This window comes from Paenibacillus sp. P2(2022) (assembly GCF_029522175.1).
Lineage (GTDB): Bacteria > Bacillota > Bacilli > Paenibacillales > Paenibacillaceae > Paenibacillus > Paenibacillus polymyxa.
On record NZ_JAKWFI010000004.1, the window covers coordinates 57,672 to 173,014 of the forward strand.

The window sequence follows — 115,343 nt, forward strand, 5'->3', positions numbered from 1 at the left end:
CTTCAAAAATTGTTTGGAACGGGAATCGTTGGATAACGGCCATAATCTTTTACCGGAACCACCAGACAAAAGTACGAGCTTCATAATTCTCCACTTCCTCTCTATAATGTGTGGGCGATCGGATGAGGCAAGGTTGAGTAGCCCGCTACGGGCTGGATTTGACCTTACGATCGCTGTTGGACTGGGATTCAAATCCATTCCTACGCTACTCAAAAATGCATCATATCGATCATACCTTGTGGTGCAAAAGGAACGACCGGACATTATTAAGTCCGGTCAGCCTGTAAAAAACGTTCGGGAGCTCGGCGTTTGCCTGCCTTGCTTGCAAGCTTCTAGCAATCGACGCTTCGTAACGCCTTACCAAGATTGCCTTCGACAACCGCAATGGCCTCTTTGCTCCGCAGGAGCAGCATAGTGTATCCACATAATAGGCTTGCTCCACAGGGGGCACCGCGGTACAGCGCATGGCGCCTTAATCGGAAGGAGCGGCTTCAACTGTGCCGCTCCTTCCGATACGCCCTTACTACTCCCATCCCCTAAGATGGGAGATTAAAAACCGTGACTCTATGCGGCAAAAGCAGCGAAGCGGTCCATTTGAATCTGGAGAAGCGCTAGCGTTCGCCTTTGCAGTGGGATTCTTACCTTGGAATGTTTTATATAATCCAGAGAATCCCACTGCAACAGCGATCAGAAAATCAAATGGAACGCATAGCGTCTCCCCCACCGCCCACAGTCACTTTTTAATCTGTCACTTTTTAAACTTCCACTTTATCTCTGTTCCATCCACTCATCCGCGGACGACCCACGGAGTAGTATTCCAGTCCAGAGCCTTGAATCTGTTCCTCGGTGAATACGTTACGACCGTCAATCAGAACTGGCTTGTGTAGAATAGAGCCCAGTTGCACGAGATCAACTTCTTTGAACTCTTCCCAATCCGTCAGCAGGCACACAGCGTCGCTTCTTTCGGCGGCTTGCTGCGGGGAGGAGCACCATATAATATTCGGGTGATCCACGCGCTCCTTGAATTTATCCATCGCAATGGGATCATACAGCTTGACAATAGCACCTGCCTGAATGAGCGTTTCTACGATTTCCAGTGCTGGAGCTTCGCGGATGTCATCTGTATTAGGCTTGAAGGCGAGGCCCCAAATGCCAATCGATACGCCGTTTAGCTGACCCAGCGATTCACGCAACTTGGATACAATCATAAAGCGCTGGTCAGTGTTCACCTCGACCACCGATTTTAACAACTTAAATTCATAGTCTACATTACCCGCAATTTGGATGAGCGCATTCGTATCTTTCGGAAAGCAAGAGCCCCCGTATCCGATCCCTGCTTGCAGGAAAGAGGAACCGATCCGTTTGTCCATGCCCATACCTTCAGCCACACAGGTAACGTCCGCGCCAACCTTTTCGCAAATATTAGCAATCTCGTTAATAAACGAAATTTTAGTTGCCAAGAACGCATTGGAGGCATATTTGATCATTTCAGCACTGCGGATATCGGTCACATAGATTTTATCCGTGAATACCTGATGCAGAGTGACCATTGTTTCACGCAAACCTGTATTGTCCAAACCAATAATGATGCGATCTGGATGAAGCGTATCATTGATGGCTGAGCCTTCTCTCAGGAACTCCGGCGCGGATACAATATCAAAAGACAAACTCGTATGTCGAGCCACTACGTCCTTAATCTTTTCGTTCGTTCCGACAGGTACGGTACTCTTGGTCATAATAATCTTGTACCCGTTCATGGCTTTGCCGACATCGGCAGCCGCCTGTTCAATGTAAGACAAATTCGCCTCGCCGTTAGCCAGTGAAGGCGTACCTACCGCTAAAATAACGATATCCGAGCGACGTACCGCATCGGCCAAATCGGAGGTAAACTCCAAACGGCCAGCTTCCAGATTCAACGCGATCAATTCCTCAATACCCGGTTCATAGATCGGAGATTCTGCCCGGTTCAACATGTCGATTTTGTACTGCTCCAGATCGACACAAATCACCTCATTACCTTTTTGCGCAAAACACACACCCGAGACGAGTCCAACGTATCCAGTACCGATTACAGCCAGCTTCATTCCGTTCATCCTCCTTTTAGAAAGTTCACATAGGCTTGTTCTACATACTTTTTCAATTGATCCTTGAAGTTATCTTCATCAAATTTGCGGGCATGGGTAATGATATCGTCCACATTCCATGCATGTTGCTCAACCTTTTCGACGGCCTCCAGCACATCGTCTACTTGATGCTTGCGGAAAAATACGCCGTTCACATGAGGAACAATCGTATCCAGCGCTCCCCCACCCTGAAAAGCGATAACGGGCCGTCCGGCCGCATTCGCCTCCAAAGGCGTAATACCAAAGTCCTCTTCCCCCGGAAAGACAAGTGCCCGGCATTCGGCCATCAGCTTGTTAACCTCTTCGTCTTCAAGCCTGCCGAGGAACTCAATGTTCGGGGCAGCCATGGCTTCGAGTCGTTTACGATCCGGTCCTTCGCCAACGATGCGTAGCTTAAGACCGTTACGTTTGAATGCCTCAATCGCGAGATCAATGCGCTTGTAGGACACCAAACGAGATACGATCAGATAATAGTCACCGATGCTTGTAGCACGTTTAAAACGGGATGTATTGATAGGAGGGAAAATAACATCTGCCTCCCGTTGGTAATAGTGCAGAATTCTCCGCTTAACGACGGAAGAATTGGCGACAAACTGGTCTACGTTGCGAGAAGTTTTGGCATCCCATGTTTTCAGCCTGTTCATGTACAGCTTTAGCATATTTTTGAGCAGGTTGGATTTGGACTGCCGGGCCATATATGTATCGTAATCCCAGGCAAACCGCATCGGTGTGTGACAGTAACAAATGTGAAACGTATGTTTGGGTACCTGGATGCTTTTCATAAATGCGCTGCTAGAGCTTAAAACAATGTCAAAATCCCTAAAATCAAAATCACGGATAGCGATGGGATACAGCGGCAGCACTCCTTTGAAGTTGGCCTTCACTCCTGGGATGTTTTGTAGCCAAGTGGCTCTAATATCCGCATCCTTCAAGTTGCGCGACAGACGCTCGTCGCTGAACACCGTTGTGAAGATGGGAGCCTCCGGATACATATCATGGAATACCTCTACTACCCTTTCCGCTCCGCCCATTTGGATTAAGTAATCATGTGCTATCGCTATTTTCATCTGAATCATCCTTTAACGCGAATGTCGGTCAGACTCCTGCCAACAAACCCTTATAGTAATGAACTATATCCTTAACAGTGTTCTCGATGACAAAATGCTTCTTGACCCGTTCCATCCCTCTCTCACCCATCTGCTGACGTTCCTGTGGATGCTCCAGCATCCAGCGGATGGCTTCTTCCAGCTTGGCAGGGTCTCCCGGTTCAATGAGCAGCCCGGTTTCATTGGGTACCACCGTTTCCTTGGGACCACCTTCGTTTGAAGCGATCACTGGCAAACCTGCAGCCATGCCCTCAATAATGACCTGACCGAATGGCTCCGGTGTAATGGAGGTATGAATTAGCAGATCACAGCGCTGCATCAGACCCTGAATGTCGTCGACGTGTCCCATCAGATTGACGTTGGTCAACCCATATTCGCGCATCGTGGATTCCAATCGTTGTTTATATTCCTCTTCTCCGAACAACGCATCTCCAGCCAGCCAGAATTTCACACGCTGATCTGGTAAAAAAGAACGTGCCGCTTCCAGTAAAATATGTTGTCCTTTCCATTCCGCCAATCTGCCGACCAACACGACGTTAAACGAGTCATCGCCACGCAATTGCGCAGCCGAATCACGAGCCGTAATCGCTTTGGCAAAAGCGGAGTAGACGACGAGCGTCTTTTTGTCCGGGGGTAATTCCAATGCACTCAGCGTGGATTTGGAATTGGCAATCACACCGTTAGGCAAAAAGCGGGACATGAGCCGAATCCCTTTGGCTACAATCGGCTTCAGATACGGCGGACCGATGTGGTCACGGATATGCCATATCAACGGCAGCTTCGCCGATTTGGCGGCTACTGCACCATACAGTGCAGATTTGAGTGAGTTCGTGTGCACACACACGACTTTTTCCTCGCGCAACAATGGTGCGAGTTTCCTGCCGTAAGCCAGCAAGCGAAAAGCTGCTGCAGGCGCACCCAGATTGACGGCATTTCGTCCCCGATTACGAATCGAATCATCTAGTGGAACAATGCGCACATCAATATCACGCTGCCGAAGCCGATCCGCCAAATCGCCCTCCTCCGCCAAAATAACGAGCGGGTCGATATGTTCCCCGATATTCGTCAGTATGTTATACAAAGCAACTTCGCCGCCGCTCCATCTTGCCGTATGGTCAATATAAGCTACTCTCATCATTTCGCCGCCGCCTTTCTGTCAAGGACCTGTCGGAACACCTCTTCTACCTGTTCCGCTACATGTCCCCATGTATATCTGCTCAGGACATGGTCCCGGCATTCCCGTGCATTCGGTAGAAGTTCACGATGATCCAGCACACGCAGCAACCCTGCAGCAATAGCTTCACTGTCCGTCCCCTGGAACAATAGCTCAGGACGGAATCCTCTTAAGATTTCCTTGTTGCCGCCTACAGGAGTGGCCAGCACCGGTAGGCCCGAGGCCATCGCCTCAACTGTGATCAGACCGAAACCCTCTAGTGCCTGTGTTGGCACAACAAACAAGTTCGAGGCTTGATGGTACAGGGGCAGCTCCTCATCCGACACATAACCAAGCAACCTTACATGGTTATGAAGATTGTATTCCGCCACCTTGGAAGCCAATTCCTCCATCAAGGGCCCCTTTCCACCAATCAGCAGCAGATGATCAGGGTGTCGCTCGGTTACTCGCCGCCATGCTTCGAGCAGCTGTAGCAGTCCCATGCGATTAACAAGACGACGAACGGTTAGCACAATCGTCGCATTTTGCGGCAAATTCAGCCGCTTACGTACAGCCTCCTGATCCTCTGCCGGATGAAACCTTTCTACATTCGCCGCACCAGGAATAATATGAATTTTGCTAAGTGGTACTTTATAGTGCTCGTGCAAAATATCCCTAAAAGTCTCGCTTAGCACTATAAATTTATCCGCCAGACCATAAGCTTTCATTTCAATGGATTTGGCCAACGTCGTTTTAAGAAAATGCTTAATTCCCTGTCCTTCAATCTTCATTTCCTCCGTCCACGGTCCGTGGAAGGTGGTAACGACAGGGATTCCTCTTTTTTTCGCCTCCAGTGCCGGTCCGACACTATAGGGAGCAAAATGGGAATACAGCACATCGATCGGTTGCTTGTCGAACAGTTCTGCTGCATATTTTTGCATCAGCTCTCGGCGCTTCCAGATGGATTGCTGCTTGCTACCAATTGAATGAATACGAATACGTTCAGGCGCCTGAGGCTGCTCATCACTACAAATTAGAGCATCCAGCGTATTGCGCTCTAGCGTAAGCTGCTCACAGATGGATTTGAAATATGTGTTGAGACCTCCTGGCTGTAAGGACGGCCAGCTCAACCCCGTTGCTGCGATACGAAATCCGTTATTGTACGACATAGCTGGTTTCTCCTTTCTGCTCGGTCTGTCCGCCATCCACGACTTCTATCTTTTTTCGCCGCTTGGTTAACTCATAATGCTTGAAACAGACGAGAAACTCATACATCACCCAGAAAACGGCTACAGCAAAACCCGCTAACCCCTTGCGGTATAAGCCTTGAACAAAATACTTCTGTACAAAGCGGGCGGGGGGCCTCCACAACAGTCTGGTAATTCGAAAGGATCTTCCTTTGTTAAATGCCGTCTCTGCTTCCAGATCTGTATATTTGTTAAAACGGGTCATATGATCACTGATGCTGCGGAATCCATAGTGCCATAACACGCCCTCCAGATTGATGATCTGAGAAGAGGCTACATCTGGCATTTCATGAACAAGACTATTCGTAATGCCATAAATTCGCCGATTGTACAAACGAACCAAATACTCGCCTTTGTTCATCCATTTGCCGAGAAAATCGCCAATGCGAAATACGGAATAGGCTTTGGCCGGATCGTGGAGCGTTTCCTTTACTTTCAATAAGTCACCAAGCAACTCTGCATCCACTACTTCGTCTGTATCAATCAGGAAAATCCAATCAAATTCCGCTTTATCAACACCAAACATGCGCTGTTTGGCATAACCGGGCCATGGGTTGGAAAACACCCGACAGCCCAATGATTCAGCTACCTGAATCGTATTGTCCTTGCTCCCTCCGTCAATGACGACGATATCGTCCGCAAAGGGCTGGCAGGATTTGATGGCAGCTGTAATTCGAATGCCATCATCCTGAGCGATAATAACTACGGATATCCGGTTGTCCGCGGGAACGCTAGACATGTGGTTCATTAGCGGGTGCCTCCTTCTTTATCTAACCGTTAACTGGCTTTTTCCGGATGTAGTGTGACATCGTTGATCGGAGCCATTGAAAATCTTGTTTGGAAATAACCAGTCTTGGAATTTTCATTTTCAGAACGAACTTAACATTACATAAAATGAAAACGAACCGTAAAATCCCCGAAGACAGCATTGCTATCCCTGCACCCGTCAATCCATATCTCGGCACGAGTATGGACAGCAATGGAATGACGAGCGCCAATCCGACACCCTGTAGAATGGTAACCAGTTTGGGCTTACCCAACGCCATAAATTGTTGTGCCAGCACCATGGTACCTCCACTGATAGCAACCTCAAGCACCAGAAACCGGAATACCGTAAGCGCTTGTTTAAACTCTTGACCATATAACAATGTGAATACGAACGGAGCAACCAGCATTAACATCACCGCAGCCAGAAAGGTTGCCGTTGAAGTCACTCGAAATGCCCGAAATGTTATGGCCACTGCCTCTTCCTTATCCAGCCCGGAGGCTTTGGGAAACAGCACGACAATGATCGAAGTTGAAAATACATTCACCATCCGGGCCAGGCTGACCGCTACCGCATATAAACCGAGATCTGCAGGTCTGAGCAGACCCGCAATCAAAATCTGGTCAATGTAAGTGGAAACCTGCCCCATGAGATCATTCCCGTATGAACCCATACCGTAGGTAAAGAGATTTTTAAATTGCGTCCAGCTGTTCTTCACCTTTGGTTTGTACAGCCGAATCATTCGTATCGTGACACCGATATAGATCGGCAAGCCTGGCAGTAAGTAGGCCAATGCTGAGGTGTACGGATTCATCGTTCCCGTTAGGATCAGAATCGCCAGTCCAAGCAGCGTACTTAGTGGTACCAGATACCGAAATAAATTGTACTGTTTATATTCCGAGCGAACTTGAAGCAATGCATTATTGATCTGTGAAATCGCTATGAGTGGACACATCATCATGGAGCACTGCGCGAAAAGTATGACCGATGAAGAAAAAGAGCGCAGCCAATAAGGAATTAGAAATACTCCGATGAGTGTCGCCATCCCCCCGAACACCGTAGCCAGCAGCAAGGCCAGACCATACAGCTTCCCCGTTTCCTCAGGTTTCCTTTTGGCATTGTAAATCAATGCAGATGGAACACCGAAGCTCATGCAGAAGGCAAGAAATTGGGACCAGTTCACCATCGCTGTCTGTTCCCCGCGTCCAGTAGGACCCAAGAATCGTGCCGTCAGCACACCAGTCAGCATATTCACAACGAGAATCAGCATACTGAATATCATCGTTTTTACTGCTGCAGAGCTGTTATCCTTGCTTTTGGCAAACCGAATCACCGTGGACCATAGTGTCCGGACAGGTGCGGATAATGCTTGTAAGTTTTGCACAGCCTTTACCTTCTTTCCGCGATGACATCTTTTGCCCATAGTCCTATTCCGATCATCATCCAGATCAAATAGCCGCGCATACCGGGGAAACCATTATCCGATATGAGACTGGCTACAGCTCCGGCCCATGTAGCCAACGCCAGTCTGATATAAGGCTGACTGGAATTCCGTTCGGCAATACGGACGAGAAGGCGCTTGATGATAACGAACAGACCACCGAAGAAAAAGAATGCTCCGCAAATACCGAAGGTGAGGAAAATGGCAATATATCCATTATCCATAATCCCAAGTTCACCGAGATCGCCGCCGTTATCAAGCTTGGTTCCGATTCCTACACTCCCGATCCCCTGCCCGACCGGATTGCTAGTAATCGCCGGAAGCATTGTATGCAGTAGATCCAAACGTTCATTGTACGAATGATCCTGTTGAATATCTGTCAACGTCTGCATGCGAGCCACCAAACCTTCTGCCCCTGGAAGTTTTGGAACGATGATGTAGAGAAGAAGGCCGACGATAGCAAGTTGAAACAGAGTCTTCCACTTTCCTTTGGAGGATGAGCTGAGAATGTAAGCCAGCAACATGACGAATGCAATTAGCCAGGCTGAACGTACGAGCGTGACCAAAAGACAAACAACTGTTAGCAGGACTCCAATCCATCCCAAAGTGCCTCGCCACCGTTTCTCCATCAGCATCGGTACAAGTGCCATTGCCAGGAAAATAGCGCATGGGCCGGGCGAGTTCATGGAAGAAAACACTCTGATTTGAAGCGGTTCCGGCATCCCAATGGAATTCATTTCCACATGATTCATCCAAAAAGCATCCCAAGGAGGCACCGTCAAGTACTGAATAATGCCGTATATCGCTACAAGAACAGCAATGTTGGCGTATGAATACAGCAGTCGGTCCAGCTCCTTTGCTTTCATTGGCTTAATCGCAAGATAAGGCAATAGAAGCAATGGAACCACATAATTGGCCAAATCATAAGCAAAAACAATACCATTTTTGAATAACCCGACCACACTTCCGTAGGCCAATTCTATGCCGAAAAATACAGCAATTCGGGTTAATGGCTTTTCCGCCAGATGAATACCCCTCAGCACAGGAATGATCAGCATGCTGCTTACCAGCAGCGGCGCCACGCTCAACAAGGAAACCGAGTGATACGTTCCCTCCAACCAATCTGCAATGCGGCGGATTTCCGGGCCTACTGCCCACACCACCAGTGTGTAAGAAATCAGTAGCCGTGATTGCAAGATCGCCAGCAGGAAGGCCGGAAAAACGATCGCCAGCAATATGGCTCCCTGCTGGCTCGTGGTGGGATTCATCTTGGCGCTGACAAATCCGATGGCGAGTGGCAGCATACAAGCCAGCACCCCCATACCAATCATGCCGATTCCACGCCGACTTCCTAGCCAGAAGGAAATCTGCTGATCTGCCAACCGACTCATGTTTCTCACCCCTGGCCTCCCTTCATCCGCTTCCGCTTGAACATCTCTTTAAACAGCAGAACGAGGAACTGGGAATCCTCAATCAAATATCTTTTCCACAATCGTTTAGGCTCCTGAGACAACCTCCAAAACCATTCAAATCCTGTCTTCTGCATCAGCTCCGGTGCTCTCTTTACATTCCCCGACAGGAAATCAAAGGTCGCTCCCACCCCAATCGAAACTGGAGCGCGGTAAGTCTCATAATATCTGTAAATCCATTTTTCCTGCTTCGGTGCTCCTACACCTACAAAAACGATGTCTGGGCGAGCCTCTTGAAGCAACTGGATAATGTATCTGTTCTCCTCTTCGTTTTTCTCAAAGCCATAAGAAGGAGAATAGCAGCCCACCACATTCATGTTTGGATAGGATTCCTGGAGATTAAGCATAGCCTTCTCAGGAATACCGTCAGCTGCACCCAGAAAAAACAAACGATAGCCTCGATCCTCAAAAGCCTCTCCCAGCCGGGTGAACAAATCGGAGCCTGACACCTTTTGTTTGAGGGGCTTTTTCAGTAACTTAGACGCCCAAATGATAGGCATTCCATCGGCCACTACAGCTCCGGCATCCGAATATACCTTGCGGAATTCATCATCCTTGCGAAGCTTGATCACATGATCGACATTACAGGTCAAAATGTAGGAATGACGCTGATTCTCAATAGAAGTATCTATAAATTCGAGTAGATCATTAAAATCGTAATTATCAAAGTTGACATCGAACATGTTCACTCTGCTCATCGTATCACTTCTCTTTGCGAAAATCGGTTTGAGTAGATGTTTGGTATAATGCATTCAAATACCAGCAAAACGGAATAATCATCTGAACCGTCGACAACGTATTATCTGAAAACGAGTAGATCAAAAAACCTGCAATTAAAGTTGCAAAATAAGGTTTAATAGACTTGGCAAGTGACCGGTAAATAAGAGCGAACACGATCAGTAATGAAAGCATTAATAGCCCGCAACCGATATATCCGGTATCAAAATAAAATCGTATATACTCGTTATGCGGTACAACAAAACCATTGAATAACGTCCCGTCGTTCGCAACCGTTACCGCGCCAAGGCCTCTGCCTGACCAAGGGTAATCATGTACTCTGTTCAAAAAATATTCCCATGCCTCCGAGCGTCCCGATAGGTCAATGCCTGTGTCGGTCTCCCGTTCGAAGGAGCGTTTTTTTAAATTGTTCCATTGTAGGGCCACCGCCCCCAGAGCAACCAAAAACGATCCGGCCAGCGGTAGCAAATAATTGACTTTTCCCTTGAGGTACTGACGGGCAATATCAAACAGATACACAGCAAACATTAATAGCAATGCCAGAATCGGCCCACGTGTACCGGTGGCGATCAGGATTAGAAAGTTCAGGGCCAACACCGTGTAATAAAAGGCAGCTTGCCTAGGTTTGCGCTTTACCTCAATCAGAGAGACAGCAATTCCGAGAAAGGAGAGCATTGCCAAATGCGGCGGTATGTTCGCTCCTTGTACTCTGACTGCGCCCGTAAATTCCACATCCGTAAATGAGTGCAATCCTAAAACCTGTAAGCCTAATCCAATGACCACACTAATAATCGGCAACAGGCTAATCAGTCGAATATGCTTTTCCGCCACATCCTTTTTCCACTGGATCAGTAAAAAAAAGAAGGGCAGTGATAGTCCCACGAACGCCTTGACGGCAATCGAGGTCGTTAACAAAGGCAGCCATGCTGAAAATCCAAATGTAATCCCCAGCATGATCACCAATGCCCAAACTGGATAGCTGAACTTGAGACGAATGCCATACACGAGCATGCAGGGCACTAGCAGAGCCAAAATGCCCAATTTGTACAATGACAATATCTCAATGCCGAACACGCCACCCTGATACAGAGAATCGACCGAGACCGCTGTGCTTAGTAAAACCGCATAGCTAATGCGCTCAGGATGATGGATAGAGACAGCCAACAAAAGCAGTAAGCATACCGCCGCAATACTGACCACAGGTTGATAGGTAGCTGCAATTCCTACAGCAAGAGCGCCTAGTAGAAAAATAAAAACATGCTGTATCGTGTTTATTCTGGAAGTCCAAGGATAGTTACTCATGTTCAATCTTTCACCCCGCAGCTGACTCGCTTTTCCGGTTGCGCAGTGTATCCAGCGTTCCGCGGATATTTTCAAGCCTGCACCGGTTCAACAGCTTCCTGCCCTCAGTACGTGCCAGCAGGGAATCCACCGTGATGTATAACACTTTGGCTGCCACTTTTGCCATCAGCACCGCGTTGCCGCGCAGACCTGCAGCCTGAGCAGCATTAGACATGCCCTGACAATAGTAGCGATTCAAAATCCATTCTCTCGTTAAGCGTGAAGCCGGAACAAAATGTTCTACCGCCATGTGCGGATGATACATAATCGTTCCACCATTTTTACGGATTTGCTCAAATACCCACGATTCTTCACCAGATAGGAGGATATCTCCCTTTCTGCCCAAGTGGAGCGGGAACATGACGGCGGCGAAAGCCGTTTTGCGCATAGCCATATTCGCTCCAAATGGATTCAGGCCCGCTGGATATTCCCGAACGGATTTCCCCAGATCAATAATCGTGTAAGGCAGTTCAAGCGGCCCTGTCAACCAGTTCGGCCGTTCCGTCTCAAACTTAGGATCAATCTTCCCACCCATAGCCGTTAGCTCGGGATTGTTCCCAAAGGCCGACATAATCGTTTGCAGCCATGTAACACACGGAATTGCATCATCATCCAGAAAAGCAATGACGTCTGCTTTTGATAACGTAATGCCAGCATTACGAGCGGCAGACAGTCCTTGTTCGCGCTCATAATGATACCGAAGATGAATATGCTGACCATGCGCAACGGTGAATCTTTTGATCGTCGCTGCTGTATGATCGGTGGATCGGTTATCGACCACAATGATCTCAGCCAGTGCAAGGTCTTCCAGCTTCAGTAGAGACATTAACGTTTTCTCCAGCAGGTCCGCCCGGTTATAGGTGCAAATAACGACGGACACTGCGGGACATCGCTTAAATGCATCCATCAGTAAGCATCCTTGGAGAACAGCATTTTAACGCCTGTTTTCATGATGATTTTCAGATCGAGCCACGTATTGCGAACATGAATATACTTCAAATCCATTTGCACCATTTCTTCGAAGCCTACACTGTTACGTGCGCTCACCTGCCAGTAACCCGTACATCCCGGTGTTACAATCAGGCGCTGCTTGTCATAATCGGAGTATTGCTCAACCTCGCTGGGCAACGGCGGACGCGGACCGACTAAAGTCATGTCTCCAACCAACACATTCCACAGCTGCGGAATCTCATCAATACTCGTCTTGCGCAGAAAACTGCCAATTTTCGTGATCCGAGGATCGTTTTTAATTTTGAACATGGCGCCGCTCACTTCATTCAGCTCCATCAGGTCCTTTTTCAGTTCCTCGGCATTGGACACCATTGAACGGAATTTATACATATCGAATAACTTCTCATTCTTGCCCACCCGAGTTTGCTTGAAAAACACACTTCCCTTTGGGTCTTCGAGCTTAATCAGAATGGCCACCACTGCAAACAATGGAAGCAATACGATTAAGCCCACAAAAGACAGCAGCATATCAAGGAGGCGTTTTGTGACCAGGTAGGACGTTTTATCCTGAATTTGTGTATTTCCGTATGGCATGTAAAACGCTTTACCTGACATGACAGCCTCGCCATCCTCCGGTAAATTTTCCATGCTCATGCTGACGTACCTCCTCTCAACCCGCTGTGGTTGCTTTCTCGGTTTTTTTCAGCCATTCATTCATGGCCTCCATAACCGGATACTTCAAATCATCGCTGGCAAGTGCAAATTCAAGAGTGGTTAAAATATATCCAAGACGTTCACCTACGTCATAACGCGTGCCTTCAAAGTCATAGGCGTACACACGTTCACTCTGATTCAGCTTTTGGATCGCATCCGTCAACTGAATTTCGCCGCCAGCTCCTTTTTCCTGAAGATCAAGATATTTGAAAATTTTCGGCGAGAACACATAGCGACCCATAATAGCCAAATCGGATGGGGCTGTGCCTGGAGCCGGTTTTTCAATAAAATTATTCACTCGGTACAATCGTCCGTCCTGTTGGTCCGGTTCAATGATGCCATACCGGTTCGTGAATTCCTGTGGTACCCGCTGCACACCGATCACAGAGTTTTGTGTTTCCTCATATTGATCCATCAGCTGGCGCAGGCAAGGTTTTTGACCTGTTACGATATCGTCGCCCAGCAGCACACCAAATGGCTCGTCCCCGATAAAGCGTCTTGCGCACCATACCGCATGTCCAAGACCTTTGGGTTCTTTCTGGCGAATGTAATGAATTTCCACGCCTGAAGAACGCTGTACTTCCTCCAGAAGCTTCAGCTTACCGTCCTCGAGCAGTTTGGATTCCAGCTCAAATGCGTTGTCAAAGTGGTCCTCAATGGCACGTTTACCTTTACCCGTAACGATAATGATGTCCTCGATACCAGAAGCAATCGCTTCTTCCACGATATATTGAATCGTAGGCTTATTGATAATCGGGAGCATTTCCTTAGGCATTGCTTTGGTGGCAGGGAGGAAGCGCGTTCCCAATCCTGCTGCTGGAATAATGGCCTTTTTCACTTTTTTCATCATCGCACTCATTCTCCTTGCTTCATCGAATTTTGGTGTTGCTTACTTCACCTGATTCATCACAATTCCAACCAGCGTCGCGCTAGCCTGCTCCATGAGTTGCTTTGTTTTGCGTAGATCTTCCCGTTTGGTCCGGCCATGTTTGGCAACGAGAATCACACCATCCGTCAAGCCTGCAATCAGGCGAGCATCCGTATAATTCAGCGCTGGCGCCGAATCGAGTAATATGATGTCATATTCACGTTTGAGTTCTTCCAACAGCTCTGCCATACGTTCGCTACCGAGCAGATCTGCTGCGTTATACAGACTGTCCCCACCAGGAACAACCGATAGTTCCAGTCCACCATGCCTAACGATAGATTTGGAAGAAGCCCCACCGCGCAAATAAGCCGATAGACCTCCGGTATTCTCCATTCCGAATATCTCGTGCAGCGCTGGTTTATGCAGATTGCAATCCACCAGAGCCACCTTCTTGCCTTCTTGAGCAAAGGAAACTCCGATGTTGGCGATCATTGTTGTTTTCCCCGCTCCGCTTTCCGGCGAGGTTAACAAAAGAACCGTCCCACGGTCCTTTTGCCCGACCACCTGCTGCCGGATGTATGTACGGAGGGATCGAAATGATTCCGAGATATACGATGATGGATTACTTTCTGTAATCAACATGTCATTCAATCGCAGCATATTTACGCTCCCCTACCCGTTCTTTGGAATTTCCGGCCACTCCATCGATGTCCTTCTTGCGAATGACGGGAATCGATGCAATTACCGGAATGCCGATGTCTGCATCCGCTTCTTTTTCCGTGCGCAGCGTGCCGTTAATGCTTTCCAGGAACACAATCGTGCCCAGCGCAATCATCAGCGATACGAGAAAACTAATCGCAATATTCATGAGCGGATTCCCATTAATCGGGTCAGGATTGGCTTGCGGGTCCGCTTCATTTAAAATTTTCACATTATTTAATTCCATCAATCCCGGAACCGTCTGCACGAATTTCTGGGTTACTGCGTTTACAACCGCTGCGGCCTGGGGATAATTCCCTGCCTCAAACGTCAAGCCGATTACCTGACTTTTATCCGAGGATTTAATTTGCAGCTTCTCTGCCAACTTTTGCGACGTCAAATTGAACTCAGGATGAGTCGCTACCACAGCGTCCATAATTTTAGGTGAAGTGAGAATTTGCTTGTAGCTTTCCACCAAATTAAGACTTGTGTTGACGTCATTCAGATTGTTACTCCCCTGCTTGGCGGAAATATGATTAACCAGCAGTTGGCTTGAAGCGGAGTAGACTGGCTTTACGACATTGTCGCTCACAATGTAAGTCGTTACACATGAGAGAATGACAAAAATCGCAATCAGCCACAATCTTTTTTTGATCAGGACTAGATAATCCAAAATGGTTTTCTCCACAAAAATCCTCCCTCCCATACAATTTCTCTTCTTATTTTAAGTATGATCTAATTGTAACAATCCGTTGTATTAACGACATGGAACCGAACGGCACTTTCTCCCTCACTACAGAGGAAGGGGGATGTATACTTTTGGACACGGCATGGTATACTTTTGTACCATACTTTGTCGATTATGGTAAATACACAAGAAAAAATCCTCAAAACCACCAAAGTTGGTGATTTTGAGGATTTCTCTATACCACTCGCATATTGAAACTACTGCGTAGCTTATGGGGTTAGCGCATCATCATATTGGTTGGCTCGTACTTCGCTAGACCAATCGCATTGGCATATAATGCTGCCTGCGTACGATCTGCCAGTCGCAGCTTGGCCAAGATCTGACTGACATGCTTTTTGACGGTGAACTCACTGATAAATAACCGGGATGCTATTTCACGATTGCAAGCCCCTTGTCCCAGCTCGACCAGCACTTCCTTTTCCTTGGGTGTCAGGTCGTCCGTGAGATTGCCAGCATCTTCACGCAGCTTATTTTCGAGAATAGCCGGATCATAATATTTGCGTCCTTTGTTGACAAGATGAATCGCGTAAATTAGTTCCTCAGGCAAAGCCTCCTTAAGCACGTAACCGTCCACAGAGGCTTCCTCCGCTTTCAGAAAATCTTCACGTGTTGCAGAAGAGGTCAGCAAAATAAATTTGCTTCTGAACCCGCGTCCGCGCGCTATCTTGATAATATCCAGACCTGATTCATCAGCTAATTTCAAATCCAGCAGCACCAAATCCGGATCCGTTTCCTCGATCACCGCAAGTGCTTCCTGTTGATTCTGGGCCTCTCCCGCGAACTGAACATTGGGCTGCATGGATATAACCGCAGCGAGTCCTTTCCGTACTAAAGGATGATCATCGACAATGACAATTTTCATGATTCGGCCTCCTGTCTACAGTTCAGGATTTGCATAATCCCTATGTATCCGATTGTTACCGCAGATTTTGTATTGCAGAATGTTCACACATTGTATTCAAGGATTTTGTAAAATCCTCATTCATAAGCATTTACCGGAATGGACAATCGGATCTGTGTTCCCTCTCCGATTCGACTTGAAATATCAAATTCGCCTCCCATCGATTGAGCTAAATATTCCATATTCATCATGCCCAGGCCCCCGCCTGCACTGACCGCCTCACCTCCTGCTACCATTCTCGCCGTCTCAAACCCTACTCCGTCGTCATGAATAGACAGTCTAATCACTTGGGGCGTCAATTTTAACTTCACATCAATTCGCTTGGCCAATCCATGACGGATTGCGTTCCCCGCCGCTTCGGAAATGATGCGGAACAAAGCCTTTTGGTACAAATACGGAAGTGAATAATGATCACCATGGATGTCAAAATCAATTTGTACATGGTTCAGCTTGGAGAGTGTATGCAGATGACTTTTCACCGTCCCCAACCAAGTTGATCCTCCGCTTTTTTTCGAGCTTAGACTATGAATTGCCCCCTTCAGCTCTCTAACCGCTTGGTTGGCCGATTGCTGAATTAATTCAATTTGTTCCTCCACCTGCTCCTTAGGCTGATGGCACCAAGTCTGCCGGAGAGAATGCGTTGCATACACAATACCAAAAAGACTTTGTGAAACATTGTCATGCATTTCATTTGCAATCCGGTTCTGCTCATTCGTCACAATCAACTGATTCTCAATACGCTCCAGCTCATAGCGTTCCAAAAACACAGCACTCAGCTCAGCTAAGAATATCAGTTGTTGCACAAGCCAGCGTCTTCCTGTCAAACTTTGATCCGGTCCCAGCTTAAGGCCAATCGTCGCTACAAAGCGGGTCGTCATCGGTACGGTGATCATGAGAAAGTCGCCCCATTCCGGTAGATGTCTGAAAAATGGTTCGCGCTCTTCCCTGAACTCCTCCCGGTAATTCTCCAGTTCCTCGAATAGCTGTTCCTCTTCCTCTACCGTCCAGCCTGTTTGGCTGCTTGCCGGCGCATCTTCCTCCTGACTATCCAGCCAGAAAAATGCACGGCTCTGCTTGGTTAACTTGACAGTGTAATCCGAGATGACCTGACCTAGATTTAATGCCTCATTATGGCTGGTCGTCTCCATGATGTGGTAAATCGACTTGATATGATCCATCGTCTCATTGGCTTGTTCTTTAGCCACCTTCAGTTCGTCCTTCATGACGCGAATAACCTGCATTGCCATAGTGGTTACGATCAATACCAGAAACAGATTAATGTTCTGCAATATAAGATCCCACAAAAAATATTGACCTGGTGTAAAAAAGATATAACAAAATGTAAGCACCAAACCGATATAAGAAAGTAGGAGCGTCCAGCTGTACCTCATAGATAGATGAGCACAAGCTACCAGCATGGGAGTAATCACATACCATTTGAACGGGCTATTGATCCCTCCGGTCGGGAATAACAGCAAAATGATCCCTGCGGTTTCTAGTGCAATACTGCATTTCAATACCATATCATGAAGTCTGTATTTACGGTAAATCCAAGTAAATGCTGTAACGGATAAAAATAGAAAAACAATCAGTAATAGCTTTTGCCATACCATTAATCTAGATGTTTCGAACAGAAAAACAAGTGATGTTAAAGATAATGATACATAACGGTATAAAAAAATCATTTTGTCTTCTGCTGACTTCTTCAACTTCATCCTGTCACCCTATTCTGTGTTTTGAAGGGACGATGGGCATATTAGGTTTGTTTGCGTACTCTAAAAAAATCATAACCAATCCAAAAATAAATAACAAGACATAAACTCTTACGTAAACGGTTACATTCCAAAAAATTTGGTACTTTTTATAACATATTTACCGTTTCAGGAAAACATTTTGGGGGTAATGTCAGAATTTATGACGTTTGTCAAGGTAATAAATCACATTTTTATCAGTCTAAAAAAAGGACTTGCTGGCACCGCCGTGACTATAACAGCGGTATTCAGCAAGTCCTTTTTAGTGAATTTGGCGGTCTGCTTTTTAGCCCCCGGTACGCGCCAACTCACGCATATTGGCTTCAAATGCTGCCAGTAGAGCTTCATCCCCGCTCAAACCGGTCGCCTCTTCTTTTTGGATCTGTTCAACCATACGCTTGTAATCCTTTGGAATCACCCGTACAAATTGCTGAATCGCAGTCTGCCATTCATCCAAAATACGTTGTCCTGCTTCACTGCCCGTGTAAGTGACATGGCGCTGAATCAAGCCGCGCAAATCCGCTGCTTCTGCAGGGTCCTCCACATCTTCCAGCAACACCATCTCCAGATTACAACGGCTCAGGAACGTTCCCTCAGGATCATAGACGTATGCAATACCTCCGGACATCCCGGCTCCAAAGTTCCGTCCGGTTCCACCCAATACAGCTACACGTCCGCCCGTCATGTATTCGCAGCCATGATCACCAACGCCCTCAACAACAATACGTGCGCCGGAATTCCGAACGGCAAAGCGCTCGCCTGCGATTCCGTTAATATAAGCTTCACCACTGGTCGCTCCATACAAGGCTGTATTTCCGATAATAATGTTCTCTTCAGCCTTAAAGGTCGCTTTGTGAGATTTCTTTACAATAACTTTACCGCCAGATAGCCCTTTACCGACATAGTCATTGCTATCGCCTTCGACGCTCAACGTGATACCTTTCGGAATAAAGGCTCCGAAGCTCTGACCTGCCGATCCAATGAAGTTAAAGCGAATCGTATCCTCAGGCAGACCTGCCGCTCCATACTTACGTGTAACCTCGCTGCCCAGAATCGTACCTACCGCCCGATTCACGTTAGTAATAGGCAAGGTACCCTCCACAGGCGTTCCGCTCTCCAGTGCTTCCGCAGCCATCGGTAAGAGCTTCTGCATATCAAGTGTTTCTTCCAGACCGTGGTTTTGGCGCTGTACGCGGTAACGTACACTTCCATCTTCCAACTCAGGAACATGCAGCAGCAAGCTCAGGTCTACGCCCTTCTTCTTCCAGTGCGAATCGGCGTTCACGGTATCCAGACAATCCGTACGGCCAATCATTTCCTGGATCGTGCGGAATCCCAGCTCCGCCATAATTTCACGGACATCTTCTGCGATGAAACGCATAAAATTCACCACATGGGCTGGATCACCCATATAATTTTTGCGCAACTCTGGATTCTGCGTAGCCACACCCACCGGACAGGTATCCATTTGGCATACCCGCATCATAATACAGCCCAACGCTACGAGCGGCGCTGTGGAGAAGCCGTATTCTTCCGCACCCAACAGGGCAGCTACGACCAAATCACGTCCAGACAGCATCTTACCGTCTGTCTCCAGTACCACGCGGTCGCGCAGGTTGTTCAGCATGAGCGTCTGATGCGTCTCAGCCAGCCCCAGCTCCCAAGGCATACCCGCATGGCGGATGGAGCCTTGCGGGGAAGCGCCTGTACCACCGTCATAACCGCTGACCAGAATAATGTCAGCACGGCCTTTGGCTACTCCTGTAGCAATCGTGCCCACACCTACCTCTGATACCAGCTTTACGTTAATATCAGCACGTGGATTGGCGTTTTTGAGATCATAGATGAGCTCTGCCAAATCCTCGATAGAATAAATATCGTGATGCGGTGGTGGCGAAATCAGGCCTACTCCTGGCGTTGAACCGCGTACCTCGGCGACCCAAGGATACACCTTGCGTCCTGGTAGTTGCCCACCTTCGCCCGGCTTCGCGCCTTGCGCCATTTTAATCTGAATTTCGTCGGCATTCACCAAGTAGTTCGACGTGACACCAAATCGGCCAGATGCCACCTGCTTGATCGAACTGCGACGTGAATCACCATTAGCATCCGGGATGAAACGCGCAGGGTTTTCCCCGCCCTCACCCGTGTTGCTCTTGCCACCGATCCGATTCATCGCAATCGCCAAATCTTCATGCGCTTCCTGGCTAATGGAGCCAAAAGACATAGCCCCTGTTTTAAAGCGACGCATAATCGATGCAGCAGATTCCACTTCATCCAGCGGCACAGGCTCACCAGCAGGCTTCAATTGAAGCATGGAGCGAATCGTCAAATGTTGTTCAGATTCACCCTGTACCAGCTTGGTATACTTCTTGTAAAGCTCGTAGTCTCCCGAGCGAACCGACTGCTGGAGTAAATGCACTGTTTGCGGGTTAAACAAGTGCTCTTCTCCATCGTTGCGCCATTGGTATTCGCCGCCCGAATCGAGCACCTTGTCATTGCCGTCCTTATCAGTGAAAGCACGGTTATGGTGGGCCAGCGCTTCCATCGTCACTTCCTCCAGACCAATACCGCCAATGCGGGAAGGCGTCCATGTGAAATAACGGTCAACGAAATCCTGCTTCAGACCTACGGCCTCGAAAATTTGCGCTCCACGGTACGACTGAATCGTGGAAATACCCATTTTGGACAATATTTTAACGACACCCTTGGTTGCCGCTTTAATATAATTTTTAACTGCTTTTTCGTGCGAGATGCCGCGCAGCAAGCCCTGTTGAATTATGACATCCAGCGTTTCAAACGCCAGATACGGATTAACCGCGCTCACACCGTAGCCCAAAAGTACCGCATAATGGTGAATATCTCTTGGCTCCCCGGATTCCAGCAAAATGCTCACACGTGTGCGTGTACCCTGCTTAATCAGATGGTGATGCAGGCTGGAAACAGCTAGCAACGCCGGAATGGCTGCATTTTCTGCGTCCACTCCACGGTCAGACAGAATCAGAATGTTATGACCTTTGTCAATGACACGGTCAGCCGCCTCAAACAGTCCTTCCAGCGCCTTGTATAAGCCCTCAGCACCTTCTTTTGCTTCAAAGAAGATCGGAATGGTCATGGATTTGAAGCCTGGACGGTGTACGTGACGAATTTTAGCAAACTCTTCATTCGACAGCACCGGCGAATCCAAACGAATCTGGCGACAGCTTTCCGGTTCTGGGTGCAGTAAATTGCGCTCTGGTCCAATCGTCGTTGCAGTTGACGTCACTATTTCTTCACGAATGGCGTCAATCGGCGGGTTGGTAACCTGAGCAAACATTTGTTTAAAGTAATTGTACAAACGTTGCGGACGGTCAGACAATACCGCCAATGGAGCATCATACCCCATTGAGCCAATCGGTTCCGCACCTGTAAGTGCCATCGGCTCCAGAAGTTTGCGTAGTTCTTCAAACGTATATCCAAAAGCGAGTTGCAACTGATTTACATTTTCATGTTTCGGCTCTGGCTGCTCCAGTGCTTCAGGCAGATCATCCAGATCAATCAAATGCTCATCCAGCCACTGCTGATAAGGTTCTTCGGATGCGATACGTTCCTTTAACTCTTCATCAGAAACGATGCGGCCTTCTTGAGTATCCACCAGGAGCATACGCCCTGGACGGAGACGATCCTTATAAAGCACATTTTCAGGAGCAATATCCAATACGCCCGCCTCAGATGACAGTGCAATCAGGTCGTCCTTGGTCACATAGTAACGTGCAGGACGCAGGCCGTTGCGATCAAGAATCGCCCCGATTTGGATACCGTCTGTAAACGCCATCGCAGCAGGTCCGTCCCACGGCTCCATCATGGTGCTATGATATTCATAAAATGCCCGCTTCTTCGGGTCCATGGTCTCATGCTTGTTCCAAGGCTCAGGTACCATCATCATGGCTACATGAGGAAGCGAACGTCCACTCAGATACAGAAATTCCAGGGTATTATCAAACATAGCTGTATCCGAGCCATCTGGGTTGATGACAGGTTTAACCTTCTTGATATCGTTGCCAAACGCTTCGCTTTCAAACTGTGCCTGACGCGCATGCATCCAGTTTACGTTGCCGCGCATGGTATTAATTTCACCGTTGTGAATCATAAAACGATAAGGATGCGCACGGTCCCAGCTCGGGAACGTATTCGTACTAAAACGGGAATGGACCAGCGCGATCGCCGATGTCACCCGCTCATCCTGCAAATCCAGATAAAATTTACCTACCTGCTCGGTTGTCAGCATTCCTTTGTATACAACCTTGCGACATGACAAACTTGGAATATAGAACGACTCACCATTCATATCCTCTTGGTTATAGCGAATAGCAAGCTCTGCACGTTTACGAATGACATACAGTTTCCGTTCAAAATCCAGTTCTTCCTTCAAATCGCTACTGCGGCCGATGAACACCTGACGTACGCCAGGTTTAGCTGCTTTTGCCGATTTACCCAGCATTTCGTCATACGTTGGTACATCGCGAAAGCCCAGACAGTTCTGGCCCTCGTCCACAATGATTTCTCTAAGCTTCTGCTCATGCAGCTCACGAACTTTTGGATCATTGGATACAAAAAGCATACCCACGCCATATTGTCCGGCCTTAGGCAATTTGAAGCCCAATCGCTCCGCTTCCTCTTGAAAAAACAGATGCGGAACCTGAATCATGATCCCTGCTCCGTCACCGGAGTTTGGTTCACTTCCCTGACCGCCCCGATGCTCCATGTTTACGAGCATGGTCAAAGCCTGACTTACAATATCGTGCGATGGTTTTCCCTTGATGTGGGCAACAAAGCCCATGCCGCAGGCGTCTTTTTCGAATTGGGGATCATATAGTCCCTGTTTGGGTGGTAAACCTGTCTGTCTCATGGAACGCAACCTTTCTGTTATAAAGTCATGCTGGCCTGAAATACAGGCGGCCGAATAGAAGACAGTGGCAACAAGAGGTAAATCAAAGAACAACTACGAGGAATGGGGGACAAAAACATAAGACGTATTCAAGGCGGTACGGTCCGCCGAATGCGCATGTTTTTCAATAATTATGCAATGGCTTGACTTGAAAAACACGTCGATTCCACTGATGAATCTAATTAGTTCTATCATTTTATCATTGACCTATTGTGTTAGCAATTCAAAGTTTTTATGGTTGTGATAATAAATCTTTTACATTACAGCTTCAACGTACCAATGCAAAAATATATCATTTTTATGTATAAATATTCATTAAAAAAGTCAGCCTTTTCTATTCCCAAGGAACAGAAAAGGCTGACAAAGGAGTTTAATATACATACGGACCATCATGTACATTCCCGCAAATCGATAAACCGTATTAAAATTCGAGACTTTCGCCTGGCTTCAATGCTTTCCCTTCAATACCTTCTTTATGAAGACGGTCACAGAAGCCGTCTCCGTCCTGCTCTATGCCGGGAAAAGTATTGTAATGCACCGGTATCACGCGGCTTGCCCGTAGCCATTTCGCTGCCAGCAAAGCATCCTCCGGTCCCATTGTATAACCATCTCCGATCGGCAATACTGCGGCATCAATGGAGTTGGTTTCTCCAATGAGACGCATATCGCCAAACAAGCCGGTATCCCCTGCATGGAAAAATGTTTTGCCTCCCATAGTCAATAAAATCCCCGCAGGCTCTCCCATGTAGATGGTTTGTCCGTTCACGGTCAAAGAGGAACTGTGGAACGCCAGCGTAAATTTCACATGAAAACCGTCAAATTGGTGACCACCACCCAGATTCATACCGTGAGCTTTGGTTCCCAAGGATGCACAATATTCAGCCAGTTCCGCCACCGCAATTACAGGGCAATCATTGCGCTTGGCAATTTCAACTGCATCACCAAAATGATCGGCGTGACCGTGTGTCAACAGTACTGCATCCACCTGAATATCTTCGGCCTGTACGGTTGCTTTAGGATTCCCCGTCAAAAAAGGATCGATAATAATCCGTTTCCCCTCTGCCTCCACCAACACAACTGAATGTCCATAATATGTGATTTTCATAACATTTACGCCTCCTTTGTCACTTTTATTATTTAGGTTACTTTCCTTTACCTAATTATACCTCTTTTGCATACCTGCTTCACCTGCGCACACAAAATACGCTCACAAAGCTGAACCCTGTTGTTTAGAAAGGGCTGTTATTTGTCGCTCATGGGATTTATACCAAATGCTCATTTATAAAAGGTATGATGACCGATAGTTTTCACCTTGGTACGCGAATGATGAACCGTAAGGTCCTGGGCCAACGTAAGCGAAAGGAAAAAACAGGTGTTATCAGGCACGGCTTTATGGCCATTCAAAGCGGCCGTAACTGCACGTATGCAGTCCTGGTTAGGCTGAACACGACGAAGACGCCCGTTCGCAACCGGACTAAATTGCGCTTTTTGATAAATCACTGCCTGAATCGTATCGGGAAATGAGGCTGACCGCAGCCGGTTTAAGACAACGTTGGCAACTGCCACTTTGCCTTCGTACGGTTCGCCTTCTGCTTCTGCCATCACTATTTTTTGCAGCAGGAGCAGTTCTTTAGCGGAGACAGGATAGCTCCAGGTAGACAACGCCTTGTCATCCTGAGTGAGCATTTTTGTCTTCGTAAAGTAGATGGTTGTAGGAGGGGTTAGGATTGCGGACTTGCTATGCTGGACCTCAGGCTTTTTCTTGCCTGTAACAGCGTTATTCCGAGCTTGTTCCACCTGCTTCATCTGGGAAGCGGGTAACGGAGTCGGCATGATTTCTTTCCAGCTTGGCTGCCCATGAGCAGCGACAAAGATGGGGCTTGTCCTGTTTGACCCGTTATGGGTCCCCATCCTGTCGCCATATGTAGGAACCGAAGTGTTCCCTGACCAGCTCAGAGATTGCATAGGTGCATTTTTATGATTATTCTGTGTTTGCTGAACCTCAGCGTAGAGGCCTATCCCCAATATACAAACAAGCAGCACACTCAAAAGAGGTGCAAACCAACGATGTTCTTTAACGATTTCCATAATGTTCCTCCCGTTAACTTTAAGCACATTCCTCAGATATGTAACCCAAAATGCGCTTTTTGAATAACGCTGAAACACTATATCACTAAATTCGCTGATAGATCAAGGGTTTCACCTCATTAATGGGAATGTTTGAATTATTTGGTACATCGGTTTTTGTCCCATTCGGGTTGCATATAATACAAATTCCCCCACTTCCCAAGGCTCGCCGCTTCGGTCATCTGACTGCCACACAGACGCTGAAACAGGCTCCCCTCCTGTATATGAACGTGCTACAGTGATATGAGGTCGATAAGGTCGTTCCTCGGGTTTAAAACCCAGCGGTTCGGTAGCTCGAAGTATGGACTGGTACAGCTGATCCAGTGACTCTCGCTGCCCGGTCACTCCCCTCCATAGTACACGCGGAAAATCTTCGCGTCCAAAAAAGCCTGCTTCACCCATGCCAAGCGTGAACGGGCGATGCTCAGCTCCAGCATGAACTAGAGCCTGCTCAAGTTTTGGAATAACCGAATTCGCCACATCACCCAGAAACTGAAGTGTCACGTGGTAATCTCTGAAGTCACTCCATTTGCGGAAAGACAAATTACTCAAATCCTGCTCTACCCAATGACGTAACTTCTTCTTGTGCTGGTCCGGGAGAGCTATCGCTGTAAAGAGTCTTTGCGATTCATTTTTCATCTACCTCTTCTCCTTTCTTAACGAATATCCCGTGGATATCCCAAAAAGTAGCTGTTTGGTTGGTCCCCAATCAGGGTAAAGCCACTTGTTGTTATATATGATGACACCGCGGGCTTGTTTCTACCCTTCTTATGCAAATTTCCCGACAATCTGTTATCCTTGAAGGGATGGTTCGCCAGAATATATTGGAAACTCCAAGGAATCAAACATCGAGGAGGCTATGAATCATGGGAAGCATTTTAAGTTTACATCAATTGACGGATGATCAAAAAAAACAGGTTCGTGCAGCGGCTCCAGGCTACGAATTGATTATTGGCAAAGCCCAGGAATTGGAGACTGAACAGATCCGTGAGGCCGAGGTTATTCTAGGCTGGTCCAAGCATATTGCCGAGGAAGCATTACATCCAGACAGCAAGCTAAAGTGGATACAAACCTGGTCGGCTGGGATTGATAAGCTCCCGCTTACCGAACTGGAAAAGCGCAACATTGCACTCACGAATACAAGTGGTGTACATGCGATTCCAATTACAGAGCAGATCTTTGGAATGCTGCTATCGCATACCCGTTATTTACAGCAAGCGGCTCTCTTGCAGCGTCAGAAAACATGGCAGCCACCGGAAGGTCAACTGACGGAATTACGTGGCAAAACGCTGTTGATTACAGGCGTTGGCGAAATTGGCCGTGAAACCGCTCGGATTGCAGAAGCCTTTGGCATGCGAGTGATCGGGGTTCGCCGTTCCGGCAAGGAAGCTCCCCATGTAGAACACATGTACACAAACGAACAACTACATGAAGCATTGGGCGTTGCGGATATTGTGGTTAATATTTTGCCATTCACTGAAGAGACCCATCACTTCTTAGACGAAAACGCATTTGCAGCGATGCGTAAAGGCGCCTTCTTCATAAATGTCGGTCGCGGCAAGACTGTTCATACAGATGCGCTGGTACGCTCGCTGGAACAAAAACATATTGCTTTTGCCGGACTGGATGTATTCGAGGAAGAACCGCTACCTGCGTCACATCCACTGTGGGGTCTAGAGAATGTCCTGATTACGCCGCATATTGCAGGGGATACAGACCGATATGCTGAACGAGCGGTAGATATTTTTCTCACTAATTTGAAAGCCTATGCTACTGGTCAGAAGCTGCCACTGAATTTGGTTAACTACAAAACTCAGTATTAACAAGCTACTTACAGATCCAGATTTCCCGACTCATACCTGTCTTATAGATACGGCATTGCTCCATAACGGTCCAGCCTGACTCGGATAGCAATGTTGCCATCGGCTCCGTGCTCACAATCACTGCCCGCGCGGCCAGGCGTCTCAGACTGCGCAGCATCTTTTTTTGTTCGTCAGCAGGGAGCACGGAGCACAGGTTATAAGGCATATCCAATATAGCTGCATCATAATTACCTGTGAGCATGTTCATATCCCCCAGTTTCACCAGATCTTCTTCATATCCAAAATGGCGTAAATTCACTCGTGCCCCACGCACCGTCAACGGGTTGATATCACAGCCGCGAATATCCTTGCCCATACTCAATGCCTCAATCATTACATTGCCCATACCACAACACGGGTCCAGCAGTTTCAAGGAGTCTGACTTTCCCTTAGATGCAGTTATATCCGTTGCTGCTAAATTCACAAGTGCTCTAGCTACCAGAACGGGTAGTCCAGTAGAATAGTTTTGCGGCTTCTGACGACGCTCCTGCCACGATCTGTCGCTATACTCGCACATGCCCATCAGCCACCGTTCTCCTAATCGTATGACTCCTAGGATTACATCCGGTGTCTTCATTTGCGCCTGCCCCTGAATACGTGCACCAATCCGGCGTTCTATCTCGCGCCGCTCGTCATAATCAGCCTCATTGTCCCCTTCTTTAAGGCACAGCACCTTAAAGGTCTTTCCTTCCTCAAGCTGTAACATGGAAGCTGCCTCGCATAGCTCCTCCAGCGTGTCCGCCTCGATGATGATATCCAGACGAAGATGGATAAACGGGCTGATCCCCGGCTCCAGCCGAAGATGGGACGACAGCATGGAACTATGCACAGGCTGTTGACCGAACAAGCACTTTAGTTCCAAAAGACACAATTCACGCTCGGTCTCATGACACGCATAGGTATATATGTAGCGAGGTTTCATTTTATCTGTATCGATTTTGTATTTATTCATGTCAGTTCTCTTTTCATCTTTTCATTTGGAATCAAGACTACAATTCACAGCCTCCGCTATTAGTCGGTAGGAATGAAGCCGCTGCTCATAATCGGGAATGGGCGTGACCAACAGAAACTCATCATTATTATATTTGATCTGCAAGCTACGCAACCGTTCGGCAATAACCGATGGTGTTCCCACCAGCCAACTGGCTCGGATCGCTGGATCGCCTAATGAAATCTGAGCAGCCCATTGCTGCGCCAACTCATCTGTCGACGCACATACTGCTCCTACAGCAACCATAGTACGGGGCTTGTCCATCCGTGTGGACGGTTGAAAGCTAGAGCGGTAAATGCTTAGCATTTCTTCCGTTTGCTGTTCACTCATAAATTGGCCGAATACATAGCCCGTTGAATACTGCGCAGCATATTCGGCACTTTTTCGGTTGGTACCCAGCATCCACAGCGCTGGCGGCTGTTCTGGCATTGGACGGGCAAACACGGGGATCTGTTCATATTCATATGTGCCTTCCAACAAAGCCAATAGAGCTTCCATCTTCTGTGGCAGCTCAGTCACATGTTGAAGAAAATTGCCGCTTAGTGCCATCGAAGCATGAGGCCCCCCGCCAGGGGCCCTCCCCAGACCCAATTCGACTCTGCCTGGATATAGAGCAGCCAGCAGATGAAACCATTCGGCGACCTTGACTGGACTATAATGCGGGAGCAATATAGCCCCCGCCCCCAGTTGGATGGTCGTCGTCACCGCCCCGATATGAGACAACAGCACTTCCGGACTGGAGGAAGCCAGCCCCTCCATATCGTGATGCTCGGAGGTCCAGTAGCGTGTATATCCCCATGCTTCCGCCTGTTTCGCCAGCTTTGCCGCCCATTGAACTGCTTGCTCCGGACGATTGCCGGGCAGCAGCGGTACCATATCAAGCACACCGAGATTCAACGAGTTAGTAGCTAAAGACTGAGGTTGCATATACGCCTTCTCCTCTCCCTTCTATCCGTTCTAAACAAGTTTCTTCTACTATATAGGGTTAAATAAAAACGTTAGTCCAGGTCATAAATGGAACCTACCTTCAGGCCATATAACTCATTATAAATTTTTTCAGCAAAAGCATCAGTCATGCCTGCAATATAGTCAATGACCATATGCTCCCATGTCCAGATTGGTTTGGCCTTGGCCTGGTCTCGCTCGTAGCGCTGGAGCCAATCGGTCGGAATAATGGACTTGGATGTTTCGGGGTCCAGAAAAGCCAACCATAACCGTCTAAGCATCCATTCACTGCGTTTTTGCAGACGCTGTACGCGCAGATCGCGGATCATGGTGACCCAAGCAAAGCTTTTTAATACACTCACCGTGCGCAGCATATCCAAATCCTCGCTTCCATCCCGTACGAAGGTTACCTTTTTCCAGTTTCCATCATCAATTACACCTAAGCTGCTGACAAACAGGCTGACCCAGTATGCTTTGACCTCCCGGCGGGTGCGAGAATAATCGTGTTCACATATCGGCATCTTCCCATTCCACACCTTCAAAAATTCGCTTAGTACCGCTGCGACCTTCTGCTCAATCTCAGCCAGTTGCCAGCCTTGCCAGAAGCTATCCTCCAACGTAGTGATTTTTTCCGTGATCAGACGAATTAAATATGGGTCATATAAGAAATGCTCGTGCACCTCAATTTTCCCTGCCTTAATCCCATCCTCCAAATCATGCGCGGAATAAGCAATATCGTCGCACAGATCCATGAGCTGGGCCTCCAGCGTTTTTTTACCGTCAGGGATGCCCCAATCCTCGCGGATCGAACGTATATATTCCCACTCATGCAGGTACAACCCTTTTTTGTTCAGAATCCCTGGATACGGGTATTTGTTGATTCCGAGCAATACAGCGTCCGACAAATTCAAACCATCCACATTCTCACGCTTCTCCAAAAACATAATCAGCCGAAAATTGTGCGCATTCCCTTCAAAATGCTCATAAATTCGTCGCTCGCGTGCATAGGCCTCAAGCCCACGCTTGGACTCTGGCGTAAAGCCACCAGCAGCTGATATCTTTTCTACCTTCGTCTCAATCAGTTGATCCAAAATCCCGTCCAGCACCTCTTCTCCCTTGTGTCCGAACGGTGGATGCCCAAAGTCATGCGCGATCGAAGCACACTCCACCACCTCAGGGTCAATGATCAGTCCTGCGTTATCCGCCTGTTCCAACTCTACCTCTGGATGACGGCGCAGCAAGCTTCGTGCCGCCTCACGCGCAATTTGCGCTACCTCCAACGAATGTGTCAGCCGTGTGCGATAATAATCTCCTGTGCCTGCGCCAAATACTTGTGATTTACCCTGCAACCGGCGGAAGGTCGGTGAATGGATCAATCGAGAATAATCTCGTTCATATGCTGCCCGTGAAGCGTCGCTCCGTGTCTGCTCCGCAAATTGTCGATGCTCTCTCTTATTTTGCCATGTCATAAAGCCCACTCCCTACGTACTCAATTGGAGTGATTATACATTTTTTTCACGCCTCAGGAAAGTTCACATGACTTACGGAGAAGATTGCAAACCATAGCGGGATGAATCGAAGTACACTAAACGTAAACAAAGTCATATAAAAAGGTGTTCCCCAGCTACCAGATTCAGGGAACACCTCTTTTCTTCAATTTAAATAGAAGTATATAAGTAAAACTAAAAAATGTGCATGGAAAACGGTGTAGACGGAATGATGCTGTTTATATACCTCGCTATTTTTACCCTAACGCTTCGCTCTTGGGTCCAAAACATCCCGCAGGCCATCACCCATCAGATTAAAGCCCAATACGGTCAGCATGATAGATATCCCCGGAAAAATAACTGTCCATGGCGCATTTTGGATATATTGCCGCGAATCGGACAACATTTTGCCCCACTCGGGCTCAGGAGGTTGTGCACCCAAGCCCAGAAATCCGAGCGCTGCTGCTTCAATAATGGCCGTTCCGATCCCCAATGTTCCTTGTACGATGATCGGCGTCAGGCTATTAGGCAAAATATAACGGAGTATGATTCGCCGATTATTAGCTCCAAGCGCTCTGGCAGACGTAATATACTCCTCCGTTTTGACACTCAGCACCTTAGAGCGAACCAATCGTCCATACGTTGGCACATTGACAATGGCAATGGCGTATAACGCATTTTCCAACGAAGGCCCCAGAATGGCCACAATAGCAATTGCCAGCAAAATCCCCGGAAATGCCAGTAAAATGTCGAATAGGCGTGAGATGATCATATCAGCCCATTTTCCATAAAATCCAGCAATTAATCCTAAGGCAGTTCCTACAATCATGGAACCAATAACGGACAAGAAACCGACCCATAACGAGATTCTGGCGCCATACAGCGTACGAGTCAGCAAATCTCGGCCAAGATCATCGGTACCGAACCAATGCTCTGCGGAAGGAGGCTGCAAGCGGCTCACCAAATTTTGCTCTTTATAGTCAAAAGGAGCAATCCAGGGCGCGATCAAAGCAATGATGACAAAGAAGATAATAATGCTGAGACCGACGAACGCCATTTTATTGTGACGGAACGCTCTCCACGCGTCTCTCCAAGGGCCCGACACCACAGGCAATTGCGCCAATGTATTGCGTGTTGTCGGTATGTTATTGGGTTCGATTGAAAATTGTGACATCGGACATGCTCCCCCTTGACCAATTGACGACTTGATTACTGATAACGAATACGCCGGTCGAGAACAGCGTACAGCAAATCGACAATCAGATTAATGATGACGAACAGGAACGCAATGATTAGAATTCCGCTTTGGATAACCGGATAGTCACGCGAGCTGATCGCTTCAAAAATGTACCGTCCGATGCCGGGCCAGGCAAATATGGTCTCTGTCAGTACGGCGCCTCCCAGTAACGATCCGGTCTGAAGACCGATGACAGTAAGCACAGGGATCGCAGCATTTTTAAGCGCATGTTTGTATACGACTTGAAAAGATGCCAGCCCCTTCGCCCGAGCCGTTCGGATATAGTCCGCATCCATCACCTCCAGCATGCTGGAACGGGTAATACGCGCTATGACCGCCATTGGAATCGTTCCCAGTGCGATACTGGGCAGGATCAAATGCTTGATGACGGTCCATACCTGATCCATACGTCCACCTATGACCGCATCAATCACGGCTAAATGTGTCACAGCTTCCACCGGATCACGAGAATTCATACGTCCAATGGAAGGGAGCCAATGCAGCTTATTAGCAAAGATCCACTGCTCCATCAAGCCCAGCCAAAAAATCGGCATCGATACTCCGACCAGGGCAATGACCATGCTGACATAGTCAAACCAAGAGTTACGCTTCCAGGCACTTACGATGCCTGCATTCATACCCACGACAATGGCAAAAAACATGCTTGCTACCGTCAACTCTAGCGTAGCCGCCAGATAAGGGACCATTTCCCGGGCAATCGGCTGCCGGGTGCGAATGGAATCGCCCAAGTCCCCTCGTGCCAGCTCACTTAGATAGGTCCCATATTGCTGTAACCACGGCTTGTCCAGCCCTAATTGCTCACGCAGCGCCTGTTTGGACTGTTCCGTGGCCTTGTCCCCCAATATCGTTTCCGCCGGATCACCAGGAATAGCATGAATAATCGAAAACACGATAAGCGTCATCCCCAGCAATACGGGAATCAATATGGCCAGCCTTTTTACAATATATGAGTTCATATGCTATTCACCGCCTGCTTGCGTTTGGGCTATTCAAAATAAATATTACCGTACGCTTCAATACCTGCCGGACAAGGTACAAAACCCTTAAGATTGGCTTTGCCTGCCATCAACGGCGTGCTGTGAACCAAGGGAATCCAAGGTGCATCTTGTTTAATAATGACTTGTGCTTGTTTATACAATTCCGCACGCTTATCTTGATCAACCTCAACCTGCGCCTTTACCAGTATTTTGTGAAGTTCCTCATTCACATAAAAACTGCGGTTATTGCCTGGGATCGTGTCCTTGTCGAGCAATGTGTAAAGGAAATTATCCGGGTCGCCATTATCCCCATTCCATCCCAACATGTACAGATCATCCTTCTCTCCAGCTTTAAGATCATCCAGATACGTAGCCCATTCTGGAGATTGAATGTTGACTTTGACTCCTATTTTTTCAAAATCAGCTTGAATAGCCTCTGCTACCTTTTTGCCGTCAGGCATGTATGGACGAGATACAGGCATTGCATAGAAGGTTAACGGCTCTGGAAGTCCGTTAGGAAAACCCGCTTCCGCTAGCAAAGATTTAGCCTTATTTAGATCATAAGTGTAGTCCTGAATGCTTTCGTCATATCCCCATAACGTGGGCGGCATCGGATTGACCGCAGGCTTGGCCTCGCCCGCAAACAATGCATCAATAATGGCCTGTTTGTTCACTGCGTGATTCAGTGCTTGCCGTACCTTGGGATTACTAAATGTCTTTTTCTTTAAATTAAATCCAATGTATGCCACATTAAAGGAGGGACGTTCGATTTTTACCAACTCGCTGTTACCTTCTAACTGCTTCGCATCATCCGGATTCAAATCTTCCATCAGGTCAATTTCCCCGTTTTGCAGAGCATTAAATCGCGCAGTGTTGTCTGGAATGGAACGAACGATAACCTTAGCCAGCTTTGGCTGTCCTTCTTTCCAATAAGTAGGATTCTTTTCCAAGGTGATCGTATCGTTACGTTTCCATTCCTTAAATACAAACGGCCCTGTGCCGACCGGATTATTTTTAAAATCAGCCTTTTTCTCCTTAATAGCCTTGGGACTTGCAATACTAAAGGATGGCATAGCGATATTTTGTAAAAAAGGAGCCTGCGGCTTGTTCAGTGTAAACTGGACGGTATTCGCATCTACCGCTTTAACCTCCTTAATCACTCTGCTTCCATCAGGCCCAAACATAGAATCATAATAGTCAAACGAGTCACCCTCAAATTTGTATGGACTTTTTGGATCAACCCAGCGGTCAAAGTTAAATACAACTGCTTCTGCGTTAAAGTCACTTCCGTCATGGAATTTTACGCCCTGACGCAGCTTGAACGTATAGACAAGTCCGTCCGGTGATACTTCCCAGCTCTCTGCGAGCCCTGGCTGAATCTCCGTGGTACTTTCCTTGTATTCCAGTAGTGTATCGAACACCTGTATTCCGATTTTTAACGACTCGCTTTCAGTCACAATGGCAGGATCTAATGCCACGGAATCTCCGCCACGCCCATAGATCAACGTGTCTTGCGCGCCTTCTCCCGCTCCACCTGGCGGTTGTCCTGCTTCTGGTTTTGCTCCTTCACCTGATCCCCCACAACCGGAAAGCACCAAAACCGTTCCTAGCGCAAGTACCAGCAGTACGGTCCAGATCTTGTGTTTTACGTACTTTTTGCTCATGCAGCGAACCCCTTTCACACCTTATATATTGTTAATTCGTTGATACCGGATGAATACCAATTCCTTTGGATTGGCATGACAAGCTTGTCCTCAAGCTGTAGTCCCAAGTTCCGAGTTCATCAAATAGGTGTGTAGTAGGGAAGGTATGGAGGTTCTGGACAGGCTTTTTTTGAAGAATACAGGCACAGAAAGCATTCATAATCTAGTGGTGTTAGAGATGCAGTAGGGTAATGGAATAGATGTAATGTCATAAAAGGGAAGAGGATTGTGTTAGGTCATGGAGAATGTGTGATAAATACTCACAGATAGTAAATATTAGTTTCATACAAAGTTGATTATTGGATACTTTACTATAAATTTTGGAAGCAGACAAGGGGGTTTTTCATACATTGCCATATGTTTTTATACACCATGTTAATTAATATTACAAATCAACTCACATGTTCATATTAAACAAAAGCTCCTGCTTGTGGTCTTCAACCTTCAGGCAGGAGCATGTTTTTACCTCAAAAATGTATTCAGTACCAAACCTACAGATACGGCTTGAGCGCCTTTTACGATGGAAAAATGATCGCCAGGCACTTTATGGGTATACATTTCCCCCCTACAATACATTTCCCATCCTTTATATCCTAATTCCCAGGTATGTTCTGAAATAAACAAACATACAGGGGCTGTTACAACTCGATCTGGCTGGTAAACATGCTGCATTTTTACCCAATGGTTTACGCTTTTAAAGCGTTCTAGTAATTCATTCCGTCCCAACTCATGGAATTCAGGCAGCAAGGGAAGTACACTGGCTGGAAATGCGCGCTTCCACAGCGATAAATCCAAATCTTCGTCCATTCTTTCCAGCTCTTGAATATGACGGTCCCAATGATCTTCCTTGCCATACTTCAAAGGTGGCAGTGTGTCCAGAATCGTCAAGAGTTCAACACGTTCTTCCCGCTCTTCCAATTGGCGGGTCATTTCAAAAGCAATCGTTCCCCCCATACTCCACCCGGCAACATAATAGGGACCTTTCTCTTGAATACTTTTGATTTGATCTACATACCGATGCGCGGCTTCCTTCATTCCAGCTGTTTTATTTCCAGCAAGAATCGAAGCATCCATTTTTATGCCCCAATAATTCCATGTAGCCGTAAGTTCGTTTACCAATTCCATGTAACAACTGACATCCAAGCTCCCATCATGAATGAAAAAAAGGTGCTTATCCTGCGATGTACCTGGCTTTAAAAGGACTAGCGTGTCTGCTCTGGCCGGAAACTCACTTTTCGCCCTTCCATTCAATGCATCTGCCAGTTGACGAATGGTAGGGTAAGTAAATAATTTGGTAAGCGGCAGGTCGATTCCCAGCTCACGCAAAACCAATGAAACCAGCTTGGTAGCCTTGAGCGAGCTCCCTCCCAGGGTGAAGAAATTGTCCATTACCCCGATGCGATCCATGGGTAGGTTCGAGGGCAGAACCATCGACCAGATGCGAACCAGCTCCTGTTCCAGTTCATTACAAGGAGGGACATATTCATTTTCCCGCAGTGCTTCAAGATCAGGCTCCGGCAGAGCATTCCGATCCACTTTGCCATTCACATTCAGTGGCAAACGAGGAAGCCGAATCAAACAGGCAGGAATCATGTAATCCGGCAAATACGTAGCGAGCTCCAGTCGAACTTCCGCCTGTGACATTTCTACATCGGAGACAAAGTAAGCACAGAGGTATTTGATCCCATCGTTGTGTTGGCGAACAAGAACGACTGCTTCCTGAATCCCCTCGATGTGCGCAAGCCGAGCCTCAATCTCGCCAGTTTCAATACGGAAGCCCCGAATTTTGACCTGGTGGTCCATGCGACCCAAAAATTCAAGCGTTCCATCAGCCAGCCAGCGGGCGCAATCTCCGGAACGGTACATTCGCTCTTCCGGCAACCAGGGATGAGTAACAAATTTGGATGCCGTTAATTCCTCACGAGCCAAATAGCCACGTGCTAGTCCTTCACCGCCAATACACAGCTCACCCGGCACACCAATGGGCTGTAGTTGATTGGACGCGTTCAAGATATAGACCTGCGTGTTGGCGACAGGCTTGCCAATCGGCACGTTATGGTCATAGTCTTCTTGAATCGTATGAAACGACGTAAAAATTGTATTCTCCGAAGGGCCGTACGCATTCACAATCGTTAAATCCGGCTGTGCGGCACGAAGGAGCTTCATATGCTGGGGAGACAAGGCATCTCCTCCAGTCATGATCAGACGAAGTCCGGTGAAGATGGATGGTTTATCATCAATCAGCTGATTTAGAAGCGGGGCTGTAAACCATGCCATGGTGATTTGATACTGTGCCATCCTCATTCCGAGTATGTCGGCAGATAAAAGCTCTTCTTTTTCAATGAGATACAAGGTTGCTCCACTCAGCAGCGTTCCCCACAATTCATAAACCGACACATCAAAGGCCAGGGAACACGTCTGCAATATTCGATCCTCTGGCGTAATCTTCAGCGGTCCCGGCTCCAGTACCAGGCGGGCAAAGGATTGATGTTCAATCATTACGCCTTTCGGTTGTCCTGTTGACCCTGAAGTATAAATAATGTACATCACATTGCGCGCCTGATTGTTGTCCTCCAGATTACAGGACTCTCCCGTATATAGACTCGGGTCTGTGAGCAGCAGCGTTTCCGCCTGAGGAAAACGTCTGGTGCTGGCAGTTGGTAGAAGGCATATTTTCGCCTGGCTATCCTGTAAAAGGTATTGAATTCGTTCATCCGGGTAGAGCGGATCAATCGGCAAATAAGCAGCCCCCGCCTTCAAAATAGCCAATATACCGACAATCATTTCCAGCGCAGGCGTAGCTAAAATTCCAACTACATCCTCAGCCTGAACCCCCTTTTGCCGTAAAACCCGAGCTAATTGATTAGCACGTTCATTTAATTCCTCATACGTCAGTTGCTTTTCTTTCCAGTTCACAGCTGGATGGTCAGGCGTCCGTATCACTTGCTGTTCGAATAGACGATGGATGGGTACTCCATGCAATTTTTTTTCATATGCATTTTTGCTGCTGGTCTGATTAAAAGTATGAAGGAGAACAGTGCGTTCCTCTTCTGTAACCATATCAATATCTTCAATCCGAATATCGGGTTGTTCGCCAATGATCTCGACAATTCTGGCAAAATGCCGCAGCATGCGGCTGGCGCTTTCCTCCTTAAACAACGCTTTGCGATATTCCAATTCCAGCCCTATACCCTCCTGCATTTCGTATGCATACAAGGTGATATCAAATTTTGAGATTTTATGCTCAAAGCTATAAGGAGAAAACGTGACCTCTGTTGCAGGCACGACAGGCTGCGGTACATTTTCCAATACAAAGCATGCATCAAATAAGGGATTGCGGCCGCTGATTCGTTCAGGATTGACCTGCTCCACCAGCATATCAAAGGGATAGTCCTGATGATCAAAAGCAGCGAAGGTTCGGTCTGCCACTTCTTCCAGAAAAGCAGAGAACTGCTTGCTTCCCAGCGGCTTCTGGCGCAAGGCGAGCGTGTTCACGAACATGCCCACAATCCCTTCAAACTCTGAATGAGTTCTTCCAGCGACAGGTGTTCCGATGACCAGATCCTCCTGCCCGGCATATTTGGATAGAAGGATGCTGTATGCGGCGAGTAGAACCATATACAACGTAACATTGTGCTGCAAGCATAATGCCCGCAAGGAGTGAGCTGTATCAGCTTTAATAGAAAACGGTACAACCCCGCCGCTGTAATCGGATCTTAGCCCTTTTCCATCCGTAGGCAACGACAGCAGCGGGACATCTTCTGTAAATTGGTTCAACCAAAATTCACCCTGCTTCTGAATATGAATGTCGCTTAATTGATCGTTTTGCCAGATCGTATAATCAACATACTGAAACTCCAATGGAGCAAGCTCCTGCCCGTGATACAGAGCCATCAGCTCTTCAAATATAATGTTGATGGTTACCGCGTCTGCAATGATATGGTGGATATCAAACAGGAACAGGAGCTCCTCATCAGCCAAGGGTACTAGCTCAGCCCGCCATAGAGGGACTTCATGCAGGCTGAATGGACGGATAAACTCGTTAACAAGCTTATCCGTACTCTGACCCGAATGTTCTCTATAAGGGATGGATACGTCAATGGATTCATGGACGAGTTGCAAAACCTCACCGTCCTTTTGTAGGAACGATGTTCGCAAGCCCTCATGACGTTCTGTCAGCCTACACCATGCCCTGTACAATCGCTCCTGCTTCAGCGGGCCTTTAATCATTCGAATGCTGGGCATGTTATAGATGATGTTAGGTCCGAGAAGATCATCTATCAGATATAGCCGCTTTTGCGCCGAAGATGTTTCATATCCTTCATAATGCATGATGCTAAATCTCCCTCCGTCGGCGTTCTTTTTTCTCTACTTTTACCGATGACAGTGCATGCTGCTGTACAGGGACGACTTCCTTTATTAGCTTTCCAGCGCCCCGAAGTATGTTGCTAATCTCCGTTTCCTCTGTTTTAAAAAATTCAATATTTAATGGAACAGATTCATGAATCTGCTGGATAATTTCACCGTTGATCACATCAAATGTCGTCCTAAAAGCTTCATGACGCTGAATAAGCGCTTGGAAGGCTTCTTGAAGTTTGGCGATGTCCAGCTCTCCTTCCAGCATAATAGCGCCTGGTAGGTTGTAACTCAGATCCTCTGGATTCAGCTCGTGCATCATAAAAAGACGCATTTGAGCAGATGAGGCCGGATAATAGGCACTCGGAGCGGCGGCAGGAATCAAGGAACAGACCGTCTCTTCAACCTCGTGATGGTATTCAATTCTTCTGGAGCTTATGAGATCCGAAAGTTGTCGAATGGTCGGAGCTGCAAAAAGATCTTTTAAAGTCATCTCAATGGCCAACGTTTGACGCACACGCAAAATAAACTGGTGAGCCAGCAACGAGTCTCCACCGAACTCAAAGAAATGATCATCTATACCTACTGCACCTGTTTTGAAAATGTCCGCCCACAACAGGACCAGCTTCCGTTCCATTTCGTCACGTGGCGGTGTAAGCTCTTTGCCGGAAGGCAGCTCTATCCCCAAGGCATCTAACGCCTTACGGTCCAGCTTTCCGCTTGAACCAAGGGGCATGTTCTCGACCCTCATAAAACGTAAAGGGATCATATATTCCGGCAATCGTTCCAGCAAAAATGCCCTTAAATCTCGAACGGTACAGTCGGTTTGCACAACCAGATAAGCGCACAAATACTTGTTGCCCTGCTCATCTGTCCAATCTAGCACAGCCGCCTGTTGAATAGCCGTATGTTGCAAAAGAGCTGTTTCAATCTCGCCCGTTTCAATCCGGTAGCCCCCGATTTTCACCATTTGATCCGACCGTCCCAAGTAAACAATCTCGCCGCTAGGTAGCATACGGGCAAGATCGCCTGTACGATAGATTCGCTCACCCGGTACAAAAGGATTGGGAATAAAACGCTCTGCCGTAAGTTCATCCAGATGTACATACCCGCGTGCCAGATGGCGCCCTCCCAGACAAAGCTCTCCTACCTGTCCCAAACCTACCAATGCCAGCTTCTGGTTTAGGATATAGGCCCGAGTATTGCCCACGGGTCGTCCGATGGAAATTGGACCTTCCGAAGATACAGATGTACACGTATAGGCTGTTGCAAACACACTGGCTTCCGTAGGTCCATACAGATTCAGTAATTTTGCCTCCGGAAACTTCAGATTAAAGTTTCGCACTTGCTCCTGGCCTAACGGTTCGCCCCCTGACATGACCCAACGCAAAGTGGCTGCCTGAAGCGTATCCTCGACTGAAAGCTCTGACAAAAACATTTGCAGCACAGTAGGAATGAAGAAAGCCACCGTAACCTGATGCAGGTGAATGGTATCCAGCATTTGACGGGTATCCGTTTCTCCACCAGCCTCCAGTAATACCAATCGTCCTCCGCCCATAAACCAGCTGAACAGTTCGACGATGGAACCATCAAAGGTATAGGATGCTTTTTGCAGCACTGTGTCCTGCTCACTTAATTCAAGCTGTTGTGCTAGCCATACCACTCGTGAACTAAAGGCGTGGTGTTCCACCATTACCCCTTTGGGCTGCCCGGTTGAGCCGGAGGTAAAGATGACATAGGCCAGATGATCAGGCTGAATGGCAAGCTCTGGATTACCGCGTTCTTGCTGATCCTGACACAATAAATCAACGTCGATGACCCGCTGAATTTCTTCATCCATCCAGTTGTCATGGCAGCGCTGATGGGTCAGAATCCACTCGGCACCAGCGTCTGCCAGGATATAGCGAATCCGTTCCTTCGGATCGGCTGGATGGATGGGAAGATATGCCGCCCCTGCTTTTAACACGCCTAACAAAGCAACAATCATTTCCGGTGAGCGCTCCATAACTATAGCTACTACTTGCTCTGGCTGGGTGCCGGAGTCCAGTAAAGTATGTGCGACCAGATTCGCCCGCCGATTCATTTCCTGGTAGCTGATCTGCTGTTGACCGGAAATGAGAGCGATCTGTTCAGGGTTACGACTTGCTTGATCCTCAAAGTATTGATGCAATAGCTTTATAGATCCCATATCCATCTCTGTCTGGTTGAAATCGTGGACGAGCGTCTTCCATTCTGCCTCACTCACCGAATCCGAAAGTGCAACCGCAAGCTCATTCGTCCAGCCCTCTTCCTTATGGACACCTGCGGGCTCAAGCTCTTTCTCTTGGTAATGCTCATTCGGGTTAACAGCCACCTCTTCTATTCGAAGCTCTCCAATCTTTTGCTGTGGATTGATAAGGATCGAACGTAAAATTTGAAGATATTCCCGGCTCAAGCGTTCAACCGTCTCCTCAGTAAAGAGATCTACATCGTATTGAAGGATACATTCGATATGCTGGTCGGTCATGGCTGCGGTAAATGTTAAATCAAATTGTGCTCCTGTATATTCCACCTCATCACATGGGGTCAATTCCAGGCCAGGTAATTCCACGATGGTACGGGAAGACTCGTTCAATAATGCAAACATAGTATCGAACAGCGGATTACGGCTTGTTCGGCCAGCCAAATTCAGCTTCTCAACCAGTTGCTCAAATGGATAGTCCTGATGCTCAAAAGCCTGAAGAGAATGTTCCTTGACCTGTATTAAAAATTCCTGCACCGTCATGTCCTTCTTCGGCGTGTTGCGAAGGGCTAACGTATTGACGAACATACCCACCAGGGGACTCAGACTCGCATGGGTTCTGCCGGATACCGGAATACCGACGATAATATCTTCCTGCCCGCTGGCTTTGGCCAGCAATAGGTTGTAGACCGCCAATAAAACCATAAATACTGTGGCATTTTGTTGCAGGGCAAAGCGTTTTAATCTCCACGTCCATTCCTGATCCAGCTCAAAATGAACGGCTCGTCCCTCACCTCTTCTCTCATCGGGGCGTGAATAATCCGTAGGCAATTGCAGTTCTGTAATTTCCCCTTGAAAAAGCTCCTGCCAAAACTGCTCCTGCTGCCGGAATTCCGCACTGTTCATAAATTCACGTTGCCACACAGCGTAATCTTTATACTGGATCATCAATTCCGGCAAGTTCATGCCACCGTATAAACGAGCAAATTCCTCGACGATAATTTCTTGGGAAAGACCGTCCGTAATAATATGATGCATATCAATGAACAGCAAATGATGGTTTGCGGGCTGATGAATAACCTGAATGCGGAACAACGGCTTTTGTCGGAGATTAAAGGGCTTAATTAATCCGTTTTGTTCCACTACTATTCCATGTTCACGACCCGATTGAATTTCCTCGATCCATTTCGCTAATCCTTGAACCGTGCCTGCCCGGAAGAAATCACGCAGCGACAGACTTACATTCCATTCTTGATTAATAAGATAGACCAGCTTGGTTGCCAGTAAGGATTGTCCACCCAGCAGGAAAAAATCATCCTGTGTACCAATCTGCTCCCGGTGCAGGATTTCCGACCAAAGCTCAACCAGGCGCTCTTCCAGAGGTGTAGCTGGCTGTACATAGGTCGTGCCGACCTTGATGCTTTCATTTACCTGCGGTAAAGCATGACGATCGATTTTTCCATGATGTGTTAACGGGATTGCATCGACTCGAACAAAGTAAGACGGAATCATATAATCAGGCAAGGTTGCCGACAGATGGGTCTTCAGCTCTGCCACCGATAACTCCTGATCCGTCACGATGTAGGCGCATAGCTCTTGCATACCTGGTAGAACTTCCTGCACCAGCACAATCCCATCCTGTATATGCGGGTGCTGGAGCAACGATTTTTCAATCTCGCCCGGTTCGATACGGTAGCCCCGTACTTTAACCTGTTGATCTTTTCTTCCTAAAAATTGAATTTGCCCATCTTCGAGGTATCTGCCCAGATCACCCGTTTTGTACATACGCTCGCCTGGTATCCATGGGTTTGCTACAAACTGCTGTTCCGTCAGTTCGGGGCGGTTCATGTAGCCGCGTGCAATCCCTCGACCTGAAATACAGATTTCACCGGGTACCCCGATAGGCATAACATCCGTCCCCCTGCGATTCATGATGTATACCGCAGCATTGGCAACAGGTCGTCCGATAGGCAGCGGATGAACATCTGGAGTATCCGGCACACGATAATAGGTCGCACAGACGGTCGCTTCTGTCGGTCCGTACGTATTGTAGACCTTTGCGGAGCGCAACAACTGGGTAACATATTCACTTTTCAGCACATCCCCACCGCTAATATAAACACGAATATGCGGGAAAGGGGGCAGTTGATTCAGCTCATTCAAAATAAATGGTGAGGCACTGACCACTGTCACTTGCTGCCGGCGAATGAATTGATTGAGCAACTGGATGTCCTTCAGTTCATCCCGAGAAACCATAGCCAGCGTTCCACCTGCTGCCAATGTAGGGTATATTTCCTCCACGGATGCATCAAAGGTAATGGCTGCCTGCTGGAGCACCACGTCTTCAGCCGTTAAGTGGAACTCATGCTGAAAAGCCGTGATATAATTCGTTACATTTCTGTGCTCTACCATCACACCTTTGGGCTTACCGGATGATCCCGACGTGTACAAAATATACGCCAGATGGTGAGAGGCCAGAAGCTCCTTGCCCGCCAAAGCTATATTATCCGCATCTCCGCTGTACAAGGCCGGATCACTTACATCAACGACAGCCCCTGTAAAACAAAGTGAGGTTATGCTGACACTTTCCACAGAAGTTAGGAGCACAGTTGCGCCACTGTCCTCCATCATGTAGGCCACCCGCTCCGTCGGATGTTCCGGGTCCATAGGGACATAGGCTGCTCCTGCTTTAAGTACAGCAAGCATGCTGGTCAGCATATCCAGCGAACGGGGGACCAAAATACCAACAGCTTGGTCTGGTGCCAACTGATAGGCAAGCAAGTGCCGCGCTAGCTGATTCGCTCTAGTATTCAATTGTCTGTATGTCAGTGAATGCTGCCCATAAACGGCAGCATTCCGATCAGGGTGCTGTTCAGCCTGTTCTTCAAACCACTGGTGAACCAGCTTTTCCTGCGGATAATCCACCTGGGTTTGATTCCACTCGTACAGGGATCGCTGCTTTTCTTCCGCATGATTCATGGAAATGAGGCCAATCGGGCGTGTAGCATCCGCAACGACTTCTTGTAAAAGATTTTCGTAATAAGTGGCAAGTCGACGTATGGTCTCTTCCTTGAACAATTGGGTCGCATATTCAAAGTGAAAACGCAGCCTGCCTTCATTTTCAAGCCATATGACCGTTAGATCAACTTGTACAGCCTCCATTTTAGCTTCCAACGGAGTAAAGCAAAGCCCGTCGATGCTCATCGGTTCCCCCTTAAAGTTCTGGGAAATAAACTGAACATCAAATAGCGGATTTCGGCTCCGGTCTCGCGGCACGTCAAGCTGATTCAGCAGCATTTCAAAGGGATAATCCTCATGCTTATATGCTTCAAGCGCGTGTTTCTTAACCTCCTGCAAATAGGTCGAGAACGGCTTATCTTCGGATGGTGCAGTCCGCAGGGCCAGTGTATTGATGAACAGCCCAATCATGTGCTGAGTCTCTTCGGATTGACGGCCTGCGCTTGGCGTGCCAATGATGATATCTTCTTGATTCGCATATTTTGCCAATAATGTACTATAAACAGCGTACAGAAGCATAAAAAGCGTAACCCCGTGCTGTACCGCTGTTTCTTTTGCCAAAGCTGTTAGTTCCTCGCTTAGCTCAAATGTATAAACATCCCCGGCATTGCTCATTTGCGCGGCCCGCGGCTCATCTGTAGGCAAATCAAGTACAGGCAGCGTTCCCTTAAATACGTCCAGCCAGTATTCCTCCTGCTTTTTCATCTCGGCACTGTCCAGACGCTGATTTTGCCAAAGTATAAAATCGGTATATTGCATAGGCAGTTGCGATAGATCATATCCCGAATAGCCCTGTATCATTTCACTTAATAAAATACCAATTGAGGCTCCATCGGCTGCAATATGGTCAACATCACACAAAAAGAGGTGAACATTCTCCTCCAGCTGGACCAGCTTTGCCTTTAAAAGCGGCGCGCAATTCAGATCAAAGGGACGGATAAATTCGTCCACATACGCCTCCAACTCGCGCCCGTCCCCTTCGCTATATTCCAGCGAAAAATCTACCTCTGGGTACACGATCTGTACCAGTTCGTTATCCCGCAGTTCATAAGCGGTGCGCAGAGAGCTGTGACGCCGAATCACCGCATATATGGCTTCCTCCAACCGATGATGATCCAGATTACCCGTGATGGTCATCGCACTGCATAGGTTGTTCAAGGTGCTGTGCCCTGCCATCTGACGCATCATATAAAATCGACGCTGTGTCGATGAAGCAGGATACACCTCGCGTTGTTGCGGCGGACGAATAATCAGATTTGAGCCGGCTGATCGGGGTGAAGGCAGCTCCGTTTCTGCCAGAAGGGGCTGCTTCGCTTCTCCATCCGTATACAGGGCTAATTCGTGGACCGTCATATAATTGAAAATATCGCTGATATCCACTTTTGTAGACAAGCTCTGATTCATCTGCCCTACCATTTTACTGGCAATCAGGGAGTCTCCTCCCAGCTCATAAAAGCTGTCATAGATGTTCAGCTCATCAAGCCCCAGCACATCCGCCCATATGCTCGCGATCACCTTTTCCGATGAGCTGTATTCTCCTGTCCCTCGACCATGCAGCTGTACAGGACGACGCAAAGCATCGGATGACATGACCGCATGATTATGTAGAAGCCGACGATGACGTTCCAAAATAGCGCGCATTTCATGAGATAAGCCGAAAGGAATGGCAGTAGAATCGAGTGCGGCCACCTGAGCATAGTGCAAGCCACCCACAATGACACGCGAAACGGGATGAAGCAATAATTGTTCAAGAGCGGCCAGTCCTTCTTGTGTGGACAGAGCATGGAATAAGCTCTCCTGGAAATCAACCTTGTGCTCAAAAGCCATCCCGGTTTCCTGCCAAGGAGCCCAGTTGATGGAAAGTGTGCGATGGCCGGATTGATTCCGCCACTCGGCAAAGGCATCCAGATAAGCATTGGCCGCCGTATAGTCGCTTTGTCCTGGTCCACCCGTCAGCGAAGTGACGGATGAAAAAAGAATAAAAAAGTCCAGTGTATCCGAAGCTGTAATTCGGTCAAGCACATGTGTGCCTGTTATCTTGGGAGCCAATACCTCGTTGAAGCGGTCCTGACTCTTGAGCGCCATATAACCGTCTCCTGCCACACCCGCAGCATGGATGATGCCGTGAATAGCCCCATACTTGTGACGAAATTCATTCATGGCTTGCTTCATAGCCGCCTCGTCAGCTACATCGACAGCATAATATTCTACCTGAGCTCCCTGCCGCTCCAATTCCAGCAAGGCGGTAATCGTATTCAGAATTTTTGTATCCATATTCGGCTTTGAACTCTGTCTAAAGCTTGGACTGATGTTCGAATCTGCGTATGCAATGGTTTCCCATTGCTCTTTGGGTGGCAATGGTGTGCGACCCAGTAATCCCAGCGTGACCTTCCCTTTCGTAGCAAGCCATTGGCCGACTGCCAACCCCAGCCCGCCAGTACCACCAGTAATAACATAGACTCCCTGCGGTCTGATCGTAATCGGGTCAGCCTTACTTTCCATCAAATCCACGGGCTCAATTTGCTCTACATAACGTTCTCCGTTACGCCAAGCGGTCAGAAATGTATCATCATTTCCGTGCCATAAGGAGTGAGTGATGTCGGAAATCCGGGTGTTCGTATCTATATCAAGACAACGGCAAGTCAAATCGGGATATTCCTGACCGATGACCCGGGCCAGTCCAAACAAGCCCGCATGTTCCGGCTTTAATTCATTTTCCAATCCGTTCACTTGATAAGCCTGCTCAGCGATCACTGTCAGTTCCTGAACAGCAGGCTTGGTCTGTGTGATTACCTTGGCCAGATGAAATAGCTGAACCATAGACTGCCCGCTCCAGAGATATATCAGTTTCTTAGCGTTCCGGCATCGCACCTCTGTCAACAGGTGTATATGATCTTCCTCGGTACCATTAGAGAAGTAAGCATGGTCTGACAGTTTAGCAAAGCTGGCTCCCCGCTTTACTTCGACCACATCATACCCTTCTTGGGCCAACTGTCCACGCAGCGTTACACCGATCGGACGGTTATCTGTGAATAATAAAATCGTTTCCAGCGGTGCGGAGAATACCGAATTATTTGTGGTTCGGGTTGCTGTGTCTGCTTCATGCCCGGCATATGCCTGTTCTTTCTTTTTCCACACAAGCTGATGATATTTATGATGTTCTGTGTACCGATTTCGTTTGAAATCCGCCTCGTGCACTCGTTTGACAGCATAGTCTTCAATTTCCACCAGTACCTGACCTTCAGCATCCAGAATGAGCACATCTACCGTTAAAATTTCTCCACTTTCTCTAACCTTGCTTTTTTTACGCAGATAGCTGTAAAAATGCTGTGGGAGTGAGTCGTAAATACGCAGCTTTTGATATGAAAATGGCAAGAACAGACCATTTCCCAAGCTCTGGCTTGCTACCCCGACTGCCACATCCAACAAAGCCGGATGGAGCACGTATTGGTTCAAGTCCATATGATAGGCTGCGGGCAGCTCCAGTCTAGCCAGCACTTGGTCTGTTCCAATTGCAATCGTCCGCAATGTCTCCCATCGCGGTCCGAATGAAAAGGCGGCGGCTGCTTCAGCATGATTTTCGCCCACTACTACTTCCTGGTCGTTACATTCAGTTCGAATATCGCCCAGACTCATAACAGGGTGGCTAGCCTGTACAAACATCGCCTGCCCCTGTGCATGCCTTACCCATTGCTGTTCCCACGGCTGAGTTGAGAGTCCCGTTCGGCTTATCACCTTAAACGAAAACGTCTCACCTTCCTGCTGCAAAATGGTGTGTACTTCTCTTTCTTCCTCTACGTCCAAAATGAGCGGAGAAATAAACTGAACGTCATACAGTTCCAGCACCTTGCCTGGACGCTTGTATTTTTCCAGCCCTGCTCTAACCATTTCCAGATAAGTGGTTCCCGGTACAATACAGCTTTCCATTATCTTGTGCTCGCTTAGTACCCAATGACTCCCCACAGAGAAGCGTGTCAGATAAATATCCTGTCCCTCGGTTTCTGCCAAACAACGATCCAAAAGCGGGTGCATTTTTTCCAACTCTGTGAATTTACGAACTTGGGAAGCTTGCGAGGCTATAGCCTTTTCCTCTACTTCCACCCAGCATCGCTTAGGTTCAAAAGGATAGGTGGGAATGCTTCGTCTGTGGCAAGCTTTGCCTTCATATAACCTCTCCCATTCCACATCTGCCCCCTCAACATACATACGGCACAGAGAATTCAGGGTGTGAAATTCGATTGGAGACTGGGTCAGTTTCTCTTGGGCTGCAGCTATCAGACTTCTGGATTCCTCCAGCGTAAGCTCACCCGCTTCTTTTTCCTTTTGGGCAGATACCACCTTATGACGTCCAAAATATACGCCCGGTATAAGCTCTCCTTGTTGTGCTTGTCCGCTGAAGCCGAAGGCAGAGGTCTGAATCTGGGCCAGTTTTGCCCCCAGATCAGCCCAGTCTTGGCACAAAATCGCCAAACGATAGCTATGGTGCCCCCGTCCCGTATTGGCGGTGTAACAAAGATCGCGTAACGGATAGGCTTGGGGTTCTGTGACATATTGCTGATATTGCTTCACATAGGCTGCAAGCACTGTTTCATTTTTGGCGGACAACGTAAAAAGCTGAATCGTCTCTGCGGTTCCCTGTCCCAACTGACCACCGTCCTGCATATCAGCCCAAGCCGGGGCTTCCTCCAGAACGACATGACAGTTCGTACCACTCAGACCGAACGAGCTTACTCCGCAGCGTCGCGGAAAATTCTCCTTAGGCCAAGATTGCAGCTTATCGTTCACATATACAGGTGAATCAATAAAGCTGATGTCCGGGTTCGGACAGGTGAAATGTAGGCTCGCCGGGATTTCTGCATGCTTCAAAGCAAGCACTGCCTTTAAAAAGCCCGTGATTCCCGCACTGTTATCCAAGTGACCCACATTAGTTTTGACTGAGCCTATAGCACAAAATTGCTTCCGGTCGGTATACTGCCGAAAGGCTCTCCGTATACCATCAATCTCTACTGGATCACCCAGCTTGGTGCCTGTTCCGTGAGCTTCGATATATGTAATGGTATCCGGGTCAATCCCAGCATCCTTCCAGGCCCGTACAATGACATCCTCTCCGGCCAGCGAATTGGGCGCCGTAATCCCGGCGGAAGTCCCGTCATTGTTCACAGCACTTCCTTTAATGACAGCATAAATATGATCGTGATCCTGAATGGCCCGCTTCAAGGGCTTGAGCAGAACAGCAGCTACACCTTCTCCCCCGCCTGTGCCATCCGAAATGCTATCGAATGTTCTCGTCCGGTCATCCGAGGAGCCTACCCCCAGCCCCCCGCCTTTTCCCTCTTTTACAGGCACGAGTGTAACTTTTACTCCCCCAGCAATCGCCGTATCGCAATCCCCGTGCCGCAAATCCCGACAGGCTAGGTGAATAGCTACCAGAGAAGAAGAACATGCTGTATCCACCAACAGACTGGGTCCTTTTAAGTCCAATAGATAGGCAATTCGACTGGCAATCATAGAATGGATATTGCCTGGAATCGCTGAGGAAGCTAAGGAAGGCGCCATTTCTGCTACAAAACGCTTGTACTCCTCGCCAAAATCACTACTGTAGCCCACATAGACTCCCGTCCGGCTACCAGAGAGCTTGTTGCCCCCGTATCCCGCATCTTCGATCGCAGTCCAAGCAGACTCCAAAAATAACCGCTGGTTCGGGTCCATTAACCGTGCTTCTGCTGGAGAAAGTTGAAAAAAGGGATAATCAAACTTGTCGATCTCCTCCAAAAACCCACCTTCATTTAGTGCCGTTTGTTCATTCAACAGTCCGACTTGGAAGAGACTCTCCAGCTCCTTTTTGCGACTGGCAGGAAAAGGACGTATAGCGTCCTGCCCCGCCCGTAGAAGCTCCCAAAACTGAGCTACATTTTCACTTTCGGCAATTTTGCAGCTCATTCCGATGACTGCAATATCCGAATCTCGCAGCTCATTGACCGCGATCGGACCTGCATCCAGAATATCTTGTTCACTAAATTGAAGAGCCGCCAGATTGAATCCTGTTTTGGTCATCATCGTACCCCCTTCCGTTCCTCATGTTCGCTGCAATTAGCTGACCTGAAACGCGGGAAATAATTCGCGTGTATGCGTATTGCTGAAAATTTGCTCAAACCGCTCAGCCCGTTGTTCCGCAGGCGTTAATTTAGTTTCAAAAATGGACTTTAGCTTGTCCAGAGCTTGCTGCATTTGTTCAATCGTCGGCTCGGTCCCGGTCGCGATCAATTGTTCGCGCATGTTTTGCAATTCTTTATATGGAACAACTACACCCTGCTCATATTCATCATTGTTCCAGTTCCGATTCTGGGTTGAAACAGCAATCGCGATGCAGGAGGTCACCAGCCCCAACCCATCCGGCTTGCACTCCATATCAGCATTCCGTAGTAATTCCAGACCGGAGGGATGCTCAAAGGCAAAAGAATGGGCCTTCGAAGTGATACCTGTCATTAAATTTCTCAGCACAGTTTTGGGACCGATTTCTATAAAATGATTCACGCCCTGATTCAACATGTATTGAACGCTTTTATACCATTGCACAGGCTGGGCCATCTGCGACGTTAGGTTAGATATGATATAACGACGATCCGTATAGGGTGTCGCTGTAACATTAGAGAGAACAGGCCATTGAAAACGGCCATAATCATATCTCTCCAGCTCATCCCGAAACTTGCCCGCAGCGCTCCGCATTAAATTCGTATGGAACGGAAAGCCCACCTTAAGACGAACCGTTTTGATTCCTCTACGGTTTAATTCCTCTTCGGCCTTTTCCAGCGCGGGAGTATGGCCTGAAATTACAAGCTGCTCGGAGGAATTATAATTTGCAATGCCGACCGACACACCACCTGAAGAGGCTTGCTGGCACACCTCCTCCACCTCACGCTCATGACTCCCGACTACCGCCAGCATCGCTCCTGCACCGGGAGCGACGGCTTCCTGCATCAGAATACCTCGCTGACGTACTATTTTCACCGCATCCGAAAAAGCAAGCGCCCCTGTACTGACCAATGCCGAAAATTCTCCCAGACTGTGACCCGCTACCAGGGATGGCGCAAGCTTCAATTCCTGCATCAGTACACGATAAGCAGCAATGCTCACGGTCAAAATGGCGGGCTGCGCATTAGCGGTCTGAGTCAACTCATCCATGGAACCTGTGAAACAAAGGGCCTTCAGATCAAACCCTAATGCATCTTCGGCCTCTTCAAAGGTCTCTCTAGCTACTGAATATTCATCGTATAAGCTTTGACCCATGCCTACATATTGGGAGCCTTGTCCCGGGAATAAATAACCTAATTTTTTCATCGTTCCATCCTCCTTATAGTAGGTCAGCAATCTTGTGCAGGACGTGGACATAGGCCTTCATCAATTGTTCCGCCCAAGTCTTGTTTAGTTTTCCAGCTTGATATTCGCACAGGAACCGTACCTGCTCTGCACGCACATCCATATAAATCACCCAGTCCAATTGTTGGGTCACTTCATGTCCCGCTGGCGTGTGATTCAAAAACACACAAGGGTGAAAAGCAGAGGGATCGGCGTTTCCTGCCCCATTCGGCAACATGACGGGGATCGGGTAAAGATCTGTCTCTTTCGCTTTTTGGCGATGACTCGCAACCTTTTTGCACAGGACGCTAAAATCATCATTTTCCATCAATCGTACACGCAGTGGATACAAGCTCTCCCCGGTAGGCTGTACAGCCGTATAAACAGAAGGTTCACGTTGCATTGATGGTTTTTTATTGGGATATGGGTGTCCTTCCCCGATAAGCACTATAAGCTCAGACTGGCCTGTCATTTGTGACAATACATACGTATAAACAGCCAGTAGCAAGTCTGATAGGGCAAAATCCTGACGCCAAGCGGCTTTCTGTAACACGCTCAGCAGGTCAGCAGGTAAGGTAAAAGTGAACGTAGCCTGACCATCTGCTCCTCCATCTGCTCGCATCGCTTCATTCCACAGAATAGAAGGTAACGGTTCGACCAAATAACGACGCCAGTAGCGCTCCTGACGCTCATAGCGTTCTTGTTCTGCATCTGTCCATACTTGTTCTTTTTGCTGTTGTTCCAGAAAATCGGAAAGTCTCGCAATCGTCGGATAGGCGAAGCAGTCCGCCACATTGATTTTCCCTGGATAGATTTGCTGGAGACGAACATTCATTTGAATGAGCAAAACCGAATTGCCCCCCAGCTCAAAGAAATTATCATGGATGCCAAGTTCGCTTCTGTGCAATACTTCTTCCCAAATCCGGCTGACCTGCAATTCCACCTCTGTAGCAGGTGACGCATATTCCACTTCGAGAAGAGGGCGGTTATGATCCGGCTTAGGCAGCATTCTACGGTTTATTTTTCCATTTGGCGTTAAAGGCATCTCCGACAACATAATAAAATGCGACGGAATCATATATTCTGGCAGTCGGACAAGTAGATGATTACGCAGCTCACTCACCGATAAAGTCTGTTCGCCTATCCAATAGGCACAAAGAGGGCCGCTCCCCTGTTCATCCGATTTGTCCTGAATGACTACAGCTTCCCGAACGCCGGGATGAGCCAGCAGCGCTTGTTCAATTTCCCCTAGCTCTACCCGGTAGCCGCGGACTTTGACCTGATCATCCATTCGGCCCAATACTTCAAGCTCGCTGTGATGCAGCCACCGCGCCAGATCTCCAGTCTTAAACATTCGCTCACCGGATCGGAACGGATTAGCTTGGAACTTCTCCGCTGTCAGTTCAGGACGCTTGTCATAACCGGCTGACAGTCCTTTGCCTCCAATCCAGAGATCACCCGCTACAAGATCAGGTACAGGCTGAAGCTGACCATCCAGGATATATACTTGTGTGTTCGTTATCGGCGTACCCACGGTCACTCGCTCCTGCTGGGTAAGCTCCTGCACAGTTGACCAGACTGTAGTTTCAGTTGGGCCGTACATGTTAAATATGCGTGCAGTCGTCATATCCTGTGTCTGACGTAGCAGCGACTGTGGTAAAGCCTCGCCTCCCACCATCATGATCTGCAATGTGTGCAGACCCTCTTGGGCTGCCGGGTGCATAAGCAAAAGCTGGAGCCGCGAAGGTGTCATTTGCAGCAAATGCGGACCTGTTCGGCGAATAGCTTCCAGGAGCAGTTCAGCATTAGCCTGCTCTTCTGCTGTAGATAACACTACCCTTAGCCCTTTTGCCAAAGGCAGCAACGTTTCCAATACAAAAATATCAAACGCGGCTGTCGTTACCGAAAAGAAGGTCTGCCCTTCAGCAAACGGAATACGCTCGGTAATCCCATAGATCAAGTTAACGATAGCTTCCTGACGAATCATTACGCCTTTCGGATTTCCGGTCGAGCCTGAGGTGAAAATCATATACGCCAAGTCATTGGGTCCCGGTTGTGTAATCTTCAGCCTTTTTCCATCCTGACGGTATATATTCTCGTCATCCAATGAGATGACTTCGCCTCTAAAATCAAGTCCTTTCAGTAATGTGTCCCGACTTATAAGCCATTTCGCTCCGCTCTCTTCCAGCATGTAGGCAATGCGGGCCGCAGGATAATCGGGGTCGATCGGCAAATAGGCGGCTCCTGCCTTTAAGATCCCGAGCATCCCTATCAGCAAATCTACTGATCGTTCTAGCAGCAAGGCAACCACCGTATTCACGCCCGCTCCTTTGCTACGCAAGGTTCTCGCCATCTGATTGGACAGCATATCGAGCTCACCATAGGTTATACGGCGGTCCCCACATTCTACCGCTATGGCATCCGGTATCCGTGCAGCCTGCTCTTCAAACAGATGATGCATCAGCTTGTCAGCCGGAAGCGCAAACTCAGTCGCATTGCGAGCGACAAGAATATGCGATTGCTCCGCAGAAGTCAGCAGGCTGGCAGCATATAGAGGACGGTCTGGCTGTGAAGCCAGTTGAGCCGCCAATTCAATGAAATGCTGCGCCATCTGGCGAACAGTCTGCTCGCTGAACAGTTCCGAGCTGTATTCAAAGGTACAATGCAGACCAGCCTGTCCATCATCGCCTTCATTCTGGGCGATCGGCTCCACGACGGTCAGCATCAAATCAAATGAAGCAAAAGAGCTTTCCAGTGGATAAGGCTTTACTTGTAGCCCTGGTATCTCCCTGCTGACATCCATAAAGTTTTGCAGCCGAAACATGGTGTCAAACAGCGGATTGCGGCTTAAATCCCGTTGAAGATGCAAGCGATTGACAAGCATATCAAAGGGGTAGTCCTGATGTTCAAACGCGTTCAATGCATTGTCTCTAACCTCGTTCAAAAACTGCCGGAAGGTCTTTTCCTGTACGGGAGCATTTCGTAACGCAAGTGTATTCACAAACATACCGAGCATCCGTTCCAGCTGAACATGTGATCTTCCGGCTACTGGCGTACCGACCACGATGTCCTCCTGCCCACTGTAGCGGGACAAAAATACATTGTATGCTGCAAGCAAAACCATAAATAACGTGGCGCCACTCTCCATGGCCAGCTCTCGCAAGCTTGTTGCACTTGCTGAAGGAAGGCTAAATTCTAACGAGCCTCCAGCAAAGCTCCGCTGCCTTGGTCTTGAATAATCTCCTGGCAGATTCAGAAGCGGGACTTCCTGTCCAGTGTGCTGCTCATCGAACAATCCCACCCAGTATGCTTCCTGTTCTTTCAGATGTTCCCCGCTGAGCTGTGTATGCTGCCATGCAGTAAAATCTTTATACTGAATGCGCGGTATCTCCAGATGGCTTCCTTCCATTAGGGAGATAAACTCATCAATAAGCACTGTCGCAGATATACCGTCAAAAATAATATGATGTACATCCAGCAGTAGCACGTGGCTCTGCCCCGCTAGTCGAACGAGCATTACTCGTAAAAGCGGGGGCTGTTGCAAATCAAACGGACGTAAAAACGATTGCTGAATTCGCGGCATATCAGCCGCCGCCCCTTCGGTATATTCCATTTTCCAAGCCACGTCTGAGTGAATCCGTTGTACTACCTCACCCTCCAGTAAGGTAAACCCCGTCCGAAATAACTCATGGCGGAGTAATAATGTATGAAAAATACGCTCAAGCTGCTCTCGCTGGATCACTCCCTCCAATTTCCAGGCAGTGAACACGTGATTACTCAAGCTTTCTCCTTCCAGCTGATGCAGTACATATAATCGTCTTTGAGCGGCAGAAACGGGGTAATATTCCTGCTCAGGCAACGGTTCGATAGAAGCCGCATGAACAGAGGTCTTCTGACGAAGTAAATCTGCCAGCTCACGAATCGTTTGATGGTCAAAAAGTTCTTTGAACGTCACATTCACTTGCAAGCGCTCCTGAATCCGGTAAATCATTTTTGCCATCTTGAGCGAATGTCCACCCAACGCAAAAAAGGGGTCCTGTACACCCACTTGCGCTATATCCAAAATTTCTCCCCAAATGGCGGACAATTCTTGCTCCATATCGTCTCTTGGGGGTACATATTCTGTTCCAGCGAGACTTCTTCCCTCAGGCTCCGGCATATGCTTACGGTCGATTTTACCGTGAGGGGTCAAAGGCATAGCTTCGAGCGGGACCAACAAACCGGGAACCATATAGTCTGGAAGCCGTTCCTTTAGATATTCGCGCACCTCTTCTGCCGTTATTTCGGACGACTGCAATGTGTAGTATCCAATCAATCCGGTTCCGGTTTCCTCAATATGCGCAATCACTGCTGCCTCACGAATACATGGAAGACTGACCAGCGCCTGCTCAACCTCTTTCATTTCGACGCGAAATCCACGTACCTGAACCTGGTCGTCCTTACGCCCAAAATACTGGAATTGTCCGTCCGGCGTCTGACAGCCCAAGTCTCCTGTCCGATAGAGCCGTTCTCCAGTCAACGGATGCGTAGTGAAAGCCCTGGCTGTCAAATCCGACTTGCCCCAATATCCGCTCGCGAGTCCTGTCCCGCCGATACAAATCTCGCCCTGAACATGGTACCCAGCAAGCTGTCCGTCCTGATCCAGCACATACACACGAGTATTCGCAATCGGGAATCCCAGCGGAATACGTAATGTACCTTCATCTGGCTTGCGCTGAATGATATGCTGGGTCGCATAGATAGCCGATTCCGTCATGCCGTACAGATTGGCGATTTTAGCTGTGCAAAAAAGGGAATACCATTCCTGCACGACGTTCACCGGAAGCGCTTCGCCCCCGTTAAAAATCCACTTTAAATTGGGCAATGGATGAGCTTCTCCCGCACTGCGTACAGCACTTAAGAAAACACTCATAAGCGCGGGAACAAATTGAGTGACTGTTACCTTTTCCCGCTTCATAAATGGATATAGCTGTGCAGGGTCCTTGACGATATCAGTGGGTACAATGGTTAATTTGGCTCCCACCATCAGCGGCCAGAACCATTCCCACACCGAGTCTGTGAAACTGGTAGACGTCTTCTGTGCGATGACATCTTCTGCCCCCAGAACAAAGGTATCCTGCAGCCAAAATAATGTATTCAGCACAGCCTTATGGGTCATCATCACCCCTTTGGGCTGTCCCGTCGAGCCGGATGTGTACATGATATAAGCGAGATCATCCTCGCCTGGAATGTTTCCCAAACCTAGATCATGAACGGGGATGTCTTGCACCTTAACAGGAATAAATGAAGCTTCATGTCCTCGCACCTCACGCAGCCTAACGATCCACTCCGATTCTCCCCATACCGTTTCATCCAGACAAATGACGGTTTCAATGCTGGCAGGCAAATGGTTTAACATCCGCCCGAAATAGCGTGTATCCGTAACAAGCACGCGGCACGAGCTGTCGTTGAGCATATACTCTATTCGTGATTGCGGATAATCGGGATCAATGGGCACATAGGCCCCGCCTGCCTTCATAATCCCCAAAATAGCGGTGAGCAATGGTACATCCCGATCTCCCATTATGGCAACCAGCGAGTTGGGACGAACTCCATAACGGCTAAACAATTGGCCCAATTGGTTGGAACGAAGGTTCACTTCCTCATAGGTCACCGCTTTGCTACCGTCCACGACACCAACTGCATAAGGGGCACGAGCAACCTGCTCCTGGATACAGGATGTAATTGTGACTCCAGCCGGATACGTCTTCTGTGTATCATTAATGCGATTCATTTCGGTACGTTCCTCTACCTCGATATAGTCCATTTTCCAAACGGGCTGCTCCGGCTCCTGAATGGCACCTGCAATAATATTACGGAAGTATGCTCCAATCCTGCGCATCGTTGAAGGTGTAAACAGATCCGTTCCATAGCTGAGTGAGATGACCATTTCGTCGTTCACCGACTCGACAATCACAGTCCAGTCAAATTCATTCGCTTCCGCACCATTCCCTAGCTTGATTCGCTCCATCGGGATTCCCCCGAAGTTCTCTTCACTTTTAGACCCAGCTGCAAAATTAATCAGAACGTCAAACAGCGGAGCACGATTCAAGCGACGCGGACGGTTCAATACCTGCAATAGCTGATCAAAAGGATAGTCCTGATGGGCATATGCTCCTGCGCATTCATCTTTGACTTGCTGTAACAATTGGGAAAAAGTAATATCACGTGAAATTCGATTCCGAAGCACAAGCGTGTTTACAAAAAAACCGATCAGATTGCGCACCTGCTTTTGATTCCGCCCCGCCACAGGAGTACCGATAATAATGTCCTCCTGCTGAGTTAGACGAGCCAATAACACATTCAGACTGGCCACGATCGCCATAAACATGGTGGTTCCGTACCTACGATTCAACTGCTCCAAGCCCGCGCATAATTCCGCATCCAGAGTGACCTTTTCTACTGCTGCCGGAGCATTCCGGACGGTTGGACGCGGGAAATCCAGTGGTAATTGAAGACTTGGTAATTCGCCATTCAATCGGGATTTCCAGTATTGCTCCTGTGAGTTTAATTTTCCGGTAAGCACCTGCTGATTTTGCCAGTGTGCATAATCAATATACTGAATTGGCAAATCTGGCAAACGGAGGCTTGTTCCTTGCTCCAACGCCTGATAAATATGGAATAGTTCCTGGAAAAACAGATCCATAGACCAACCGTCTTCAATCATGTGATGCATACAAATATGAAAAATATAGTCATCTTCCGCCAGCTTATAGATCTGTGCCCGCCATAACGGGCTTTGCTCCAGATCAAAAGGCTGATTCATCATGGTCTGTATTTCTTTTTGCACCTCTGCCCACGCTGTTTCTTCCCCTATGTCCGACACATCCGAGACAGGCACGTTTAAGGTCATTTGCTCCAGCACCACTTGCTTCGGCACACCCTCGACCACTGTAATCACTGTACGAAGGATAAAATGCCTTTCAACGATGATATGGAGGGCCTGCTGTAAATACGCGGTATTCACGGCTTGTCTGATCCGAACGGCTACCGATTGGTTAAAGGCGCTGCTCTGAGCGTCCAGTTGGGACTGAACCCAGAACCGCTTCTGCCCATGAGACAGATCATAGGTCTGCTTCTCTCCCATGTCTAAACCTCCATCTTGTACATTATTCGAGGATAGGCTACTGCTTTTCGTATAACGTTTCATTGCACCAGACATATCGGGTTCCGTTCCACTCGGTTGCAGAACGCACATCCGGGAAAAAACCGCTGCCAAGCAGATTGGCACTGGTATTGCACAGGACTGGAATACCGCTTAATTTCTCGTACGTATGCAGCAAATCATAAATTAGCGGATTGTCCTCCCGACTTACTGTTTGCAAGCGTGCTGTGCCATCCAGATGACGGATTGCCGGAATGCGTTCCACCCATTCGTCACGCAGCATATGGTCAAACAGCATATACGGATCGCGGGTTCCTGGCGAAAAAATAGCAGGCGCATGCTCCTCTATACAGATTGGTGAGACTGGACGATAGTCCTCCCGTTGCTTAATGGCATTTAGGCGGTCTTTCATATCCGGTCGAACGGCAGCTGCCAGTATACTGCGATTCCCCAGCGCACGTGGTCCCAGTTCCGCCCGATCATTCAGCACGACAACCGGCTCATCTGTCGTATGCAGCAGCTCTGCGAGCTGTGACACCGTACAAGCACGTGATTCCCAGCCTTCCGCTGGGTCATTTTGGATGACCATCGGCCCGCTGTATACAGACCAGTTCAAATGGGGATGACCTGTCTGATGAATCATCTCACAACAAGCAGCACCAATGGCCGAGCCTGTGTCATTCGTAAATGGAGAAACAAACACATCATCAAATAACCCGCTTTCTCGAATCGCACTGTTCCATTTAATATTCAGAGAACAGCCTCCTATAAAGCAAAAGTTCTTTGTTTTGCGCCCATGCTTGGTCACACTCGCCTCCAGCGAGGTTACAAGAAGCTGCTCCAAATACTGATGGAAAGACGCCAAAGCGTCTGCATGCGGAATATGATGCTCATCTACATATCGCTTGATTTCCTGGGAAAAGGTCCAGTTAAACTCCATGGAGGGTGAAAAATGCCGCGCATACGTCAACTCAAACTGCTCGAGCAGCTCTGAACGTACCCGCCCCTTGGCTATATAGGCCATAACCTTGCCCGCTACCGAAAGATCATCCACACGTGGTCCTTGTCCTCCGCGAAGGAAAGGCTCAAAGTGCAGCGAAAACAGTGAATAAATGTTGCCGATGTACATGAAGAGAGGGCCCAGGTTTTCTAATCTTTCGTTCGCTGGATCAAAGTAATAAAAACGCGGGTACATACCTCCATCGTATACAAGCGCGTAAGACGGCTCCTTGTTCACCGCATAAGGGCTCGCACAATAGGTGCTGGCGATATGTGTGGTTGCATGCATATAGCTGGTATAATCGAAGGATTTCTCTCCAATAACAAGTCCACTGCCCGAATAGGCTTGGAGTGCGTCCGCTGAAAGCGATACTTCGCGGTAAGGCGCAACCGAAAGGGACAACTCCTGCCCATTAGAACGCGTATCCACCCTGCTTTCCTTCAATCCGGCCCAGCCGTCAATAACAAACCGATCCACATCTGCCGAGGTATAGCCATGCAGGTTAAGTGCTTCTTCAACAAAATCTAAATCAGGAATTTCGCTGTAGCGTTTGTTGTTATTGAATTTTTCAACTTCATAGCTGAAAATAAGCTTGTTATCCTCAATCAAGGCTACACTACCATCATGCGTTAATTTCAGTCCGCAGAATAACATGTTCCTTTCACTCCTCACCTGTTAGCCCAACACAAACCCGTTTTATTGTTCAGCCTCAGCAAAATGACGTGGTAATACCGGAATGATATCTTCCTCTTCAGAACCGCTGCGATTGGATTCATCGATCCAAGTTCCCAGCCCGGCCACTGTCGGCTCCTGAAAAAAGACCTGAATCGGCACATCTATGGCCAGCTGGTCTTTGATTTTAGCAATGACACTCATCAGCATCAGGGAATCTCCATTTTCAAAAAAGTCCTGGTGTATGCTAATTTCCTCATGTCCTAGCACCTCGCCCCAAATCTGACCTAGCTGCCGTTCCGTTTCCGAATAGACCTCTCCGTCACGACCGATCAAGGTCACTTGGATGTGAGGCCGCATATGCACTCCAGTGTTCGCAAGCTGTGACTTGGGCTGTAGCGTATGAAATAGCTCTTCCTCAAAAGAAACAAATTTAGCACCCAGCTTCACATTTCGCTGAATCATATCGTTCAGAGCTTCATTAGAAGTAATGAACTGCTTCAGCTCCTGATAGGACTCCAGCAGATGGCTGTAGGCTTCTGACTCTTGCTCGTTATGTCCCTGTGCTTGCTCTGTAATTTCCTTTGTTAAGTCTGGGGAAAAGTGAACCTTGAGCAGCGTCAGCACTTGAGCCAGCTTCTGGCTGCGAATGTTGGCGATGACCGCTTGGGTCAGTTTATATTGCAAAAGCCGATCAAGCAGCTTTCCATAGTCCTCGGACGAAATCGGCTGAGATAACATACGTTGATCCATCAGTTCGTTCGGTGTATCCCCCATCTCCAGATCCGACCAGTTGATCGCCATCACTTCCATGCCGCGACGGCTCTGATAGTGGGCATACTGATCCAGAAATGCATTCGCAGCAGCATAGCTGCCCAAACCTACGCCTCCCAGTTGCGAAGCCACTGACGAGAACAGAATGTAAAAGTCCAGCGTCTGCTCCTTGGTCACCTCGTTCAACACCCATGTTCCGGTCACCTTGGCTTCCATGGTTCGCTGAAATGCGGCGGTATCCATCTGTTCCAGACGAACCTCCTCCAAATGCATCGCGGCATTAATAACCCCCTGAATTGGACCGTAACGTGCATGTATATCCTCAACGACCTTCTTCATGGAAGCCAGGTGCGTGATATCTGCTGCATAGTAGCTAACTTCGGAGCCAAGGCTTTCAATCTCCAACAGTCGGCGGATTTTCTTCGCAATCGCAGAAGTGTCCGGTCCTACAGCTCGTTCCTGCCAAGTTCCCCGGTCTGGAAGCTCTGTCCGATTGACCAGCACTAGCTTTACATTGGCCTGGCGGGCAAAATAGCGGCAAGTCTCCAGTCCTACCGAACCGGCTCCCCCGGCTATCAAATAGACACCGCCCTCGCGTAGCGTAATTTTGCGGCGTGGAAGGGCTGCAAGCCGCATCCGTTCCAGCTGTTGTGTATACCGCTGACCGCCACGCCATGCTGAACCTTGATCTGCTTCATCCCGATTCAATTCCAACATGATTTCCCGAGCGATGTCGGAATTCTCCCGTCCGATTGTTTCTACATCCATACAGCTACAACGGTGCTGGCTATATTCCTGTGAAACGACCTTCATCAATCCCCACAGAGGCGCTTTTTCCGGGAACACATATGTATCCTCCGCTACGACCAGCTGTGCGTAGTTCGAGACGACCTTGATTTCCAACGAGCGATGAATCGAACTTGCTTGCACTGCCTTCATTAAATAAAAAAGACTTAAAACTCCTTGCTCCTGACTTTCATTCAAATCGTCGAGTTTCCGCATGCGACTACGAATTTCGGTACATGTCCACAGATGCACGATGCCAGCAAGCTCTGCTCCCCCTTGCGTTTCGGACTCTGCCACGGCTGCAAGCAGCTTGGCATAATCCTCCGCAAAGCCGGGACGAATCCGATAATGTCCCGGATCTACGACCGAAAAAGCAGATGCAGCCTCTACAATGATCGGCGTTTCTCCTTGGGCCTTCATCAACTCACCAAGTGAATCAGCGACCCCTTCTTCATCCGCCAGAATAAGCCAAGATTTCCCGGCAGAAGGCCGCTCTGGGAGGGTAGAATCCGTGAGAGGACTGGCTATCCAATTCAGTTCATAAAACCAATGATCCACCTGTTTCTCCGGTTCAGATTTCATGGCTGGAGAAGTCGCTTCGTGCTCTAGCGCATGCTCGGGAATATACTCCACCCAATGCCGCTTTCCTGAAAATGGATAGACAGGCAAAGGAACACGGCGCCTTTGCTCCAAATCATGCAGGGCAGCCCAATTGATCTCGCTACCTTGCATATATTCATCTACAACCTGCTCCAGACTGGTGTCGGGCTGCACCTTAAAGCTTTTCTCTTCACGGGTTGTCAGACGGGTATAATAAATCCTCTCTCCCGCCAAAGCTGGACGCACAGCTTCATCTGCGTTTGCAAAACGCTCTATCCCTTCCCTAAGCTCATCAAGGCTTGTAGCTACAATTGCAAGCCGATAAGCATAGTGCCCGCGTCCCTGATTGCTTGTGAAACAAATATCTGGCAGTGTATGAGTTGTACGGTCCAAAAATGTACGGTAACGGTCAACCAAAGCATTGAAGGAAGCTTTGCTCTTGGCAGACAACGTAAATACGTACGGCACGTCTTCTACACTGGCGGACAGGCTCCGCTCATCCTGCTCATATTCTTCTAATATGACATGGCAGTTGGTCCCTGCCAGACCAAAAGCACTGACCCCCGCCCGCCGTGGTACTCCTGCCTCCGTCTCCCATGGAACCAGCTCTGTATTCACATATACAGGCGATTCGATGAAATTAATGTGCGGATTCGGCTCGTTAAAATGTAGGGTTGCCGGAATCTCCTTCTGTTGCAACAACAGCACCGTTTTGATTAGACCCGCAATACCAGCTGCGGTGTCCAAATGACCGATGTTTGTTTTTACCGCACCCAGAGCACAAAAATGCCGCTTGTCCGTGTAGCTACGGAAGGCATTGGTAATGCCTTCGATCTCAATCGGATCACCTAGACGAGTTCCTGTACCGTGAGCCTCGATGTAGGTTACTGTTTCAGGGGGTATGCCCGCATTGCGCCAAGCTTCCTTCATCAGCTCCGTCTGAGCCAAGGCACTTGGGGCGGTAATACCGTTGGACTTTCCATCTGAATTCATGGAACTCCCTTTAATAACGGCGTAGATATGATCCCGATCCTTCTTGGCCTTTTCCAGCGTCTTCAGTACAATGACTCCAAATCCCTCGCCCCAGACAGTTCCATTCGCTGCAGCATCGAAGGTACGAGCGACAGAATCAGGAGAAGCAATGCCGATATCCACCAGCCCCTCGTCTACAGGAAACAGGGTTAGGTTTAGTCCTCCAGCTACAGCCATGTCGCAGTCTCCTGTAATCAGCCCTTTAACCGCATGATGTACAGCGGCCAAAGATGCCGAGCAAGCAGTATCAATCAGATGACTGCCGCTGGCGAGATTCAGCAGGTAGGCCACCCGACTGGCTACGACTGAAATGGTATTGCCGGGCAAAGCATAAGGCTCCATGTTCTGAATCAGCTGCAAGTAGTCGGCATCCGTATCCCCTACGTACACTCCGGTACGTGAGCCATACAATTCCTTTTCGGCGTATCCAGCATCCTCCAGTGCTTCCCAGGTAACTTCGAGGAAAATGCGCTGCAAAGGGTCCATACAACGGGCTTCCGCTGGCGTGATATTAAAATATTCTGCATCAAAACGGTCAATATGGTCCAAATACGCTCCTCTGCGATACTTAATCTCAGGCGCATATCGTTTGCCTTTAAAATAATCTCGAATAGGCCGATCTACATCCGACTTGCGACTTTCCGGAAATTCTCTTACGGCATCCATGCCGTTTACGAGATTATCCCAAAATTCATCCGTTCCATTCGCCCCCGGAAAACGGCAAGCCATCCCCACAACAGCAATATCATCGACTTTTACTGTTTTGGCCTCATTTTCGAATAGCTCTTTTAGCATCGGCAGAGCTTCTGTTTTGGAGAGATGTTTTGCAGCCACCTGAGCTAGCAAGTAATTCTGAACCCGTTTCATATGTTATCCCTCCTTCAGATGGTCCAGCGCCCGTATAGACTGGCTTACATCCAGTGAGCCATCTTCAATTTGATCCAGCAGGCTCATGAGATCCTGATCCAGCTGTTCGTCATCCTTGGATTGATTTTCAAAATGATTCATATACGCTGCAATCGTAGGATAGGAGAACAGCTCAGCGACCGTCGCCTTGCTGCCCAGCGCGTGTTGCATCTTACGATGCAGTCGAACAATCGAGATGGAGTTGCCGCCGATTTCAAAAAAGCTGTCATGGATGCCGACGTCCTCCGGACTTATATTTAAAATTCCGGCCCAGATTTTGGCCAGCATATGTTCTCTCTCGTTACGGGGCGCCACATATGCGGTTGAACGATGAACTCGCCGCTCCGGCTGTGGCAGATTTTTGCGATCAATCTTTCCGTTAGGAGTAAGCGGCATCTCCAGCAGTTCCATAAAAAATCCTGGAATCATATACTCAGGCAATAATTCACGCAGGTGAGTTGTCAGATCATCCACTTCAAGCCCTTTTTCCAGCGATGTAAAATAACATAAAAGATTGGTTACACCAAACTCATCAGTTTGGGCAACTACAGCCGTTTCCTTAATCCCTGGAAAGACAGATACAGCCCGTTCCACTTCTTTCAGCTCTACGCGATATCCTCGCACCTGAACCTGATCATCCTTACGTCCGCTGTACTCCAGGATGCCATCTGGTCGTAACAAGCCCAGATCTCCCGTACGATATAATCTTTCGCCGGTTTTGGGATGCTGGGTAAAAGCCTTGTCAGTGGCTTCCGGCTTATTCCAGTACCCCGCCGTCAGACCAATGCCGCCGATACAGATTTCGCCTTTGACCTCAAAGGGGCACAACTGCCCCTCCTTGTCCAAAATATAGACATGCGTATTCGCAAGCGGCCTGCCCAATGGAATACTCAACTCTCCTTTTGCCGGAGATGCGTCAATCAGGTAACAGGTTGCATAAATAGCCGACTCGGTCATGCCGTAAATGTTGGCAATCTTGGCTTCCCGGAACGTGCTGTACCAGTCTCGCACCCCATTGACGAGCAAGGCTTCGCCTCCATTGAGTACCCACTTTAGTTCCGGCAGCGGATGGTCTGTCTCATCGGTCGGAATCGCATCCAAAAAGAGACTCATCTGAGCTGGAACAAACTGGGTAATAGTAACCTTGTCATCTCGCAGCTGTTCATAGAGCCTTTGTGGATCTTTGACCGTATCCGAACTGAAAATGGACAGCTTGGCTCCATAAATCAAGGGCCAGAAGAACTCCCATACCGAGTCGGTGAAGCTGGCGGAAGTCTTCTGCGCAATCACATCTGCTGCGGCCAGACAGAAAGTATCCTGCAACCAAAAAAGCGTGTTCAGCACAGCCTTATGCGTCATCATGACTCCTTTGGGATCTCCCGTGGAGCCTGAGGTGTAAATCAGATATGCCAGATCATTTTCACAGGCAGGACAGTGCCATGAAGCCTTTCCCTGGTGCTCCCAATCCGATCGTTGATACACAGTCAGCTTATCTGTTTGCACCTTTGTTTCGTCGAGGCAGACAGCGGTCGTCATACTCTCCGGCAAATCTTCCAGCATCGTCTGCAGTTTGGCAGACTCGGTGATCAGCACACTGCAGGCACTGTCGCGCAGCATATATTGAATCCGTTTTTTCGGATAATCCGGATCAATAGGTACATAGGCCGCCCCTGCTTTTAATACACCGAAAACAGCCACCAAAAGCTCAATTCCCCGTTCCGCTACCACCGCTACCCGCTGGTTAGGCCGCACACCTACTGCGTACAGTAGGCGGGCCATTCGGTTCGCTTGTTCCTCCAGTTCGGCATATGTGATGGAAGAACCATATTCTTCGATAGCAGTATGCTGAGGGGTTTTCGCGACCTGACGGACAAACAAATCAGGAATCGTCAGCTGTTCCTCATAAGCCTTGCTGGTCTGATTCATCTCCGCAATGACGCGTTCCTCATTTGCCGATAGAATTTCAAATGCATCAAAATCTAGATCCATAGGAGCTACTCCTGAACCGGAATTGCAGCAGATCCAGCCGATTGACCTACCAAGCTATTTGTGAAAAAGTCCACTAATCGGTCTATGCCTTCGTTGTATCGCGTTGTAGAGTAGGACAGGCGCAGCATTTTCGGCAATCCAAAATCAGAACCCGGCACTGTCGCCACTTGTTTGGCTCTCATTATTTGTTCCGCCAGCTCCAAACTTGTCTCAATGCCGTGCTCGTCCATGTATTTCTCACAATCAAGTGTGAAGTAAAAGCTACCTTGAGCAGGAATGGCACGTACGAGTGGAACCTCATTGAACCGCTCCACCGTATAATCCCGTCTTGCTCTGTACAGGCTGACCAGTTGCTCAATCTCTTCGGGATGCGCCAATGCTTCGAGCGCGCCAAACTGCACGACAGGGTCAGCTGTCAACAAGGTATGATGCTGTATGACCGTGAGCGGTGTGACCAGCTCGTCAGGAACGATACAGTAGCCAACGCGCCGACTGTACATCCGGTATCCTTTGGAGAAAGCATTCGTCGTAATAAAAGCTGATTTGGTATCCGTCAGCTCCAGTACCGAGGTGCTTCGTTCATCAAAGCAAACATTGGCATAAATCTCATCATTAATGACTACAGCCTGTCCGTCGATGATTTCATCAATGGCGTACAGTTCTTCTTTCGTTAAAATATTGCCTAACGGATTGCCAGGCGAATTAATTACCACAATTTTGGTTTTATCCGTGAAGTTTTCCCTGAAGGAATCCAGATCGAGTGCCAGCGTATCCAGATTAATATCATAGTAGCGAACGTTCGCCCCTACCAATTGAGCGCAGAAATGATACAGGGAATAATACGGACGCGGCAGCAGTACCTCATCCCCTTCTTTCGCTAATAAATAAAACAAATTCCGGAACAAGGCACTGGTGCCCACATTAATCAAGATATTGTTAGGGTTAATGTCCAGATCGTAGGTTTTCTTGTATTCCTCCGCCAAAGCTTCCTTTAATTCCGGCAAGCCCGGTGGGAATACAAGCGAGCTTTTTTCAAAGGTATCTAATGCATCCTTCATCGACTGAATAATATCCTCGTGCAAAGGTAGCTCGGATTTTCCCAAGGTCATCCGAATGACCTCCTTGGAGCCGTTTTTCTCAAATTCATAAGCCATTTGATCCAGAACGAACATTAAAAACCGATTGTCGTAAAATTCAATAGATGATCTCAATTCCATTTGTAATTGCCTCCTTTGAATGAAACGCACGTTAATGGGATACTTTGGACAGGCTAGACACACTACCAGCAATGGTCTTGATTATTTTGTGATACCTCTCCAACATAGAGTGAACATAAGAAGATTCCAGCAAAGCGGTATTCCACCTCAGGGAACAGGTCAGTCCGGTTGTTAATCTCACAACAGACAGTTGCAGTGCTGCTGGTTCTGAGGGATATACACGTAATCCCACTTCCCCTATCACAGGTAAAGAGCTCGTGCAGTCCTCTTCGCAAAAGATGACGTTAAAACGGGTTGAATACTCCGCCCCGCTCTTCAACACATTAGGGTCCAGCAGCAAATGAAACGGATATAAAACGGCTTGAAGTGCAGCTTGATGCTTGTCCTTCACTTTTTCTAGCAAAGGATTAAACGACGAAAGCCCCTCCATTGAAACTCTGACTGGCACAGGATGCTGGATGCGTAAAGGTACTCCGCTCCCCTGCACCGGATGTCCCTCGGGATGAACGACATGGATCAAAAGCTCCTCCGCTTGCGTCAATTGCCGCAGCAGCAGGAAATAACAGGCGAATAAAATGTCTGTAACACTACTATCATGACTGGAGGCAAAAGTGTGCAGAGCCTCAGTCTCCTCTGTGGCGAGGGTCAACTCGATGGAATCCCATTCAGACGTTGCAGAAGCATCTTCTCCTCGTTTGAACGGCAATCCGATTTGAGGAAGCGGATTTCGTAAAGCTTCGGTCCAGTACGCTTTTTGCGGCTCCAAATATCCTTCCTGCAACAACTGATGCTGCCAATAGGTAAAGTCAATCTGCGGTATGGGCTGAAATGTGTGGACTGCATCCACTACCGAATCCGTAACAGCGGCGGAATAGCGGATAAACAGTCGTTCCAGCCAATCTTTCATGTCCAGACATTCCATTAGTAATGGATGAACAGCCACGATCAATTGGCACCGTTCGTTGTTGTCACACCCCAAGCGAACCCGATACAGCGGCCCTTGTCGTGGCTCAAACGGGTTACGATACTCGGCAGCCACACTAGAATCCGCCCAAGAAGCTGCATCCTCCTCTATGACATCCGTGAATGTGTAATCCAACGGAAGATGTGTCTTCACCTGCTGAGTCGGCTCGGAGATCTCTTCCCTGAAGATTATTCTGAGCGTACTGTGTTCGGCTTGCAGTTCTTCCAACACCCTGACAAATAACGTCTGATCCACCTTGCCTGTCCACGCTGCACAAACGATCACATGAGGAGTTGATCCCCGATGTCGCCATAACTGCTTTTGGTAAAAAGATAAAGGATGCCACTCAGCCTCTGGTCGCGGACAAATCGGAGGAATCGCAAAAGTGGAGTCCTTTGCTCGTCGTTTCCGCTTCATGTTGTCCGCTTCCTCAGGTGAAAAAATCCGGTACTCCGCCAAAGCTTGTTCAGGCTGGTCCAGAATCTGGTCGATCAGGCTGAGCAAGTGTCGTGCAAGTGTAGTGATTGTCTGTTGGTGAAACAACCGGGAATAATACTCAAAGGTGCAATTTAGCTCTCCCTGCATCCCTTGAAAAATGTCGAGCTTCAAATCCATGGTTGAGCTGTGTTTGGCCCAGTCCACCATGTCCAGCGTCACATCTCCCATCGTAAATTGGGTCCTCTGCATCCCCTGATTATGTAAAATAAGCATGGTGTCAAAAATAGGGTTGCGTGAAAGATCACGTTTCTGATCCAGGTGCTCCACCATCTTTTCAAATGGATAATCCTGATGATCATACGCAGCTATAGTCCGATGAGCCACCTCCTTTAAAAAGTCTGTAAAGCAGCGCTCTCCTGCCGGAGTATTACGAATAGGCAAATAGTTCGTAAAAAGACCTATCGTATGCTCTACCCCCGTATAACGTCTTCCAGCAATGAGAGAACCTACAATGACATCCTCCTGCCCTGTGTATTGATACAGCAGCACATTGTATACAGCCAGAAGTGTCATATATAGCGTAGCCCCGTGTTCTTGTCCCAGGGCTCGCAAGCGGTCAGCAGCTACCTTGTCAATCGTGAACGAATACATGCCCCCTTCAAAAGTCATCACAGGCGGCCGTGGATAATCACTGGGCAGATTCAGAACCGGTAGTCCTGCCTCCCGCCCTTCCGTTAACGTCTTCAGCCAAAATTTCTCCTGTTTCAGCAACTGCTCGCTGTGCAGAAAAGCATTTTGCCATACTGCATAGTCCTTATACTGAATACGTAGCGGTGGCAAGCTCTGCCCGCTATAAAGACTGGTAAATTCCCGAATGAGGATTTCCATGGAAACACCATCTGAAACAATATGATGCATGTCAAACATCAGCAAATGCTTGTCCTCTTCATCACGCTGATCCGTTAATCGCAGCAAGCACACACGAAGTAAAGGCGCCTCTCCCAAGGAAAATGGCTGTACAAATTCTTCCATCCGTTTTTGCACATCGGCTCCTTCTGAAGCCACTCCCAGTGATATCGCAAGCTCTGCTTCCGGAAGAACACTTTGCACAATTTCATCCTCTGCCACATCAAACACCGTCCGAAAGGATTCATGACGACGAATGATCGCAGCAAATGCGTCTTTTAAGCGCTCCACATCCAAACGCCCAGTGATCATAGCCGCTCCGGGCATGTTGTAGCTCAAATTACCTTCTGCCAGCTGCTTCAGAATAAACTGACGCCGCTGTGCGTTGGATACGGGGTAAAATGCTTGTGGAGACACTGGTTCGATAGATGGGTAATCCGTTGTTTCTCCTCCTGAAACAAGCTGGGCAAGCTCACGAATACAAGGGTGTCCAAACAAGTCAACCAATGTAATTCTCGTGTGGAACACCTGACTGATGGCTGTAATCAGATCCGTAGCCAGCAGTGAGTCTCCACCCAATTCGAAGAAATCAGCATCTATAGACAGCTCGTCAATACCCAAAATCCGTCCCCAAATGCGTGCCAGCCTGTCTTCCGTTTCCGTCGGAACATACCCATCACGAAAGGAAACACGTACTTCGTTATAGGCTGGCAACTGTTCGTTACGACCACGGCTTCGACGTTCGATCGGCGGCTCTACCCAGTAGCGCTGCTTGTCCCAGGCGTATGTAGGCAAAGGAACTTTGACACATCCGTCTGCCGAATAATCCTCCAACCAGCGTCTGTTCTCTCCGTTAACATATCGCCGGGCAATCATTCGTGCATCTGTATCCAGCGTCATTTCTGCCAGGGGCAGGGGCTCGCTATATATAGTGCAAAAAATCCCCTGTTGCTCCAGCCCTGTTCCATCCTGACAGACCAATGCGTTATAAGCCTGGCGCAGCTTTGAGCAAAGACTGATCCGATCCGAAACTGGAATTGCCAATCGATAAGCATGATGCTCTCTGCCCGTGTTCAGGACATAACAGATATTTTCCAAAGACGGAATATCGTCACTCTCCAAAAAATCAATATATCGGGCAGTCAATCTTCGCAGTGAATCCTCACTATATGCCGAAAGCGTAAATACTCGTTCCTCACCGCAGGGTGCATCGGAGGACGATGATAGTGAGGCTCTGCTGCCCTGATACTCCTCCAGCACCACGTGACAATTTGTACCGCTTAATCCCCATGAACTGATACCCGCTCTCAGTGGAATCCCGTCCTCACTTCGCCAATCAGCTAGCTTTGTATGAATATAGACCGGAGAACTATGCAAGTTCATCAACGGATTGGGATACGCAAAATGCAGGGTAGGCGGAAGTTTTTTATGCTGTAAAGCCAGAATCATTTTAATTAGCCCTGCCATGCCCGAGGCCGAATCCAGATGACCGATATTGCTTTTGACTGAGCCGATTCCACAAAATTGTCTTTTTTGCGTATACCTGCGAAAAGCATTTGTAATCCCTTTGATTTCAATCGGATCTCCAATTTTGGTCCCTGTTCCATGAGCCTCAATGTAAGAGATCGTCGACGGATCAATGCCTGCACGCTTCCAAGCCTCTACAATCACTTCTTCCTGGGCTCGGGCATTCGGGGATGCCAATCCGTTGGAAGCACCATCCTGATTGATAGCACTTGCTTTAATCACCGAGTAAATATAATCGTGATCCTTCTCAGCTTGTTCCAGTGGCTTGATTAGAACAACGCCACAACCTTCACCCCATCCCGTACCATCGGCATCAGCGTCGAAGCTGCGTGATTGTCCTTGCGACGAGGTGATCCCAAGCCCTCCCGGTTCCAATCTGGTGGGTAAAGCGCCAATGGCTACTCCGCCCACCAAAGCCATACTGCAATCTCCAGCAAGCAATCCTTCACATGCAAGATGCAAAGCGACAAGAGAGGAGGAGCAGGCGGTCGCTACACTGAGTGCAGGCCCAGATAGATTCAAGGCATAAGCCAGACGGCTTGCGATCACGGGCGGAAAATTCCCGACAAAAGCGGTGGATGAATCACTTTCGATCAGCTCCTTGTACCTCGCTTCACTATAGCCGACATATACGCCCACCCGTGAGCCACGGATACGTTCTCCGCCATAACCTGCATCCTCAATGGCCTCATAACCGGTTTCCATAAACATACGCTGCTGCGGGTCCATATATTTGGCTTCCCCTGGGAGGATATTAAAGAATGCAGCGTCAAACGTATCTATTTCGTCTAGATAACCTGCTGGCATATACGGCCCTTGATTGTGTTCATCCAAAAAAGGTCGGATCTGCTCCAAACGTGAGCTTGGAAACATTCGTATCCCATTCAGACCATGAACCAGATTGTTCCAATATTGCTCCTTGGTATCTGCTTGCGGGAATCGTCCAGCTACGCCGATGATGGCTATATCCCTGTTGCGGTTTATCCCCTCGTGGACTGCAGACGATGACGCAGCTTTGAGCTGAACTTGATATTGCTTGATCAGAGAATACGCATGCTCTTCAGATAATTCCTGTTTGGCTACAAGCTGCAAAATGGCTTCAACAAACGTATCCCTCATATGCTTTCATATCCTTTCATAGCCTCATCCACTGAAATAGCGTCCTCCTTTACCCGCTTGATCAGACTCCGCAAATCCTCATCCGCATGGTCAAGGTCAGAAGCTTCGACCTGTAATTGCGGGTCTTGGGTTATCACTTCTTTTGTACTGGCGGCAAGCCTGCCTTCTATAAATTGCGCCAGCTGTGAAACTGTACCGTACGAGAACAGATCTCCGGCCTCCACTTCAGGATCAACCCGTTCATTCAGAAGACTCAGCACTTTTAAAATAAGCAGGGAATCCCCACCAATTTCAAAAAAATGTTGACTCACATCAATTTCTTCGTATCCCAGCACCTCGGCCCAGATTTGAGCAATCTGCTGTTCCAATTCTGTGTAAGGTTCTGTGGGTTTCCCCTTTAGACTGACCTTCACATCTGTCACCAAACGGTTAGGCTTGACGAATGACGGAGCTCCTACCTCCTTAGTGGATTGCGGTACAGCTCGATGTCGATCCGTCAGCATATCCGGTGCAAGCTGAATTTTCATCATCGGCGCCCATTCACGGAGCTTCTGTGTATCAAACTTGCCGATAGCCACTTGATCCAGCGGACAAGACAAGCTCATGTGGAAAGCAGCCAGTGCATCCGGTACAGGCATATAATCCATACAGCCTGGTCCTGTAAGTCCCTCCCATGCGTACCAGTTGATTGCCAACGTCGTTTGCCCCCGCATGTTCCGCTGTGCGCTGAAGGCATCCATAAAAGTGTTGGCAGCCGCATAATCCCCACCGCCAGCTCCGCCCCATAGCGAAGCTACCGAAGAGAAGAGAACGAAGAAATCTGTCTCTCGCTCAGCTAGAAGCTTATCCAGTACTAACGTGCCATGAATTTTGGGGCAAAGTACCTTCCCAAAGTCATCCCTATTCTGAACTTCCAGCGGACGGCTGGTATCGCCGCTAGCTGCTGCGCAATGAACCACTCCTTTAATGGGGCCAAAACGAGCTTGCACATCTTCAAAAATCAGCTGCACCTGCCTAAAATCAGACACATCTCCCGCGTAGTAATGGACCTGTGAGCCGTGTTTTTCCATATCTACAAAGGCTGACAACTTACGATAAGTTGCAGCATCAGCTTGTCTTTCCACCGGATCATGTATAATTTGTGACCAATGCTCTTTTTCCGGCAGCTCTGTCCGATTCAGAATGACCAGATGGATCGGGGCTTGCTGGGACAAATACCGGCAGACCTCAAGTCCCAAGCCTCCTGCACCACCAGTCACGATATACACCGCACCCGGACGAATGGTGACGGAACGCCGAGCTGGAATATTCGGATGATTCCGAGTATCCGGGGTGCTTACCATGTCCGATTCCAGACGGGCCATGCCTTGGATATATCGTTCCTGACGGATGACAACGAACGAATCTGTTTTATTTTCTTGCAGCTCGGTCATGATCAGATCCGCAACTTGCTCCCTCGTGTGGTGGATCGTATCAACATCCAGTCCGAAACATTGCAATTGTGGATGCTCCTGAGAAATAACCTTCACTAAACCGTGAATCGCAGATTTTTCAGGTGATATATACTGTTCATCCGAAATCCGCTGTGTAAAGTTCGAGACCACTCGCAAATCGAGCGTTTCATGTAAACCCTGATGCAGTAATGCTTTTGTCAGAAAATAAAGGCTATAGACACCTGACTCCAAAGCAACATCCACAGTTTCAATATTGACTGGAGTTGAAGGGGGATCTGTGCAGGTCCAGAGATGAACGATACCGTTCAAGCGCTGATTCCGTTGTCTCAGTTCACTCATGAGTTGAAGGTAATCTGCTTCTACACCCGCCCGGATGGTGTATTGATGATGGCTCTGTTTTTCAAACATCTGCCCCATCTCTACGGTCACCACCTGATGGTCAGCATGCGTCAAGCGAAGCGCCAGCTCGTCACCAATTCCCAGCTTGTCTTTAAAGATTAGCCAGTTTCCCTGAGCCAGTGCACCTTCTCTTGTCTTCTTCAGTTCTTTTGGAGTCCAGCGAACACGGTACATTAAATCTTCGATTGTACTCACCTGTGCTTGTTCACTCATTCGACCGATAATCAATGCGGTCTCAGCCTTAGTACGGTTTGGCAAACGCACAGGGAAGGTCCGTACTTCCGTGAATTGCTCTTCCTTCAACAACTGCTCCCATGTTTCCGTCGGAACCAGTGGAGAATCCTTTCGTATATCCTGATCTTCGAACAGCCACCATCCCTCTGTCATTCCCCACACGAGATTTTCCGCAGGCTCGTTCTGCACCTTTTCGATCATAAACAGGGCTCCACCAGGGGCAAGTACCTTTTTCAACTGGGACAAGGAGGTTCGCAAACGGCTCGTGGCATGAATCACATTCAGACCAATAATGATATCAAACTGTTCCGCCACAAAGCCTTGCGCCAAAGGATCTTCTTCAATATTAAAAGTTTGATATTGAACAAACGGATAGGCTGCAAACTGCTTTTGTGCTTCCAAAATGATGCCCCGTCCCAAATCGGTATAGCAATACTCCACTTGGAGACCTGCTATGGCTGGAAAAAGGACCTTACCCACCGTTCCCGAGCCAGCCCCGACTTCCAGAATGCGGAGTCGTTTTCCCGCTTGTGCTAAAATATGCTGCCTTAATGCGTCCAGCGCCATCGTCTCACACAGATCGCCCAGGGTACGTCCCTGATTGGCAAAGCCCTCCAGAAATTGCGGTGTGCCATCGGGAAACAGTACACTCAAAGGCGATCTTTTCCCCGTTAATACAGCCGGATAGGCGTCCAGACAATACTTCAACACCTTGAAGGTTCCAGCAAATGCCGGATATTGCTCGATGTATTGGGTACATAACACCGACAGGTCGGGAACTGACTGATCAACGGTCAGCATTATATTTTCACCGTCCAAGCGGACGTGGCCCTGCTTCTCTACGAAACGCAGCATGAACCGGAAGAGACGCTGATATGTGGAGGTGATCCCTATCGTATGCAGCATTTCAGACTCTTTGTATACTTTTCCAGGTTCTGTGAGCGTCCCCCATTGCCTGAATAGTTCGATGATAAGCTGGGCTGCAAATTCATCAACCGCCTCTTTATATCCCTGGACTGCCGCGAATCCGCTCTCCTCCAATAACCGTTCACCGAATTGAAAAACCATCTCGGTAGCCTGCCAGAAATCAGGAGCTCCCTTCTGCGTGTCAGCGATCAATTCCGCACTGGCTGGTACATCCGGTGATTGCTGAATTTTAGGTTCAACCCAGTAGCGCTTCTCTTCAAACGGGTAGCCTGGAAGAGGGACACGCACCCGGTTCTGTCCGCGATAATAGTCATCCCACTCCAGCTCACTGCCCTGCATATAAGCCTCCACCAAACGTTCCAGTGATTCCGCAGGCTGGACTCTGTACGGCGCTGGATTTCCCCCTGTTTTGCCTATCGTATTTACGTATATTCGTTCGCGATCTAGTAATATGGAAGCCGCATTTTGATCGCCCTGCTCTGCAAACAGCTTGAGTTTACGCTGTAATTCTTCCTGCGAGCTGACGACGGTAGCCAAACGATAAGCATCGTTTCCACGACTGATATTGGTGCAGTAACAAATGTCTGCCAAAGCTTCGTGGTTATTTCCCAAATAAGCCGCAAACCTCTCGGCATAAGCGTAGAGCGCTTGTTCGGTCCGGGCAGACAAAGTGAACAAATATTCTTCGCCCGGAGGCGGAGCTTCTCTTTGGAGCGTATATTCCTCCAATACAACATGGCAATTCGTTCCGCTCAGACCAAATGAGCTTACACCTGCACGACGAATCCCGCATTCAGGCATCCATTCCTGAAGTGACGGAGCGACATAAACCGGAGAATTGACAAAATCAATATGCGGGTTAGGCACTTTAAAATGAAGGGATGCTGGAATCTGGCGTTTGGTCATGGCCAGCACTGCCTTCATAAACCCGGCAATCCCTGCTGCTGAATCCAGATGCCCGATATTGCTCTTGACCGATCCTACCGCACAGAACTGTTTACGATTTGTATAGCGTCCAAAAGCCCGCGCAATGCCTTCCATTTCAATAGGATCGCCTAGCTTGGTGCCTGTTCCATGTGTCTCGATATATGAAATTGTCTGTGGATCAATCCCCGCGCGCTTCCAGGCTTCCTCAATCACATCAGCCTGCGCAGCGGCATTAGGAGCGGTCATTCCGTTGGATCGCCCATCCGAGTTAGCCGCGCTTCCTTTGATCACTGCGTAAATATAATCACCATCAGCCACGGCCTGCTCCAGTGACTTGAGTACAACAGCACCTACTCCTTCGCCACCACCTGTACCGTCCGCCGATGCGTCGTACGCTTTCGTCTTGCCATCAGGCGCTGCGATTCCCATGCTGAAGAGATTTTCATCTACCATCGACAGGTACAGATTGACACCGCCAGCCACAGCCATTTCGCAGCTACCAGACGTGATCTCCTGTACCGCATGATGCACAGCCATGAGTGAAGAGGAACAGGCCGTGTTAATGACCTCTGCCGGGCCTGTCCAATTAAAGACATAAGCAATCCTTCCGGCAATCACAGCTTGTAAATTCCCCGGTATAGCAGAGGGCTCAATCTGTGGCATCAGGTCCAAATATTGCGGTGTACCTGTTCCTACAAATACTCCCGTCTTCGACCCGTACACCTCTTTTTCCGAGTATCCCGCATTCATCATTGCTTCCCAAACAACTTGTAACAGCAGGCGCTGCTGTGGGTCCATCATTCGTGCTTCATTTGGAGCTATATGGAAAAACGATGTATCAAAGCCATCAATTCGCTCCAGATATGCCCCTTGCGGTAACTGCCCTAACTGTCCAGCTACATTATCTGAACCATGAACTATATCTTGTAACCGATGAGTTGGAATGTCGCGAACAGCATCCACTTCACGACACAGATTGTCCCAGAAGGCATCGCAACTGTCCGCCATAGGAAAACGGCAAGCCATGCCAATCACAGCAACATCACCATGTCTTCCTTTGGCTCCAAGCTCAGCCCTGTGGATATGTTGCCGTCTTGTATCCATTTCGCGAAGGGGTTTGATAGGTTTCTCCACACCGCCGGACTGAATGATTTGGGCCTGCATCGCGATCGTATGATGTGTAAAAAGCTGCGGAATGGTCAGCTGAGTCTTCAGTAAATGGTGGATTCTGCTTTGCAGTCGCACGATAGACAACGAGTTGCCCCCTGCTTCAAAAAAACTGTCCTCCACACTAACGGCAGGCACGGACAGCAACTTCTTCCAGATATCCGCCAGTTGTTCCTCCAACTCATTACGTGGTGCCACATATGCACGAGTATGGACTACTCCAATCCGTTGCAAAGGCAGCGCCTTTTTATCCACCTTGCCATTTGCCGTGACAGGCATGGACTCCAGACAAACTACATGTGCCGGAACCATATAGTCCGGTACATATTGCTTCAGGTACAATTGGATGTCATTGGTTCCTAACGGAGATGCTTTCGAGGTCTTCAGCCTTTTCAATGTATAAAAGGCTGCAAGCTCCTCGGTGTGCTCTGATCCATGCGGAATGACCACAGCCTCTTTGATGGACGGATGACTTCTGAGAATAGTCTCAATCTCCCCCAGTTCCACACGCATCCCTCGGATTTTAACCTGGTCATCCGACCTGCCGACAAACTCCAGATTACCGTCTGGCAACCATCTCACCAGATCGCCTGTTTTATACATCCGCTCTGCTTGGGTTCCAAACGGGTTCGGCACAAAGCGTTCGTCCGTCAAGCGTGGATTGTATAAGTATCCTCGCGCCAATCCAGCTCCAGCGATGAACAGCTCTCCAGTCGCCCCAAAGGGCAGCAAGCGTTGCTGTGGATCTAGAACATACACCTGATAATTTAATAGCGGCTTGCCTATGGGTAGAGTTGCCCGTTGCTCTGCAGGTTGGCATTCATACAAAGTCGTATTAATAGCCGCTTCTGTCGGACCGTAAATGTTAAACAGCTCGCCTATGTTCAGCTTATCTCGTAAATGCTGTACCAGCTGCCCGCTACAAACCTCACCTGCCATGATGATAAAAGCAAAGGGATGCTCAATATCTGGTACCTGCTCCAACAGCACTTCCATTAGTGAAGGTACGGTATTTAACACATTAATCTGTTCCTTCCGTACCAGTCCCCAAAAGGCGCTTGGATCTGTCTTGGCTTCTTTTGGAACCAGATACAGTGTCCCTCCGGTAGCTAAAGGCAAAAAAATCTGCTGCACAGAAGGATCGAATGTGAATGGAGCCATCAAAATATGTCTCAATTGTTCATGGAAATCATAGCTGTGTTTCAGCCCAGCCAATTGATTAACAATATGTCGATGCTCTATCATCACGCCTTTGGGCGTTCCAGTCGAGCCTGATGTATATATGACATACGCCATATGATCAGGTCTGCCTTGAACTGGCAGATTGGACGTCTCGCCTGTATAGAAGGCGGGATTGGACAGATCAAGCACTGTTCCTTGAAAAGGATGGGCATCCACATACTGTGGCGGTGAGATCAGCAACTCCATCCGACTATCCGTAAAAAGTTGCTGTACCCGCTCTGCTGGAAACGCCGGATCTATCGGACAATACGCCCCTCCTGCCTTTAGTACCGCCAGGATCACCACGATAACTTCCACCGTCGGCTCAGTCATGATGCCGACAATATCATCTGGACCCACTCCATGACGTTGTAAAGCACGGGCAAGTTGATTGGCTCTTGCATTTAGCTCTCTGTAACTAATGCAATATTCTGCTTCGACTACAGCAGCTTGCTCAGGCGTTTGTACCACCTGTTCTTCGAACAACTGATGCAGCATATTCACATCCGTCAGTTCTACAGCCGTCTGATTTAAGCCATTTACTAGAAGCTCTCGTTGCTGTGGAGCCAGCATATTTGCCGCATCATCCTCCAGAGAAACCGCTGATTTCTTAGGCCATTGAGCCAGAACATACAGCAAGTTGGCAGCAAAGGATTCAAGCAAGGACATCGAGTACACCTCAGGTCGATAAACGAGTTGCAGTATCCGACCTTCTTCTTCGTTCGGTACAAGCTTGATTATCAGATCGAATCGATCCAGGTCATCGACCGCCGTTTGTAATCCCTCATCCACACATGCCAGTTGCCACAGTTCTTGCAGCTCTCTCCCATGAAGAGATGTCCACTTGTCATAGAGAAGGGACAAAGAATTGGCCTGATGGTTCAATGTTCGGGAAAACTCGGCCTTCATGTCTTCGTTTAGCTCACGCCACGTTCGACTTCCTTGAACCCGAGGCTTGAGAAAAAGCAGACTCCCTGGCTCGGATTGGGCCTGTACAAGCGTCGTCGTGCCAATACATATATCTTCTGACTGCGAATAGCGATGAAGCAGCCCAGACAGCGCCGTCAAGAACAAAATAAAACGTCCCAGTTCCGAGCCTTTCGACATTTGATCCAGTTGGCGGATTGTCTCCCTGGGAATAACCCGTTCTAGCGTTTCTCTGCGTGCTCCCGGTTGATAGTTAGACTTGCTTTTGCTTACAGGCAATAATTCCCGCGGCAGATCTTGAGACCATTTTTTCATCCAATATTCTTCAATGATCCGGTCTTTCAGATGCGTACTCTTGTCCATACACACTCCCCTCTCTGTCAACCGTTCCCGGCCTTCATGAGCTGACGAATCCACATGATCTTTAATTGGTGGACTACTTGATTAATTCACTATTCAAAATACTCAGTCTCTCCTCAAAAGGAGGATGCACGTGCTTCAATTCTTTCTCCCATTCCGCCTTGCAGCTGCAATCCAGATGCTCCAGAACGCTTGGATCAAGAGTGTGATTATACTCCTTCAACGCCTCCATCACTCGATCACTGCATTGCGGGCAATTGTAAGGCACCCCGACAGGAGAAGGATAAAATTGGAACAATCCGACGATGATCTTCCCCAAATGTGCCGTCCGTTTTACCACCTCAACGATACTCCAGAGCCATGCCGGTTTATAGGCCTCTTGATCACTTAAATACTGCACCAGTGTATAATCCTGTACGGTACAGCTTTCCAGTGAAACAGTCGTCGTACCGATCTCAAAAGCATGTTCAATCGTTTGTACGGCATGCTCGATAGCCTCTTGTTCCGTAATAAAAGGCGGCTTCAGCAACACATAGCTGCGTAAATTTAGCTCCTGAGTCACCAAGCGGGCGGCCTTGTCAAATTGTTTTAATGAAAAGCCCTTGTTTATGCATACATACCGCAAAAAATCATCAATCATTTCAAGTCCCATGGCGACTTCCACATGCTTATCCGGTAAAAGGCGCTTAATTTCCGCCATATTTTCCTGCGTTACAAACTCGGGTCTGGTTTCAATAACCAGCATTTTGATTTCGGGCTTTTCCCCAACCATGCGTATGATCTCCCACAATGCTTCAGCTGGAACTTCATTGTCGTTGAGAATGGAGCCGTTATTATACAGATTGAGTAAAGGATATTTGGTAAAATCAATCCGATTGAACTCCTTCCGAAATTGCTCCAAATAATAATGGGCGGATAGAGGGCCGTCTTTGCGCGTTTGCTTGGCTAAATGACCGCACATGGTGCAGCCGTTTCCATTTTTCAGAGCCCACTCGCATCCGTTCGACATTAAATACATGACTGCACGTTGGTAGTTTTTCCCTTGAAAGTTTTCCTCACGAATATCCGTTTCTGTCGCTACTTTGTCCAAATGATACTGTTCATCCGGAATTTTGGCGTGAATTTCCTTCATTAAATTAGCAATGAGTCGGTAATAGTGGGCAGTTTCCTTCGTAGTCATCCATTGATAGGAATCCATTTGTTCCCAGTCCTTCGGCTTTCTCATCTTCATACACCCCTTTTCAAAGTATCCGGGCTATAATCAAATTCAATCGCCCAGACCTCTTGCAGTCCCTTTTCCATCTCCGTCAAGGAGTGAATATCCTGAATAGCACAATCTCTTTCTGTAACCATCAGCCTGAGCAAAGCGACATAACGTTCACATAAGAGTTCTATTGTCGATGTTTCATATGTTGAAGGCTGATACAACATTTGGATGGCTGTTTGCTCCATTTGATGAATACTCACTAGAAGTGAATAATCCGTTACGCTATGCCCGGCAAAGGATTCCAAGGTCAATTCACTTTGTCGATTGATCTCCAGCGGATAATTTTCAATCACGAGCAATGTATCAAATAGAGGCTCTGTGCTTCTGAAATTTCCGTAAGTTTGTATATCCACAAGCGGTGTTGTTTCGTAAGGCTGCCTCGCTATACTCGCTTGCTGAACATCGAGCAGCGCTTGTTGCAGCGTATCGCTATTCCCAGACAGCAACCGCATAGGAACCGTGTTCATCAGAAGACCTACCATTCGTTCAATTCCAGGCAAGCTGCTGGAGCGGCCAGATACTGTTGTGCCGAAAAGCACGTCTTGCCGACCGCTAACCTTTTGCAGCAGAACGCCCCAAGCCGCTGTAAAAAGGGTACCTATCGTTACCGATTCTTCCTTCGCGACAGTTTCCAGCTCATTCACCAGATCTGGCGGCAATATATACGATTCGCAAGCCGTATCGCTTATTTTTGGGGCAGAAGTGGTATTAAGCAGGTACAGGGGCTGAGCTTCATATCCAGCCAGATAAGCTTGCCAAAATGCCTTGCTTCCGCTCTTATCCTGCTTTCCAAGCCATTTCACGTACTCTCGGAAATGCGGCTTGCTTATCTTTTCCGGTTCTCGGCCTGCACGCAGCGTATGATATGCGCGGATAAACTCACCCAGCACAATGCCATTACTCCAGCCATCCATCACGATATGATGGTTGCTGACCATCATGATATGACGATCATGCATTAGCCTAAACACTGTAATCCGCAGTAGTGGACCCTCGGACAGGTCAAATCCTACAGCACGGTCCGCCGCGCACAGTTCCTGTATTATCGTCTCTTGCTCCATCTCCTCCACTTCTGTGAGGTCATGGAAAGCGAAAGATAGTACGCGTCCTTTTAGGATAATCTGAACCGGGTTCTGGATCTTTTCCCAGCGGAATACGCTTCTCAGCACTTCATGCTGTTGAACCGTCCATTTCCACGCCTCACAGCAGACAGACAGATCAAGCTGGCCACGTAGCGTATAGCTGTATTGTTCAAAATAAGCTCCTGTGTCCTTGTCCCGCAAATAGTGGTAGAGCATCCCTTCCTGCATGGGAGTCAAACCAATAACATCCTCCACACGTGTTTTGTTCAATGGACGGTGGCTCATGGTTGTTCCCCCTTACATTTGAATGATAGTGCCAATCCCATATGCGAATAGTCCCTCTTGCGGGTGACGGATAAACGGTTCTCGACAGCCTGTTGGGTCTACAAATTCCTGAAAGGACGGATAACTTTGTTTCACTTCGTCCCAAAAAACGCCAACATCGTATCCTCTTCCCCACGTCTCAGGTCGCATGCTGATATCATGAAAAGCAATCATGCCGCCCGGTGCCACCAGCTCTTGATACATGCGGAAATCCGAACTCACACCACCGTAGGAATGATCTCCATCAATAAATAGAAGGTCAATCTGGCGATTTCCCAGCACCTTTTTCAAATCCTGTTTGGTCGAGCAGTGAAATGAACGATCGCGAATAAAAGAAAACTGCTGTTTCGCGCTGCCGAAACTGGAGTAAAGCTTCACCTCATTGTCATCCTGACCGCCTCCATACGGTCCACCCGGATAATCAATACTGACGAGCAGGGCTTCCGGGTCGGCTAGTTGGCTCAAGCAATAAAATACGCCGCCGCTGGCTGTCCCGATCTCAACGACTGTTTTAGGCTTTTGGCGCTTCACGACCTCCAGAAAATGACGCAGCTCATAGGGATTCTGAATGGCTGGAAAAACAGGTACATGCTCAGCGACCTGCTCCAAAATAGCTCTTAACCGGATGGATTGCGGACTAGTTACGTCCTCTTTAAGATTTTCCGGGGAAAGAAGTTCAAACAACTCGGGCACGATAACCTTAGCCAAAAGTCCTTCTACATCAGGCTCATCTTCCCCGTCCACTAACCAGGCTTCCGGCAACTTAGGAAGCTTGTCCTCTGGATTCTCTCCTTTTTCAATGGCTGCTTTGAAGTGACTCGCCTGCTCCCGTGTTAGCTTCACATACCCAGGCTTCCACGCATGAATGAGCAGAAAATCACCTTTCACCTTGATATGATCCAAGCCAAACTTGTGCACCCATGGCAGATCGTTGTATCGCTTTTGCAAATAATAATTTAAGGGGCCTGTCGGAAGAATTCGTAAATGGTCCAATCTGTTACTCATGCTCTCACCTCGTCCTCGTTGAAATCCATCCCGACATTACGCAAAAATGAGCCGGTATGGGAATGCACACAGGCTGCAACCTGCTCAGGGGTTCCAGCCACCACCAGCTGTCCACCTCTGGTCCCTCCTTCGGGACCAAGATCCAACACATAATCTGCCGTTTTGATCAAATGCAGATTATGTTCAATGATGAGGACGGTATTACCTTCATCTACGAGCTGTTGAAGGATGGTTAGCAGACGCTGGATGTCGTCAGGATGCAAGCCTGTGGTCGGTTCATCCAGAATGTATAACTGGCTGCGCCCCTTTTTTAACTGACCTAGCTCCTCCACCAGCTTAATACGCTGGGCTTCCCCGCCAGATAATGTCGTTGCAGACTGACCCAGCTTCATATAACCAAGACCCAGTTGGTTCATAAGCTTCAGCTTGCTGTAAATAACAGGCTGGTCAGCAAAGAAAACTGCAGCTTCTTCAATACTCATCTCCAATACATCCGCAATATTCTTCTCTTGATATGTAATGGCCAGTATATCTTCACTGTAGCGTCTGCCCCGGCACGTCTCGCACATCATTTCAACGTCAGACATAAACTGCATTTCAGTGACGATCACCCCGAGTCCTGAACAAACTTCACAGCGTCCACCCGGTGAATTGAAGCTAAAATGTGCATCCTTCCGTTGCAGCTGTCTGGCTCTTTCAGTCCTGGCAAACAACTTACGGATAGCGTCAAACACCCCCACATAGGTAGCCGGAGTGGATCGCGATGTTCGTCCAATTGGCTTCTGATCGATACAAATCACCTGCTCAATCGACGCTTCTCCTTTCATCTCTACATCGAGCTTCAGATATGCAGGCTTACCATCCAGGTGAGCACGCAATTTTTCATATATAACGTTATGAACCAGCGTGGTTTTCCCTGATCCGGATACCCCTGTGACACAAACCAAGCAACCGAGCGGTATGCGTATGTTCAGGTTCTGTAGATTATTCTCCCTCGCTCCCAGCACCTCCAGATACTTCCCGTCACGAGCCTTTCTCCGCCTTGAGGGCAATGGAATACCTCGCCGGCCGGCCAAATATTGTCCCGTCAAAGAATTGGGATTGCTCATGACTTGTTCCACCGTCCCCTGTGCCACAATTTCACCACCGAGCGCTCCTGCACCAGGTCCAATATCCACAAGATAATCCGCTTGGGCCATAATCTCTTCATCATGTTCGACGACCAAGATGGTGTTTCCCAAATCCCGTAGCCTGTGAAGCATGGCTATCATTTTGCCGGTATCCTTCGGGTGCAATCCGACACTGGGTTCATCCAAAATGTAGATCATCCCCATCAGTCCTGAGCTTAGTTGAGTCGTTAAGCGTACGCGCTGCGATTCACCACCCGAGAGCATCGTCACCGGACGGTTCAGACTTAAATAGTCCAGTCCCATGTCGAGCAGCAACGCCAGACGAGTCTTCATTTCCTGTAAAATAGGCTGTGCGACAGCCGCAAGACTCTGGAAAAATCGGGGGGCCGTTCGCAGTAGTTCATCGCAGTATGCATGCAGCTCAACTAACGGCATATTCGAAAAATCACGGATCGTTTGATCCCCTACACGATACAGAAGACGTTCTGCCTTCAAACGGGCTCCTCCGCAGCTCGGACATACTTGTTCTCTCATGACTTCCTTATCTTCCGCTTTCATGGCGCTCATTTCGTCCTTGGCATTAGCGTTGAAGCGCTCATAAATGAGATTCACAATGCCCGCAAATTTTTCATGCATTGGCTTGCCACCTGTAGCAGGATTCTCAATGGCAATCTTTTCCCCTTGAGTTCCGTATAGCACAGCGTATAACGCCTCATTCGGCAGATCCTTTACCGCCGTATTCAGGTCAAAATGATACCGGGTCGCCAGTCCCTCTAAAATTTTTCGATTTTTATGAAATTTCTCTTTCTCGCATTGCCAGCCAAGCAGGTGGATCGCTCCTTCGGCCACACTTTTGGATCGATCAGGAATCACACGTTCGAGATTCACTTCATAATGTGTGCCAAGTCCTGTACATGTCGGACAAGCACCCAGAGGACTATTGGATGAAAAAGCTCCTGCCGAGATTTCACTGACCATCATTCCGCAACGGCAACACCCGGAGTTTGGAGTACATGCAGATCGTTTATCGACCATAGGTCGAATTTGCATCCATCCGTCTCCCACATCCAGCGCCTTGTCTACCAAAACTTGAATATCTTTGACTTGCTCCACGGAATTTGAAATCGTCACTCGACCAACCAGTACCTCCAGCCGGTTGTACTCTTTTCCTAGGTGTACTACCTGTGGAGACATGCTGGAGAACAAAACTTCTGCTTGCTGTACATCCAGCAATTTTTGGTTCCAATTTAACTGGGTATAGCCCTTTTTTCGTATTTCCTTCAGCAACGCTACAGGCCCGCCATGTGGCATGGAAAGAATTGGCGCATATACATCAATAGATGTATCAGATGGATATTGGAGTACCTGCTCTGTGATTTTCTTTCTGTTCTGAACAGGCAATCCTTCCCGGCAATAGGGACAAACGGCCTGACTTGTTCGAGAAAACAATAACCGCACATAAGAAGAAAGCTCGGTCAATGTTCCCACAGTAGACCTTGGGTTCCGGGACAACGTCTTTTGCTCCATCGCAATTGCTGGAGACAGCCCTTCGATCAAGTCCACATCCGCATCTTCCGTTTTTCGCAAGCCCATTCGCTCATATGCGGACAGCGACTCCATTAAGCGTCGCCGTCCTTCTGCATATAGTGTATTGAACACTAGTGACGATTTCCCTGAGCCGCTTACTCCCGTGAAGACGACCAATTGATCCCGCGGAATCCGCATAGAGATATTTTTCAGGTTATGCTGTCTAGCGCCTTTGACAACAATGTAGTTTTGCATGTTTAAGCCCACACTTTTTTATAAATTTGAATGGATTGGTTATGAGCCACTGACTTCAGCACTCAGTACTTCCAGTTCCTTCATCTGTCCCATTTCCATCTTCAACAGGCGGTCTGCGGTATGAAAATAATGGTCATCATGCGTGATGGCGAAAACAATTTTGCCTGCCGCCTTCATTTCAGGCAGAAGTGTATGGTAAAAGAACTTTCGGAACTCTGGATCTTGATCCGCAGCCCATTCGTCAAACAAATATACAGGTCGATTCTCCAGATAACAGACCAACAGCGCAAGCCGCTTCCGCTGGCCGCCAGATAGCTTGAGCGTGCTAAAATATCCATCCTTAACCGTTACTTTATCCTCCAATCCCAGCCTTTTCAGATAACGCTCAATGTCAGATTGCTTTTCCTTATAATCAATGTCGTACAAACGCTCAAACAAATGGAAATCAGAGAACACGGTGGAGAAATACTCGCCCGAGGTACGTGGGTCAATGGCTTCTCCATTGATCGTGATGTATCCCGTTTGTGGCGGGTAAAGAGCGGTCATTAGCTTGGCAAGCGTTGTTTTACCACTGCCGTTGCCGCCTGTAATAAAAATGATCTGTCCTTTAGCGGCCTCCAGCGTAATAGGTCCAACCACAAAGCTGGACTCTCCAGTCACGTTGCTGTACTCAAAGCTAAGATTGTGAAAACCAATGCGTTCCACAGCAACCTCTTCATCCACCACACTCGCAGTATCATGTACTTCTCCACTGTCATTAGTTGGCATTTCCGCAATAAAGGTTTTAATTCTTCGCCATGAGGTCCGAATCTGGAACAACTCCGGCACAGCCTGCAACAACCCGTTGATCGGTCCAATCAAATATAGAAACACGACAACAAATTGAATTAATGTGTAATCCTTTATGTTCGGGAAAATCGTCGGGAACACAAAGGTTACTACACCTAAAATTAAAATCAGCAGCGTTTCGCCCAGCACCAGCGCATTGGTAAATTTAATACGGGACACCGAGCGTTTTTGCCGATACTGTTCACAGCTATCCTGAATATCGCTCCCGAACTCCGCCTTTTTGCGACCATGCATACTAAGCTCTTTAAAGCCTTTGAGCATGTGATCGATAAACCCCAAATATACGTTTTGGGTATCCCTCGCCTCTTCCCAATAACGGTTAGCCGTACCGCTGACAAGGCTATAAAATGCGGCAATCACCGCAATCACGACCAGCGAGAGAATTGTTCCCCAAAACGAAATCGTACCGAGATAAACAAAGCAGCAGATGACAGTCAGCAAGCTGGTTGCGAACCCGACCGCCACATTAGCCGAGAAGCCGACCATCTCCGTATCATTATTTAAAGTGGCTAAAATTTTGCCATTGTCCATGCGTTCTAATTTGTCATAAGAGCTGTGCAGCACTCGTTGAATGAGTTCCATCCGTTTTCGATAAATCATGTTATAGGTGATCTTCACTAATTTGGTTTCAATCAGCTTGCGGCCGAAAATATATACTGCCAACGCCAGCCCGAAATAATACAGCAGGTATTTGAGCGGAATCTCGCTGCCAATCGAGAAATTGACGATAAAAATGACAAAGGCATTCGCCGCACCGCTCAGCAAGCTCATCATCACCAATAAAGGAAGCGAACGTCTAGTTTCATCTGCGTTAGGGAAAAGCGTACCCAGCACCAAGTAGACAAAGCTCAAGAGCAATCCTAGGCCCAAGGCCCCAATCGCAAACGGAAAGCTAAACGGAGACCAGACAATCGCGGTTGTCCAGGAAACCCCTTGCATCGCAGTAGGAACCAGATAAACTCCATACAAAAACGGTGTACTGCAAAGTAAAAACACCAGCCATGTGAGCAGCTTTTTTGGATTCAAAGACTTATAAACACGTTGTTTGCGGATGATGTCCCGAACAACTGTAATTAGCAGAACTCCTACAGCCAGCACATAACATGCCAGCATAATCGTAATGACGGACCATGCATTATCTGTTTTCTGATCCGGCTCATACGGAGACACAGGTTGACGATCTCGTAAAATATCCATCAGGCCGTGACCCGTAATATACGTTAAAGTGGTACCGTTATTCGCCATAATCCCTACAGCGAGCTGATCTTGAGGGCGAAAAACCATATATGCAGAAAAATTCGGATTTAATCCAGCCTTCGACACCTCTCCATTTCCGCTTTGATAATCAGCCCAGCCCATAGCATAAGACGACATATCAAACTTGCTAGGAGCCACAGTGCGGTCAGGCGCATGCGTTTCCATAATTAATGGAGTCATGGGAGATTTCAGGCTGCCCAGTTGATATTTGAGCCAGGTAGCGAGGTCATTACCGTCCATCATGATATAACCAGCAGGACGATTCCCCCTAAAGACAGGGGATTGATATTCACGTGCTTGAAAAAAGCCGTTCTTGTAGCCTGTTGCCAGTGTGGATGCGGCTTCTGTGGGGTAAAGAGTGGTCTTATGCAGACCCAATGGCTGAAAAATATGGGCCTTCATATAATCTTCGTAAGGCTGCCCTGTGACCTTTTGAATGACAGCCCCCACGATGGCATAGTTAATGGTGGCATATTCAAAGCGTTCGCCAGGACGGTTATGTAATTCTAAGCCATTCACATTCCTAACAACCTGTTCGAGTGAATCGACGCGGTTGGAGATCGGAATGTCGGTAATCGTATACCATGGAATGCCACTTGAGTGATGTAGCAACTGTCGCAGTGTAATCTCGACATTTTGGTGTTTGTACTTGGCTTGGAACCATGGAAAATACTTCGAAACAGGATCATCCAGTTTCAACAAACCCTGCTGCTGTAGCTGCAGTACAGCAAGTGCTGTGAATCCTTTAGAACAAGAGGCAATTTCAAAGCTTGTCTCAGGTGTAACAGGAGCTTGCTTGTCCACATTTGCATACCCAAAACTTTTGAGGTAAGCCGTTTCTTTTCCCCGAACCACCACTACTGTCATTCCGGGGATATGACCTTCCTGCATTTTCTCATGAATAAATGCTTCTAGACGTTGAGTCGTGGCTTGATCCAAACCTGCTGCGGCTTCCGCGTGATTGGGCAGAATACATGCCGCCACTAAAGCGAAAATCAGAATAACCGCTGCCATTTTTCTCATGATCATCTTTTTACATTCCATAATCGCTCCAGCTTTCTTTGTAATATGTAATCAAAGCATGCTTGACCAATATATGTAAGACTAATTATCTAGTAATTATATAAAAACACTAGGATAAATAGTATTCAAAACGAAGCATTCAATATGGACGTATAAATATGCGTAATTTTATATTTATTTTATGGATATTTAAGCAATTTATAATGAATATATATTAAATAGGAATGGGTTTATGTGACGAAAAATCGGGAGATTACCAGGTATTGATCTTAATTCGGAGAGTCAATTTCCAAAAATACGTAATAAACTAATAATTATCAATTTAATTGAATTTGTATTAACACCTTAACATTTCATCCCGTTCGGATGTAGTGAGTTAATTCACACTTTTTCGAAATTCCCTAGTAAACCTACAAAAACCTTTTAAAGGGAACTCGTATGTTTAAATTGGTATACAATTGTCGAAAATCCGTTTTATTTTCCTCATAAAAATACATTTTTTCTGCTTGATTGTTTTTATTTGGTCGGATAGCATCATTTTTATGTAGACTCTACGTTTTTCAAAATCTGCATGTATAAGGAGGCTAATGTATGTTCTATGCATTAACGCATGCTCAAAAAAGAATTTGGTATAACGAAAAAATACATGGCACGACGGCCATGCATAATCTGACCGGACTAGTACGCATTCAAAAGGAACTCGAGCTTGGTGCACTGGAGAATGCGATTCAGCTCTTCATTTCCAAAACTGAAGGCCTCCGTATCCGGATCGAAGAGCAAGATGGAGAACCCGTACAATACGTTAAGCCCTATGAAAAGGAGAATATCGAATATCTTGATTTTAGTCATGAGACTGATCCTTTACAGCATTTTGAACAATGGCTGAAGGTCGTGAGCGGACAAGCGATGCCTCTGTTGAACTCCAAACTATATTCTTTTGTTATCTTTCGGCTGGGACCTGATGATGTTGGTTATTTGGGTAAATTTCATCATATTATTGCAGACGGTTGGGCTTTACATATCGTGTCGGAACGAATTTCGCAGTATTATACTCTACTAGTCAACCACCGTCCTCTCCCTGCTGATGAAGAATATTCCTACATACCTATCATTGATCAAGAACAAGCCTATCTAGCATCTGAACGTTTTATCAAAAATAAAATGTTCTGGAATGAAAAGTTTCAAACCTTACCTGATATGATACCCATCAACAAAAGTAAAGATATTTCGGCCGTTCGCTCATCCTTTGCCATCGATAGCGAAACCTCTCGCATCATCCAGAATTTTATCCAAAGCTCCAAGCTTTCTGTAAATGTGTTATTCGTATCCGCCCTTCTGCTTTACATCTACCGAACGACTCAAGAAACCGATGTAGTCATCGGGACACCTGTCCTGAACAGATCAGGAAAAAAGCAAAAAAATACGTTTGGCATGTTCACCAGCACAATGCCGTTTCGTATCCAAGTGGATGAAGCTTTAGATGCCTACTCCTGGATGAAGCAGGTGGGAACAGAGCTAATGAATTTTTACTTTCATCAAAAATATCCGTATGATCTTCTGGCTGGTGATTTGGAGCTTGCCCAAAAAGGATATGACGGTCTGTTTGATATGTGTGTTAATTATTACAATATGAAATTTAGTCCCCAATTTGATGGATGCCCCTATGAAGTTCAGGAGGTATTCAGTGGTTATCAGCCTTATGCCCTGCAGCTAGTTATACGTGATTGGGAGGGGAGCGGAAAAATTACGCTGGATTTTGACTATAGAGTGAAGACTTTCAGCGAGCTGCAGATTGCCAAAATGTTTGAGCATCTCATGCATATGATTCGCGAGATGATCGAGCAGCCATACACTCCGATTGCGGAAATTGAAATGCTGTCTACGCAGGAACACAATGAGCTAATCTATGAGCTGAATCAAACTCACTCCCCCTATCCTTCGTCCCTAACCATTACTCAGTTATTTGAACAGCAGGTCGTTGAAAAAGCTAATGAAATTGCCTGTTACTTTGAAGAGCAAACGTTAACCTATCGTGAGTTAAACGAACGAGCTAACCAACTGGCGAGGTTTTTAAAAAGTAGGGGGATTGGCCAAGAGAGTATCGTCGGAATCATGGCGGGGCATTCGTTTGAACTTATCATTTCGATCTTAGCTGTATTGAAATCAGGCGGGACCTACCTGCCGATAGATCCACACTATCCAGCTGACCGTGTTAGCTTTATGCTGGAGGATTCCGGGGCTGCCTTGCTGCTCACCGACGCACCATTGGATGATGATATCTCTTTTTCCAGAGAAGTCTATCGTATGGATGATGCATCCCTGTACGATGGTGATGACTCCAATCTGGAGCCGAAAATCGGACCGGACCAGCTCGCTTATGTCATTTATACCTCTGGTTCCACAGGCAAGCCTAAAGGAGTTGCAGTCCACCACAAGGGACTTGTGAATTACATATATTGGGCGAATAAAACCTACTTTTCCGCCGCACGTGAGGTCTTTGCCTGTTATTCGTCAATAGCCTTTGACTTGACCGTCACTTCCATATTCACCCCATTAATCAGCGGTCATGCCATGAGCCTCTACAGGGATGACGATTACAGCGAATTTGTATTGTTTCGCATTCTGAAAGACCAGCGTACAACCATTGTGAAGCTTACTCCCGCCCATTTGTCCCTTCTTCAAGAGTCGGATATTCGTACATCGAACGTCCGCAAATTCATTGTAGGTGGAGAAGATTTCAAAGTCAGTCTTGCCCGGAACGTTCATGACATATTTGGTGGCAATGTTACTCTGTACAATGAGTACGGACCGACAGAAACTGTTGTAGGCTGCATGATCCATATTTATGATGCGAACCGAGATATCCGAAGATCCGTTCCTATCGGCGTACCTTCTGATAACGTGGCTATATATGTGCTGGATGCGTACTTAAAGCCTGTTCCTGTACAGGTAAAAGGAGAAATTTACATTTCCGGTCCTGGAGTAGCAAGAGGATATTTGAATAGACCGGAACTCACAAAAGAAAGATTTCTCGATAATCCTTTTATTCCAGGAGAACGAATGTATAAAACCGGAGACTTGGGAATACGGCTGGAAAATGGCCTGATTGAATACCTTGGCCGGAAAGATCACCAAGTCAAAATCAAAGGCTTTCGTATCGAACTGGGGGAAATTGAAGGCGCGCTATCCTCATATCAAGGTATTCAGCACGTTGTTGTGAATGTAGTGGAATCGGACGAAGACAATAGCCAGCCTATTTTGTATGCCTACTATGTATCAGATGCTGCTGTCTCTCCCGAGCTTCTCAAAAATTATTTACATGCTTGTCTTCCCCATTATATGGTGCCTAGCCATATAATCCGGCTCGAGACCGTACCACTTACGTCAAATGGTAAGGTCGACAAGCGTAAACTTCCTGTACCAGACTTGTCCTCTGGATTAACGAGCATATATGAGGAAGCTCATAATGAGGTTGAAAATATCCTCGTACAGGTTTGGGGAGAGCTATTCCAGATGGCTAACATAGGTATCCATGATAATTTCTTTGCACTGGGCGGAGACTCTATTAAGGCAATCCAAATGACATCCAAATTAAATAACTATGATCTGGAGATAGGCGTACAGGATATTTTAGCGCATCCCAATATCGCGGAGCTTGCTCATTATACACGTCCAAAGCGTCAGCTATACGATTCAGCTCCAGCCAGCGGAGAAATTCTGCCCACTCCTATCTCCAGTTGGTTTATGGCGCAGACATTTCACAATCCTCATCACTATAATCAATCGATCATGCTTCTGCTGAAAAACGAAATGGATCGTTCCGCTTTGGAAAAGGCCTTTCAGAAGGTGATCGAGCATCACGATGCTTTAAGGATGAGCATGGAGCCTGATGGCAAGTTATTTTATAATCCAGAACTCGCCATCGTCTCGTTCAAGCTGGATTGTTACGATATGATGCTTATTTCAGCCGAGGCACGGCAACATGAATTCAATAACCTGGTGCATAACCTGCAATCCGGTTTCGATCTGTCCCACCGTCTTCCTATCCGCGCAGCTCTATTCGATCACGGACAGGAAACTCGGGAACTGTTCATCACTGCCCATCATCTGGTTGTAGACGGAGTTTCCTGGAGAATTATATTGGAGGATTTATTGAATGCATACCATGCTATAAAAGAAGATGAGGAGGTAAATTTCCCAAGAAAAACGGCCTCAGTTCAAGCCTTTGCTCAAGAACTCCATCACTATTCCACGACTGCGGATCTACGGAAAGAGCTAGAGTTTTGGCGCGAAATGGAGGGTGGAGTCCGCTATTTTCCAGCATCTATCACAAGCCTACCAACCGCTGCTGTAAACTATGCTTCATGCGCTGTGGTTGAAGAACATCTGTCTCCTGTCCAAACGCACAAACTGCTCCATGAGATGTCTCAGGCTTACCATACCGAACCTGTAGATTTACTGCTGGCTGCCTTGGCGTTAAGTGTAAAGGAATGGACCGGATTGGACGATTTCACTTATGAGGTTGAGCATCACGGAAGGAGTCTAGATCACATAGATGTATCCAGAACGGTTGGCTGGTTTACTGCGTTATATCCCTTACGTATTCAAATGCCGGGCACAGAAATAGGCAATGTCATTGCACATGTCAAGGAACTGCGCAGACGTGTTCCCCATCAGGGTATAGGTTATGGCATCCTAAAATATATGCTAGGGGCTATTGAAAAGCATACAGACATTCGTCCTATACGCTTCAATTATCTGGGACAATTCGATCACGAAAGTCAAAGTTCAGACTATGTATATAGGCATACTATAGACAATCAAAATGTAGATAACATCAATCATCTAACGACCGCCATCGAAGTTAACTGCCTGGTTGTTAACGACCAATTGGTGATCGATATGATGTACAGCACAGAAATGTTTGAAGAGGAAAGTATAACTGAATTTATGCATATGTATGTCCAAGCAATCATTCGGATCATTGATTTTACCGTTCGTCAGCAGAATGTTCATTTCACTCCTTCGGACTTTGAAACCGCTCAGATTAGTCAGGAGGATATTGAATTACTTTTCGAGTAAGATGCATTTTCTATTTACCTTTTTTTGGGATTCAGCCTATTCAGAGGTCATAAAAAACATCACTTAACCATAAGGGCAGGCGGCTGCATTTAACCGCCTGTCTATTTAGGCTTCACTCGTAGTTTCTTTACTCATTTCATATAAAAGTGGGATGGGCAGTGTATAAGTTCTTTCGAAGATCATTTGTCTTTTTTAAACACACCCAGACGATTCAACACGACCAGTAAGCGATAAAAATCATAACTGCTTGGCAGTTTCGCATCCACAATCGGACTTGACGGATTAACTGCAACAGCAGCAGCCACCGCTTCCTTGGCCCAGGCCGGTACAGGCATAGCCTGACGCGCCTCCAGTTCAGCTACTCGCTGATCCACCTTTTTAATATAAGCACTCTGTTCATTTAATGTTTGCTTGAGCACATCTTTGCTGTTTTCAAGGGCGGCGACCTGCTGCTGCAGGGCCTTAAATGCCGCTTTTTCCTCTGCTGTCATTGGCTCATCCCCCTCTTCTCCTGCAAATGCTTGGCGTAGCTCGGCCTCTGTTCCGGCATATACATTCAGATCCACAGGTCCTTGAATGCCATCAACCCGTCCACTATCGCTGTATTGCCAGAAATCCCAGCGCTTCCATGCTGTGGTATCACTAGGGAGTCGTGTACTATAACGCGCAATCCACAGTTTATAACTACCCAGTGGAGCTTTAAAATGGGCAGCAAAAGCATTCCCTGTATATACCATCGGCTTACGGCCGCTGACTCGTTCAAATTCCGTCAAAAATGCCAGCGCAACCTCATGAATCGCGGCCGAGCTAAGCTTTCCCGGATTGTTTTCATAATCCATCACCGCTGGTAAGTCGAGCGCTTTCGCGCCTCCCACCTGATCCAGTACCTCTGCGAAATGTCTGGCTTCCGCTTTGGCTGCGTTTACACTGGTTGCATCTACAAAATGGTAAGCTCCCAGCAGAAGCCCGGCTGCCTTGATCCCTTTTGCATTCATGATAAATGTTGGATCAACGTAACGCTGTCCTTGACTTGCTTTAATAAATGCAAACGATTTACCATCGGCTCGTACGCGTTTCCAATCAATCGTTCCCTGATATCGGGACACGTCAATGCCTTCGGCAGCATTAGGGATGCGATTTTGCATAAGGCGCTCCCTCCTTGTCATTCATAATGTTGTAGCACGCTGTCTCTGTTATCCATATGCTTGGACCAAGGAAACGGTTTGGGCTTTTCCACTTTTACGCCGAAAAAGGGCGATAAGGTAGTCTTCCTTTTTTGTAATGGCAACAGTCAGCACTTTATAAAGCTTTATTTTGCTTGTCAGAAGGATCGGTTGGCTTTATTTTTTCCCCACTCGACTTGGACTCAAAAATGGCGACCGCATTCCGCAAAATATCCGGCATCGGCACTCCCATTCTGCCCACATTTTCTATAATAGACAACAGCTCGTTCGCTAAATAAAAGAAAACGACGGCATCTCGGAAATAATGTGCATCCCCGAGAATACCGTCGATTAGATGGGCTACCGTAATGAGCAAAAACACGGTAACCTTGCGAAAAATACCGTAATATCCTTGGCGGCTTTTCAGCTCCCCATTAATCCAGGCCGCTGCCCATCCGGTGAAAAAGTCGATCACGACCATCCACCACAGCAACGTCAGCATTGTAGTCCACCCCCCGAAAAAATAACCGATCAAGGTCCCCGTGGAAAACCCCAGCCAAATCTGATCGATCTTTTCATGCATATTTGTTCCCCCTTTTGAACCTAGGTTTAAAATGAATGCCCTCGGTTAATCCAAGGGCATTTAAAACACGCGGTGCGTGGCATTATTTAGTTGTTACTTAGCTCTGTTCTTATTCGAAAGCATACCATTGATAAGCTTGTATTTTAACATTGTTAGATATATAAACAGTTGCACTGATATTAAAATTAAACCCACCCGGTACTCCTGAATAAGAAACAGAAGCATCTGCACCTCTATAAGTGCGAATACCTGCAAGATTGCTGATATAACCGTTATAATCACTAGTACTACTGGAAATAGATATGTTAACCAATACGATGCTAGGTGTAAACGATAATCCGGAGATTGCTAAAGATAACAAAGGATTAGTAGATGTTGCGGATACCTGACCATTAAAATTCCCACTTGCAGATTTTTTGGTGGATAATCCACTTATTACCGCCGCTAACTGATCTCCGGTCATACCAGAGTTGGCATTACCGCCTTTGCCAGTGATAGCGTTAGCGATCTTTGATTTAAGATCACTGGCTTGTGTAAAAGCTTGGTCTGCCCGATTGTAAGCTTCATTCGCTCGATCATTAGCAGCTTTTACCGCACTAGGCGTAGCTGCCTGATCTGTAGCTGTACTCCCTGTGGAAGTATTAAGCTGCACAATCCCTCTCGCCTGTGTTGACGCAGAAGGCAAATCTGATGCAGGGTGACTATGCTGCTTAGGAGCTGCATATTGCTCTGTATACTTCTTGGCATTTCCCTCTGCTGCGCTCCAGGCCGCTTGTTTGGCTGCCGTAACATGGATCTCTGTATTGCTGGCATGATTGTCTAGCGCTTCCTTGGAAGCAATCCCGTTTCCAGCCGGGTCCTTTTTGATATTTTCAACCTGCGCGGCCAATTCCTGATCGTTTGCATAAAGAGTATCAATGGGGACATTCAGAACGTCCGCATGTCCTTGGTCGGTAGTAACAAATCTGCGTGGTTGTTGTATGCTCATATTTCTTCATCCTCCTTAATAAATATCATCAATTTCGAAAACAAACTCCATATCACTGTCCTTGACCTTATTAGTCATCGTACGGACAGCTGTTAATTTACCAGCCGAATCTACCAACGCAAGCTCATTAATAGTCTCACCCACCAATTCATTTTCTGCCAGTGAGCAGGTATACCGAATGGTTGCAGGAGCAATGAATTCTGAATTGGTAATATCCTTCTGAACCAATTCCTTTCTCAACACCTGTTCTGTTCCCTCCAATGGCAGTGGCTTCCCTGCTTGATCCACACCCCCACTACCAAACGCCATTTTTACCACTTTTGTCAGTGTTCCTCCTTCAGCGCGGGCACGTGCCATCTGTTCCCTTGCGTAAGCAGTTGTAACTGTCAGAACTTGTTCTGCCATACTTATCATCCCTTCTATCTTTAAGATAATTTTTTTATATATTTAAATTGAAATGACTTCCTCGGTTGAGCTTAACATCTGACTCCCTTCCAGCATCATGCTACCATCTAATGTCCAATAATGGTTTCGAATTTTCACGTTGCCTTCCTGATGATGATCCATTCGATGCTTGATGACTAGTCTCGTACAGTTGGAATATCGCATAGGTTCCTCTGTCCATCCGGACAAAGAGGCTATCCCGTCCAGTAGCTCGACACCATCTAAGTACCATGGCTTCCCACCAAAAAAGCGGACTCTCGAAAGTAATCGAATACGAGAAACCATTTCATTCTCATGAAGAAATGCAAGCCTAGTTTTGTTATTCATATAAAATGCAAGATGAGCAGGCTTAATATCCTCGATGATCTTTTTGAAATCAAGCATATTTTCAGGAATACGGTTTTCAAAGCTTATACCAAACTTATATTCCATCGGATGAAAGTCTACTTCCCCTTCCACACCAAAAGAGTTCATGATTTTCCGTATTAAGTCTCCTGAAAATTTACCGCTTCCACGGAGTTTCGACTCCACAACAGAACGTCGCTGTTCCAACGGCTTTTCCAAATCGACCGGGATACCTAACTCCATCTCCCAGCTTTCCAGCGCCCAAGTGGCTGTGCGAACAAAAAATTGCGCCAATGTTTCATCCAGCGCGAGATATAGAGCATCTAGTTCGCTACCCTTTGCATCCATATCTGCATACATTACGCGAGAGGTTTCGTAATAGGCTGGCAGACAGGAGAATAGCTCTTGTCCACGCGAACTGGACATTAGATCCATTCTTTCATACATACTCACTCCTCCTTTGAGTACAGGCATTTTTGCTCTGTGCTCTATACCGTCTTCTTACGGAAAATAGAGCTATACCATTTAACCGTTTCTCGCTGTGCACTAGAACCCTCCATAGATGGTAAATTCTCTACGTTATCCAATTCCAGATCAGAACGATGGGATAAAATCATTTCCAACACTTGTTTACGTTGTTGTTCATTTAAAGCATAGCTTCCAATAATAGATGCTACATGGTCTTCTCCCCGATCATAGCGGGTAATACAGGCATGAGCACAAATGCGTAACTGAGCCTCTGTTAAAACGGTCATAGTTATGACTTCACCTCTTTCAATAGGTCTTTTGAAGTTAAATAGGAGTAAGTACTTGTTTAATTTCCTGTGTTACCAAGCATGAGCTGAGTCAAAGTTAATTCAAGATCTGCTATACGCTGCTTCAATAGATCTGTCTCACTTAGCTGTTGTTCCGATTTTTGCGTCAGTTCTTTAATCGCTGCCCCACTTAATCCTTCACTCCAGAATGTCGTTGGATCTCTTCGTTCTGGGGCTGTAAATGTCTGAGCAAGATATCCCGGCTCGTCACCACGTTCATTTTCCAGCATGTTCTGCCATTCATCATGTAGCTTCTGAAATGCAGCTTGAGATTCCTTGCTGAGTTGCTCATTCATCTTCTGGGCTTCTAACAATTTTTCATCATATTCCGCTTCATGGGTTAGCCAGGATTGAATGTCAAAATGGGGCTGGTATAATCCCGGTGGAACTGGAATACCTACGATATAACCAGTAAGTTTTTTTTCCTTCATAGTCTGATTCATGGTTTCTAATGAAGCATAAAAAGGGACGACTCCCACAAAGGCATCGTCCACAAGTTCATCCTCTAGATAGAGGCCGTTTGGATTTACTTTAGGAACCGCTCTCAATTCGGTCACTCCCCTTATTTTGCACGGTATTTAAAATCAAGTATCAAATAAGAATTGTGTACTGCGTTATCGCATTGTATACTGGTCTCGCCTACATATATAGTTGAGGGATAAGGGACACTACCTTCAGCAGAAAGTGCCGCAACCTCCATAGGTCTTTCTGCCTCATAACCGGCTGGTAACATAAATATCTTTGTTCCAAAAGCAGTGACACCTCCGCGAATAAATCCCTGTACATGTACCCAGCCCTGAGAATCCTTACAGTAGCCTAATGGTCTACGAGTATTATCATAGTTAACCCATCCGTTAAGTAACGTAGGTGCTATCCATTTTAAAGTGTTTTTTTGCTCTCTCCTCTCATTTTCAACGACCGATAAAAGTGCACTATTCTGTTGAACACTATCCACCAAGTCAAGCAAAAGCGTTTTTTCGTTGGCTGTGTAAGTTCCGATAAAGGTGGCAACGGGTGAACGATCAAACATTAAGTAGGTAGTTTTATAAGACGACGATAAATCGAAATTAGCAGCTAATGTATACACTTGCTCTTTACCATAGGTGGATTGGTATTGATCTGAAACTGCAGCAGTTCTCCATGACAAATCTTTTTTACCATCTTTATAGACGGATAGGATTTTATTTACTTTATTTTTTAAAATACTCGGATCATCTGTACGACCGTTAATATAATAGGCCCCGTTTGTGTAAACAGCCTTTGACCGTTCACGTAGTATAATTCCCGTACCGATTTCAACCTGATTCTCACCCTCCATAAAGGTTAACTGTCCCTCGCTAACGATAGGTTCAACAGTAGGCGCCTCAAGCTGATAAGTGAGTTGTTGCGTTGTCCAATTTCCATACCTTGTGTATGCCAAGGAAGCTATATCTGTTGTTGGTAATGTTGTAACGAAAAACGTTGCAGATGGCGTACCGTTAGCCACATAAATAGAATCTATTGGGCACCACGCCTTGCCTGCTGCTTCGTTATTAAAGGGTTTGCTTACATCCCCTTGTCCCGCAAGATACATCTTCCAACCATTAAAATACGCCTTAATTTCGTCCGATGTCGGTATATAGCTGTCTCCCCATCCGCTATCTGCAACCGACACCCCTATTTGAAAATTATCGTACGTGCCATTATTACTCGATGAACCTATATTGAGGCTGTCAGATTGACTAGTTACAGTTGCATAATCCGATTCTTTAATAACCTTGCCGTCAAACTTGACAAATATCCCAGTACCATTTATGGCTGGTATTATTCCGTTGTTTGGTGAGCCTACCGTTTTAATCCCTATTACCGATGTGTAAAATGCATACTCCCGATTATCATCCAGCACTAGGGTTTTCCACTTCTTAGACTTAAAATATTGGCCCTCCCGCTCAAATACCGTATCAGCATTTTCGCCCGTAACAGGATCGGCATGCAGGTCTGCTTGTAATGCCAGCATGGAGTCTTCACGGGGTTTGAATGGTTTGGCAATGCTTCCGATGTTAAGCATCATTTCTGAAAAGACAAACGTACCAAAAACACCTGTGTCCGCTCCAACTATAATACGCAATCCATATGTCCCCGCAGGAGTTGTAAACGTCTGTGACAAAATATGCTCACCGTTAGCGACTGCATATGGACCAGTGTCTAAGGGTTCTCCAACGTAACTCCCGTAAGCATCTAGCGCGTGAATATTATAGTATCCACCTGCACCAATGACTCCGCCGATATTAGATACTGACACTTTCATAGATAGAGTATAAATTTTACCAGCTGTAGCAGGAAGGTTCCAAGCATACAAGCTATATCCCGCCGTACTTTTAGTGATAGTGGCGACATATGGAGCAGTAATTTTTTTTGAACCTGCAGTCACGCTGTTTTCAGCTTCATAAATGCTAGGCAATAAATTCTCGCCATACCGAATCGCATACGGATTACGCACAGGCATAATGCTGTCTACATATGGATATTTAGTAGATACTTGTTCAGGTGACATGCTATCTAGGGTAGCATATTCTGAAGCGCTGACCTCATAAAGACGAATAGCATCTGCATAAAAAGCTTGACCAGTTGCTGTTGAAATCGATGAAACTTCCAGGTTTATCGCAGTATCATTTGTCGGTGCACATTTTGTATAGATCGTTACGAATCGACTTTGATCTTTTGACTGCTTGAGGGCCTTATTACCACCTGTTGAAAAGTTTACATAGATATTGTTTGAAGCATTGATGTTTTTAACATCAGCTAGGGCGATATAGTATCTTCCACCAGTAAACTTCAATCCGGTACTATACACGTTATACACACCGGAGGCATTCTTTGCAGTAACCTTGATAGATCCTGCACCCTGCGCCTTATTAGATGTTTCAACTGCAAGATCAGCTTCCCAACCTAAAAGGCTGCCGATTCGGTCACAAGAGCCTGCCCGCCCCAACAAATTCACTAACGTACGCCCGCTCAGCCCCGTCAACGAAAATGGCGCAGCCTTTTCCGTATGAGCAATCTGTACCCCAGGTTCCAAAGTTACCGCCTTACGCTCTGTTGTATTCAAACGCTTCCTAATCTCATTCACACCGTCATTCACGTCACCAGCAAAATCATCTACAGCCCCCCAGTTTTGATCCAAGTACTTCTCTAGATCAAAATACGTTGTTTTGGGCGATGTGCGGTCAATTTGATTTAAACCAAGATTCGGTGTTTTTTCGCTTGCCATGTTATGCGCCACCTCCTAAATACCTATCCTGTGTTGTAAGTTCATTTTCATAGAAGGTCATGGACTCCACTTCGGCAATGGTCAGGTAGCGTAATTTGTACTCCACTGCCATGTGAGCGGGCTTGATCTCCTCAATGGCTGCTTTCAGGTCCTCCACGTTGGGGGGAATCCCAATGGTATCCATAAATTTGACCGTAAATCCCCATTCGGTAGGGTGAAAAGTAACATCTACCGTGCCTCCGTCATACGCCTCAGCTACATTTTTGGCAAGCTTGCCTGAAAAAGTCCCTGCCCCCCGCAGCTTCGATTCCACCACTGCGCGCCGCTGATCCAACGGCTTCCCCAGATCGGTTTCGATCCCTAGCTCCGTTTCCCAGCGTTCCAGCCCCCAGGTGGCGGTACGTACGAAAAACTGTCCCACCGTTGCATCCATTGCAAGATACAAGGCGTCCAGTTCGCTTCCTTTAGCATCCATATCGGAGCGCATCACACGTGAGGTTTCATAATAGGCAGGCAAATAGGAAAGCAGCTTGCGTCCCCGCTCGCTGCTCATTTGGCTTACTGTATCTCTCGCTATTGCTACCCGGTTAGCAAAGGTGTCACCACGGTTTACACGTTTTCCCTCGTCAGGGTTATTCAAAAACTCTTCAAAACTGTCTATTCCGTTGTTACTCACTGACGCTCACCGTCCCCAGCACGGCTACCTGACCTGATCCAATCTCAATATTCTGATTGCTCTGTCCGTTGATTTTCAGCTCAGAGAAATCAATAATAATCGGAATGTCCAGCAGCACAGCAGAAATCCGGGTATACCGTACCAATGGATCTGCCTTGTAAAAAGCAAGCTGCTTCAAATACGTCCGCACACCGTTTTCGATCAGCTTTTTGATTTCATCCAGTGTGGACGGCTTCTCTTTGGTGCGCTGTACCTTGACCGAAATGTTAATCTCCACTTCTGTCGCTGGCATGATCGTCACCACGGGACCTGCTGGTGCCAGCCCTTCCCCTTGCCCATCCTGAGTCGGATCAATATACTTCTGCACCGCAGCCACGATATCCGGACTGGCAGCTCGTTTGTCCGTATCCAGCACATATAACCCCACTGTTCCTGGCCCTTTCCAGAGTGGAACAACTTCCACGCCACCCACTCCAGCAATTTCATTCGCCCACTGGGTATACTGCGCCTTGTTACCGCTTGTACCCTGGTTCCGCACCTTGGCATAAAAACGCTCCAGCAACAGCTGGTCGCTTTCAATGTCTGTGCCGCTTTTGGTTTCCTCCGTATTGATCACGGAGGAAACCCCGCTAATCGGAGTAGCCATCACCTGAATGACACCCGCTGGCACGTTGCCGCTGCGTCCAGGATTGACCGCCCGAATTACCGCTTCCCCGGTACCCTGTTCATCCAGCGTGACCGATGCCGTAGTCGCATATTCAATGGAGGCTTCCCCAGATACATCATCTGCCGGAGTCGCCACCAACGTTCCTGACGGGACGGTTGTTCCCGCTGTGCCCTTGAACATAACCTTACCTGATGCAGCAACGGCTTCCCGCCGTTTCACTCCATGCTCTGCTGTCCGCAAATCCAGTTCCGGCGAGCGAAAATCCGGGTTATCACTGGCTGCTGTGCTGGCAAACCCCCGACGCAGCAGCTCCTGCGCCCAGATTGCCGCTTCAGAGAGCATAAATGCTACTGGAGCCTGCGCATCCCAAATAAAAGAGCCCTCGGACTTATCTATGTCCGAAGGCACTTTTTCCAGCATTCGATTTAAAATTGACTCTTCCGTCTGGTCTACCAAATATTCCGGCAAGTCTGCCATTAGATCACCACACTTTCCACAATTTCTGTCTCATCCCGCACGTTCGTAATCTGGCAGCTAAAATAGCATGCCTCACCTTCCCAGCGAAACGTGAACTGATCCACACTAGCCGTACGTGCATCTGCTAGCAACGCCTCTGTGACCATGCGCTTAATTTCACTTTCTTGCACACCGTGCCCATAGCTGCTGCCAATCAGCTCCTCCAGCTCACTTCCATAGTCAGGCGAATAGATCACATGACGATAGCGAGGAGTGCGTATGGCTTTTTCACACCACTGTACCCAAGCTTCTTTCTCGCCTGTAGTCACGATTTTACGGCTAGGGCTCATTACAAACTCCCCAGCTTCAAAATCAAATCTCCAGCTTCGCCCAAATACAGCACGGTTATCCTCCAGTACATCCGGGTCAGTCACATCTGTGTCTGTCCAGATCATATCATCTGTTTCGGGAAACAAATTAGCCACGTCCATTCACCACCTTGCACACGACCACCACATCGTTACCACTATTCACCCGTACCGCCAGTACACGATCCCCGGGCTTAAGTCCTTTGTTCAGGCTCAGATTTACATCCTCCAGCTCATCCTCCCCGATATAAAAGGAAGTTTTCAGCTCTTTGCCCTCCCAATTTTCGGGTTCCACCGAGGTTGAGGTACCTTTGTACATATGGCGTGGTACAGATAGCAGCCCCGGCAGCTCGGCGACTAGATAATCCTGAAGCTCATGTTTAAAATCATCCAGCTTGAGTCCTGTGGAGGTGATGGTACCTAATACTGCACCTACTCCACTAAGCGCTTGCTTGGTGTGTTTATGAAATGAAGATTGCAGCGCAGTGGCTAAATGCCCGTAGGGGTCCTTATTCAAGGTAAAACCTCCTTTTTACATCGTCATACGTTCCGAGCTCCAGCGACATACTTCCAGGGTTGCCCAATTCCCTGCTTACTGAAATCACCAACAGCTTCATGGTCCCTAACATTACCGCGTCTCCTGCTCGAATCGTATTCATATCTGGTGCATTTACCGATATCGTTTGTTGTATGCCTCTCAGCTTACTTTTGGCCAACTCACGTGCCGCCGCACCCGATTTCACCTCGTCATCCTGTACGATCACCTGAAGTGTTCCATATTTGGCAATATCCTTTTCCTCAAGCGCCATCACCTTGGAAGGAACCTCTTTCCCCGTTTCACTGGCCGCCGTAGCCAGCACCTTCACTCTCGTGGCTGCGCCTTCCAATGTACGGGATTGTGTCGTATCGGTCACTTTCTCCAAAACATATACATCTTTGTTCGTGCCCAGTTCGTACAGCTCCAAGCCGGAAGAAATCATACGTGGATGATACAGCTTGCCGCCCGCCTTGGCCGTCTCCCGCAGATCGCCCAGCATCATGGAATAAATGGACTGCGTCCGGTATACGGCGCGCCCAAGCTGCTTTTTTGTGTCTGGCAAAGAAGCGATTTTCAGCTTCCAATCCCTCGCATATTTCTGAAAACGCTGGGTAGCCGTCTGCTTGGCAGGAAGTAAATATTCATCCTCCGACTTGTCCAAATATACCGTACGGTCATATAGCGTCAGCGTCATACGTTTAAGCCCGTTGTTGGAGGTTTCCACTTCCCAGATCACCGCTGGAGATAACAAAGGAACATAGTCTTTTTTACCATAAGGAATACCACTAACCCGGATTGACATCCCTGGAGAAATGACCGGCATATCGGACGTAACGACCAAATTGACCGTCCCCTGATAGGCGATTTGCTCCAGCGAATCTCTTAAATTAATGTTCTCCACAAGTGGCGAAAGATCATATTTATCCTGTAAAATGACTTTATAGCTCATGACAGCACCAGCTTTTGCCCCGGTTTAATCGCATTCGGATTTTTCCCGATGGTCTTTTTGTTAAGCTGATAAATGCGACTCCATTGCGAGCTGTCTCCCAGCTCCAGCTTGGCAATTTTGGACAAGGAATCTCCCGATTTAACCGTGTAAGTTTTCTTTTTTTCTTTCATATCCGTGCGAGGCTTTTTGTTGACTGTCACAGACTTCGAACCGGTACCAGATTTTTTGGCTACTTTCATTTCGCTCCAGGTTCGCAGTGACAAATCAAAATTCACATCCCCATATTCCCCGCCCCGAAAGGTCGAATTATGAGAAGCTACAATTACGGGTACGTTCACAGCTGTCTCCGTAATGATAAAACGTAGCGGACTCTTGGATAACAAAAAGCCATTCAACGTGTTCATGGCCTCCTGCGGATCAGGGATGTCTTCATATGTGCAATATGCTGGATTGTATTCTTTCGGAAAAAAAGAAGAGAAGGAGATTTCCTTCACCTTCTCCCCTTGTGGGAAGTCAAACTCCCCGTAGGACAAAATTGTCGTTGTATCAAATCCCTTTTGCCGTGAGATCGTCACTTCCTCAGGATTTACTGGAAACTGAAACTTTTTCCCTTTACCATCCGTCAAACTAAATTCCATCTTTATCCTCCTTCCCTACTGCTACCATTTACTGCATTACATAGCTCCAGCGCCCGTTGGCTTGGTATTCTGCGTTGCACGCAAAATTTCAGCTTTGAGGCGGTAGCCAATCTGCGTAATAAGACCATCCACATCCAGCTTGTTCTCATGCACAGTGACCTGTACAGCCCCCGCAGGAAGATTAAATTGATTGGTGGTTTCGGTTTTAAAATCCTTCAAAAAGCCAGACAATGTTCCCATTTGTTCAGGACTGATCTGTACTACTTGAGGAGTGGGATTACCGTTGGCCTTACCTTTAGCTTTGGCGCCATTGTTAGCATGCGCCGCAGTATTCAACATTGGGCTTGGGTTTACCCCTTGGTTAGCGATAGCCATCGGTCCGTAAGGATTAGGAACGCCTTTGGCGCCCGGTTGTGGAGGCACGAATGCGGATGCACTATATAAAGGCGGCATAGTTGCTAAGGGCTTAAGAGACGCACCTATATTTGAATTAGGTGGGATTGAAGGTTTATGAACTTCAGGTGGCTTAGTTGGCTCTTTTTTAGGTTCGTCTTTTTTACCGAAAGAAAAGAAATCAGAAAAGCTCTTACCAAAGTCTCCAGCCTTATCTGAAAGCCAACCTTTGACCTGGGAAGCCTTTTCTCCAAGAAGTTTACCAGCGGACTTTGCCTTTTCCATCATAGCTGGACCATAATCTGAGACTAAGCCGCCAATTTTTCCTCCAACAAAATCTCCCGCCATGCTTCCAAGTTGAGAACCAACTACAGTACCAATACCCGGAAGCAAAAATGAACCTATAGCACCGCCTATTGCAGAACCAGCAGTCCCGCCTACAGTAGAACCAATAGCTTCTGCACGTTCTTTACCAGAGGTAGCCTGTGCGATGTTCATAATATCCATCCCATAGCTTAAAGGACCCAGTAGCTTTTTCGCACCGCCTTTTAAAAGGTTTTTGAACAAGCCTGATCCTGCTTCTTCTGCTGCACCAGCTACTGTGCTAGGGTTTACAAGGCTGGAAGCGGCACTAGAAGCGGCTGTGGCAGTACTACCACCACCTTTAAAGATTCCAAACATCCCCTCTCCACCTTCAAAGAGATCTGAGAATCCTCCACCTACTTTTTCCATGAAGTCCCCACTATTTTTCCCAAAAGAATAAGCCTTTTTGGCAACATCTTTAATCTTATCTCCAGTAGTTGCTCCAACAGGTCGAGTAAATAATTTTTTCCCTGCTTTCAATGCTTTTTTACCCGTTGAAGGTGCTTCAGATAAGTTTTTTATTCCCCCACCAATTTTTTTGAGATTACCAAAAAAATCCTTTGTTTTCCCCCAAACCGTCTTAGGCTCTTCTTTTTTCTCTGCAGCTGGTGTCACAGATCCCAACTTAGTACTCAAATCCGCAATAGCCTTCGTATTGGCCTCTACAGCAGTAGTATTTGCTTTCAAAACCGTACTCAGATTGTTATCAGACTTGACCGGGTCTGCTTTAGCAGTGCCGCTATTTACCTTCACATTCACATTCCCAGAGGCATTAATAATCTGAGATTTAACCCGGTTAATCTTGTTCAACAGATTATCCAAGCCTTTGGAAGCCATATCGTTCAGCACAATTTCCGGGGCCATGCGAGTGCGGCCGATTTTCAAAACACGTCCTTGAATTCGCTCAAAATAGCGTTCCATTGCGCGCAATTCTCTGTTCGCCTTAATGACGTTTTTAGGATCAATCACAAGGTTCATGCGGTAATTTAATGCTTCTGCCATCTATCATGTTCACCTCCTTGTTTATACTTTTGAAGCTGCTATGTTATCCATTTCCTGTTCGGCAAACGCCAGCAGCAGCATGCGCTCACCGCGGGGAAGCCGCCAAAAGTCTCCGGGACGAAGGTGGTGCCGGACCCACAAGTGGTACAGCATCGTCGTCATTCCCCCGGAGCCGATTAGTTTTTTAGATCAGCAATCTCAACGCCAAAACCGGACAGTTCCAGCACTTTATCTCCCACTGCATCCAGTTCACCCGCCAGCAGCATACGGCGGACAGACTGTTCGCCACCGGACAGCTTCAAGCGGCTTGTAATCCGGGGATCTCCCCAACCATTAAGGGACAGGCCCTTCACTTCCAACTTTCCGGTGGCTTCCGAAATCAACAAGGCGTTGAACGTTTCGGTATCTACCTTTTCGTCTACAGCACCCTTCACGGTTCGGCGAATCATGCAACGCTCACGAATGCTGTCCACCTTACTAGAGGTCAGTCCGTGCAGTACAATTTTCATATCGAGGCGCTTGATACGAACCGTTTCTTCCGGTAGTTTCTCAGCGGCTTCAAACAGACTGTCCAAAATTTGTTCTTCTGTCATATTCTCATTCAAACTCATAGGTCATTCTCCCTTATTGTTAATTTCAGATTTTCACAAATTCTTATTTTCATTTGGGGAACGGGACACCTGACAGCATCCCAATTCCCCGTTAACCAATTTAGTTCGCTACAATCGGATCCAGCAGCTCATAGCCTTCGAAGGTGAAGGTCGTTTCTTCCTGTACTTCCTCGCCTGCTGTCCAGTTGGCTAGCTGGATTTTGTCAGCAGTGCAACGGATGAGACGAATACTTTCATGTCCAAAAGCTTCTGGATCATCCAGCTTCGTAATAATCTCAAAACGATTAAAACCACGACGAATCATATCGGACGTAACTTTGTAGCCACTCATCGTCCCCGTCCCTTTTTTGATGCCGCGCTTATGCACCTTCCACTCATTGCCCACGAGATTCAGCTCGCGTTTTTCCATTTCCACGCTGGCTTCCAGCTTATTGATATTCGTCTGCCACACCCCATCCACATGCGCCTGACCAAACGTACCTAAAATAACTCTTGAAGCATCCAACATTTCTTTTTCCTCCTCAAAATAATTCATAATATAGTTCGGGATTCCACAAAATCCTCGTTGTTAAAAAGCTACCTTAATCCTACTGATCGCCACCAAAATGCTTAGGCGCGTAAAATGCTTATTTATTGCACGTAAAATGTGCCGAACAGCTGCTCCATCACGTCGGTGAGCTTCACATTCCATTGCAGGAACACTTGATCCGGCTCCGGTTTGATGACTGGCGCATCACCGTAGTAAGCCGGATCGAGAATGACATCGTAGCCATCCGCCTCGATCACGTTGCTCAGCGACAGCTGTGCCAGGTATTCTTTGATCGCACCGATGAGTGCCAGACGGCCTTCTACTGTGTTGTTGATTTTGCCAATGTAAGTCTCTTCGGCTGCACGCTGCAAGTCAGCGTTAATGGCATCCATGACACGGATGGAACGGATTTTCTTCCACGCATTGTTTTGTCCGGCAGACGGGTTCACCAAGCTGTTGATTCCACGCAGCGCTTTGACCTGACGGCCATCGAAGAACAGGAGGAACACCCCGTTACGGACAGCCTGTTCCTGCTCGGAACGTGTCCAGCGGCGGGTTACATCCTCAAAAGGCGTAACCGCATACGTTGCGGATTGGTTCAACCGTTGGCCTGCGATCAGTCCGGCTACATAGGCAGCCGTTTGGGCGGAGCTGTAGTCCGTACCTGCCAGACGTACGCCTGTGCCCACGTTTACGATGCCTTCATGGTTCAGTGCCAAAGAACGTGCAGAAGCCAAGCTGACAGCCGTTTTGGACACATCATCTGCCGCAGAACCGCCGAATACAGCGATGACGCCTTTGCCTTCATTCCGGACACGTTTGATCCAGGCAGCAAAGCTTTGCAGCAAAGCCAGATCGGCTGCATAATCCAGGGCCAGCACATTAAACTCCTGTCCTTCCAATGCTTCCTGCATGGCGATGTAATCGGCATTAACCAGCTTGCTATTGCCGCTATTGCCACCTGTCAGATGTACGCCGCTGACATCCGCTGGAATGCCGCCTTCGCCGACAACCTCAGCTTTCACCCATACGTTTTCGCTGTTTTCGTTCAGCGCTTTGGCAATTGAAGCAGCCGTACCGTCGCTGCCTTTGTACGTACCCAGCAGTTTGGTTCCTTCATAGAGGCGCACCTCACGAGCTTGCTCGTCGCCCAAAGTTGGCTGTACCGTTACGGCAAAACCATTACCGCGGCTACCTGTGTACAAAGCCTTCAAACGCAGCACGTCGGTCGGGGTCTCGCCACCGCTTTTCAGTGTTACAGACGCTTCAGCAGCCGTGTCATCTGCCAAGCGATAAGCGAGCAGTTTTTTCGGACCGCCCAGCAAAGCCAGATACAATGTGGAATATGCTGTCGCACCGTTCTCACTGTCGCCGGAGAAGATTTGGCTAATAGCCGTTTCGCTGCCCACCTCTACAAACTCACGTACAGGGCCCCAATTCGCCTTGATGGGTACAACGACCGTACCACGTGATCCACCTTGAATCGCTGAAGCTGCTGCTGCCTGAAAATTCATATACAAACCCGGTAATACCGGTTTATTCGTGTTTTCCCATGTTCCGCCTGCCATAATTAATCCACCTTCGCTTTCATAAATTGTTCGATTTTAGTGTGTGCTTCTGCTACCGTAAACAGCTTGTCCTGTGTGCCAAAAAAGGCGCCTGCCAGCACTTCTACTTTTACAGAAAACAATTGTTCTGCGTGTTCCTTTAGTTCCTCTAGCGTATAGCGTGGGCCACTTGCTTCCTGCCCGCTATGTAGCGGGGTCTTCTCATGGCTTTCCAAGGTCACTCGGACCACCTCATTTCAAAATAGGATGAATTTCCACTCTGCGAATCAATGCCGCTTCCTCAGCCGGACGCATACGCCGCTGTACCAGCGTCAGCCGAAGCTGACCGTCTAAAATGGCATCCGCCTGCAAATCGGCTGAGGCTTCAGCCGTAGACATATAACGGCCCTTGTCCTGCTCCAGAGGAAGCTGGATTTGAGCGGCAAAGCCTTCGACCAGCGCGGAAGCTGCGCGGTTCTCTTCGGTGGTGACCGGGGCAGTGATATGCCCGATGAACCGTTTGCGGAGCTCATACATGGAGGCTCCTGCCATCCGGGTTTCACAGCCGCTCAGCCGCCATAATACCGCGTGGCTTCCCGGCTGTGCGGGCCATGCGTCGGCGTATACCGACCACAATTCGCCCAGTTGCTTCTGCGTCCAGCCGACCAGTGCTGCCAGCCATTCTTCCGGCTGTGCTGCATCAGGTGCTGAAGCGGCCGATCCACCTTCTGTTTCAGGCACATACACGCCAAAACGCAGCGTTCTATAGGCCTTGCCCGTAACCGTGTCCAGCATTTCTGCATCCCGCACGCCCAAATAGTGCGCGGTAAAAGCAGACGTGTCCTCACCTTTACCTGTCACCGATGCTCGGTGCAGTCCGGCAATCAGGGTATTCGCCCATACATCGGCCTGCGCCAGCCCCGCTTGTCCTGCGTACAGCTTGATGCGGACAACCTGCCGGTAACCGGCCCAGGAAGACTTCCAGATTTCCTCGCCCAGCACCATAACCGCATACGGCTCCTCTGCCGTCTGCGACGGGGGTTGAACATCGTATACACGCCCTTGCAGCGCCGGAATAATGTCTATGAGCTTTTGCTTAAAGGCTTGTCTCATCCTGTGGCATGCCACCCTTGCGTATCCTGTGCTCGCATGCTGTGGCTGTTTAGCCAGGCTTTTTTCCACTTCCATGCTCTCAGCCGGCGTAGCCTTGTACTCATGCATTGCAGCATCCCTTGCTTAGGCAACACGACTCCTCCTTTCTATACATCGAATTCCCGGGAAGTGACAAAGACGATGACCGCATGAAAAAACCGGCCCTATTGGCCGGCTAACGTTTGACGGTGTGTGTCTTCGGTATGTCCTCTTGTCTTGATTCCCGATGATATAATCTTACACCCTTATAACGAATGCGTTGCCGGGGAAATGGACGATAAAAGTAGAGACTAGGGATGAAGTTAGGCGGTATTTTGCGAACGTTTGTTCTTATATTAAAAATGCGTTTAATCTCATTGTTGATGTGCAAACAAAAAAATAACCGCCCTTTAAAAAGGCGGTTATTACATCGTTCAATTCAATGAATTATAAATATTTGCAGTATACCTAGTGATGGCTTCATCGTAATCTGGATACTCATACTCCAAACTTCTGGCCACAGCCTTAGCGTATTTTCTAAACAATGCATAGCAAGTAAGTAAAGACTCCCACATTTCTCGATAGCCATTTTCAGAGTAACTGGATAGTAAACTTTCCCAATCTTCATTAGGAAGGTACTGATTTATAAATTTATAGTTTTTTCCTACGCTAAAGGTGTACCCTTGCTCTGAGCCAATCTTCCAAGCCATCATTCGCAGCAAATTAGGTCGTGCTATCTCGTGCAAATGGTCAATAGCAAACAGGATTTCTTTTCTCGCCAATCCTTTTACGATATAAGTTGAAACCATCCAAAACTCATTACAGCAATCATCAAATTCCTTTGCCGTGGGCTCTTTAATCCAATATTGATGGTCATTTGCGATCACTTCCTCTTGGATCAGCACATCCTTGTCGAGCAGAACCTCAACTAAACCATCGCTATTCGTAAAATAATCCTCTACCTCGTTTATAGGGATCAGTGTCAGATCTAATTTATTTCCATCCTCAAAAAGAATGATATATGAAAATCAGTTACCTAGTTCTGATGGAAAAAGTTCCATATCCTCGGGTTTTTGCATCATAAGCCTATCCCCAAACACGTGGAGCCATTGATCACTTTCCTTGAAAGAATCCATATCTGTTACAAAGTAAGAAATATCATAATCTTGAAATGAATCAGGAGGAATATTGAAGTTTGTACGTGATCCTTCCATCGTGACCAATCGTATTCTTTTATCGTTCATAGCAAACTTTATAAGGATATTCATCATTTCTGGTTCACTTCTCAATACATCCGTCCTCCGTTCCTATTTTAATTGAGACCTATGCTTCTTATTCACCGTTGCGGTTCATACTCCTTGCTGTCTAGGTTAATAGAGCCACAGGTTGTGACCCCTATGCATTTACCTACCCCAGTCTGCGATCCGCACCCTTTTGCAAGTTTGCCAGATTCAGAACGCCTTGGTCTGCCAGCGCTAGCGCCATTTTGTAAAAAGCACGTGTGCGAAGCTTCGTATACGTATCTTTGCTGACTGGCGGGTCCAGCACATAATTGTAAACCTTGTAATCGAACACATCATCATCCTTTAAATAACGTTCACGGATCAGCAACTGTTCACGTTCATTCAAGCGGCTCACTACGGCATCCACCATTTGGCAATAGGCCAAGCGGGCGGCAGGAGCATCTACATTATATACAGCAGTCCGGGCCGTTGGGTCGCTTGTCACATTCGTGGGTCCGTTCGGGCGATCCGTATAGCCAGCAGTAATAAAGCTTTCCCGATCCATAAAGGTTATTGTTTTATAAATCCGGTATTTCTCAAATACACCCTCCAATGCATTCTGCGTTTTGCGACGGTCTAATTCGGGTAAGTTATTTCTCATGAAAAGCAACACTCCTTATATTATGCCTTTTGACAATGATGTATTTTCAAATAAAAACGCACTTGTTTACATTTTGTTCCCCTTTTGTTCGTATCTTGAGTATAACATAACATTATTTAGGATAGGTATCCATCGTGAAAAAAAGCAATATAGCCCCAAAAACAGGATATTCGCTCTACTTTTCTATGCCTTTTGGCATATTACGTGCTTTTACTATTTGCCTAATGGTATAATAAAGCTAATTCTATGATTCTATTGCAGAAAGGAGCTCCATTGTGGAACAGCCAGCATTCGGAACTTACCTAAAACAGCAGCGTGAGCACAAGCAATTGAGCATCAACCAATTAGCAGATGCCGCAGGTATTAGTAATTCACAAATTTCCCGCATCGAAAATGGGCTGCGCGGAGTGCCCAAACCCTCCACCCTCCGCAAAATAGCGGACGCGCTCAGCGTATCCTATACCGAAATGATGAAGGCCGCCGGATATTGGGCGGACGATGATTCAATAGAGCAAAACCCACACGAACTTTATCGTTCTACTGTACCAGAATGGGCAAACTCCAAAGACCGCCGGGATTTTAAAAAAATGTTGGAGGAAGACGACGAATTAATGTTTGATGGCATTCCGCTGGATGAAAAAGACCGGCAACGAATCAAGGACGTACTGACAGGCCTGTTCTGGGAAGCCAAGCAAATGAACAAACATAAAAAGCCCGCCGATCCCGGTGCGAGCAAAGATCAGGGATAGTAGGTGATCGTATGAAGGAACTCATTCACCAACTTGTCCGAAAATACCGCACTAATTGCCCCTTCGATATTGCGAAAGCCCTAGGCATCCATATCCGATACTGCGATCTGGGCTCCACAACCAAAGGGTTGTATTATCACAAGCTGCGCAGAAGATTTATCGTCATTCACAATGGCCTTACACCAGAGTGGGAACGGTTCGTCTGTGCGCATGAATTGGGACATGACCGACTGCATAAAGGTATTAGTCGCTTTTTTATGGAGGAGCATTCCTACTTTTCTCCAGGAAAATTTGAACAGCAGGCTAATCGCTTTGCCGTGCTTTTGCTGAGTGCAGGCAATCCGCCGCTGGCTGACGAAACATTGGATCACTATTTACCCCGGATCGGGCTGCCCAAAGAGACTGCCCTTTTTTTTGATCACAAAACAGAACAATAGTTCCTATTCTATGAGTTGCTGTCTATTACTGCCTCTACAATATAGGTAACTAGACGGTGTGTTTAACAACCGATATCTCAAAAAA

General features: G+C 47.6%; 68 protein-coding genes and 1 pseudogene (1 of these 69 only partly in view). 4 read left to right on the forward strand and 65 right to left on the reverse strand.

From position 1 onward, the window contains the following. The 21 genes from MMB75_RS14930 to thpR all read right to left on the reverse strand — a co-directional run. Positions 1–84, reverse strand: partial view of a sugar phosphate nucleotidyltransferase gene (locus MMB75_RS14930; protein WP_016821248.1) — the 5' portion only. Its footprint begins 1,293 nt before the window's first position; 84 of the gene's 1,377 nt are visible here — the first part of the coding sequence; the start codon lies at positions 82–84; its stop codon lies beyond the left edge, outside the window. A 671-nt stretch (positions 85–755) separates the two neighbouring features. Then, a complete protein-coding gene (locus MMB75_RS14935; protein WP_016821249.1) occupies positions 756–2,084 on the reverse strand; it encodes a UDP-glucose dehydrogenase family protein in 1,329 nt (442 codons plus the stop codon). A 5-nt stretch (positions 2,085–2,089) separates the two neighbouring features. After that, entirely contained in the window at positions 2,090–3,190 is a 1,101-nt protein-coding gene (locus MMB75_RS14940; protein ID WP_058829110.1) for a glycosyltransferase, read from the reverse strand. A gap of 28 nt (positions 3,191–3,218) precedes the next feature. Further along, a complete protein-coding gene (locus tag MMB75_RS14945) occupies positions 3,219–4,367 on the reverse strand; it encodes a glycosyltransferase family 4 protein (protein ID WP_013369823.1) in 1,149 nt (382 codons plus the stop codon). Continuing rightward, on the reverse strand, positions 4,364–5,551 hold the full coding sequence (locus MMB75_RS14950; RefSeq protein ID WP_013369822.1) for a glycosyltransferase family 4 protein: 1,188 nt from the start codon (positions 5,549–5,551) through the stop codon (positions 4,364–4,366). The genes MMB75_RS14945 and MMB75_RS14950 overlap by 4 nt, the downstream gene beginning before the upstream one ends. Beyond that, positions 5,538–6,377 carry a glycosyltransferase family 2 protein gene (locus tag MMB75_RS14955; protein ID WP_013369821.1) on the reverse strand — a complete coding sequence of 280 codons (840 nt, stop codon included), beginning with the start codon at positions 6,375–6,377 and terminating at the stop codon, positions 5,538–5,540. Before MMB75_RS14955 ends, MMB75_RS14950 begins: the two co-directional genes overlap by 14 nt. Before the next feature lie 22 nt (positions 6,378–6,399). Then, complete coding sequence (locus MMB75_RS14960; protein ID WP_014599533.1) at positions 6,400–7,779, reverse strand: lipopolysaccharide biosynthesis protein; 1,380 nt, start codon at positions 7,777–7,779, stop codon at positions 6,400–6,402. Positions 7,780–7,784: 5 nt separating this feature from the next. Next, positions 7,785–9,227: an O-antigen ligase family protein gene (locus MMB75_RS14965; RefSeq protein WP_025678650.1), complete on the reverse strand. Its 1,443-nt coding sequence runs from the start codon at positions 9,225–9,227 to the stop codon at positions 7,785–7,787. A 5-nt stretch (positions 9,228–9,232) separates the two neighbouring features. Then, on the reverse strand, positions 9,233–10,003 hold the full coding sequence (locus MMB75_RS14970; RefSeq protein WP_277508434.1) for a WecB/TagA/CpsF family glycosyltransferase: 771 nt from the start codon (positions 10,001–10,003) through the stop codon (positions 9,233–9,235). A gap of 4 nt (positions 10,004–10,007) precedes the next feature. Continuing rightward, complete coding sequence (locus MMB75_RS14975) at positions 10,008–11,345, reverse strand: O-antigen ligase family protein (protein WP_013369817.1); 1,338 nt, start codon at positions 11,343–11,345, stop codon at positions 10,008–10,010. 10 nt (positions 11,346–11,355) lie between these two features. Then, positions 11,356–12,291 (reverse strand): glycosyltransferase, encoded by a 936-nt coding sequence (locus MMB75_RS14980; RefSeq protein ID WP_017426453.1) that lies wholly within the window; start codon positions 12,289–12,291, stop codon positions 11,356–11,358. Next, entirely contained in the window at positions 12,291–12,989 is a 699-nt protein-coding gene (locus MMB75_RS14985; protein ID WP_013369815.1) for a sugar transferase, read from the reverse strand. Before MMB75_RS14985 ends, MMB75_RS14980 begins: the two co-directional genes overlap by 1 nt. Positions 12,990–13,005: 16 nt before the next feature. Next, entirely contained in the window at positions 13,006–13,896 is an 891-nt protein-coding gene (gene galU / locus MMB75_RS14990; protein WP_025364257.1) for a UTP--glucose-1-phosphate uridylyltransferase GalU, read from the reverse strand. A gap of 42 nt (positions 13,897–13,938) precedes the next feature. Further along, a complete protein-coding gene (locus MMB75_RS14995; RefSeq protein ID WP_016821260.1) occupies positions 13,939–14,577 on the reverse strand; it encodes a CpsD/CapB family tyrosine-protein kinase in 639 nt (212 codons plus the stop codon). Beyond that, positions 14,561–15,304, reverse strand: coding sequence for a YveK family protein (locus MMB75_RS15000; protein ID WP_013369812.1), 744 nt, complete (start codon positions 15,302–15,304; stop codon positions 14,561–14,563). Before MMB75_RS15000 ends, MMB75_RS14995 begins: the two co-directional genes overlap by 17 nt. Before the next feature lie 277 nt (positions 15,305–15,581). Further along, the gene (locus MMB75_RS15005) at positions 15,582–16,226 is read right to left on the reverse strand and encodes a response regulator (protein WP_013369811.1); all 645 of its coding nucleotides are present in this window, start codon (positions 16,224–16,226) and stop codon (positions 15,582–15,584) included. Positions 16,227–16,342: 116 nt separating this feature from the next. Next, a complete protein-coding gene (locus MMB75_RS15010; protein ID WP_017426452.1) occupies positions 16,343–17,980 on the reverse strand; it encodes a sensor histidine kinase in 1,638 nt (545 codons plus the stop codon). A 322-nt stretch (positions 17,981–18,302) separates the two neighbouring features. Beyond that, complete coding sequence (gene gltB, locus MMB75_RS15015) at positions 18,303–22,901, reverse strand: glutamate synthase large subunit (RefSeq protein WP_017426451.1); 4,599 nt, start codon at positions 22,899–22,901, stop codon at positions 18,303–18,305. Positions 22,902–23,361: 460 nt separating this feature from the next. Continuing rightward, positions 23,362–24,045 (reverse strand): metal-dependent hydrolase, encoded by a 684-nt coding sequence (locus tag MMB75_RS15020; RefSeq protein ID WP_017426450.1) that lies wholly within the window; start codon positions 24,043–24,045, stop codon positions 23,362–23,364. A gap of 170 nt (positions 24,046–24,215) precedes the next feature. Next, positions 24,216–25,028: a cell wall hydrolase gene (locus MMB75_RS15025; protein WP_016821264.1), complete on the reverse strand. Its 813-nt coding sequence runs from the start codon at positions 25,026–25,028 to the stop codon at positions 24,216–24,218. Positions 25,029–25,139: 111 nt separating this feature from the next. After that, complete coding sequence (gene thpR / locus MMB75_RS15030; protein WP_017426449.1) at positions 25,140–25,706, reverse strand: RNA 2',3'-cyclic phosphodiesterase; 567 nt, start codon at positions 25,704–25,706, stop codon at positions 25,140–25,142. Between the two features lie 227 nt (positions 25,707–25,933). Here thpR and MMB75_RS15035 point away from each other — a divergent pair, with 227 nt between their 5' ends. Further along, complete coding sequence (locus MMB75_RS15035) at positions 25,934–26,890, forward strand: D-2-hydroxyacid dehydrogenase (RefSeq protein WP_017426448.1); 957 nt, start codon at positions 25,934–25,936, stop codon at positions 26,888–26,890. 4 nt (positions 26,891–26,894) lie between these two features. On the opposite strand, the gene MMB75_RS15040 is transcribed toward MMB75_RS15035, so the two are convergent. From MMB75_RS15040 to MMB75_RS15140, 21 genes are all read right to left on the reverse strand, one after another. Further along, positions 26,895–27,881: a restriction endonuclease subunit M gene (locus MMB75_RS15040; protein ID WP_017426447.1), complete on the reverse strand. Its 987-nt coding sequence runs from the start codon at positions 27,879–27,881 to the stop codon at positions 26,895–26,897. A 21-nt stretch (positions 27,882–27,902) separates the two neighbouring features. Then, positions 27,903–28,847 carry an MsnO8 family LLM class oxidoreductase gene (locus MMB75_RS15045; protein WP_017426446.1) on the reverse strand — a complete coding sequence of 315 codons (945 nt, stop codon included), beginning with the start codon at positions 28,845–28,847 and terminating at the stop codon, positions 27,903–27,905. Between the two features lie 71 nt (positions 28,848–28,918). After that, complete coding sequence (locus MMB75_RS15050; protein ID WP_016821269.1) at positions 28,919–30,334, reverse strand: deoxyguanosinetriphosphate triphosphohydrolase family protein; 1,416 nt, start codon at positions 30,332–30,334, stop codon at positions 28,919–28,921. 280 nt (positions 30,335–30,614) lie between these two features. Then, on the reverse strand, positions 30,615–31,526 hold the full coding sequence (gene nikC, locus MMB75_RS15055; protein ID WP_017426445.1) for a nickel transporter permease: 912 nt from the start codon (positions 31,524–31,526) through the stop codon (positions 30,615–30,617). 35 nt (positions 31,527–31,561) lie between these two features. Then, complete coding sequence (locus MMB75_RS15060) at positions 31,562–32,566, reverse strand: ABC transporter permease (RefSeq protein ID WP_045244089.1); 1,005 nt, start codon at positions 32,564–32,566, stop codon at positions 31,562–31,564. A gap of 29 nt (positions 32,567–32,595) precedes the next feature. Further along, positions 32,596–34,251 carry an ABC transporter substrate-binding protein gene (locus MMB75_RS15065; protein WP_016821272.1) on the reverse strand — a complete coding sequence of 552 codons (1,656 nt, stop codon included), beginning with the start codon at positions 34,249–34,251 and terminating at the stop codon, positions 32,596–32,598. A 501-nt stretch (positions 34,252–34,752) separates the two neighbouring features. Beyond that, the gene (locus MMB75_RS15070; RefSeq protein ID WP_052679209.1) at positions 34,753–38,622 is read right to left on the reverse strand and encodes a non-ribosomal peptide synthetase; all 3,870 of its coding nucleotides are present in this window, start codon (positions 38,620–38,622) and stop codon (positions 34,753–34,755) included. Positions 38,623–38,626: 4 nt separating this feature from the next. Continuing rightward, positions 38,627–49,942, reverse strand: a complete 11,316-nt coding sequence (locus MMB75_RS15075) for a non-ribosomal peptide synthetase (RefSeq protein WP_277508460.1) — start codon at positions 49,940–49,942, stop codon at positions 38,627–38,629. A gap of 33 nt (positions 49,943–49,975) precedes the next feature. Then, positions 49,976–51,223 carry an ACP S-malonyltransferase gene (fabD, locus tag MMB75_RS15080; RefSeq protein WP_257126779.1) on the reverse strand — a complete coding sequence of 416 codons (1,248 nt, stop codon included), beginning with the start codon at positions 51,221–51,223 and terminating at the stop codon, positions 49,976–49,978. A 13-nt stretch (positions 51,224–51,236) separates the two neighbouring features. Then, a complete protein-coding gene (locus tag MMB75_RS15085) occupies positions 51,237–58,367 on the reverse strand; it encodes a non-ribosomal peptide synthetase (RefSeq protein ID WP_277508465.1) in 7,131 nt (2,376 codons plus the stop codon). Between the two features lie 37 nt (positions 58,368–58,404). Continuing rightward, entirely contained in the window at positions 58,405–60,039 is a 1,635-nt protein-coding gene (locus MMB75_RS15090) for a carbamoyltransferase N-terminal domain-containing protein (RefSeq protein ID WP_277508469.1), read from the reverse strand. A 42-nt stretch (positions 60,040–60,081) separates the two neighbouring features. After that, entirely contained in the window at positions 60,082–64,116 is a 4,035-nt protein-coding gene (locus MMB75_RS15095) for a type I polyketide synthase (RefSeq protein ID WP_103042264.1), read from the reverse strand. Positions 64,117–64,119: 3 nt separating this feature from the next. Continuing rightward, a complete protein-coding gene (locus MMB75_RS15100; RefSeq protein WP_103042263.1) occupies positions 64,120–66,144 on the reverse strand; it encodes a non-ribosomal peptide synthetase in 2,025 nt (674 codons plus the stop codon). A 5-nt stretch (positions 66,145–66,149) separates the two neighbouring features. Further along, the gene (locus tag MMB75_RS15105) at positions 66,150–67,361 is read right to left on the reverse strand and encodes a pyridoxal phosphate-dependent aminotransferase (RefSeq protein ID WP_017426436.1); all 1,212 of its coding nucleotides are present in this window, start codon (positions 67,359–67,361) and stop codon (positions 66,150–66,152) included. Positions 67,362–67,392: 31 nt separating this feature from the next. After that, entirely contained in the window at positions 67,393–72,315 is a 4,923-nt protein-coding gene (locus MMB75_RS15110) for a condensation domain-containing protein (RefSeq protein WP_103042262.1), read from the reverse strand. After that, positions 72,312–79,934 carry an amino acid adenylation domain-containing protein gene (locus MMB75_RS15115; RefSeq protein ID WP_103042261.1) on the reverse strand — a complete coding sequence of 2,541 codons (7,623 nt, stop codon included), beginning with the start codon at positions 79,932–79,934 and terminating at the stop codon, positions 72,312–72,314. The genes MMB75_RS15110 and MMB75_RS15115 overlap by 4 nt, the downstream gene beginning before the upstream one ends. Positions 79,935–80,007: 73 nt before the next feature. Continuing rightward, positions 80,008–81,156, reverse strand: a complete 1,149-nt coding sequence (locus MMB75_RS15120) for an archaeosine biosynthesis radical SAM protein RaSEA (RefSeq protein WP_017426433.1) — start codon at positions 81,154–81,156, stop codon at positions 80,008–80,010. A gap of 2 nt (positions 81,157–81,158) precedes the next feature. Beyond that, on the reverse strand, positions 81,159–82,565 hold the full coding sequence (locus tag MMB75_RS15125) for a condensation domain-containing protein (RefSeq protein ID WP_045244097.1): 1,407 nt from the start codon (positions 82,563–82,565) through the stop codon (positions 81,159–81,161). 12 nt (positions 82,566–82,577) lie between these two features. Beyond that, positions 82,578–83,609, reverse strand: coding sequence for a class I SAM-dependent methyltransferase (locus MMB75_RS15130; protein ID WP_045244098.1), 1,032 nt, complete (start codon positions 83,607–83,609; stop codon positions 82,578–82,580). Then, a complete protein-coding gene (gene uvrA / locus MMB75_RS15135; protein WP_045244099.1) occupies positions 83,606–86,521 on the reverse strand; it encodes an excinuclease ABC subunit UvrA in 2,916 nt (971 codons plus the stop codon). Before uvrA ends, MMB75_RS15130 begins: the two co-directional genes overlap by 4 nt. Before the next feature lie 39 nt (positions 86,522–86,560). Then, positions 86,561–89,656, reverse strand: a complete 3,096-nt coding sequence (locus MMB75_RS15140; protein ID WP_230681849.1) for a cyclic peptide export ABC transporter — start codon at positions 89,654–89,656, stop codon at positions 86,561–86,563. A gap of 585 nt (positions 89,657–90,241) precedes the next feature. Between MMB75_RS15140 and MMB75_RS15145 the strand changes: the two genes are divergently transcribed. Beyond that, entirely contained in the window at positions 90,242–94,732 is a 4,491-nt protein-coding gene (locus MMB75_RS15145) for a non-ribosomal peptide synthetase (RefSeq protein ID WP_045244101.1), read from the forward strand. A gap of 179 nt (positions 94,733–94,911) precedes the next feature. Here the strand turns inward: MMB75_RS15145 and MMB75_RS15150 are convergent, their stop codons facing one another. The 23 genes and pseudogenes from MMB75_RS15150 to MMB75_RS15260 all read right to left on the reverse strand — a co-directional run bounded on the left by MMB75_RS15150 (position 94,912) and on the right by MMB75_RS15260 (position 114,072). Continuing rightward, positions 94,912–95,877, reverse strand: a complete 966-nt coding sequence (locus MMB75_RS15150) for a glycoside hydrolase family 25 protein (protein WP_045244102.1) — start codon at positions 95,875–95,877, stop codon at positions 94,912–94,914. 154 nt (positions 95,878–96,031) lie between these two features. After that, complete coding sequence (locus tag MMB75_RS15155; RefSeq protein ID WP_016821295.1) at positions 96,032–96,478, reverse strand: phage holin family protein; 447 nt, start codon at positions 96,476–96,478, stop codon at positions 96,032–96,034. Between the two features lie 109 nt (positions 96,479–96,587). Next, positions 96,588–97,466, reverse strand: coding sequence for a tail fiber protein (locus MMB75_RS15160; RefSeq protein ID WP_045244103.1), 879 nt, complete (start codon positions 97,464–97,466; stop codon positions 96,588–96,590). Between the two features lie 15 nt (positions 97,467–97,481). Beyond that, positions 97,482–97,871, reverse strand: a complete 390-nt coding sequence (locus MMB75_RS15165; protein WP_017426424.1) for a phage tail-collar fiber domain-containing protein — start codon at positions 97,869–97,871, stop codon at positions 97,482–97,484. A 42-nt stretch (positions 97,872–97,913) separates the two neighbouring features. Further along, positions 97,914–98,702, reverse strand: coding sequence for a putative phage tail protein (locus tag MMB75_RS15170; RefSeq protein ID WP_045244104.1), 789 nt, complete (start codon positions 98,700–98,702; stop codon positions 97,914–97,916). Between the two features lie 41 nt (positions 98,703–98,743). Further along, on the reverse strand, positions 98,744–99,010 hold the full coding sequence (locus MMB75_RS15175; RefSeq protein ID WP_017426422.1) for a hypothetical protein: 267 nt from the start codon (positions 99,008–99,010) through the stop codon (positions 98,744–98,746). Positions 99,011–99,069: 59 nt separating this feature from the next. Continuing rightward, positions 99,070–99,618 (reverse strand): hypothetical protein, encoded by a 549-nt coding sequence (locus MMB75_RS15180; RefSeq protein WP_045244105.1) that lies wholly within the window; start codon positions 99,616–99,618, stop codon positions 99,070–99,072. A gap of 14 nt (positions 99,619–99,632) precedes the next feature. After that, a complete protein-coding gene (locus tag MMB75_RS15185; protein WP_045244106.1) occupies positions 99,633–102,320 on the reverse strand; it encodes a hypothetical protein in 2,688 nt (895 codons plus the stop codon). A gap of 1 nt (position 102,321) precedes the next feature. Then, positions 102,322–102,996, reverse strand: coding sequence for a putative phage tail protein (locus MMB75_RS15190; RefSeq protein ID WP_045244107.1), 675 nt, complete (start codon positions 102,994–102,996; stop codon positions 102,322–102,324). After that, positions 102,989–104,140, reverse strand: a complete 1,152-nt coding sequence (locus MMB75_RS15195) for a baseplate J/gp47 family protein (protein ID WP_045244108.1) — start codon at positions 104,138–104,140, stop codon at positions 102,989–102,991. Before MMB75_RS15195 ends, MMB75_RS15190 begins: the two co-directional genes overlap by 8 nt. Further along, a complete protein-coding gene (locus MMB75_RS15200; RefSeq protein WP_016821304.1) occupies positions 104,140–104,610 on the reverse strand; it encodes a DUF2634 domain-containing protein in 471 nt (156 codons plus the stop codon). Before MMB75_RS15200 ends, MMB75_RS15195 begins: the two co-directional genes overlap by 1 nt. Next, the gene (locus MMB75_RS15205; RefSeq protein WP_045244109.1) at positions 104,597–105,004 is read right to left on the reverse strand and encodes a hypothetical protein; all 408 of its coding nucleotides are present in this window, start codon (positions 105,002–105,004) and stop codon (positions 104,597–104,599) included. Before MMB75_RS15205 ends, MMB75_RS15200 begins: the two co-directional genes overlap by 14 nt. Then, positions 104,997–105,974: an XkdQ/YqbQ family protein gene (locus MMB75_RS15210; protein WP_045244110.1), complete on the reverse strand. Its 978-nt coding sequence runs from the start codon at positions 105,972–105,974 to the stop codon at positions 104,997–104,999. Before MMB75_RS15210 ends, MMB75_RS15205 begins: the two co-directional genes overlap by 8 nt. Beyond that, positions 105,971–106,612: a LysM peptidoglycan-binding domain-containing protein gene (locus tag MMB75_RS15215; protein WP_025364227.1), complete on the reverse strand. Its 642-nt coding sequence runs from the start codon at positions 106,610–106,612 to the stop codon at positions 105,971–105,973. The genes MMB75_RS15210 and MMB75_RS15215 overlap by 4 nt, the downstream gene beginning before the upstream one ends. 36 nt (positions 106,613–106,648) lie before the next feature. Further along, positions 106,649–108,370 (reverse strand): hypothetical protein, encoded by a 1,722-nt coding sequence (locus MMB75_RS15220; protein ID WP_039276888.1) that lies wholly within the window; start codon positions 108,368–108,370, stop codon positions 106,649–106,651. 21 nt (positions 108,371–108,391) lie between these two features. Beyond that, positions 108,392–108,523, reverse strand: coding sequence for a hypothetical protein (locus tag MMB75_RS15225; RefSeq protein ID WP_016821314.1), 132 nt, complete (start codon positions 108,521–108,523; stop codon positions 108,392–108,394). A gap of 23 nt (positions 108,524–108,546) precedes the next feature. Further along, positions 108,547–108,981, reverse strand: a complete 435-nt coding sequence (locus MMB75_RS15230; protein WP_016821316.1) for a phage tail assembly chaperone — start codon at positions 108,979–108,981, stop codon at positions 108,547–108,549. Positions 108,982–109,081: 100 nt separating this feature from the next. After that, positions 109,082–109,489 carry a phage tail tube protein gene (locus tag MMB75_RS15235; protein ID WP_016821317.1) on the reverse strand — a complete coding sequence of 136 codons (408 nt, stop codon included), beginning with the start codon at positions 109,487–109,489 and terminating at the stop codon, positions 109,082–109,084. Positions 109,490–109,611: 122 nt separating this feature from the next. After that, a complete protein-coding gene (locus tag MMB75_RS15240; protein ID WP_031463044.1) occupies positions 109,612–111,078 on the reverse strand; it encodes a phage tail sheath family protein in 1,467 nt (488 codons plus the stop codon). Between the two features lie 2 nt (positions 111,079–111,080). Next, positions 111,081–111,299 carry a YqzN/YkzM domain-containing protein gene (locus MMB75_RS15245; RefSeq protein WP_016821321.1) on the reverse strand — a complete coding sequence of 73 codons (219 nt, stop codon included), beginning with the start codon at positions 111,297–111,299 and terminating at the stop codon, positions 111,081–111,083. A 10-nt stretch (positions 111,300–111,309) separates the two neighbouring features. After that, positions 111,310–112,278, reverse strand: a complete 969-nt coding sequence (locus tag MMB75_RS15250) for a hypothetical protein (protein WP_017426411.1) — start codon at positions 112,276–112,278, stop codon at positions 111,310–111,312. Positions 112,279–112,622: 344 nt separating this feature from the next. Beyond that, positions 112,623–113,477, reverse strand: a pseudogene (gene ant(6), locus MMB75_RS15255) (aminoglycoside 6-adenylyltransferase). Between the two features lie 118 nt (positions 113,478–113,595). After that, positions 113,596–114,072, reverse strand: a complete 477-nt coding sequence (locus MMB75_RS15260; protein WP_017426408.1) for an ArpU family phage packaging/lysis transcriptional regulator — start codon at positions 114,070–114,072, stop codon at positions 113,596–113,598. Positions 114,073–114,347: 275 nt separating this feature from the next. Here MMB75_RS15260 and MMB75_RS15265 point away from each other — a divergent pair, with 275 nt between their 5' ends. Together MMB75_RS15265 and MMB75_RS15270 are read left to right on the forward strand one after the other, a co-directional pair. Next, complete coding sequence (locus MMB75_RS15265) at positions 114,348–114,821, forward strand: helix-turn-helix domain-containing protein (RefSeq protein ID WP_013369769.1); 474 nt, start codon at positions 114,348–114,350, stop codon at positions 114,819–114,821. Between the two features lie 11 nt (positions 114,822–114,832). Further along, on the forward strand, positions 114,833–115,258 hold the full coding sequence (locus MMB75_RS15270) for an ImmA/IrrE family metallo-endopeptidase (RefSeq protein WP_017426406.1): 426 nt from the start codon (positions 114,833–114,835) through the stop codon (positions 115,256–115,258). Positions 115,259–115,343: the final 85 nt, after the last annotated feature.

Bases quoted from the DNA above. Each gene is read 5' to 3' on its own strand.
- MMB75_RS15235 (WP_016821317.1), bottom strand. From the start codon at position 109,489: ATGTTGGATGCTTCAAGAGTTATTTTAGGTACGTTTGGTCAGGCGCAT.
- MMB75_RS15115 (WP_103042261.1), bottom strand. From the start codon at position 79,934: ATGGACAAGAGTACGCATCTGAAAGACCGGATCATTGAAGAATATTGG.
- MMB75_RS15250 (WP_017426411.1), bottom strand. From the start codon at position 112,278: ATGCATGAGTACAAGGCTACGCCGGCTGAGAGCATGGAAGTGGAAAAA.
- MMB75_RS15010 (WP_017426452.1), bottom strand. From the start codon at position 17,980: ATGAAGTTGAAGAAGTCAGCAGAAGACAAAATGATTTTTTTATACCGT.
- uvrA (WP_045244099.1), bottom strand. From the start codon at position 86,521: ATGCAAAACTACATTGTTGTCAAAGGCGCTAGACAGCATAACCTGAAA.
- MMB75_RS14970 (WP_277508434.1), bottom strand. From the start codon at position 10,003: ATGAGCAGAGTGAACATGTTCGATGTCAACTTTGATAATTACGATTTT.
- galU (WP_025364257.1), bottom strand. From the start codon at position 13,896: ATGAAAAAAGTGAAAAAGGCCATTATTCCAGCAGCAGGATTGGGAACG.
- MMB75_RS15090 (WP_277508469.1), bottom strand. From the start codon at position 60,039: ATGTTATTCTGCGGACTGAAATTAACGCATGATGGTAGTGTAGCCTTG.
- MMB75_RS15195 (WP_045244108.1), bottom strand. From the start codon at position 104,140: ATGGCAGACTTGCCGGAATATTTGGTAGACCAGACGGAAGAGTCAATT.
- MMB75_RS15110 (WP_103042262.1), bottom strand. From the start codon at position 72,315: ATGAGGGATACGTTTGTTGAAGCCATTTTGCAGCTTGTAGCCAAACAG.
- MMB75_RS15070 (WP_052679209.1), bottom strand. From the start codon at position 38,622: ATGCATTATGAAGGATATGAAACATCTTCGGCGCAAAAGCGGCTATAT.
- MMB75_RS15075 (WP_277508460.1), bottom strand. From the start codon at position 49,942: ATGATGACCAAAACAGGATTCAATCTGGCGGCTCTTCAATTTAGTGAA.
- MMB75_RS15145 (WP_045244101.1), top strand. From the start codon at position 90,242: ATGTTCTATGCATTAACGCATGCTCAAAAAAGAATTTGGTATAACGAA.
- MMB75_RS15175 (WP_017426422.1), bottom strand. From the start codon at position 99,010: ATGACCGTTTTAACAGAGGCTCAGTTACGCATTTGTGCTCATGCCTGT.
- thpR (WP_017426449.1), bottom strand. From the start codon at position 25,706: ATGAAAAATGAATCGCAAAGACTCTTTACAGCGATAGCTCTCCCGGAC.
- MMB75_RS15100 (WP_103042263.1), bottom strand. From the start codon at position 66,144: ATGGATCTAGATTTTGATGCATTTGAAATTCTATCGGCAAATGAGGAA.
- MMB75_RS14965 (WP_025678650.1), bottom strand. From the start codon at position 9,227: ATGAGTCGGTTGGCAGATCAGCAGATTTCCTTCTGGCTAGGAAGTCGG.
- MMB75_RS15230 (WP_016821316.1), bottom strand. From the start codon at position 108,981: ATGAGTTTGAATGAGAATATGACAGAAGAACAAATTTTGGACAGTCTG.
- MMB75_RS15210 (WP_045244110.1), bottom strand. From the start codon at position 105,974: ATGAGCTATAAAGTCATTTTACAGGATAAATATGATCTTTCGCCACTT.
- MMB75_RS15160 (WP_045244103.1), bottom strand. From the start codon at position 97,466: ATGAGCATACAACAACCACGCAGATTTGTTACTACCGACCAAGGACAT.
- MMB75_RS15025 (WP_016821264.1), bottom strand. From the start codon at position 25,028: ATGGAAATCGTTAAAGAACATCGTTGGTTTGCACCTCTTTTGAGTGTG.
- MMB75_RS14950 (WP_013369822.1), bottom strand. From the start codon at position 5,551: ATGTCGTACAATAACGGATTTCGTATCGCAGCAACGGGGTTGAGCTGG.
- MMB75_RS15130 (WP_045244098.1), bottom strand. From the start codon at position 83,609: ATGAGTAACAGATTGGACCATTTACGAATTCTTCCGACAGGCCCCTTA.
- MMB75_RS15170 (WP_045244104.1), bottom strand. From the start codon at position 98,702: ATGTATGAAAGAATGGATCTAATGTCCAGTTCGCGTGGACAAGAGCTA.
- MMB75_RS15225 (WP_016821314.1), bottom strand. From the start codon at position 108,523: ATGCTGTACCACTTGTGGGTCCGGCACCACCTTCGTCCCGGAGACTTT.
- MMB75_RS14940 (WP_058829110.1), bottom strand. From the start codon at position 3,190: ATGAAAATAGCGATAGCACATGATTACTTAATCCAAATGGGCGGAGCG.
- MMB75_RS15270 (WP_017426406.1), top strand. From the start codon at position 114,833: ATGAAGGAACTCATTCACCAACTTGTCCGAAAATACCGCACTAATTGC.
- MMB75_RS15120 (WP_017426433.1), bottom strand. From the start codon at position 81,156: ATGAGAAAGCCGAAGGACTGGGAACAAATGGATTCCTATCAATGGATG.
- MMB75_RS15060 (WP_045244089.1), bottom strand. From the start codon at position 32,566: ATGAACTCATATATTGTAAAAAGGCTGGCCATATTGATTCCCGTATTG.
- MMB75_RS14980 (WP_017426453.1), bottom strand. From the start codon at position 12,291: ATGGATGCATTTAAGCGATGTCCCGCAGTGTCCGTCGTTATTTGCACC.
- MMB75_RS15035 (WP_017426448.1), top strand. From the start codon at position 25,934: ATGGGAAGCATTTTAAGTTTACATCAATTGACGGATGATCAAAAAAAA.
- MMB75_RS15040 (WP_017426447.1), bottom strand. From the start codon at position 27,881: ATGAATAAATACAAAATCGATACAGATAAAATGAAACCTCGCTACATA.
- MMB75_RS15260 (WP_017426408.1), bottom strand. From the start codon at position 114,072: ATGAGAAATAACTTACCCGAATTAGACCGTCGCAAAACGCAGAATGCA.
- MMB75_RS14975 (WP_013369817.1), bottom strand. From the start codon at position 11,345: ATGAGTAACTATCCTTGGACTTCCAGAATAAACACGATACAGCATGTT.
- MMB75_RS15165 (WP_017426424.1), bottom strand. From the start codon at position 97,871: ATGGCAGAACAAGTTCTGACAGTTACAACTGCTTACGCAAGGGAACAG.
- MMB75_RS15140 (WP_230681849.1), bottom strand. From the start codon at position 89,656: ATGATCATGAGAAAAATGGCAGCGGTTATTCTGATTTTCGCTTTAGTG.
- nikC (WP_017426445.1), bottom strand. From the start codon at position 31,526: ATGTCACAATTTTCAATCGAACCCAATAACATACCGACAACACGCAAT.
- MMB75_RS15215 (WP_025364227.1), bottom strand. From the start codon at position 106,612: ATGGAATTTAGTTTGACGGATGGTAAAGGGAAAAAGTTTCAGTTTCCA.
- MMB75_RS15085 (WP_277508465.1), bottom strand. From the start codon at position 58,367: ATGGGAGAGAAGCAGACCTATGATCTGTCTCATGGGCAGAAGCGGTTC.
- MMB75_RS15125 (WP_045244097.1), bottom strand. From the start codon at position 82,565: ATGAGCCACCGTCCATTGAACAAAACACGTGTGGAGGATGTTATTGGT.
- MMB75_RS15005 (WP_013369811.1), bottom strand. From the start codon at position 16,226: ATGAAAATTGTCATTGTCGATGATCATCCTTTAGTACGGAAAGGACTC.
- gltB (WP_017426451.1), bottom strand. From the start codon at position 22,901: ATGAGACAGACAGGTTTACCACCCAAACAGGGACTATATGATCCCCAA.
- MMB75_RS15185 (WP_045244106.1), bottom strand. From the start codon at position 102,320: ATGGCAAGCGAAAAAACACCGAATCTTGGTTTAAATCAAATTGACCGC.
- MMB75_RS15045 (WP_017426446.1), bottom strand. From the start codon at position 28,847: ATGCAACCTCAGTCTTTAGCTACTAACTCGTTGAATCTCGGTGTGCTT.
- MMB75_RS15050 (WP_016821269.1), bottom strand. From the start codon at position 30,334: ATGACATGGCAAAATAAGAGAGAGCATCGACAATTTGCGGAGCAGACA.
- MMB75_RS15220 (WP_039276888.1), bottom strand. From the start codon at position 108,370: ATGGCAGAAGCATTAAATTACCGCATGAACCTTGTGATTGATCCTAAA.
- MMB75_RS15095 (WP_103042264.1), bottom strand. From the start codon at position 64,116: ATGAAACGGGTTCAGAATTACTTGCTAGCTCAGGTGGCTGCAAAACAT.
- MMB75_RS14985 (WP_013369815.1), bottom strand. From the start codon at position 12,989: ATGAGCATGGAAAATTTACCGGAGGATGGCGAGGCTGTCATGTCAGGT.
- MMB75_RS15020 (WP_017426450.1), bottom strand. From the start codon at position 24,045: ATGAAAATCACATATTATGGACATTCAGTTGTGTTGGTGGAGGCAGAG.
- MMB75_RS15150 (WP_045244102.1), bottom strand. From the start codon at position 95,877: ATGCAAAATCGCATCCCTAATGCTGCCGAAGGCATTGACGTGTCCCGA.
- MMB75_RS14995 (WP_016821260.1), bottom strand. From the start codon at position 14,577: ATGCTGCGATTGAATGACATGTTGATTACAGAAAGTAATCCATCATCG.
- MMB75_RS14945 (WP_013369823.1), bottom strand. From the start codon at position 4,367: ATGATGAGAGTAGCTTATATTGACCATACGGCAAGATGGAGCGGCGGC.
- MMB75_RS15105 (WP_017426436.1), bottom strand. From the start codon at position 67,361: ATGGAATTGAGATCATCTATTGAATTTTACGACAATCGGTTTTTAATG.
- MMB75_RS15200 (WP_016821304.1), bottom strand. From the start codon at position 104,610: ATGGACGTGGCTAATTTGTTTCCCGAAACAGATGATATGATCTGGACA.
- MMB75_RS15155 (WP_016821295.1), bottom strand. From the start codon at position 96,478: ATGCATGAAAAGATCGATCAGATTTGGCTGGGGTTTTCCACGGGGACC.
- MMB75_RS15240 (WP_031463044.1), bottom strand. From the start codon at position 111,078: ATGGCAGGCGGAACATGGGAAAACACGAATAAACCGGTATTACCGGGT.
- MMB75_RS14935 (WP_016821249.1), bottom strand. From the start codon at position 2,084: ATGAAGCTGGCTGTAATCGGTACTGGATACGTTGGACTCGTCTCGGGT.
- fabD (WP_257126779.1), bottom strand. From the start codon at position 51,223: ATGAAAAAATTAGGTTATTTATTCCCGGGACAAGGCTCCCAATATGTA.
- MMB75_RS14955 (WP_013369821.1), bottom strand. From the start codon at position 6,377: ATGAACCACATGTCTAGCGTTCCCGCGGACAACCGGATATCCGTAGTT.
- MMB75_RS15065 (WP_016821272.1), bottom strand. From the start codon at position 34,251: ATGAGCAAAAAGTACGTAAAACACAAGATCTGGACCGTACTGCTGGTA.